The sequence below is a fragment of the Streptomyces sp. NPDC001401 genome, from assembly GCF_042895385.1.
Lineage (GTDB): Bacteria > Actinomycetota > Actinomycetes > Streptomycetales > Streptomycetaceae > Streptomyces.
Genome location: NZ_JBIAWI010000029.1, coordinates 1 through 91,574, shown reverse-complemented (window position 1 = coordinate 91,574; position 91,574 = coordinate 1). Strand labels below are relative to the sequence as shown.

Below are 91,574 nucleotides of genomic sequence, written 5' to 3'. Positions count from 1 at the left end.
GATCCAGGGCCGCGACTGACGTTTCCCCACGACCAGACCAACGAGCGGACAAGCCAACAGTCACATGATCAACCGCTTCTGTTAGGACCTCTAAGAGGACGCCGTCGCCGCGCCCGGCTGGACGGGGCCGGCGATGTGGCTGCACGCCGATCTGCATCCGGCCAACGTCCTCACCGCGGACGGCACCTTCTGCGGCGTGATCGACTTCGGCGACCTCTGCGCGGGCGACCCGGCCTGCGACCTCGCCGCCGCGTGGATACTGCTGCCGGACGGCGCCGCCGACCGCTTCTATGACGCCTATCAGCCAAGCCCGGACGCAGCGACCCGGCGCCGCGCCCGCGGCTGGGCGGTACTGAAAGCCCTCGCCTGCATCCTCATCGGAGAGGCCGGCGTCCACGGCCGCCCGGGCGGCAAGCCCACCTGGGGCCCACCCGGCCACGCCACACTGCGGCGCCTCATCGCAACAGCCAGCCCCTGATCACGCCCCCCCTCCGGCAGCCAAACACCTACACCTGCACGGCATGCGGAATGGTGAGCCGACGGGACAAGGACTCCGTACGCGTGATGCTCGTCCGGTGCACGGTCAGCGAGCAGGCTGATGACCGAGGTGGTGTATGCGTGAGCGCTGCCCACCGAGGCACCGAAGCCGACGGCGATCTGGGCGAGCGTGTCGTGAGCCACTCGACCAGCGCGTGGGGCAGGTCGAGTGCGGCAGAGTACGCAGAACCGGTCACTCGGCCCGTCGCCCGGACGCGAACTCCCGCAGCTTGTCGACGGAAGCGTTGAACCTGTCGCGGTCGCCCACGGTCGGCCCGGACGACGTGTACTGCCACATCGTGTACGTCGACCAGCCTGCCGGCAGTTCCCCCGCCGACGAGGCGTACCGGGCCACCCACAGAGGGTTGGTGGAGCCGAAGCCCTTGTAGCCACCGGTGCAGCTGGTCCACCAGTTCGTGGCCGTGTAGATCACGGCGTCGCGACCGGTGCGGGATTTGTAGCGGTGCAGGAAGTCGCGGATCCAGGCGACCATGCCGCTCTTGGACTTGCCGTAGCAGGCGTCACCGTAGGGGTTCCACTCAATGTCGAGGGCGCCGGGCAGCGTCCGGCCGTCGCCGGACCAGCGTCCGCCGTGGTCGATGAAGTAGTCGGCCTGTGCGGCGCCGCCGCTGGAATCCGGCGCGGCGAAGTGGTACGCCCCGCGGACCATGCCGACGCCATAGGCGCCGTCGTACTGCTCGGCGAAGTAGGGGTTCTGATAGGACGTCCCCTCCGTGGCCTTCGTGTAGGCCCAGCGGGTGCCGCTGCTCCACAGGGTGGACCAGGCGACGCTGCCCTGGTAGCTGGCGACGTCGACGCCCTCGGTCTGGCCGGCCTCCATGGGCGGGGACACGGCGTCGGTCGGCGCGTCGATTCCGTCGTGGGCTTCGACGCCGATGCCCATGTAGGCGCGGCCGCGCTCGGGTTCAGGTTCGGCCGCCGAGTGCGCGGGCGGCATTGCGGACAGGGCAAGGACGAGGCCGGCCAGGGCCGCACCGAGACGCAGGCGCGAGCGGCCGTGCTGAGGAGGTTTGGAGCTTGGCACGCAATCCATCTGACCCCCGGGCGGGCGGCACCGCACGTCATGTACCGCCCAATGAACCATCCCCGGCGTCGGAGTACTCCAATGGGCGTGTGGGGCGGGCTTGCTTCAGCCGGTCCTTCGCGCCCTCGCGGAGCCGAGTGTGCGTGAGCCGGTGGTGTGCCGGCGGCCCGTGTACTGACCGGGCCCCGCGTGGCCGCGCTTGCGGCGATATCGTCGCTGTCGTTTCCAGCTGTTCGTGCACTGACCGCATGCCCGCGCAGGAGGAGGTACTGGTCGGTGATGCCGACGACGAGGACGCGTCCTGCAGGGCTGTTCGTCGGCTTGTGCACGCTGGACGTCATCCAGCTCGTGGACCACGCGCCGGCTTCCAACGAGAAACTTACGGCTCGTGAGCAGGTCGTCGCGGCAGGCGGTCCGGCGGCGAACGCGGCCGCGGCCTTCAGCCACCTGGGTGGCACGGCCGGGCTGCTCACCGCGATCGGCTCCCATCCCCTGGGGCTTGGGGTCACAGCGGACCTCGACCGCCTGGGCGTGGCCGTGTCGGACCTGGCAGCGGACTCGGCCGAGCCACCGGCCGTGTCTTCCATTCTGGTGACCGCGTCCAGCGGGGAACGCGCCGTCGCCTCGACCAATGCGACGGGCCGCCGGCTCGCCCCGTGCGACGATCTTGACGCGTTGGTGGCCGCGTGCGACATCGCAGAGTTCGACGGCCATCACATGGAACTGGCCGTGGCCGCTGCCCGGCTCGCGCATGGCGTCGGCCGTCCGACCGTCCTCGACGGGGGCAGCTGGAAGGACGGCACGCAGAACCTGTTGCCCTTCATCGACGTGGCCGTCTGCTCGGCCGACTTCCGCCCGCCCGGCGCGAGCACGCCGACGGACACGTTGCAGTTCCTGCGGGAGCACGGGGTCGTCTGGTCGGCGGTCAGCCGGGGAGGGCTGCCCATCGTGTGGGCCGGCCCCGACGGCGGTGGCACGGTGGACGTGCCCACGGTCAGGGTGGCGGACACGCTGGGGGCGGGTGATGTTCTGCACGGGGCCCTTGCCCATCACCTCGCGGTTCAGGGCCTGGCGGGTCCGGGCCACCTGACGTCGGAGGGCTTCGTGCAGGCCCTGCGCGGTGCGGCCGGGGTGGCCTCGCGGGCGTGTGCGTCGTTCGGCACCCGGGCCTGGATGCAAGGAGGGTGAGGCCGCACCGGACGTGGGTGCACCCTACTCGACTTGTGGTTGATATTTCAAACGAGGATCCCGCGCAAGGGCGCCCGACAACACTCTGGTGCAGCTCATCCATCGCATGGATGTGCCGGATACGGGATTCGGATCGCGCCAAGCATGGCGGCCAGGGTCCGGACGGCCCATAGTCGTCCCTACCCGCACGCCGCTGTCCGGAGCAGCCGCCGTCGTGCGGCCGTCCCCTGCATGCCGTGCGTCGATGGCGTCGCTGACAGGCATGCCCGCTTCCGTACACCGTCCCTGGAGTCGCCATGCCCGGTTCCGTCCCGTCGCCGTCTCCCACCGCGGTCGACGACGCCGCTTCGTCGCCCGTAGCCGTCTCGGGTCCGGCTCATCTGCTGCGTGTGACCGTGCTGATGGCGGGCAGTTGTCTGCCGATCCTGGGGGCGGTGCTCATCGCCCCGGTGCTGCCGAAGATGCAGGACCACTTCGGATCCGTCCCGGGTGCCAAGGCGCTGGTGCCGCTCGCGCTGACCGTTCCGGCGCTGGCGCTGGCACTGTTGGCCCCGTTCGCCGGCGTGATCGTGGACCGGCTCGGCCGCAAGCGTCTGCTGATCGTGGCGACCCTGCTGTACGCCCTGTTCGGCACCGCCCCGCTCTGGCTGGACTCGCTCGGCGCCATCATCGCCAGCCGCGCCCTGGTGGGTGTCACCGAGGCCGCGATCATGACGTGCTGCACCACGCTGATCGGTGACTACTACTCAGGCCGGCAGCGGGTGAAGTACCTCGCCCTGCAGACCATGTGTGCCTCCGCGTCGGCCACCGTCTTCTTCGTGCTCGGCGGCGCCGCCGGATCGGCGGGCTGGCGCGTGCCCTTCTGGGTGTACGCCGTGAGTCTGGCGCTCGCCCCGCTGATGGTGACCGCCCTGCCCAACCCGGCTGCACGCCCGGCCGCCGTCGAGGCACCGGCCCAGGTGGAGACCCGACGGCCCTTCCCCTGGCGGCAGTTGGGGGGCATCTGCGGCCTGACCTTCTTCGGCGCGATGGTCTTCTACACCGTCCCGGTGGAGATGTCGTACCTGCTCGACGACCTCGGAGTGGAGAACTCCGGTGTGATCGGTCTGGCCACGGCGATCGCCAGTGCCGCCACCGTGGGCGGAGCGGTCACCTTCGCCCGTCTCAAGCGCTCCCCGGATCCGATGCTGCCGGCCGTTCTCGCCGTCTGTGCCGTCGGCTTCGGGGTGATGTTCCTCGCGGGCAACGCGCCGCTGCTGGTCGCCGGAGCGCTGATCAACTGTGTGGGCACGGGCATGCTGCTGCCCGCCCTGCTCACCAGCGCCATGTCCCGGCTGGCCTTCGAGGACCGCGGCCGCGGCACGGGGCTGTGGACGGCGTCCTTCTTCGGTGGCGAGTTCGTCTGCCCGCTGGTGCTGCTCGCCGGAGAGTCGGCGGTGGGCAGCCTCGCCGGCGCCGTGGGCGTACTGGGGCTGACCGCCGCCCTCGTCGCAGCGGGACTGCTGGCGGCCCGCCGCCGCGCGACCACCGTCGACTCCCGGCCACTGCCGGAGCAACTGGCCTGAGCACGGGCACGCCGAGAACCACGGGCGCGTCGCTCAGCGGCCGACGCCGGGCCGGAACACAGCCGCCCCGGCGCCCGCGGGCCGGCAGCCCACCGCCGTCGGCCCTCGGCCATGGCCCGAACGACCGGCCTGATCCCGCACACGCACACCCACCGTCACAGACACGTCATCCGCCGGCCGGCGCCGAGCCGGGTCACGGCCGGCCCGGCGTCGGCCCGGCGCCCTGTACGCCGGGAACGGCCCTCGCGTGGGCGTTGTCCGTCAGTGTCGCGCCGACCTCCGCGGCCTTCTGCCGGAGCCAGATGTGGGCCGCGTCCTGGGCGTGCACCGGGTGCCACCACATCGCCTCCTGCACGGGTACGGCCTCGAAGGGGCACGGCAGGACGCGTACCGCGGCGGAGCGGACCGCTCTGCGGGCCAGGCGCTCCTGGATCATCGCGACCCGGCTGGTGCCCTCGACCATGTGGGGCAGCAGCTGGAAGGTCTGCACGGACACCTCCACCCGGGGGCTGATGCCGATCATGCTGAGCTGGCGGGCGGCCGGGGCGTCGTAGGGGCGCTGGTAGACCGCCCAGGGCAGCTGCGAGAGCTGGTCGAGGGAGAGTTCGTCGCCGACCTCCTGGTTGTCGTCGGCGACCATGCACAGCCAGCGGTCCCGGTGGACGTCGACGAAGGGGAAGCCGTCGATGATGCCGTGCGGCAGCAACAGGCCGTCGACGGTGCTCAGCACCGTGGCGGTGTTCTCCACCACCGCGGGCGTCGAATGCTGGAAGGTGAGCCGGATGCCCGGCGCCTCCTGGTGCAGTGCGCGGGCCAGCGCGGAGCCGAACACCGCCGCGCCGTAGTCGGAGCAGAGCAGCGTGAACTCGCGTGTCTCGGCTGCCGGGTCGAAGTCCGCCTGGCTGGCGAAGACCCGCTCCAGCAGATCGCACGCGGTCGCGCTGCGGTCCCGCAGCGCCACCCCGAGCGGCGTCAGTTCGTAGTTGTTGCCTGTGCGGGCGAGCAATTCGTCGTCGAAATGGCGGCGCAGCCGGGACAGCGCCGCGCTCATCGCGGGCTGGCTCAGCCCGACGCGCTCGCCGGCCCGGGTCACGTTGCGCTCCTCCAGCAGCGCGCGCAGGGCTACAACCAGGTTGAGGTCGAGTCGGGACAGGTTCACCGGGCACCACCTATGCACCACAGGGCCATCCACGCCATGGATCCAGTACATCCACAGGATTGATTTCCGTGATTGGCCGATCGGGGCCAGAGTAGACCGCATCCCAGCAGGAGGACATCTCATGGCAACACTCGCGCAACCTGCCGGCCCGTTCGCGCTCGGCACGTTCTCGCTTCCGGACTCAGAGCCGTTCCCCGGTCTCCTGGCGAAGGGCCGGGTCCTTGACCTGACCGGAGCCCTGGCCTGGGCGCCGTCCGAGGTGCGCGCCGTGGTGGAGCGGTGGGAGGAAGCCCTCCCCGTGCTGCACGTCCTGGCGGACGAGGAAGCCCTCGACTGGCAGCCCCTGGAGGGCCTGCGGGTGCACGCCCCGCTGGAGCCCCGCCAGATCTTCCAGTCCGGCGCCAACTACCGCCAGCACGTGATCGACCTGGAGGTCGCCCACCGCTCCCCCGACGACCCGCGCACGGTCGAGGAGGCACGTGCGGAGATCGCCGCGGTCATGGACCGCCGGGCCGCCGAGGATCTGCCTTACGTGTTCATCGGCCTGCCCAGCACGGTCGCGGGACCGTACGACGACGTCGTACTGCCCGCATGGGCGCAGCAGCCGGACTGGGAGCTGGAGTTGGCGGCCGTCATCGCCAAGCCGGCCCACCGGGTGTCCGTCGAGGAGGCCCTGCAGTACGTCGCCGGGTACACGATCGCCAACGATCTCACCGACCGGGCCACCGTCTTCCGCAGGGACATGAAGGCCATCGGCACCGACTGGCTGCGCTGCAAGAACGCACCGGGCTTCACGCCGCTCGGCCCGTGGCTGGTACCGGCCGAGTCGATCGCCGACCCGGGAGATCTACGGGTCACGCTCAAGCTCAACGGCGAGACCATGCAGGACGAGTCCACCAAGGACATGCTGTTCGGGGTCGCGCGCCTGGTGTCGTACATCTCCCAGACCGCTCAACTCCTGCCGGGTGACCTGGTGTTGACCGGCAGCCCGGCCGGAAACGGCATCCACTGGGGACGGTTGCTGCGCGACGGCGACGTGATGGAGGGGTCCATCACCGGTCTGGGTGTGCAGCGCACCCGATGCATCGGGGAAGCGCTGTGAACCGCCGCGACCCCGAGGGCGCGATCGCCGAGGCCGCCAAGGCGTACTCCAACTGGGGGCGTTGGGGCGAGGATGACGTGCTCGGCACGCTGAACTTCCTCGACGAGGCCAAGCGCCGTGAGGGCGCCGCCCTGGTGCGGCGGGGTGTGAGTTTCTCGCTGTCGCAGCGGTTCGACATGAACGGCCCGCAGAAGGGCTGGCGTCGGCGGACCAACCCCGTGCACACCATGCTCGACACCGGGACCGACGCGGCCCTGGGCAACCAGGGCTTCCCGCATGGCATCGGCGGCGCCGACGACGTGATCGCCATGCCGTTGCAGTGCTCCACCCAGTGGGACGGCCTCGGCCACATCTTCGACCACGGTTTCGCCTGGAACGGGCGGCGCGCCGACAAGGTCGTCACCTCCGACGGCGACCTCGTCACCGGCATCGAGCACATGGCGCCGTACGTCGCCGGACGCGGCGTGCTCCTGGACGTGGGCCAAGTGGTCGGCGTGGACGGCGAGTTGCCCGACGGGTTCGCGATCACCGAGGCACATCTGACCGCGGCCGCCGAGGCGCACGGCGTGAGCGTCGGGCGCGGCGACATCGTCCTCGTACGGACCGGGCACCTCGCCCGCGCCCGGCGCGACGGCTGGGGCGACTACGCGGGCGGGCCCGCGCCGGGCCTGTCGTTCACCACCGCGGGCTGGCTGCACGGCACCGAGATCGCCGCGATCGCCACCGACACCTGGGGGTTCGAGGTACGGCCCAACGAGTTCGAGAACGCCTTCCAGCCGCTGCACCAGGTCGTCATCCCCAACGTAGGACTGCTGATCGGCGAGATGTGGGACCTCGACGCGCTCGCCGCGGACTGCGCCGGCGACGGCGTGTACGAGTTCTGGCTCACCGCCGCGCCGCTGCCCATCACCGGCGCCGTCGGCTCACCGGTGAACCCCATCGCCGTCAAGTAGCCCCCCCCCAAGCGCTCCGCAGGGGTACGGACCTGCATCGCTGTGCGGCTGAGCCGCATCCCCCGCCGCCCGAAGCCGTGCGGCCCGACCGGGAGGTATCCCCTACATGTCCGAACCCCATTCCCGTTCTGTCCTCGTCGTCGGCGGGGGCGCCTCCGGCAACTCCGTTGTGATCCTGCTGCGCCGCGCGGGCATCACGGTGGACCTGATCGAGGCCAGCCCCGACTGGCACTCCTCCACCGGCTCCGGCATCACCCTCCAGGGCAACGCCCTCAGGGTGCTGCGCGAGCTGGGCGTGTGGGAGCAGGTGAGCGCCTCCGGGTTCGCCTTCGGCTCGGTGGGGGTGACCGCCCCCGACGGCACCGTGCTGTTCGTCGCCGAGGACATCCAGACGGGCGGACCGGACCTGCCCGCCACTGTCGGCATGCAGCGCCCCCGGCTCCAGCAGATCCTGTCCGACGCGGTCCGCGCGTCCGGCGCCACCGTGCGCCTGGGCGTCACCGCCGAGTCCCTGGAGCAGGACGCCGACGGTGTCTCGGTGCGCTTCAGCGACGGGACCGACGGCCGTTACGACCTGGTCGTCGCCGCCGACGGCCTCAACTCTGCCACCCGCGCCGCGATCGGCATCACCGACAAGCCCGCACCGACCGGCATGGCCATCTGGCGCATCGCCGCCCCGCGCCCCGAGGGCCTGGAGCGCACCAACCTCGCCTACGGCGGCCCGGCCTACATCGCCGGATACTGCCCCACCAGCGACCACACCATCTACGCCTACGTGGTCGAGGGGTGCCGCAACCGTGCGTCGATCCCGCCGCAGTCGTACGCCGACGAGATGCGCGAGCTGGCACAGGGCTACGGCGGCTTCTGGCCCGAGATCGTGAAGCACATCGACGATCCGGCGAAGGTCAACTACACGTGGTTCGACCGCCACTTGGTGGAGGGCCCCTGGCACCGTGGCCGGGTCGTCCTGGTCGGGGACGCCGCCCACTGCTGCCCGCCCACCCTGGCGCAGGGCGCGGCGATGTCCCTCGAGGACGCCTCCGTCCTCTGCGAGCTGCTGGCCACCCGTGACGACTGGGACGACCAGCTCTTCACCGACTACCGGGACCGGCGGCTGCCCCGGGTGCGCATGGTCGTCGACGCCTCCGTGCAGCTCGGCCAGTGGACGCTCGACGGGGTGCGCGACGCGGACGTACCCGGGCTGATGGGCCGCACCATGAACGCACTGAAGGACCTCCCATGACCAATCCGACCGACCGCCTGCCGATACCGACGATCGACGTCCACGCGCACCTCCTGCTGCCGGAGATCGAGGAGGCCGTCGCCGGCCGGGCGGGCCTCGCCGCGGCCCGTGGGCTCGATGCCCGCCGCAACGGCCCAGAAGCCCTGACCGTGAACGGTCCCATGGTCGGCGCACGCGTTCCGAAGCTGACGGACGCCGCGGTGCGTCTGGCGGCCATGGACGCGCAGGGCGTGGACATCCAGCTGGTCAGCCCGTCGCCGTCGCACTACCACTACTGGGCGCAGCCCCAACTGGCCGAGCACATCTGCCGGTTGGCCAACGAGGGCACCGCCGCCCACTGTGCGAAGGCCCCGGACCGGCTGTTGGGCCTGGGCCTGGTGCCGCTCCAGCACCCCGACCTCGCGGTGGCCCTGCTCGACCATGCGCTGGAGCAGGGGCTGAGGGGCGTGGAGATCTCCTCGCACGCTCCCGGTCCGGGCGGGACCCGAGAGGTGGAACTCTCCGACCCGCGGCTGGCCGCCTTCTGGGCGCGGGCGGAGGAGACCGGCGCCCTGGTCTTCCTGCACCCGTTCGGCTGCACACTCGACGAGCGCCTGGACCAGTGGTACCTGTCCAACACGGTCGGGCAGCCGACGGAGAACGCGGTCGCGCTGTCCCATCTCATTTTCTCCGGCGTCCTGGACCGCCACCCGGGACTGAAGCTGATCGCGGCCCACGGCGGCGGCTATCTGCCCACCCACATCGGCCGCTCCGACCACGCCTGGCGGGTCCGCCCGGACGCCCAGGGCTGCGCACAGTTGCCGAGCAGCTATCTCAAGCAGCTCTACTTCGACTCCCTCGTCCACGACCCCCACGTACTGCGGGAGTTGCTGCGCGTCGCGGGCCCGGACCGGGTCCTGCTCGGCTCCGACTTCCCCTTCGACATGGGCACCGACGACCCGCTGGGTGCGCTGCGCGCGGCGGACCTGGCCGACCACGACTTCCACACCGTGCGGGGCGGCAACGCCGCCGACCTGCTGAACCTCGCCTGAGGAGGAACCCCCCATGGGCAACCGCCTGCTCACCCACCTGCGGCACGTCGACCTCGCCGTGCCCGACTACGACAAGCAGCTCGACTTCTACTCCGGAGTATGGGGTCTGACCAAGGTCGCCGAGGACTCCGGCATCTCCTTCCTGGCCGCCGAGGGCAGCCCCGAGCAGTATGTGATCCGCCTGCGCAAGGCCGACGAGAAGCGCCTCGACCTCGTGTCCTACGGTGCCGCGAGCGCGGCCGACGTGGACGCGCTCGCCGATCAACTCCTGGCCGACGGCGTGCAGTTGATCTCGCAGCCGGGCAAGGTGGACACCCCCGGCGGCGGTTACGGCTTCCGCTTCTTCGACGTCGACGGCCGCACCATCGAGGTCTCCGCCGACGTCCAGGTACGGCAGCACCGCAGGATCGAGGAGAAGGAGTCCATCCCGGTCAAGCTGTCGCACGTCGTCCTCAACTCCCCCGATCTGAACCGCACTCGGGAGTGGTACGAGCGCCACCTGGGCTTCCGCCACTCCGACACGCTCAGCTCGCCGCACATGGGCGAGGTCATGCACTTCATGCGGATCTCCAACCAGCACCACTCGATGGCCATCGCGCAGGGCCCGCACACCGCCCTGCACCATGTCTCCTTCGAGATGCGCGGCCTGGACGAGTACATGCGCGGCTCCGGGCGGGTGATGCGGGCCGGGATCCGCAAGATCTGGGGCCCCGGCCGCCACATGGCGGGCGACAACACCTTCACCTACTTCCTCGACCCGCACGGCAACACCGTCGAGTACACGACGGAGCTGGAGGTCCTGGACGAGGACACCTGGCACCCGCACGTCTACGACTTCTCCCAGCCCGAGGTCACCGACCAGTGGGGCACCGCGAACCCCATGAACGAACTGGTCGCCAAGGAGTCCTTCAACGACGTGGACCGCGGCGTCTTCGTCGCCCCGCCGGTCTGACCGGCACCCCCCGGTCACCGGGGGCGCGGCAGCCCTGTCATGCCCTGACTCCCCGCCGCGCCCCCGGTCCCGCTCCGCCCGCCCTCCCGCCGACAGGACCCTTCCATGCGTTTCGCCACCTACGAGTACCGCAACCGACGCCAAGTGGCCGTCGTCGAAGAGGACGGCACGCTCCACCCCCTGCCCGGCGTCGCCTCACTCACCGGGCTGCTCGCCGAGGGCGGCGGTCTGCCCGAACTGCTCGACGCGGGCTCCGCGATGACCGACGTGCCGGCCGGCCCCCATGTCTCGGACGTACGACTGCTGGCGCCGCTCCAGCCGCCCACCGTGCGGGACTTCGTCACCTTCGAGGAGCACGTCGAGGGCGTACGGCGGTCGGTGGACGGGAGCGCGGGCGTGCCCGAGCAGTGGTACGCGGCCCCCACGTTCTACTTCACCAACCCGTACGCGGTGTACGGCCCGGGCGACGACATCCCCGTGCCGCCGGGTTCGAGCATGCTGGACTTCGAGCTCGAGGTGGCCGCCGTGATCGGCAAGGAGGGCCGCGACCTCACGCCCGAGCAGGCGCGTGAGCACATCGTCGGCTACACCGTTCTCAACGACTGGTCCGCCCGCGACCTCCAGTCCGCCGAGATGCGGGTGGGGCTCGGCCCGTGCAAGGGCAAGGACACCGCCACCACCCTGGGTCCTTACCTGGTCACCGCCGACGAGTTGGACGAGTACCGCGACGAGGACGGATTCCTGCGGCTCGCTCTCACCGCCGCGGTGAACGGCGAGGTGGTCGGCAAGGATCTGCTGTCCAACATGAGCTGGACGTTCGAGGAGATGGTCGCCTACGCCTCGCGAGGGACCTGGGTGCGCCCCGGCGACGTCTTCGGCTCGGGCACCTGCGGCAACGGCGGCTGCCTCGCCGAGCTGTGGGGCGTGCGAGGCAGGCAGGACCCGCCGCCGCTGAAGCCCGGCGACACGGTCACGCTCACCGTCGAGGGCATCGGCAGTGTCTCCAACACCGTGGTGAGCGGCTCCGATCCGCTGCCGGTCCCGGTCGGCCGGCGCCGCTCGCGGGAGCGGCCGTGAGCGGCCTGCGTCCGAAGCGGCTGCTCGGCAAGGTCGTCGTGGTGACGGGGGCGGCCGGCGGACAGGGGGCCGCGGAGGCCGAGGCGCTCACCCGCGAAGGCGCCCACGTGATCCCCGCCGATGTGACGGAGGGGCCCGGCTGCCGCCGTCTCGACGTCACCAGCGAGCGGGACTGGGCCGAACTCGCCACCGAACTGCGGGAGTCGTACGGGCAGGTGCACGGCCTGGTCAACAACGCAGGCGTCACCTGGCGCGCCCGCATCGACGACGTACGCCCCGAGGACATGGCCCGCGTCCACGCCGTGAACGTCACCGGGCCGCTGCTGGGCATCCAGCACCTGGTGCCGCTGATGCGCGCGGGGGCGTCGATCGTGAACGTCGGTTCGTCGGCGGCGCTGACCGCCCACTACCCGGTCGCGTACACGGCCAGCAAGTGGTCCCTGCGCGGCCTGTCGAAGACCGCCGCCATGGAACTGGGGCCCCGCGGCATCCGCGTGAACACCGTCCACCCCGGCTTCATCGAGACGGACATGACCGCCTCCGCCGCGCCGGCCTTCCGGGAGGCGAACCTCCGCCTGACCCCGCTCGGCCGCACCGGCACGGTGGACGACATCACTCCGCTGGTCACCTTCCTCCTCTCCGACGACTCCGCCTTCATCACCGGCGCGGAGATCCCGGTGGACGGCGGCCTCACCTCCCACGGCGGCGCGATGCCGATCTCGGATGCCCTGCGCCGCGACGCCTGAAGCAGCAACAGCCCTGCGTCCGTCGCACCATCACCGATCTCGGCGAACTCGACATCGCGCCGGGGCCTGGTTTGGCGGAATGCGCGTCGTTACGCGTGTCCAGGAGGGCAGGGACCGTGCGTCCCTGCCCTCCGACGTTTCCCGGCCCGTTCCTACGACAGGGGCATGACCTTGCGGTACGTGAACACCGCGGCCGCCGCGACCACGACATGCATCAGGAGCAGCGCCCCGACGCCGGTCGCACCGCCGGCACCGAAGAGCAGGAAGTCGGGAACGAAGGACACCGCGACAAGGGTGGGCACCAGCCACCGCACGAGCGCCTCGGGATCCTTCGACACCTTGCGCACAATGGCCCAGCCGACGGCACCGGCCACCACGCCGATCGCCGTCAGGAATATGTACGAGGACGCCTTCAGCGGCTTGAAGTCGTCGGGCGCGCCCGCGGCCAGGGCGAGGAGAGCGAGCACCGCGTCCGCCGCGGAGGCCACCACGATCGCGGCGAGCACACCTCCCGCGACAACGAGCGGACCACGACGGACGGCGACTGCGTCGGAGGCAACAGACATGGCAACTCCAGGGAGGCAACTGCGGAGAGAGCTCCGCATATGTGTTTGAAGACTCAAACTCAAGTCTGGCCGAAGTTGCTTTAGGTTTCAAGCGTGGTCTCATGGTGCTGCGCAGGCAGCTCAGCCAGCGGGCTCTTGATCGGCCTGGCGCCATGCGGCGGCCCGTTCCTGCGCCACGTCGCGCAGGAGGCCGAGGAACACCTCCACCAGCGGTGTCAGCGTGGTGTCGGTCTGGGTGAGTGCGTGGAGCCGGCGGTGCAGGCGCGGTCGTACGAGCTCCCGGTGAGTGGTTCCCGGGACATGGGTGAGCGCCAGACGCGAGACCAGCGCCACGCCGCTGCCCGCCCCGACCAGCGCCTGGGCGACGTCGAAGGACTCCGTCTCGAAGCGCACTTTGGGGGTGAACCCCGCTTCCTTCGCAGCCCGGTCGAACTGTTCCCGGGCGGCATGGCCGGCGACGATCGTCACCCACGCCTCATTGCGCAGCTGCTCCAGACGAAGCGGGGCGGCGGGCGACGGTCCGGTGGCCAGCGGATGATCCGCGGGAAGGACCAGGACCAGCGGATCCCGCAGCAGAGAATGCGCGGCGACCTGCGGCGGAAACACGAATGAGTCGCTCCACGAGGCGACGACCGCCAGGTCGAGCCGGCTTGTTCCGATCGCCTCCGGCCCTTGCCCGGACACGAGGTCCACGACCGAGACGTCGGCGTCCGGATGGCGGTGGCGCAGTGCGACGAGCGCCGGCGGCACCAGGTGCAGGGCGGCCGCCTGGAACGCGCCGACGCGCAGCCGCAGCGACAGGTGACCCAGCAGTGCGGCCATGTCCGCCGCGGCCTTCTCCGTGGTCTCGTCGATGATCCGGCCGTGGACCGCGAGCATGGCGCCCGCCTCGGTGAGCCTCGCGCCACGCGGTCCACGGACGACGAGGGGCACCTGCCACTGGCGTTCCGCTCTGGCGACCTGCTGCGTCACCGCGGCGGGAGTGAGCCGGAGCGCCTCCGCCGCCGCGGTCAGCGAACCGAACTCCTCGATCAACGCGAGAAGCCGCAGCTGTCCGGGATCCACGAGCATGAAATCAGGTTAACGCTGTACCTATGGATCTTCACTTCACTTAAAACCGAGCGGCCGACAGTCTGAGTGATGAACCGACCGATGCCCACCCGCACCCCGGAAGGCCGTTGCCGTGCCCACCCATCTCACCGCGTTCCTGATCACCACGTGGCTGTTGGCCATGCTGCCCGGAGCCGGTCAGGCTCTCATGATCCGTCAGGTGCTGACGGGCGGTCTGCGCGCGGCGCGGGGCACGATCGCGGGCAATGCGAGCGGGTTGTTGGTCTGGTCCGTGGCTGCTGCGGCCGGCCTGTCGGCCGTGCTGCTGGCCAGTCCTCATGCTTACGCCGCCGTGCGCATCGTGGGCGGAGTCGTCCTGGTGGTCCTCGGTGTGAGCACGTTGCGCACCGCCCGCTCGGCTCGTGCCGCAGCCAGCGAGCCCTCGGCCGCCGAGCCCACGGGCCGCACCGGCTTCTGGGGCGGCTACCTCACGGGGCTCGGAACGTGTCTCGGCAATCCCAAGGCGGGCGTGTTCGCCGTGTCGGTCCTGCCGCAGTTCGTCACCACGTCCGGCCCCGTCTTCCTGTCGAGCATCGCCCTCGGCGTGGTCTGGGCCCTGGTGAACGCCTGCTGGTATCTGTTGTTCACCTGGTTCGTGAACCGCGGCCGCGCGCTGGTCTCCAGGCCGGACGTGCAGCGGAGGCTGGGCATGGTCACGGGGGTCGTACTGCTCCTGCTCGGTGTGGCGGTCGCGGCGGGCGCCTGACCGGGGAGCACCGCCCCAGGCCGTGCCAGGTCGTCACCCTCGGCGCCCCCATCGCCCTGACCGCCGTGCAGTCCCTCTCGGACGCCGGCTCCAAGGCCAAGGTCGCCACCTTCGACCTCAACAAGGACCTCGTCGCCGCCATCCAGCAGGGCACCATCGAGTTCGCCGTCGACCAGCAGCCCTACCTCCAGGGCTACCTCGCCGTCGACTCCCTGTGGCTGTACAAGACCAACGGCAACTTCAGCGGCGGCTCCACCGCCCCCGTCCTCACCGGCCCCGCCTTCATCACCAAGGACAACGTCGACGCCGTCGCCAAGTTCGCAGCCAAGGGCACACGGTAACGGCCCGCTCCACCGCGCCCGGATCCGCATCACGTGCTCGCCCCGGAACGTACGTCCGCCTCTCTCAGGCCGACGGTTCCGGGGCCGGCCCGCTGGTGCCCCGGACCACCAGCTTGGGGTCCAGGACCGCCTCCCGCGGTTCCAGCTCCGGCTTCTCCAGCCGCTCCACGGCGAACCGCACGGCGTGCTCCGCCATGAGCCGCGCGTCCTGGCGCACAGTGGTCAATCCGATCGGCATCAGATGGGAAAGATGGCTGTCGTCGTATCCGACGACGGACACGTCGCGCGGAACTTCGAGGCCGGCCCGGGTCAGGGCCATCAACAGGCCCCACGCACAACGGTCGTTGCCCGCGAGGACGGCCGTCGGCAGGAGCAGACCCTGGTCGCGCTCCGCCACGAGCAGGCGTCCGGTCTCGATCCCGGACTGCTCGGTGTGCTCACCGGGAATCACCCGCACTTCCGCCTCCAGCCCGTGGCGGCGCATCGCAGCCCGGTAGGCTCGCCGACGGTCGGCCGACCCGGGGCCGCGGCCGCCGTCGATGTGCACGATCCGGCGGTGGCCCAGTTCGACGAGGTGGTCCATCGCCTGCCGTACGCCCTTGCCCTCGGCGCTGTGCACGAAGTCCACGCGGGCGCGCGGCACCCTGCGGCTCACCGAGACGGTGACCGCACGCTGCCCGAGCTCGTCGAGGTAGGCGGGCTCCGCGTCGGGGCCGAGCAGGATCAGCGCCTCGCAGCGGTGGCCGAGCAGGGCCTCGACGGCCTTGGCCTCGCTGCGCGCCTCGGCGGACGCGGAGAGCAGCACGTCGTAGCCGAGCCGTTCCGCCTCCGGGTAGATCCCTTCGATGAGGTCCGTGTGGAAGGTCTGGTGCACGGTGAACATCACACCGATCGTGCGGCTGCGCCCGCGCGCCAGCAGTCGGGCCGCACTGTCGGGGCGGTAGCCGATCTCGTCCGCGACCCGCAGCACCCGCCGCCGGGTCTCCTCGCTGGCCCCCGGCTGGTTGCGGAACACGATCGAGACGAGCGCCCGGGAGACGCCCGCCTTCTCGGCGACGTCCGCCATCGTGGGCCGCTGCTTGCCCGATGTATCCACGTGTGAACCCACCCTCCGACAGCGCCCACCTTAACGGGCGGTCGAGAAATCTCCCGGCAACAAGCTATTGACATGACATTTGGACACGGGTCATCGTACTCGGACTAGAGCGCGCTAGTAGAGCGCGCCAGGAAAGTCTTCTGCGACAGCTACCCCGGAGTCTCCGGAGCGAAGGGAAACCAGCGTTATGCCGTTCGAAGTGCTGACCATCGGCCGGGTGGGAGTGGATGTGTATCCGCTCCAGACGGGGGTGGGGCTGGCGGAGGTCACGTCGTTCGGCAAGTACCTGGGCGGCAGCCCGACGAATGTGGCGGTGGCGGCCGCCCGCTACGGCCGGTCGTCGGCTGTGATCACCAAGACGGGCCGGGATCCGTTCGGGGACTTCGTGCGCACCGCGCTGGCGGGTTACGGCGTGGATGCCCGGTTCGTGGGTACGTCGGAGATCGCGCCGACGCCGGTGACGTTCTGCGAGATCCTCCCGCCGGACGACTTCCCGCTGTACTTCTACCGCCTTCCCAAGGCCCCCGACCTGGACATCCGGCCGGAGGAACTGGAGCTGGGCGCGGTGCGGGACGCGGCGATCTTCTGGTTCACGGGCACCGGGCTGAGCGAGGAGCCGAGCCGGTCGGCCACGCTGGCGGCGCTGGAGCACCGGGCCCGGGCGGGCATCACGGTGTTCGACCTGGACTGGCGGCCGATGTTCTGGGCGAACCCGGACGAGGCGCGTACGCAATACGCCGAGGCACTGCGGCACACTACGGTCGCGGTCGGCAACCTCGACGAGTGCGAGGTGGCCACCGGTGAGCGCGAGCCGTACGCCGCCGCGAAGGCGCTGCTGGCGGCCGGGGTGGAGCTGGCCGTGGTCAAGCAGGGCCCCAAGGGTGTGCTGGCGATGGACCGGGACGGGTCGGTGGCCGAGATCCCGCCGGTTCCGGTGGACGTGGTCAACGGGCTCGGCGCCGGGGACGCGTTCGGCGGGGCGCTGTGCCATGGGCTGCTGTCCGGCTGGGACACCCGCCGCACGGTCACCTTCGCCAACGCCGCCGGGGCGATCGTCGCGGGCCGGCTGTCCTGCTCCGACGCCATGCCCACCGAGGCCGAGGTGACCGCGGAACTCCAGGCCGCCAACTCCGACGACTCCCAGCGAGAGGTGTGACGACGTGCTGTCCGACAACGTGAGCCGGATCGTGGCCGCCCGGGTGGGCGACCCCGGCGCCATCGCGGCCGCCGCCGCCCGCCGAATCAAGGCCACCTCGCTGCTCGGCGAGCACGGCAAAGCGATGATCATCGCCGCGGACCACCCGGCGCGCGGAGCCAACGGCGTGGGCGGCGACCCCAACGCCATGGCCGACCGTTCCGAGTTGCTCGACCGCCTGTGCATCGCCCTGGAGCGTCCCGGTGTGACCGGTGTACTGGGGACCGCCGACATCCTGGAGGACCTGCTGCTGCTCGGTGTCCTGGACGGCAAGTCCGTCTTCGGCTCCATGAACCGCGGCGGCCTCGCCGGGTCGTCGTTCGAGATCGACGACCGGTTCACCGGCTACGACGCCGCAACCATCGCCGCGATGGGCTTCGACGGCGGCAAGACCCTGACCCGCATCGCCCTGCACGACCCGGCGACGCCCTCTGTTCTGGTCGACACCGCACAGGCCGTCAACGAGCTCAACGACCGCCACCTGATCGCGATGATCGAACCGTTTCTCTCGGTGTGGGAGAACGGGAAGATCCGCAACGACCTGTCCACGGACGCCGTCATCAAGTCGGTCACCATCGCGTCGGGGCTGGGCCGCCGCACCGCCTACACCTGGCTGAAGCTGCCCGTGGTCGAGGACATGGAGCGGGTCCTGGCCTCCTCGACGCTGCCCGCCCTCCTGCTCGGTGGCGAGGTCAAGGATGCCGACGCGGCCTTCGCCTCCTGGGGCAAGGCACTGAAGCAGCCCACCGCGCAGGGCCTGGTCGTGGGCCGCTCCCTGCTCTACCCCGCAGGCGGTGACGTCGCCGGCGCCGTCGACAAGGCGGTGAGCCTGCTGTGACCTCCGCGAACAAGTACCACCTCCCCAAGGGCAGTTCGGCCGACGGCCCGTACGACCTTCTGGTCACGCCCGAGTCGGCGGGCTGGGGATACTCCGGCCTCAGGATCCTGGCCCTGAAGCCGGGCGAGGCACACGCCCTGTCCACCGGAGATTCCGAGTTCCTGGTCCTGCCCCTGACCGGCGGCTGCACCGTCGCCGTCGACGGACAGACCTTCCAACTCGACGGCCGCGCAGGGGTGTTCACCTCGGTCACCGACTTCGCGTACCTCCCCCGCGAGTCGGCGGCCGTGATCAGCAGTGCGTCCGGCGGGAGGTACGCGCTGCCCTCCGCCCGTACCGAGCGGAACGGCTTCCCCGCTCGGTACGGGCGCAAGGAGAACGTGCCCGTCGAGTTGCGGGGCGCGGGAGCCTGCTCGCGGCAGGTCAACAACTACTGCCTGCCCGGCACGTTCGACGCAGATCAGCTGCTGGTGTGCGAGGTGCTGACACCCGGCGGCAACTGGTCGTCGTACCCGCCGCACAAGCACGACGAGGCCCGCTCGGGGATCGAATCCGCACTCGAGGAAATCTACTACTTCGAGGTCGCGGGCGAGGACGGCTTCGGTTACCAGCGGGTCTACGGCACTCCCGAGCGGCCCATCGACGTACTCGCCGAGATCCGCACCGGCGACACCGTGCTGATCCCGCACGGCTGGCACGGGCCCTCCATCGCCGCCCCCGGCTACGACCTCTACTACCTCAACGTCATGGCCGGCCCCGGACAGGACCGCGCCTGGCTGATCTGCGACGACCCGGCACACGGGTGGGTGCGTACGACGTGGGACTCCCAGGAGACGGACCCGCGCCTCCCCTTCGGTGCCAAGGAGAACGACCGATGACCGAGACCACCGTCCGCCTCACCACCGCTCAGGCCCTGGTGCGTTTCCTGGCCAGCCAGTACAGCGAGCGCGACGGCCAGGAGCAGCGCCTCATCCCCGGCGTGTGGGGCATCTTCGGGCACGGCAACGTGGCCGGCATCGGCCAAGCGCTGTTGCAGGCGGCTGTGACGCAAGAGGCCGATCTCCCGTACTACTTGGCCCGCAACGAGCAGGGCATGGTCCACGCGTCCGTGGCGTACGCGAAGATGCGCGACCGGCTGGCCGCCTTCGCCTGCACCGCGTCGACCGGGCCGGGCTCCACCAACATGATCACGGGTGCGGCGCTCGCGACCACCAACCGGCTGCCGGTGCTGCTGCTGCCCTCCGACATGTTCGCCACCCGCGCCGCGGATCCAGTGCTGCAGCAGCTGGAGGACACCCGAGGCGGCGACGTCACCGTCAACGACGCCTTCCGCGCCGTCTCCAAGTACTTCGACCGCATCCAGCGGCCCGAGCAGCTCATCCCCGCCGCGCTGGCGGCGATGCGGGTGCTCACCGACCCGGTCGAGACCGGCGCGGTGACGTTGGCGCTGCCGCAGGACGTACAGGCCGAGGCCTACGACTGGCCCGTCTCCTTCTTCCGCCGCCGGGTCTGGCACATCGGCCGCCCGGTGCCCGAACCGGCCGCCGTCCAGCGGGCCGCCCGCCTGCTGCGCAACGCCAAGAAGCCGCTGATCGTGGCCGGCGGCGGTGCCGTCTACTCCGGGGCGGAGACTGCGCTCCGCGCGTTCGCCGAGGCGACCGGCATCCCGGTCGCCGACACCCACGCCGGCAAGGGCGCCGTTCCCTGGGACCACCCCTACGCGGTGGGCGGCATCGGCTCGACCGGCTCGTATGCGGCGAATGAACTGGCCCGTGAGGCCGATGTCGTCCTGGGTATCGGCACCCGCTACTCCGACTTCACGACGGCCAGCCACACCGTCTTCGGCAACCCGGCCGTCACCTTCGTCAACCTCAACGTCGCCCGCCTCGACGCCGTCAAGCACTCCGCCGAACCCGTTGTCGCCGACGCCCGCCTCGGCACCCAAGCCCTCGCCGGAGCACTCGCCGACTGGGAGGTGGAGCAGGAATACCGGGACCGCACCCGTCAACTCATCACCCGCACAAGGGAGATCGAGGACCAGTGCTTCAACGTCGACCACGGCCCGCTGCCCGCCCAGACCGAGATCCTCGGCGCGCTCAACGACGTCCTCGACGACCGCGCGGTCGTCATCAACGCGGCCGGGTCCATGCCGGGCGACCTGCAGCAGCTGTGGCGGGCGAGGGATCCGAAGGCCTACCACGTCGAGTACGCCTACTCCTGCATGGGCTACGAGGTCGCCGCCGGCGTCGGCGCCAAGATGGCCGACCCCACCCGCGAGGTCGTCGTCCTGGTCGGCGACGGCTCCTACCTGATGATGGCCCAGGAAATCGTGACCATGGTCTCCGAGGGCCTCAAGGTCATCATCGTCCTGGTCCAAAACCACGGCTTCGCCTCCATCGGCGCCCTCTCCGAATCCCTCGGCAGCCAGCGCTTCGGCACCAAGTACCGCTACCGCAACGGCACTTCGGGCCAGCTGGACGGCGAGATCCTCCCGGTCGACCTCGCCGCCAACGCCTCCAGCCTGGGCGCCGACGTCCTGCACGCCACCTCCGTCGAGGCGTTCCGCAGCGCGATGGAGAAGGCCCAGGCCGCCACCCGCACCACGGTCGTGCACGTCGAGACCGACCTCTACGGCCCCAACCCACCCGGCCACGGCTGGTGGGACGTCCCCGTCAGCCAGACCTCCGCTCTCGAGTCCACTCGGGCCGCCTACGAGACCTACGCCGCGAACAAGCAGTCCCAGCGCCACTACCTGTAAGTCCCGTCCCCGCAAAGGAAAACCCTCATCGTGAACACCATTCCCCACTGGATCAGCGGCTCTCCGGTCGCCGGTACCGACACCGCTCCGGTGTTCAACCCGGCCACCGGCCAGGAGCAGGCTCGCGTCGTGCTCGGCGGTGCCGCCGACGTGGATGCGGCCGTCACCGCCGCCGCGAAGGCCTTCGAGACCTGGTCGGAGTCGTCGCTGACCCAGCGCACCCAGGTCATGTTCAACCTCCGCCAACTCCTGGTGGAGCACGAGGAAGAGCTCGGCCGGATCATCTCCGCCGAACACGGCAAGACCGTCGACGACGCCCGCGGCGAAATCACCCGCGGCCGCGAAGTCGTCGAATACGCCTGCGGCCTCGGCGACATCCTCAAGGGCTCCTTCTCCGACCAGGTCTCCCGCGGCGTGGACGTGCACAACTTCCGCCAGCCCCTCGGCGTCGTCGCCGGCATCACCCCCTTCAACTTCCCGGCGATGGTGCCTCTGTGGATGCACCCCATCGCCATCGCCACCGGCAACACCTTCATCCTCAAGCCGTCCGAACGCGACCCCTCCGCCGCCAACTTCATCGCCGACCTCTACCAGCAGGCCGGCCTGCCGGACGGCGTATTCAACGTCGTGCACGGCGGCAAGGACGCGGTCGACGCGATCCTCACCCACCCCGGCATCCAGGCCGTCTCCTTCGTGGGATCGACTCCGATCGCCAAGTACGTGCACGAGCAGGCCACTTCGCACGGCAAGCGGGTCCAGGCCCTGGGCGGCGCCAAGAACCACGCCGTCGTCCTGCCCGACGCCGACCTCGAATTCGCCGCCAACCACATCACCGCCGGCGCCTACGGCTCCGCCGGTGAGCGCTGCATGGCCGTATCGGTGGCGGTCGCGGTCGGCGACGCCGCCGACGCCCTCGTCGAGGTGCTGGAGCGCAAGGCCCACGAGGTCAAGGTCGGCCCCGGCGACCAGCCCGGCACCGAAATGGGCCCCCTGGTCACCAAGGCCGCCCAGGAACGCGTCGAAAACGCCGTCGGCACAGCGGCCGCGCAGGGCGCCACCGTCGTCGTCGACGGCCGCGGCCTGAAAATCGACGGCCACGAGGAGGGCTTCTTCACCGGCCCGTCCCTCCTGGACCACGTCACCACGGAAATGGCTGCCTACAAGGAGGAGCTGTTCGGCCCGGTCCTGGCCATCGTCCGCGCCGACTCCCTGGACCAGGCCATCGACCTCATCAACGCCAACCCCTACGGCAACGGCACCGCCCTGTTCACCGCCTCCGGTGAAGCCGCCCGCCGCTTCCAGCGGCGCATCAAGGTCGGCATGATCGGCATCAACGTGCCGGTGCCCGTGCCGATGTCGTACTACTCCTTCGGCGGCTGGAAGGACTCCCTCATCGGCGACAACCCCATCCACGGCCCCGAAGGCATCCGCTTCTACACCCGCCCCAAGGTCGTCACCACCCGCTGGCCCCAGCCCACCCAGCAGATCAACGCCGGCTTCAACTTCCCCACCTCCAGCTGAGATCTCCGGTTCCCACTCCCTTTCTCCCTTTAGGAGACACCATGGCAACGGCGCCATCCCCCCTCCGCACCGTCGCAGGCAACCTCTGCCTGGGCTCCGCTCCCGACTCCTGGGGCATCTGGTTCCCCGAGGACGAGCACCAGGTGTCGTACACCCGCTTCCTGGACGAGCTGGCCGAAGCCGGCTACCAGTGGCTGGAGTTGGGCCCGTACGGCTACCTGCCCACCGATCCGCAGCGCCTGAAGGACGAGCTCGACGCCCGCGGCCTGCAGGTCTCCGGCGGCACCGCCTTCGGCGCGCTGCACCGCCCCGAGGCCTGGGACGACATGCTCGCCCATACCCGTCAGGTCGCCACCCTCACAGCTGCCGCCGACGCCCACCACCTCGTCTTCATCCCGCCCATGTACCGGGACGAGAAGACCGGCGCGTTCACCGAGTCCCCCGAGCTCACTGCCGAGCAGTGGGCCGGCTTCGGCCGCAACGCGGACCGGCTCGGCAAGCTGCTGCTCGACGAGTACGACGTGCGCCTCGTCATCCATCCGCACGCCGACAGCCACATCCAGACCCAGCCGGAGATCGAGCGGCTGCTGAACGAGTCCGACTCCCGGTACACCAACCTGTGCCTGGACACCGGGCATGTGGCCTACGGCGGCGGCGACAACCTCGACCTCATCCGTCGCTTCGGCGAGCGCGTCGGCTACGTCCACATCAAGCAGATGGACCCCGCCATACTCGCCCAGGTCGCCGCCGAGGACCTGTCCTTCGGTGAGGCGGTGAAGCGTGGGGTGTGCGTCTCCCCGCCGGCGGGGGTGCCCAACCCGGCCGACGTGGTGGGTGAACTCGCCAAGCTGGACGCCGAGTTGTTCGTGATCGTCGAGCAGGACCTGTACCCGTGCGCGCCCGAGGTTCCGCTGCCCATCGCGGTGAGCACGCGTGAGCATCTGGCCGGATGCGGTCTGTCCGGTACCCGGCGCCCGAACATCGACGACTAGGAGGCGGCCATGGACGTCAGGGACGACGCGACTCAGGCCTCCGCCCGGCCGGCGACCCTCACGGACACCCCGTCAGGGGCGGTCTCGCGGCGGCTGCGGCTCATCACCATCATCGCCACCTTCGGCGGGCTGCTCTTCGGCTACGACACAGGTGTCATCAACGGCGCGCTGCCGTACATGAGCGACGACCTCGGCCTCACCGCGGTCACCGAGGGCATGGTCACCAGTTCGCTGTTGCTCGGTGCCGCGCTCGGCGCGGTGGCCGGCGGGCGGCTCTCGGACGCGCGCGGCAGGCGCCGTACGATCCTCACGCTCGCCGTGCTGTTCTTCGTGGGCGCGCTGGGTGCCACCCTTGCCCCCACCACGGCGGTCATGATCGTGGCGCGCTTCGTGCTGGGCCTGGCGGTCGGCGGCGCGTCGGTGACGGTGCCGGTGTACCTCGCGGAGATCTCGCCGGCCGAGCGGCGTGGTGCGCTGGTCACCCGTAACGAGCTGATGATCGTCAGCGGGCAGCTGCTCGCCTTCACCTCCAACGCGATCATCGCCAACGTGGGCGGCGAGTCCGGGGGCATCTGGCGCTGGATGCTGGTCATCGCGACCATTCCGGCCGTGGTGCTCTGGTTCGGCATGCTGGTGATGCCGGAGAGCCCGCGCTGGCTGGCCTCCAAGACCCGCTTCAACGAGGCTCTGGAGGTCCTCAAGCAGGTGCGGTCCGAGCAGCGTGCCCAGGCCGAACTCGCCGAGGTCTCCGCGCTCGCCGTGAAGGAGGAAGCGGAGAAGCTGGGCGGCTGGCAGGACATGCGGGCCACGCCGTGGGTGCGCAAGCTGATGTTCGTGGGCTTCGGCATCGCGATCGTGCAGCAGATCACCGGCGTGAACACGATCATGTACTACGGCACGCAGATCCTCACCGATGCCGGTTTCGCCGCCGACAGCGCACTGACGGCGAACATCGCCAACGGTGTGATCTCGGTGCTTGCCACCTTCGTCGGGATCTGGCTGCTGAGCCGGGTCAACCGCCGTCCGATGCTGATGACCGGTCAGATCGGCACGACGGCCGCGCTGTTGCTGATCGGTGTCTTCTCCCTGGTACTGCCCTCGGGCGACGGCCGGGCGTTCGCGGTGCTCGCCATGACCGTCACCTTCCTCGCCTTCCAGCAGGGGGCGATCTCGCCGGTGACCTGGCTGATGCTGTCGGAGATCTTCCCGATGCGGATGCGCGGCTTCGGGATGGGCGTCGCGGCCGTAGTGCTGTGGCTGACCAACTTCGTGATCGGTCTGGTCTTCCCGTCCCTGGTGTCGGCGATCGGGATCTCCAACACCTTCTTCCTGTTCGTGGTGGCAGGGATCTTCTCCTTCATCTTCGTGAAGCTCTACGTCCCCGAGACCAAGGGCCGCACCCTCGAGACGCTCGAAGCCGAACTCCGGGCGCGCTTCTCCTGAAAATCCCTCCGTCCCCGGGCCGACGGCTGCCCGGGGACCGCAGAAAGGACCACCTCCCATGACTGTGCGCGTAGGCGTCATCGGCGCCGGCTGGATCGGCAAGGAGCACATCCGGCGCCTCACTCACACCGTCACCGGCGCCCGGGTCACCGCGGTCACCGACATCGACGCCGCCCGTGCCGCCCAGGCGGCGGAGCCGGTCGGTGCCCGGGTGCTGCCCGACGGTGCGGCCGTGGTCGCGGCGGACGACGTGGACGCCGTCCTCGTGACGTCCTGGGGCCCGACCCACGCCGAGCACGTGCTGAACGCGATCGCCGCCGGAAAGCCGGTGTTCTGCGAGAAGCCCCTGGCGACCACCGCCGAGGACTGCCTGAAGATCGTCGAGGCGGAGACGGCCCACGGCCGCCGCCTGGTGCAGGTCGGCTTCATGCGCCGCTACGACCTCGGCTACCGGCAGATGAAGCAGGTCATCGACGCCGGCCGGATCGGTGAGCCGCTGATCGTGCACTGCGCCCACCGCAACCCCACCGTCCCGGAGTCCTACACCTCCGGCATGGCCGCCCTGGACACGGCGGTGCACGAGGTGGACGTGCTGCGCTGGCTGCTCGACGACGAGATCGTCTCCACCCAGGTGATCACTCCGCGTGCCACGAGCAAGCGGTTCGAGCATCTCAGGGACCCGCAGATCATGCTGTTCGAGACCGCCAAGGGTGTCCGTATCGATCTCGAGGTCTTCGTCAACTGCCAGTACGGCTACGACATCCAGTGCGAGGCGGTGGGCGAGGAGGGTCTCGTACGGCTGCCCGACCCCGCCGCGGTCGGCGTACGCACGGCCGGACAGCACAGCACGGAGGTGCTGACGGACTGGGTGGGGCGCTTCGCGGAGGCCTTCGACACCGAGTTCCGCGAGTGGATCGCCCATCTCGCCGCCGGCAATGAGCCCACCGGCCCCTCGGCCTGGGACGGCTACGCCGCGACCGTCATCACCAGCGCGACCGTCGAGGCCCTGGAGTCGGGCCGTGTGGTCGCCACTGACCTCAAGCCCCGCCCTGTCTTCTACGGAGGTGCCGCGTGAAGATCGCCCTCGACCCGTACATGTTCCGTGCGCTGTCGATCGACGACATGGTGCGTACGGTCGCCGAACTCGGCTACGAGTACATCGAGTTGTCGCCGCGTGACGACTTCATGCCGTTCTTCCTGCACCCGCGCGCGGACGACGAGCGCATCGCAGAGCTGAAGAACTCCCTGCGCACGCACGGCGTGCAGCTCTCCTCCGTGCTGCCGCTGTACAAGTGGTCGTCGCCGGAGGAGACCGAGCGGCAGGCCGCGGTCCGCTACTGGAAGCGGATGATCGAGATAACGGCCGACCTGGAATGTCCGCTGATGAACTCGGAGTTCAACGGGCGCCCCGAGCGCGCCGCGGAGAGCGAGGCCGCCTTCTGGCGCTCGCTGGAGGAGTTGCTGCCGCTGTTCGAGCGGGAGGGCATCGCCCTGAATCTGGAGGCCCACCCGGACGACTTCTGCGAGGAGAACACCCCGGCGGTCGACCTCGTCCGCGCGATCAACAAGCCTTGGGTGAACTACCTCTACTGCGCACCGCACTCCTTCCACCTCTCTGGCACCGACCCGACGGCGGACATCGCGGCGATGATGCGCTACGCCGGGGACAAGCTGCAGCACGTGCACATCGCGGACTCCTTCAACCACAAGGGGTCCAGCGGTCTGCGCTACATCCTCAACCCGCCCGGCACCGCGGCCCGGATCCACCAGCATCTCGACATCGGCCAGGGTGAGGTCGACTGGGACGCGTTCTTCGGCACGCTGCGCGAACTGAACTTCGACGGCGTCGCCACGGCATGCGTCTTCGCCTGGGAGGAACGCGCCAAGGACTCCTCGGCCTTCATGCTCGACCGCATCACCAAGGAACTCATCGCGTGACCCGCTGCCCCACCTGGCGGGCCTGACCCGCGCCACGGGGTTCGGGGGCCGGGCGTTCTCCGGCACCGGCCAGCCAAGTGCCGGCCGGAGGACGCCCGGCCTCGCGGCCTTCTCCCCGGGTTGCCTGACCCGGCCCGCTCTCCCTCGGCCGAAGGGCTGACCGTTCGCCGGGATACGGCCCTTCCCCCCGTCCCATCACCGGCCATTGGGCCGAAGCCCCCGCTCCCCTCCCTCCGCGATGGTTGATCTGTCCCAGTCGACCAGCGAGGAGCGCCCCCCTCTCATGCGCCACAACCAACGAATCGCCATCGCCGCCGGTGTCGGGCTCGCCGCCACGCTCGCCGTGCCCGTCGGCTCCGCCCATGCGATCAGCGGCGGCCAGGCCGCATCCCCCGCGCCCTGGGCCGTGCAGGTCTACAACAACGGGCGTTTCGCCTGTACGGGCACGATGCTCACCAACCGTTGGGTGCTCACCGCCTATCACTGCTACGACGACGAGCCGGGGAGGATGTCGGTCCGGGTGGGTTCCGTCCGGATCGGGCACGGCAGCAAGGCCGACGTGACGAAGATCCGGCACATGGAGACGGACGGCGTCGACGACGTGGCGCTGTTCCGGCTGGCCAAGCCGGTCAAGGCGCCGCACATCAGGCTCGCGGACCTCGACCCGCGCAAGGGTGCCGTCGTGAACATCTACGGCTACGGCTCGTTCGGCAAGCACCCGAAGAACCTGCGGAAGGCCACCGTCCGCGTGACCGGCGTCAAGCACGACGACATCATCGGCCGGGCCATCTGGACCAAGAAGCTCAGCGGTGACACCGAGCCGGGCGACTCCGGCGGTCCCGCCTTCTACAAGGGCAAGCAGGTCGGCGTGCTGTTCGGGCCGAACGAGTACAGCAGTGTCGCCTCGCACCGTGCCTGGATCAAGAAGGTCACCGGGGTCTGAGCCCCTGCGACTGCGGCTTCCGATCGGGCTCCGGTCCCGGCTTCACCGTCGTACGCCACAGGTCCTGAGCCTGGGCCGCCACCCCGGGTGCGGCGAGCAGCAACGGCTCGTCGTACGCCGGGAGTCGGGGCATCGCCACCGCTCCCGCCTCCGTGGCGATGAGCAGCGCGGGCAGGCCGTCCACCGGGTGGAACTCGCCGATCGCCGCCGCGGCGGCCCGGCCCGCGGCGACCTGGACCAGGGAGAGGGCCGTCGAGCCCATCACCCGTACCGTGCAATGGCGGTCCGCCAGCTTTGCCAGCAGGGCGTCCATGCCGGGCCAGTGGGCGTGCGCCGCCCATTCCGTCATGAACACGTGGCCCGTGAGTGTCCGGTGGCCCGCGGCCCGGATCGGAGTCCCGTTGAGGTGCGCTCCCCCGCCCAGGGCCGCGGTGAACACCTCGCCCCGCCACGGGTCGGCCACGACTCCCAGCAGGGGGCTGCCGTCCGGCGCCGCCAGGCCCAGCGAGAAGGAGCACCAGCCGAGCCCATGGGCGTAGTTGGTGGTGCCGTCGACGGGGTCGATCACCCAGTGCGGCGCACCCGGCGTCCCCTCCTGCGTGCCGTACTCCTCACCGTGGATCCCCCAGTCGGGGAACTCCCGCCGCAGCACGGCCCGTACGTGTGTCTCGACCTTCTCGTCGGTGTCCGTGACGATGTCCGCGGGACTCGCCTTCTCCCGGACCGGGCCGGTGGGGCCGGCGCCAGTGCCGCTTGTGCCGCGGATCGTCTCGCACGCCCACCCGGCCAGTTCCACGGCCACCTGCAGAGCACGCTCGAGCTCATGCTCGGTCACAACTCGCCCTCCCGATCACGTCGTCGCAGATACCTGGGGCGGGGTCAGGCGTCCTCGACCGTGGCGGTTACGGGTGTGCCGGTCTCGACGGTGCGGCTGACCGTGCAGAGCCGGTCGTGGGAGGTTTTGACCGCCCGGGGGAGAATTGCCCGGGCCCGGTCCGCGCCCTCGCCGTCCGGGAAGGTGACGGAGAAGGTGACCTCGAGGTCGGTCATCCGGTTGCCGAGTTCGTCACTGATCTTGTTGCCGGTCACCGCGACGGAGAACCTGGTCGGCTCCGCGTGGCGGCTGGTGGCGATGTCGACGTCGATCGCCGTGCAGCCTCCGAGGGCGGCGAGCAGCAACTCGACCGGGGTGAATTCGGCCTCCCCGTGGGGTTCGGAACCGGTCCCGAAGCTGATCGTGCCGCCGCGTGCGTTCGTCGCGACGAAGTGTCCGGTGCTGGTTCGCTCGACATTGACGGAGCGCAGGGAGTCTTCGGTCATGGCGACGACACTAAGCGCTGTGCGGGTTGTGCGCCGATGTGCCGTGGATCGTCTGCGGTCCATCATGATCTGCAGGGCGGCCGGGAAGAGGGAGCTGTCCTTCTTCCCGACCGCCCTGTGGGTGGTGGCAGCCGTGCCGCCGATGGTCAGACGCAGAGGAGGACGATCAGGCCGTTGCACTCGTTGTCGCCATCGTCATGACCACCACCACGGCCACGGTGACCTCTTTCGTCACCGTGGCCCTGTGCCGAGATCCGCTCGGCAGCGGTCGTCTTTGCGGTGAGCTGCGCGGCGGGCGTCGCGGCAGCGGCGGAAGCGGCGGTCATCGCCCCGGCCGCGCAGGCGATGCCCAGCACGGCACTCACCGCGAATATTCGCGGAAGGCGGAAAGCGATCTTGTTGGCGCGGCCGGGGCGAGCGGGGTTGGTCCCCTGTGTTGTGTTCATGCAGCCACCTTGCACACCCCTGCGGCCAATTTCGCTCCGAGCGCGGCCGATTGGGTGAGCCACGCGGAATCGGGCCGTTCGCAGTTCCCGCTTCGCTTCCCGAGACCTCCTCCGGAAGGGCCAACTCGCCGTCTGCAGGCCCGATTTGCGTGCCCCGCTCAGGCGGCCGGCATGTCCAGGGGCCGCAGCTCGTCCGCGTACGAGACGGAGATGCGGCGCATCAGGCCGTCCGCGGAGATGTCGTACTGGCCCAGGCGCCACAGCGGCGGAGAGTAGGCGTGGATCGAGACGGCGTCGTCGGTGGCGCCGGTGAGCCGGTGGATGTGCTCGGGGCCGAAGCAGAACGATGTGCCGGCGTCGACGGTGACGCGCAGATGGCTGCCGCCGATGCGCGGGGTGGACTCGTCGAGTGCGCCCTGTACGACGCTGACGGCGCCGGCGGAGAGGTCGTGGTCGTGCCAGCCGGTGTCGTTCTGCCGGGTCCAGCACAGCAGCCAGACGTCGACGTATGCGTCGCGGTACAGGGATGCGTAGTGCCGCTCGTGGTCGGAAAAGGCCACGTGTGCGCGCCAGAGGTCCGGGCGGGCGGCGAGGTCCGTCACGAGTGCCTGGAGTTCGCGCTTGTCGAGGGTCCGCTCGGGCAGGGACTCGTACGTCATGGGTGGCTCCTTTCGGGGCTGCGTGGGGCACGGGGCACGGTGGTTCAGGTGCGGCCGTGCAGCAGGCGGGCGGGGTTGGCGGTGCGCAGGGCGTGGACGGCGGCGTCCGCGCCGAGGTCGGGGACGACGGGCGGTGCGTAGGGGCGGTCGCTGCCGCTGACGATCACGTCGATGCCGACGGCACGGACGAGTGCGTCGACGGCCCGGGTGCCGTAGGACGAGGTCTCGTAGAACACGTCGAAGTCGATCTCGCCGCGTCCGCCGCCTCGCGCGGCGAGCCGTTCGCCGTGCAGGGGCGCGAGGCCCGCGAGGGCCGCGAAGCAGACGCGCAGGGCCGGGTGGCGGGCGCGGCCGAAGGCGCGGAAGGCGAACCACGAGGCGTGCATCTGCTGCACGTACGGGACCAGGGCCGGCCACCACGGCGGGGTGCCGTGGGCGGGTGGGGCCGCGCCGGGATGGACGAAGAGGGGCTTGTCGTGGCGGGTGAGGACGTCGAGGAGGGGTGCGCAGTGCGCCCAGCCCGCCGCGTCGAGGAGGGCGGTTGCGGGGAGTTGGAGGCCGACGCAGCCGCGGCGCAGTTCGCGTTCCACCTCCTCGGGGTCCGGTGCCGACAGGCACGGGGAGGCCCAGACGGCGAAGGGGGCCGGTAGGGCGAGGGCACCGTCGTGGAACGCGGTCAGCAGGGGGGCGGCCTCGGCGGGCGGCAGGTGCTCGATACCGAGGGGGCTGGAGAGGGACACCAGGGCCAGGTCGAGGCCGTCGGTGGCGGCGAGGCGGGTGCGGGCCGCGATGTCGTGGTCGGCCGGGTCGACTGCGTAGGGCGGTTCGCCGGTCAGGTGCAGGGTCCAGCCGCTCAGGTACGGGGGTGTCGTGCGGGAGCGCAGCAGCTCGATGAGGGCGGGCGGCCAGATGTGTTGGTGGACGTCGGTGGGCACGCGGCGATCCTCGCTGAGGAGTGTGCTGTCACGCATTGTTAAGCGTTTCACTGATACGGTTAACTTAACCGCTTAACAAGGGGATGTGTCAACGGTGTCCGGACTGTGGACGGGGCGGTGCGACCACAACGCGGACGCGCCCCGGTAGGCTTCCGGCATGGCCAGGCCCAACAAGCGCACCACCCTCCGGGAGGTGGCCGAGGCCACGGGCCTCTCCACCGCAGCCGTCTCCTATGCCCTGCGCGGCAAACACGTCTCCAAGGAGACCGAGGAACGGGTGCGCAAGGCCGCGGCCGAGCTGGGCTACGAGGCCGATCCCATCGCCCGCGCCCTGGCCAGCGGCCGCACCAGCATGGTCGGCGTCCTCGCGGGCGACCTGCAGGACCTGTGGCAGCAGCAGCTGATGGCGGCCATCGGCCGGGAACTGCTGGCCGGCGACCGCTACGCCCTGATCCTGGACGCGGGCGGCGACCCCGACCGCGAGCTTGTTCTCGCCAAGCAGCTGCGCGATCAGCGGGTCGACGCGCTGCTGGTGTCGCCCGTGGACCCGTCCGCGAAGGGCTGGGCCGCGATCGCGGACGCGCTGCCGGTGGTGGCCGTCGGCGACTCCCTGAGCCGGGCCCGCACCGCCGGCCAGGTCATCTTCGACAACCGGGCCGGCATCGACGCCGTACTGGAGTATCTGCACGGGCTCGGCCACCGCCGGGTGACCGTCCTGACCCCGACCCGGCCGAGCACACCGGACCGGCCGGCCGACGTGTACGTGGGCGAGGCGGCCGACCGGCTCGGGCTGCGGGCCGAACTGGTGCCCTGTCCGCAGGAGTTGGGCGAGGCGACGGCGGTGGCGCGCCGGGTGCTGCAGGGTGCGCACTCGCCGACGGCCGTGTTCTGCTTCTCGGACTCGCTGGCGTACGGGGTGTATGCGGCCGCGGCGGAGGACTCCCTGGAAGTGGGCCGGGACGTCTCCGTGGTCGGCTTCGACGACCATCCGGTGTCGCGGGTGCTCACGCCGCCGCTGACCACGGTGGACTGGGGGCTGAGCGAGATCGCGGCCGAGGCGGCCCGGCTGACGGTTGCGGCGATCGAGGGGAAGCGGGTGCGGAAGAAGCGGGTGCTGTGTGCGCCGCGGATGCGGGAGCGCGGGTCGACCGTGCGGGCATGAACTCCGGATGAACCGAAGATAGACTCACGCGGCATGACCGCCTCACACCCGTATCTGCGCTACGTCGCGATCGGCGACAGTCTGACGGAGGGCATCGGGGATCCGGGTCCGGCGGGCGGGCACCGCGGCTGGGCCGACCGGTTCGCCGAGGTCCTCGCGCAGGCGCAACCGGGTCTCACCTACGCCAACCTCGCCATCCGCGGAAAGACCAGCACACAGATCAGGGCCGATCAGCTCGGCCCCGCTCTCGCACTGGAGCCGGACCTGGTGACAGTGACGGCGGGCATGAACGATGTCGTACGGCCGCGTTATGACCCCGAGGCGGTTGCCGCGAACATCGAGGAGACGTTCGCCCGGCTGACCGCGTCGGGCGCGCGCGTCGCCACCATGACCTTCCCGGACCTGGGCAAGGTGTCACCGGTCGCGCGCCGGGTACGGCCCCGCATCGTCGACCTCAACGCGCGTCTGCGGGTCCTCGCGGCACGGCACGGGGTTGCCGTCCTGGACGTCTTCCCGCATCCGTTCACGGCCGACCCGCGGCTGTGGAGCGACGACCGCCTGCACGCGAGTCCGATCGGGCACGCCCGGATCGCCGCCGGCATGGCCCACACGCTGGGACTGCCGGGCCACGACGACTGGGCCGAGCCCCTGCCTCCGCTGTCCCCGGTGCCGGTGCTGCGGGCCGTGGGGGCCGATGTGCGCTGGGCCGTGGACCACGTCGGGCCCTGGCTGTGGCGACGGCTGCGCGGCCATGTGCCGGGAGACGGATTCACGGCGAAGAGACCCGAGCCGAGCCCGGTGACACCGCAGCAGGTGGCCTGAACCGCCCTTGCACCGCCGGGCGTTCGGACGGACAGATGTGCGTACCGGGGCCCGCGACGCCCAGCTGGTCCGCCGGACTGGCCCTAGCGGCGTCCGACGTGGCGGGAGCGTGCGGCCAGGACCGCCACGTCGTCCTCGGTGTGCCCCGCGGCCAGGTGGGCGAGGACGGTGTCCAGGACGCCTTCGACACCGGCCGCGGGCACGAAGCGGATCCGGGCGAGCCGGTCGAGGGACACGTCGATGTCCTCGCCGCGGCGCTCGACGAGTCCGTCGGTGAACATCAGCAGGGTCTGCGCCTCGTCCAGGTCGTACGTGACGGCCTCGTAGCCGCCGAGTCCGGTGCCCAGGGGCGGCCCGACCGGCACCGGCAGCGACGACGTCTCGCCCTGGCCGCTGATCACCACGGGCGGCAGATGACCGGCGCCGGCCAGCGTCATCTGACCGCGGACGGGGTCGACCCTGGCGATCAGGCAGGTGGCCGGCCTTCGGCCCGGTTCGCGCGCGGCGAGGTCGTCGAGCCGGCGCAGGATGCGGTGCGGCGGCAGGTCGGCGGCGGCGAGGGAGCGCAGGTCGGAGCGGTAGGCGGTCATGTCAACGGCGGCCTCCACGCCGTGTCCCATGACGTCACCGACGACGAGCAGGGTGCGTCCGAAGTGCAGCCGGACGGTTTCGCACCAGTCGCCGCCGACGAGGGCGCGCTTGCCCGCGGGCAGGTAGCGGGTGGCCACGTCGAGGTTGGGGTGCGGCCGTCCGGGCTCGGCGCGCAGGGCGCGCTGCAGGTCCGAGGCGGTCCGGCTCACCATGACGTACTCCCGGGCGTGCCGTATGTGCGAGGCGGCGCGTTCCGCCAGGAGACCGAAGACTTCCGCGTCGGTGTGTGCGAAGGGGCTGCCCTCGCGGGCGCAGACGAGGATGCCGTAGCGGTGTTCGCCGGTGGCCAGGGGCACGCAGAGCGCAGGCCGCACCCGGCCGACCTCAGGGTAGGCGATGCGCTGTTCGCCCCAGCCGTCGCCCGGGGGGAACGCCGAGTCACGGGCCACGGCCGTGGCCCACTGGACATCGGGCAGGGTGTTCGCGTCCCCGGCGATCGCCTCATAGCCCGAGACGGTCGCTCTGTCGACCCGCACGACCGCCGCCGTACAGCCGAACCGTCCGGCGACGGCCCGGGTCAGCTCCGCACAGGTGGTTCTCTCGTCGAGGGTCGTGCCGATTCCGGCCAGCACCGTCCGCAGCTCCCCCACCGCGAACGACTCGTCGTCCACCGGGCCGGACGAGTCCGCGCGCCGGGTCGCGTCCTCCGCTGCGTGACCGCGGAGCGAGCGGATCAGCCGCGCGACACCGAACACCCTCAAATCGTGTCAAATCCTGGTACGACCTGCACCGTGCGCCGGGCGGCTCCGGACGGTCACCACAGGCTCCGGCGGGACACCACGACAGGGCCGGCGTCCGCCCGTTCGGTCTCGGGCGGACGCCCTTGCGGGCTGCTGTGGCCGCTCTACGCGGCCAAGGCCCTCACGAACGCCTCGGCCAGTTCGGCGGGGCGGGTGAAGCACCCCTCGTGGCTGCCCGGCGCCTCTATGACCAGCGGGTTCTTCAGGCGCTGGGGGAAGCGGCCGGCCCATGCCCATTCGCCGGGAAGGGAGAGGTCCTCGGTGGAGAGGATGTAGGCGGTGGGGAGGTCGAGTGCGGTGAATGCCGTCGTGTCCGGCTTCTCGGTGAAGGTGCCCAGGGGTTGCGGCACGAGCAGGGAGTGCACCATCCGCTGGGTCTCCTCGCCGGCGTCCTGCATGAACGCCTGCTGCCAGACCTCCAGGGGCAGCGTGACCGTGTCGTTGCCGGAGGCGGCCGCCAGGGCGTGGAACATCTCGCCGTAGTGCGGCGGGCACGCGTCGATCAGCGACTCGCCGTCCTGCGGCACGAACGCGCTCCAGAAGACCAGCCGCCGTATACGGGCGGCGAGCCTGGGTGCGGCGCCGGTCAGGACGTATCCGCCCCAGCTGTGACCGACCAGGGTGATGTCGTTCAGCCCGGCCCGTTCGACGTACTCCACGAGGCTGTTCACACAGTCGGTCAGGGTCACGCCGCGCGGGTCGTCGTCGGCGCCCAGCCCCGCCAGGGTCGGGGTGTGCACCTGGTGCCCGGCCGCCCTCAGTTCGTTCGCGACGGGGCGCCAGGCCCAGCCGCCGTGCCAGGCGCCGGTCACCAGGACGAAGGTCTCGCTCATGTCGATCTCCTTTGATCGCGTCACAACCACCGTGGAATCACGGGGAGTTCACCTGTGACATGAAGTTCTTCGCTGCCGTCCCGGCCGGTGAGCCAGGCGGCGAGGGCGTACGGCGGTCCCGAGAGCGTGACGCCGCAGGACGGGGTGCCGAGCGCGACGGTCCCGAAGCCGTCGGCGGTGAGTTCGGCGCCCACTCCTGCACCGACGCGGGCCGACATCCAGCTCGCCACGTCCTGCACGAGGGCCCAGGCGAAGTCGGGCGGGAGCGCCTCCATGCCGATTCCCACGTCGAGGTCGACGAGGTGGATCCAGACCTCGCGGGCCCGAAGCCAGGGCACCTGCGACGCCGGGATCTCGCGGCCCTGGCCGCTGACGACGACGGCCGACCACGCGTCGTCGGACAGCGCCTCGGCGGCCTTGCGGAAGCGCGCCGCGGACTCCCGTACGTCCGCGCGCTGTTCGGCCATCGCCCGACCGGCACCGGCCTCGATGTCGGCGCCGCGCTGCTCGGGCGAGGCGTACATCGGCGTGCGGACTCCGGTGCGGGCCCAGGTCAGCAGGTTGACCAGGGCGTCGGCGTTGCGGGCGAGATGGGTGAGGAGATGGCCGCGGGTCCAGCCGGGGAGCGAGGACGGTTCGGCGACCGCGGCCAACGGCAGTGCTTCGACCGCCTGTTCAAGTCGCCGCTGCCCCTCCCCGACCCATTCGAGGACCCTCACGGCGTGTCCTCGACGACGGTGTTCACGCACTCCCCGACGCCCTCTATGACGGTCTGCACGACCTGGCCGGGCTTCAGGAACACCTTCGGATCACGGGCCGCGCCGACCCCGCCGGGCGTGCCGGTGAGGACGAGGTCGCCCGGCTCCAGCGTCGTGAACGTGCTCAGGTACGCGGCGATGTCGCCCGGCGTGAAGAGCAGGTCGGAGGTCCGCGAGCGCTGCATGACCTCGCCGTCCACCTCGCAGCGGATCTCCAGGTCGGCCGCGTCGTCGATCTCGTCCCCGGTCACCAGCCAGGGCCCGGCCGGGGTGCTGGCCTCCCAGGCCTTGCCCTGAAGCCACTGCGGGGTGCGCCACTGCCAGTCCCGCATGGAGATGTCGTTGACGACGGTGTAGCCGGCGATCGCGGCCGCCGCCTCCTCCTTGGTGGCCCGGCGGCGCAGTCGCGTGCCGACGACGAAGCCGAGTTCGGCCTCCCAGTCCAGCTGCTCCGTCTCGCCCGGGCGGACGATGTCGTCGCGGGCACCGAGCAGGACGTTGGCGAACTTGCCGAAGAGGGCGGGGTACGACGGCATCTCCCGGCCCATCTCGGCGATGTGGGTGCGGTAGTTGTGACCCACGCAGAAGATCTTGGCGGGGGTGGTGACGACCGGGGCGAGGTCGAGGGCGGCCACGTCGTGCGCCGGACCGTCGGCGGCGGCAGCGGCCGTTCGCCAGTCGGGGCGGCGCAGCAGGGCGGCGACGTCGGGAGCACCGGTCTCCACGGCCTGCTCGCCGTCGAGGCGGACGGCCGCCGTGCCCTGGGCGGTGCGGATGGTGGCGAGCTTCATGCGGGGGTGCTCCCGGTGGTTTCGGTGCGGTGGAGGTTCAGCGCCTCGTAGAGCGGCGCGTCGTTGAAGGTGAACAGGTCGAGCCGGGTGTCGGCGGCGATGGTCAGTGCGCACCAGGAGGGGACGGCGATCAGGTCGCCCTCGGACACCTCGGTCACCTGGCCGTCGAGGGTGACGGTGCCGCTGCCGCGGAAGACCTGCCAGACGGAGGAGCCGACCGTGCGGCGGGGCGCGGTGGCCGTGGCGGGGCGCAGGCGGTGCATCTCGGTGCGCAGGCTGGCGAGGGCGTCGCGGCCGGTCGCGGGGTTGGCGAAGCGGATGCCGGCGTGGCCGGGCTCGATGACACCCGGGTGGCCCTCGTCCTCCAGCTCCAGCTGGGCGGTGAGCGCGTCGTCGGTGGCGGCCCAACGGTAGGCCATGAGTGGGGAGTTGGGGGTGGACGGGGCCGCGATGGGGCGCAGTCCCGGGTGGCCCCACAGCCGTTCGTTGCGCGACCGGGAGGGCGTGGACCGGTCCGAGACCCCGTCCTCGCCGAACTCGAAGAACCCGGCGTCGAGGCGGTGCACGAGCGGGATGTCGAGGCCGTCCAGCCAGACCATCGGGGCGTCGCCGACGTGATGGTGGCCGTGCCAGTGCATGGACGGGGTGAGCAGCAGGTCGCCGGGCCGCATCTCGACGGCGTCGCCGTTGACGACCGTCCACACGCCCTCGCCCTCCAGGATGAACCGGAACGCGCCCTGCGAGTGACGGTGCGCGGGGGCGACCTCGCGCGGTCCGAGGTACTGGATCGCCGCCCACAGATTGGGAGTTGCGTACGGCCGTCCGGGCAGGCCCGGGTTGGCGAGCGCGATCGCGCGCCGTTCGCCGCCGCGTCCGACCGGCACCAGGTCGCCGGCCCGGCGGGCGAGCGGCAGCAGGGTGTCCCACTGCCAGACGTGCGGGACGGCCTCGGGCTGCGGGGTGAGCGGCATCAGGTTGCCGATCTCGGTCCACAGCGGGATGAGCCCGCCGGCCGCGAACCCGTCGTAGAGCCCCCGCAGTTCGGGGTCGGTCTCGTCCGGGGCTATGACCGGCACGGTGGTTTCACTGGTCATGAGGGGTTCCTTCGGCGTCCAGGCGGCGCGCGATGTCGGCGCGCAGAGCCTTCTTGTCGATCTTTCCGACCTTGGTGGCGATGAGCTCGGGGACGGTGACCAGCCGGTCCGGGAACTTGAAGCCCGCGACTCCCGCGCGTTCCATGACGCGGTGGACGTCGTCGAGGGTCACCGTGTGCCCCGCCTCCTCCACGACGTAGAGGCAGACCCGCTCGCCGAGTTGAGCGTCCGGCATCGCCACCGCCGCGGCGCGGGCCACACCGGGGGTCTGGTAGGCGAAGTTCTCGATCTCCTCCGCGGAGATGTTCTCCCCGCCCCGGATGATCATGTCCTTGTCGCGCCCCTCGACCACGAGGTTGCCGTCGGGCAGCAGCCGCACGATGTCGCCGGTGCGGTACCAGCCGTCGGCGGTGAAGGCGCGGGCGTTCTGCTCCGGGGCGCGGTAGTAGCCGCGCGGGGTGTACGGGCCGCGGGTGAGCAGCACGCCCGGGGTTCCCTCGGGGACGGGGTTGCCGAGTTCGTCGACGACGAGGAGTTCGTCGTCCTCGCACATGGGGCGCCCTTGCGTCGTGCAGATGATGTCTTCCGGGTCGTCCAGGCGGGTGTAGTTGAGCAGGCCTTCGGCCATGCCGAACACCTGCTGCAGGGTGCAGCCGAGTTCGGGGCGGATACGGCGGGCGACGTGGTCGGCGAGCCGGGAGCCGCCGACCTGCAGGACCCGCAGGGAGCTCAGGTCGCTGCCGGGGTGTTCCTGATGGTGGTCCAGCCAGCGCTGGGCAATGGCCGGGACCAGCGCGGTCGCGGTGACACGCTCGCGCTCTACGAGCGGGAACGCCTTCTGCGGATTGGGCGAGCCGAGGACCACGCGGCCGCCGTTCAGCAGCGTGCCGAGCAGGCCTGGGCAGGCGAGGGGGAAGTTGTGGCCCAGCGGGAGGGCGGCGAAGTAGACGGTGTCGGGGCCGAATGCGCAAACCTCCGCGCTGCGTCGGGCGTTGTAGACGTAGTCGTCGTGCGTCCGGGCGATGAGCTTGGGCAGCCCGGTGGTGCCGCCGGAGAGCAGGAACACCGCGATCGAGCGGCTGTCGGGCCGGTGGGCGTCCACGGCGGCCCGGTCCCCGGCCGTGGCTGGTGCGGCGCACAGCTCCCGCAGATCCACGGCGTCGTCGCCGACCTTGTCGCCGAGGACGAGGACGTGCCGGAGCGTCGGCGAGTCGGCGGCGAGCTCGAACGCCATCGCCTGATGGTCGTGGCCCTTGAGGAGGTCGGGGACGGCGACGGCGACCGCCTCGCTGTGCTCGACCAGGTGGCCGACCTCGTGTCTGCGGTGGCCGGGCAGCGCCATCACCGGGATGACCCCGAGGCGCAGACAGGCGTAGGTGAGGATCACGAACTCGGCGGTGTTGGGGAGTTGCACCACGAGCCGGTCGTCCGGGCGGAGCCCGAGCGCGGCCAGCCGCAGTGCCACGGCGTCCGCCCGCTCGGCGAGTTGACGGTACGTCAGCCGCCGGTCGCCGTCGACGAGTGCGACGGAGTCGGGAGTGGCGTCGGCGACGGCGTGCAGCCGGTCGCCGATCGCGTGGCCCTCCCAGTAGCCCTTGTCGGCGTAGCGCCGGGCGTACTCCTCGGGCCAGGGCACAGCACCTTTGCTGCTCGGCCTGGGCATGGTCGTTCTCCTTAGCGGTCCTGTGCGGGTGGAATGGTGGGGACGATCACGGCGTCCAGGGCGATCAGTCCGTCGGCGGTGAGACGCAGCGGGTTGATCTCGATCTCGGCGGTGCCGGGGCTCGCGGCGAGGGCGGCGGCCGCTGCGGACACGACCCGCCCGAACTCGGCGCGGTCGAGCTGCGGCCCGCCGCGCCAGCCGTCGAGCAGGGCGCGGGCGGCCAGGTCGTCGGGCATGGAGGCGGCCTCGGCTGCGGAGAGCGGGGCGAGCCGGATCGCCACGTCGGCGAGTGCCTCGGCGGCCGTGCCGCCCAGCCCGGCGAGGACGACCGGCCCGAACACGGGGTCGCGGCGCACGCCGAGCACGAGGTCGACGCCGGGCGGGGCCATGGCCTCGACCAGGTAGCGGCGGTCGGCTCCGATGGCGTCCAGCGCCGCGTCGAGCTCTTCATGGGTGCGTACGCCCAGATGCACTCCGCCGATCTCCGTCTTGTGCAGGATCGCGGCGTCGAGCACCTTGACGGCGACGGGCCCGCCGAGCAGGTGCAGGGCGTAGTGGGCCTCGGCGCGGCTGCCGCAGGCGACGCGTTCGGGGGCGCGGATGCCCAGTTCCGCGAGGTACGTCTTGGCGGCGTCCTCGTCCAGCGGCCCGGACGGCACGGAGACGGCCGACTCCTGCGCGGCCTCGTCGGCGGGCACGGCCCGCTGCCGGGCATGTGTCACCAGGGCTCGTACGGCGTTTGCGGCGGATGCCGGGCCGGTCAGCGCCGGGATCCCGGCCTTGTGCAGCCGGGCCCGCTGTTCGGCGACGTCCTCGGGCAGGCCGCCGACGATCACCACGGCCGGGGAGTCCGCACCGAGACCGGCATCCTGCACGGCCGAGGCCAGGTCGACGCTGTCCGGCTCGGTGAGGGCGTAGACGGCCAGCAGGTCCACCTGCGGATCCATGGCCGTGGCGACGAGGACACGGGCGAAGGTCTCGGCGGGCCGGCCGGTGTCGACTGGGTTGCGCTGGTAGGTGAGCGGGGGCAGCAGTTCGCGCAGGGTGGTTTGGGTGGTCGCGGCCAGCTCCGGCATCCGGATGCCGTCCGCGCCCGCACGGTCGGCGATCAGCAGCCCGGGTCCGGCCTGGGCGGTCACGAGGCCGAGTCCCGGGTCCGGCTGGGGACGCAGCTGGATGCGGGAGAGCGCGGTGAGCGCGTCCACCATCTCCCGTTCGTCGTCCACGACCACGGCCCCGGCCTGCCGCAGTGCGGCCCGCGTCGTGCGCCAGGAGGTGGCCAGCGCTCCGGTGTGCGACCGGGCGAAGTCCCCGACGTCCGTGCGACCGACGACCAGGGCCACGACCGGCTTGACGGCGGAGACCAGCCGTACGGCCTCCACCAGCCGCGGCCCGTCCGGAACCGTCTCCAGATGCAGTGCCACGGCCGTCGTACGAGCGTCGCCCGCGAGGTGCTCCAGGACGTCCGCGGCGGTGATGTCGAGGCCCGCCCCGAGGCCGACGCCGAGGCTGATCCCGTTGCCGGCGGCGATCAGGTCGAACGCAAGGGCGTGGTTGACGCCGCCGCTGGCCGCGACCACCGCGATGTCCCCGGCCGGAAGCTGCCCGGCCGCGGGCACGAAGCTGGCCGTCAGGCCCAGGTGAGGGGCAAAGAAACCGGAGGTGTTCGGTCCCAGCAGCCGCACCCCGGTCTCCCGGGCGACGCGGCCCAGTGCCTCCGCGTGCGCCTCGCCCTCCTCACCGGCCTCGCCGAAGCCGCCGGCGCAGACCAGCGCGGCTCGGCAGTCGGCGGCGGCCGCTTCCGCCAGCGCGTCCGCGCAGCCGGCCGCGGGCACGCACAGGACGGCCAGGTCGAGCCGTCCGTCGGTCTGTGCGGCGGCATCGGCGACGGAGGCGTGCACGCCCTCGCCGGGCTCCGGACGCCGGGCGTTGACCAGGGCACGGGCGCCAGGGAAGGAGGCCAGCGAGCGGGCCATGGCGGCGCCCAGCTTTCCGCTCTGCCGCGAGGCGCCGATCACCACCACGCCCTCGGGGGCGAACAGCGGGGTCAGGTTCGTGCTCATGCCTGCTCCCGCCCCACCAGGTCGGCGCGGCCGGACAGCAGCAGCGTCTCGGCCCGGTCGTCGTCCATCCCGTCCTCCACGATCAGCGCGGGCACGCCGTGCACCAGCCGAGCCCGTTCGGCGAGCAGGGACCGGGTGAGCGGGGTTCCGCCCTGTACGGCGACCAGTTCCGAGGGTGTGTCACCAACCAGGGTGTCGGCCAACTTGTCGTAGATCTGCGGCAGTTGAGCCTCGCTGTCGGGTGCGGTGAGCCACAGGCTCGACTCGGTGCGCAGTGCCGCGAGGTCGGATCCGGTCAGGCGTCGACCGGTGAACTCCCGCTCCCCCAGCCGCAGCGGCGTGTCCAGGGGCGTGTGGCCGTCGTGTGCGGCCCGCCAGTCACGTACGACCTGGTCGACGAAGCCGGGATCGCGGCGCGCGATGCGTTCCTTGCCGATGCTGCGGGAGATGAAGTGGAAGGCGAACTGTGTCGGTTCGAACGCGTCGTGGTAGCGGCCGAAGTGCTCCCACCAGGACAGGCTCGGCCGGGCGGAGTTCTGGATCTTCTCCACCGCCGGGCGCCGGGCCGCCTCGTACGCCTCCAGGGCGCCCGTCAGGTCGTCGCGGTGGGCGAGGAGGCTGTCGGCGAGGGCGATGGAGTCCTCCATGGCCATCTTGGTGCCGGAGCCGACGGAGAAGTGCGCGGTGTGTGCGGCGTCGCCGAGCAGGACGATGTTGCCGCTGTGCCAGCGGCGGGTGCGCCGGGTGCGGAAGTTGCCCCAGCGGGAGTTGTTGACCAGCAGTTCGCGGCCGTCGATCTGTTCGGCGAAGAGCTTCTCCAGATACGCCTTGCTCTTCTCGTCGCTCGGGCCTGGCGGCTGCGCGGTGTCGAACTCGTCGAGGCCCGCCCTGCGCCAGGACGCCTCGTCGGTCTCGACGATGAAGGTGCTGACGCCGTCGCTGATCGGGTAGCCGTGGACGGCGAAGGTGCCGTGCGGGCCGTGCTCGTGCACGAAGGTCAGGCCGTCGAAGAGGTAGTCCGTGCCGAACCAGATGAACTTCGCGGTCGCGACCTCCACCTCCGGCACGAGCACGTCGGCGAGCCGGTCGCGGAACCGGGAGTTCGCCCCGTCGGCGGCCACGATCAGGTCGTAGCCGGTTAGTTCCGCCGGATCCGCGGGGACCTCGTGGCTGAAGCGGAGCTCGACCCCGAGCTCCTCGGCCCGCCGGTGGAGCAGCTGGAGCAGGGTCTGGCGGGTGATGGCCGCCATGCCGTTGCCGCCGCAGCGGATCCGCTGCCCCTTCAGCCGTACCTCGATGTCGTCCCAGTGCCGGCCGTACTCGGCGAGAGCCGTGCGCAGAACGGGGTCCGCCGCGTGGATCGCGGCCAGCGTCGCGTCCGAGAACACCACGCCGAAGCCGAAGGTGTCCTCCGCCCGGTTGCGCTCGAAGACCGTCACCTCGACCGACGGATCGGCCTGCTTGATCAGCGCAGCGAAGAACAGCCCGCCGGGGCCGCCTCCCACACAAGCGATCCGAGAAACCATGGCTCCTGCCTCCACGTCGAGTACAGGCCCAGACTCAGGCCCGAAAGCATCCTGTGTCAATGGATACACGGGCGTCAATAATTTGTTGCGCTTTCTCGTCGCCATCTGCTCCCTAGAATCTCTGCACCTCAGGGGTTTACTCGGCCTGATCGGTCATCCTCGCGACGGCCGTCCGTGTGACATAGTCGGTTCCGTGAAGCCTCGATCGATCGTCTTCGACCTGTTCGGCGACTACATCCGCTACCGCGGTGGCGCCGCCCGGCTGCGCACCCTCAGCACACTGATGGGCTGCTTCGGTGTCGGGGAGAGCACGGTGCGGGTGGTTCTGGCGCGCCTGCGCAAGGAGGGCTGGTTCGACGTCCGGCGCGCGGGCCGGGAGACGCTCTACGCCCTCAACAAGCGCAGCCTCCAGCTCCTCGACGAGGGCCGCTCACGGATCTTCGACCGGGCGCCGTCCGACTGGGACCGGCACTGGTACATGGTGATCTACTCGGTCCCCGAGTCCGAGCGGGCCGTACGCGACCACATCCGCAAGGAGCTGGCCTGGCTGGGCTTCGGCCCGCTGGCGCCGTCCACCTACGTCTCCCCGCACGACCGGCTGCAGCAGGTCCGGGAGAGGTTCGCGGACGAGCCGGCCGTCCGTCTGGACACGCTGCGCTGCCAGTCCGGCGGGCTGCCCGTCGACCGTGAGATGGCGGCGCGCAGCTGGGACCTCGCCGCGCTCAACGAGGACTACCGGGAGCTGCTGCGGACGTATCGCGTCCGGATGCCGTCCTACCGGGCCGGCGCGCTGAGCCCCGAGGAGGCGCTGGTGGAGCGCATGCGGCTGACGTACGACTACCGCCAGTTCCCCTTCCGCGATCCGGATCTGCCGACCGAACTGCTCCCGGCGGGCTGGGTGGGTCACGAGGCGCACGAGATGTTCCTGGAGGCCCACGAGATCCTCGGCCCGTCGGCCGAGGGCTACTACGACGAGGTGGCCGGCCCGCGTCCCGTCGCATAGAGGGCAGGCGCCACTTCCGCAAGCCCCTAGGCCAGGTGCCCCAGCTCGTGCGAGGCCGCGGCCACCGTGCTGTGGAGTTCGCGGGTCACCTCGGCCAGGTGGTCCGGCGTGCCGAGGCTCTCGGGCAGGACGACGGAGACGGCGAGCGGCAGCGGGTCGTTCGCCGCGAATACGGGTGCGGCGACGGAGATGATGCCCGGGATGACGCCGCTGTGCGTCACGGCATGCCCCTCCTTGCGGACCTGGGTGCGGGTGGCCGCCAGGCGCTCGCTCGTCCAGTCGCTCTCCTTGCCGCGCAGCTCTCCGCCCAGCACCTCGCCGGTGAGGCTCTCGGGCAGGTGGGCGAGGAAGACCTGGCCGACCGATGAGGTGAGCAGCGGAAGCGTGGCTCCGACGCGCACGGTCAGGGGCAGCGGGCGGGTGCCGTACGCCCAGCTCACCACGATCGGGCCGCGGTCGCCCCACACCGCGAGGTTCACGGAATGGCCCGTGCGGTCGCGCAGCTGCATCGCGTGGCCGCTCGCCACCGCCACCTCGTTGGTGCGGCGCAGCGCCTCGGCGCCCAGGCGACGCATCGCGGCCCCGAAGTCGTAGAGCCCGGACGCGGGATCCTGCGAGGTCAGTCCGATGCGGCCGAGGCTGACGAGGTAGCGGTGGACCTTGCTGGGCTGCATGCCGCTGGCCTGGGCGATCGCCGACAGACTCAGCGCTCCGCCGCCGCTCTCCAGCGCCAGCAGGACCCGCATCGCGGTCTCGACGGACTGGATGCCCTGACGCTCCCCGTTCTCCCTGGGGTCGGTCGTGGTCACAGCGCAGCCCTCTCCCTGCAGGTGGATGAACGCGTTCAGCCTATCGGCGCGGCGCGTGCGGCCTGCGTTCGCCAAACAGATCTTGTATTCACTATTGCAGAACGCATTACGTTCTGGTGAACTGCGAGAGCGGTGGCGGTCACCTCCCCCCAGGCGGCCCGCCGCAACCGGCGGCCCTTTCGCAGCCGCCCGAGCCGCTCGTCCTTCGGCGCACACACCCGCGCATCGCATCCGCCCCGGCCACTCACGCCGAGCCGGGCGCCGCCGTACCCCGCCTGCGTGCAAGACCTCGGCAGCACAACGAGGTCGGCGTACCAGATCACCCGAGGAGAACTCCGCAATGAAGCTGATCGGCCTCGAAGAACACTTCGTGACCCCCGACCTGGTGGGCCATGGCGCGTCGACCGCGTCCATCGCCCAGCCCCGGGCGTGGGCCGAGGCCTCCCGACGGCTCCTCGACCTCACCGAGGAGCGCCTCGACGACATGGACGCCGCCGGCCTGGACATGCAGGTCCTCTCGCTCAACTCCCCCGGTATCCAGGCGGAGAAGGACCCGGCGGCCGCCGCATACCAGGCGGCGACGGTCAACGACTTCCTCGCCGGCGTCATCGCCGAGCACCCCGACCGCTTCTCCGGCTTCGGCGCCCTGCCCCTGCAGGACCCGAAGGCCGCGGCCGACGAACTGGAACGGGCGGTGACCGAACTCGGCCTGCGCGGCGCCCTCGTCAACGCCCACACGCACGGCAGGTACCTGGACGACCCCGCCCTGCGCGTCGTCTGGGAGCGTGCCGCACACCTCGACGTACCGCTCTATCTGCACCCGGCCAACGGTGTCGACACCGCGCATGTGCTGTCCGGGCACCCCGAGCTCGTCGGACCGATGTGGAGCTGGGGCATCGACACCGCCACCCATGTCCTGCGCCTGATCTTCGGCGGCGTCTTCGACGACTTCCCGAACGCCAAGCTGCTGCTCGGCCACATGGGAGAGGGCCTGCCCTTCGTGATGTGGCGCATGGACTCGCGCTGGGACTTCCACGCACACCACGGCATCGAGCTCGAGCGCGGGCGCCCCTCGGAGTACATCCGGCACAACCTCTACATCACCACCAGCGGCGTCTGCTCCCCCGCCCCGCTGCTCACGGCCCTGCTCTCGATGGGCGCCGACCACATCCTCTTCGGCACCGACTACCCCTTCGAGGACATCGAGACGGCCACGAAATTCCTGCGCACCGCCCCGATCAGCGACGCCGACCGGCTCAAGATCGGCCACCAGAACGCCGAGAAGCTGCTCGGTCTCGCCACCGCGCCCGCGTACGCGGGCGTCTGAGCGGAAGGGAACGCACGTGTACGACGTCGCCGTCATCGGGTACGGGCCCGTGGGCATGGTCACCGCGGCGCTGCTCGGGCAGGCAGGCCATGACGTGGTCGTGCTGGAGCGCTACCCCACCCTCTACAACCTTCCGCGCGCCGCGATCTTCGACGACGAGACGATGCGGACCTTCGACCGCATCGGCATCTCCCGGCAGCTGCTGCCCACGGTGCACGTCCAGCGCACCTACGAGTGGCGCAACGGCGCGGGCGAACTCCTCATCGAGCACGACTTCGCCGCCGTCGGCGGCCAGGGGTGGGCCGAGTGGTACATGATGTACCAGCCCTACCTGGAGGACGCCCTCGACGGAGTGGTCCGCGGTCTCGGCAACGTCGAGATCCGCATGGACTCCCGGGTCACCGGACTCGAGAACACGCATCACGGCGTGGACATCCGGGTCGAGGGGGACGACTCGGTCGTCTCGGCCCGGTACGTCGTGGCCTGCGACGGCGGCAACAGCTTCACCCGCACCTGGCTCGGCATCGGGCAGGAGGACTACGGCTTCTCCGAGCCGTGGATGGTCTGCGACTTCCACCTGACCGGTACCGCGGACATTCCCAAGGCCCGACAGGTGTGCGACCCGAAGCAGCCGGTGTCGATCATCTCGTTGGGGCCCCGGCACCACCGGTTCAGTTTCATGCTCGACTCGGCGGAGTCCTTCCCCCTCGAGCGGGAGCCCGACCGGGTGTGGGCACGGGTCGCCGCCCATGTCGACCGCGATCAGGCCGAGTTGATCCGCGTCGCCACCTACACGTTCCGCTCGCTCGTCGCGGACCGCTGGCGCAGCGACCGGGTCCTGCTCGCCGGGGACGCGGCCCACCAGATGCCGCCGTTCCTCGGGCAGGGCATGTGCTCGGGCATCCGCGACGCGCAGAACCTCGCCTTCAAGCTCGACGCCGTGCTGCTCGGCGCCGACGACGCGCTCCTCGACACGTACCAGAGCGAACGCGAGCCGCATGTGCGAGCCATCATCGCCAAGGGCATCGAACTCGGGCGCGTGCAGACGCTGCGCGACCCGGTGGCCGCCGCCGAGCGCGACGCCCGCCTGATCGCCCAGCGCGAGGCGGACGGACGCCCGGAGAAGATGCGCTTCCCGGGCCTCGGCCCTGGACTGCGCGACGAGTCCCCGCAGGCGGGGCATCTGATGCCGCAGGGCCGGGTGGAGTCGCACGGCACCGAGGGACTCTTCGACGAAGTTCTCGGCCGCGGTTTCGTCCTCCTCGTCGACGCCCGTGCCGGCGCCTCGCTCGACGCCTCGGCCACGGAGTTCGCCGCCGGGCTCGGCGTCGCCGTCCACCACCTCACCGACCGCCGCCTCACCACGGCGGGAATCACCGACGTCGGCGGCGTCTACGGACGCTGGTTCGACGAGACCGGCTGCGCAGCCGTGCTGTGGCGGCCCGACTTCTACATCCTCGGCACCACGGGCTCCATATCGGACGTCCCGTCACTTCTCACCACACTTGCCACGGCAGTCGAGCCGGTACAGGCTCCTGCCACCGTCGGAGAAGGGATCCGGCCATGACCGCACCCACCGCCATACGCCCGAACGCCGTCCGCAGAGTGCCCGCGAGCACGTTCATGCTGCTCGCCGCCTGGGTCGTCGCGTCCCTCGAGGGCTACGACCTCGCCGTGTACGGCGTCTCCGTCCCCGCCGTCCTGGGCGACCCCTCCCTCGGCATCGACAAGGCCGAGGCCGGCACCATCGGCTCGCTCGTCGGCATCGGGATGCTGATCGGCGCGGCCCTCGCCGGAGCCCTCGTACACCGCACCGGCCCGCGTCGGCTCCTGCTCGCCGGCACCGCCGTGTTCTCGGTCGGCATGGCGGTCTGCGCGGCCGCGAGCGGCGTCCCGTCCTTCGGCGCCGGACGCCTTGTCGTCGGCCTGGGCCTGGGTGTCGTCCTTCCGACGATCAACGCTTTCGTCGCCGACCTCAGCCGGCCGAGCCGACGCAGCCGCAATGTCGCCCTGATCATGAGCGGCTACGCGGCCGGCGCCCTGCTCTCCCCGCTGCTCGGCACCGCCCTGCTGCCCGACGTCTCGTACCGCTGGCTGTACGTGATCGGTGTACTGCCCGTGTTCCTGGCCGTACCGCTCGTGCTGCGGCTCCCTGAGAGCCCCTTCCACCTCAGCCGTTCGGGCCGGGCGGCCGAGGCGAGGGCCATCGAGGAGCAGCTCGGCCTCGCCCCGTCGGACGCCACGCCGGCATCGGACCCGGGCCGTCTGCTCGGCCTCGGCTCGCTGCTGACCGGCGGCCTCGCCGTCTCGACCGTCCTCTTCTGGGCCATGTCCTTCTGCGGACTGCTGCTCGTCTTCGGCATCAGCACCTGGCTGCCCAGCATCATGCAGGCCGCCGGCTTCTCCCTCGGGTCGGCGCTGCTGCAGACGGCGGCCATGTGGCTGGGGGTCGGCGCCGGTGCCATCGTCGGCGGACGTGTCGCGGACGCGCTCGGCGCCAAGCGCGTCGTGGTCGTCGCGTTCCTCGTCGGCACCCTGAGCCTGCTCGCGATGAGCACCCGCCCGCCGACGCCCGTGATGTTCGTGCTCATGTTCATCAGCGGATTCGGGTTCATCGGTTCGCAGATCCTCGGCAACGCGTTCATCGTGACCAGGTATCCGGACGCCGTGCGCGGCAACGGACTCGCCTGGGCGCTGTCGATCGGCCGCTTCGGCGCGATCGTCGGCCCGTCCCTGGGTGCGTTCGTCCTCAGCTCGGGCGCCGGCATCGAGTGGGCGTTCTACGCCTTCGCCGTCCCCGCCCTGGCCGGGGCGGTCGCGGCGGGCGCCGTACCGCGCCCCCGGGCGGTGACGGCGTGATCGCAGCGGACTTCGCGTCGCCGGTCGTCCACGAGTCCTGGGGCCAGCGCGTCGTCTTCGGCTCGGGCACCGCACGGCAGGACGTGGCGGACGCGGTCGCGGGGCTCGGCGCCGGCCGCGTCCTGGTGATCGCGGCCGACCGGGAGCGGGCGCTGGCCGAGGACATCTGCACGGACGTGCCCGTCGTGGCGTACTTCGGCGGTGTCCGGCCGCATGTGCCGGCCGACGCGGCACGGGCCGTGCGGGCCGCGGCCCGCGAGCACACGGCCGACCTGCTGCTGAGCGTCGGCGGAGGGTCGACGACGGGGACCGCCAAGGCGGCGGCGCTCACCACCGGGCTGCCGATCCTCGCCGTCCCCACGACATACGCAGGCTCCGAGGCGACGCCCGTCTGGGGCCTGACCGAGGACGGCCACAAGCGCACCGGCGTCGACCCGAAGGTGCTCCCCCGGGTCGTCGTGTACGACGCCACGCTGATGCTGTCGCTGCCGGTCCGCCTGTCGGTGACGTCGGGGCTCAACGCCCTCGCCCACTGCGTCGACGCGTGGTGGGCGCCCCGGCGCAATCCCATCAGCTCCGCGCTGGCCGTCGAGGGCGCCCGCTCGCTGGCCACCTCGCTGCCGCGCATCGTCGCGGACGGCCAGGACGTCGCCGCCCGCCGCGACATGCTCTTCGGCACCTACCTCGGGGCGGTCGCCTTCGCCGGGGCCGGCTCCGGGCTGCACCACAAGGTGTGCCATGTCCTCGGCGGAGCGTACGACCTCGAACACGCCGCCCTGCACTCGGTGGTGCTGCCGCACGTGGTCGGCCTCAACCTGCCCGCGGCGCCCGAGGCGGCACGCCATCTCGCAGCGGCACTCGACGTACGGACCGATCCCTTCGGCGCGTTGCTCACCCTGTACGCAAGCCTCGAACCCCCGGGTTCGCTGGCCGAGTTGGGACTCGCCGAGGAGGAACTCGACCGGGCTGCGGGCCTGGTCATGGCCGCCCAGGTTTCGGACTCCAACCCGCGCCAGGTGACCCGCGGCGAGATGCGCGAGCTCCTGGGGCGCGCATGCCGCGGGGACACCCCGGTACCGGTTCCCCTCACCGCCCTCCGCACGGAAGAGCACTCCGATGCCTGAACAGGAGCTGACCGACAAGGTCGTCGCAAGCTTCGACACCGCGAAGGACGAAAGGTTCCGCGAACTCATGCAGGCTCTCGTACGGCACGCCCACGCATTCGTCCGCGAGACCGGGCTCACCGACGAGGAGTGGGGCGCGGCGATCGAGTTCCTGACCGCGGCAGGTCACATCACGACGGACACGCGCCAGGAGTTCGTCCTCCTCTCGGATGTTCTCGGCATCTCCATGCTCACCGTCGCGGTGAACGAACCGGGCCTCGGCGAGTCGACGCAGTCCACGGTCCTCGGCCCCTTCTTCGTCCAGGACTCGCCCCGGATCGAACTCGGCGGGGACATCGCAGGCGGCGCGACCGGAGAGCCGTCGTGGGTCACCGGACGGGTCACGGACACCCACGGCAACCCGGTCGCGGGTGCTCGTGTCGAAGTCTGGGAGGCCGACGACGACGGGATGTACGACGTCCAGTACGACGACGGCGCCCTCGCCGGCCGCGCGCACCTGTTCACCGATGGCGAGGGCGGCTGCCGGTTCTGGGGGCTCACGCCCACGCCGTACCCGATCCCCGACGACGGCCCCGTCGGGCGGCTCCTGCACCACGCCGGCCGCTCCCCGATGCGGGCACCGCACCTTCACTTCAAGGTGACGGCGCCCGGCTTCCGCCCGCTCGTCACGCACATCTTCGTCGCGGGCGACCCCTGGCTGGACAGCGATTCGGTGTTCGGCGTGAAGGAGTCCCTCATCCGCCCCTTCGACCGTCACCGGGCAGGAACGCCGACGCCGGACGGCCGCCCGCTGGAAGGCCCGTGGACCTCGACGACATTCGACATCGTCCTCGGGAAGGAGTAGGACCTGGCGGCCCAGCGGTGAACGCCTGTGGGAAGTTGCCGAGTTGTTCGCCGGTGGGGCCGATCTCCTCGGCGAAGAGTCCGGCGTGATTGGCGTACGTGAGCATCTTGTCGAAGGCGCAGCGGCCCAGGTCGACGCGCCCGGCGCGAGCCAACGCGTCCACGTACAGGAAGCTGCAGAGGGAGCAGGTGGACGAGGCTGTCGGAGCCAGCTCCGCATCCATTGCGTGGGCGAGCTCGTCGGTGCCCCCGTTCAGTCGCCGCCCGGTGCCCGGTCCTCCCGGGCGCAGCAAGCCTCTCCCGTCGTGGAAGCCGAGGCGGTCTCCAGCCGGCAGAAGCAGGACGCCTCGATCGGTACGTCCGCCGTCGCCGTCGCGATCTTCAGCTGCTGGGCCACGATCTGCGCCTCGCCATGCCTGCCTAGCCGCACGAGGCACTCGTGGAAGCCGTGCAGGGCCCAGACGTTGGCGGGGTGCTGCTGCGCGCGCGGCAGGGTGCCGTCGAGGCCCAGGTCGGCGCGGTAGACGGCCTCGGCCTGCGCGACCAGGCCCTGTTCGAGCAGGAGTGCTCCGTAGGCGTGCCGGGTGGGCTGCATCCAGCCCCACGGCTCGTCGTACGGAAGGCCGTCGTCCAGCTCGATCGACCGGCGCAGTGCCGCGAACGCGGCGTCGTGGTTCCCCTTGCGGTAGTCCAGCTCTCCGTCCAGCATCGCCGCAGCGATCGCCAGGATGTCCGCGCAGGTGTTGTTGAACAGCATGCGGGTCTCCGGGACCCGGGCGACCGCCTCGTGGAAGAGTCGGCGCTCGGCCTCGGCCTCGTCGATCCGGCCCGTGGCGGAGAACGCGACACCGCGCGCGTAGTGCAGCATCGCCGTGCTCACGCAGTACAGCTGCGCGTCGGCGGGCAACGGAAGGGCGAGGATGTCGTCCCAGCGGCCGAAGCGGATGAGCACGTGCACCCGCATCGCGAGGAAGCCCTCCAGCCAGTCCGCCATGGGCGGGCTCTGCACCCGCAACAGCTCCTCGGGCACGGCCGCCTCGAGCCGGTGCACCGTGTCGATCGCGTCCCGGAAGCGGCCGAGGAACATCGCGCCGTAGATCTTGAAGTGGAGGTTGTGGCACCGGTACAGGGTGTAGAAGTTCATCGCCCCGGCCCTGGCGTGGAACTTCTCGTCGGCTTCGATCGCGGTGGTGTTGTCGGAGACGACACGGCGGTAGTCGCCGCAGAGCACTTCCAGATGTGACGGCATGTGCTGCAGATGTCCGGCGTCCGGCATCAGACCGCGCAGCCGGTCACCGGCCGGCAGGGCGACCTCGGGAGTCGGGGACATCTCCATCAGGTGGATGTACATGTGCAGCAGGCCCGGGTGGAGCCTGCCCGCCTCCGTGGCAAGGGCCTGCTCGAGCACCGTCCTGGCCTCGTTCGTGCGCGAGCCCGGAGCCGGTTTGCCGGTGCGGATGTCCCACAGCTGCCAGGGAGTGAGGTTCATCAGGGCGTCGGCGTACAGGGTGGCCACGTCGAGGTCGTCGGGGGCCAGCCGGTGGACGGCCCGCATGCTGTCGGCGAAGGCGGTGTTCCACACGGAGCACTCCTCGACGGCGGCGGCCCGCTCCTGCGGATAGCGGGCACGCAGGGCGTCGACGAGCGCCTGCTCGACCGGTGTGGAACCGGCCGCCTTGGCGTGCGCGCGCTCCACCGCGGCGTGGGTGCGCTCCACGGTCCGGGCCAGATCCTGTTCGTCGAAGAACTCCCAGGGCTTGTTGTAGTTGGGGCCGAGCGCATAGGCCACACCCCAGTCGGCCATGGCGCAGTCGGGATCCGCCGCGGCGGCGGCCTCGAAACAGCGCACAGCCTCTTCGTGGTTGAAGGCGAAGGTCCAGTTCAGTCCACGGTCGAACCACACCTGCGCCTCGGAGGACGAAGTCGTCACGCGCCGCCCGTGGCTGCCGAGGTCGTAGTAGTTCACCACTCACGAATTACCGCACACCGGCCATATCACACAAGTCCCACCCTGCATCTGACAGGTACAAGGCAAAGGAATTGCATGGTCTAGACCAAAAAGCCGTCTGGTCTAGTCCAAAGCATGGACGCGGTCACGGTCCAGCAGGAAGCTGGGGCACTCCCCCACCCCCATCGGAGGCACACCGTGAGACGTCTTCGTGCATGTCTGGGCGCAGCCGCCGCCGTCGGACTCACCGCCGCAGGAACCACAGCCCTGGTCGCGGGCAACGCCTCGGGCGCGACCGCCGCGCTCAGCAACCGCTGGTACGCGGCGGCCCCCTATCTGATGCCCCTCGACAACGACCCGCCGGACCCGGGCGCCATCATGGACGCCACCGGCCTCAAGGCCTTCCAGCTCGCCTTCGTCCTCGCCCCCAACGGCGGTGGCTGCTCCCCCACTTGGGGCGGCACCGCCCCCGTCTCCTCGGACACCGCCGTCCAGTCCCTCATCAACACGATCCGCGGCAAGGGCGGCGACGTGTCCGTATCCATCGGCGGGTACGGCGGCACGAAGCTCGGTCAGGTGTGCTCGGACGCGGCGGCGACGGCGGCCGCGTACCAGCAGGTCATCACCAAGTACGGCCTCCACGCGATCGACTTCGACCTGGAGGAGCCGGAGTACGAGAACACCGCGGCGATCAAGAACGAGATCGGCGCCGCGAAGATCCTGCAGCAGAACAACCCCGGCCTGTACGTCTCCGTCACCACGGCCGGTACGGCCGACGGCACCGGCTGGTTCGGCAAGCAGATGCTGCTGGAGGCGAAGTCGCAGGGCTTCACCCCCAACAACTTCTCCATCATGCCCTTCGACGGCGGCTTCAACGGCGCGGCTTCGCAGACGAGCGCGCTCACCAACTTCAACTCCATCCTCCAGTCGACGTTCGGCTGGGACCAGGCGACGGCCTACGCGCACGAGGGCTTCTCCGGGATGAACGGGCGCAGCGACACCGGCGAGATGTTCACCCAGGCCGACTTCCAGACCGTGCTGGACTACGCCACCAGCCACAACATGGACCGCTTCACGTTCTGGTCCCTCAACCGCGACCGCCAGTGCACCCCGCCCGACAACGGCGGCCGTACGTCCGGCACTTGCTCCAGCGTGGCGCAGAACTCCTGGGACTTCGCGAAGTACTCGGTGAAGTTCGCGGGCGCCACTCCGCCGTCGTCGACTCCCACCCCCACCCCGACGCCCACGCCGACACCGACCGCCTGCAAGACCGCCTGGAGTTCGAGCGCCGTCTACACCGCCGGTGACGAGGTCTCGTACAACAAGCACAACTGGAAGGCCAAGTGGTGGACCCAGAACGAGACGCCGGCCGCCTCCGACTGGGGTCCCTGGCAGGACGAGGGGGTCTGCTGACTCCGGCTCGTCCCTGCCGAGAGCGCGTGTGGCCGGATCCCTTCCCTCGGTCGGCCCGGCCTCCGCGCACTGGGTATCCCTGCGCATAGGTCGAAGCGGACTGCGTTGGGGGGCCGGCACTGTGACGCGCCGATGGTGGACTTCGAGCCCCTTTCCGTCACGACGATCACAGCGATGGCACACCGTGGCGTCCCTGCATGCCCAGGGACGCCACGGCCCCCGTTTTCGCGACGTATGGCCGGCGCTCGCCGGAGTGGTTGCAACGGCGTGCGCGATGGTCGCCGTACTGGCCGTGGGGTATCGCACACTCGGGGTCGGCGCTCCCCTCGGGGGAGTTGCTCTTCTTGTCCTCCTCGTCGCGCTCGGAGTCAGGAACCGACGCCCGGCCGCACGCCGCCGTCTCGGCTACTACAGCCCCGGCGAACTGCTCGAACTCGACACACAGGGACTAGCGTTGGCTGTCGCCCGGATGCTGCGCCGGGACGGGTGGCGGGTGCGGTTGCTGCCTGCACCGGACCGGCCGCGTCTGTGCGCCCGGGACGACAGCGGCCGTCAGCTCGACGTGGCCTTCCGGCCGGTCGCCGAGCCGCTGCCCGACGAGGACTTGCCGCATCCGCACCACAGGGGCACCGAGCCACATCTTCAACTGGTCGTCCACCGCGGCACTTTCGGAGACCGCGACATCCGTTGGGCACGGCGCCAGGGCAGGACCTGCCTGCTCGACGGCTCCTCGCTCAGCCGATGGGGACAGGGCACTCGCCTGAACGAGCTGCTCACCCACGGGTGGTGACGGCGCCTGCGTCCGCCGACCCTCTTGACCGAATGGATCAGACCTTAAGGTTCACGCGGCACAGGCACAGGCTCCGCCGTCCGGGCACCGACCGGGTTGACGGTCCCGAACGACGTCTTGGCGGCCCGCTGCTCCACGAGCGACACATCCGTCAGCAGATCCGTGGTAGTTGCTCCCCGATCGGCAGATCCACCACCCGCGTTCCCCCCAGTCCGGTGCGGGCCACGACCATGCCCGGATGTGCCTCGACGGCCTCACCGATGATCACGGAGTCCGCGCCCAGAGGATGGGCCCGCATCGCCTCCAGGACGGCGTCGGCGTGCTCGCGCGGGACGAAGGCCACCAGCTTGCCCTCGTTGGCGATGTACATGGGGTCCAGTCCGAGAATAGCGCAGGCGTTGGCCACGGCCGGCGGGACCGGGACGTCGCGTTCCCGGATGACCACCCCGGTCCCGGAGGCCTCCGCGATCTCGTTGAGCGAGGCCGCCAGTCCGCCCCTGGTGGGATCGCGCAGGACGTGCAGATCCGGAGTGACGGAGAGCATGACGTCGACCAGCCCGCCGAGCGCCGCGCAGTCGCTCTTGATCTCCACTCCGAATTCCAGGCCCTCGCGCACGCTCATGATCGCCACGCCGTGGACACCGATGGCGCCGCTGACGATCACGACGTCGCCGGGGACGACCCGCTGGGGACGCAGATCGACCCCGGCCGGGACGAGACCGATACCCGCCGTGTTGATGAAGATCCCGTCGCCGTGGCCCGCCTCCACCACCTTGGTGTCGCCGGTGGCCACCTCCACACAGGCGGTGCGCGCGGCCGCGCCCAGCGCCTCGGACACGCGCGTGACCACGTCGAGCTCGACGCCCTCCTCCAGGATGAATCCACAGGAGAGGTAGGCGGCGCGGGCGCCACTCATGGCGAGGTCGTTGACCGTCCCGTTGACCGCGAGATCGCCGATGCTCCCCCCGGGGAAGAACAGCGGCCGCACCACGTAGGAGTCGGTGGAGAACGCCAGCCGGGCACCGCCGAGGGAGACGACGGCGGCATCTCCCAGCTGGGCGAGGACCTCGCCGCCGAAGGCGGGGGCGAAGATCTGCTGGACCAGTTCGGCGGAGAGGGCTCCGCCGCCGCCATGGCCCATGACGACGCGGGGCCGGTCGCGCACCGGCGCCGGGCACGTCCACCCTTCGATGTCGAGGGCCGGGGCGGGAAGGTCGGTGGTGTCAGACAACGGGGCTCGCCTCCCGGTCCGTGGTGGTGGGCACGTCCAGACGCCGGTAGAGGTAGTACGCCGCGCAGGCGCCCTCGCTGGAGACCATCGTGGCTCCCAGGGGGGTGCGAGGGGTGCACAGAGTGCCGAAGGCCTCGCACTCGTGCGGCTTGAGCAGCCCCTGCAGGACCTCTCCGCTGCGGCACTCGGCCGGTTCCTGCGTGCGGATGCCCTCGACGGAGAAGCGGTGCTCGGCGTCGTAGGCGCGGTACCTCGGCGCCAGCCGCCAACCGCTCTGCGGGATCACCCCGATGCCGCGCCAGGCACGGTCGGTGACCTCGAAGACGTCCTCCAGCATGGCCCGGGCGGCCGGGTTGCCTTCCGGGCGTACGGCACGGGCGTAGGCGTTGTCGACGGTGTGCTCACCGCGTTCGAGCTGACGGACGGTACGGCGCACGCCTTCGAGGATGTCCAGGGGCTCGAAGCCCGTCACGACGATCGGCACCCGGAAGCGCTCCGCCAGTTCCGGGTACTCCCCCATGCCCATCACGCTGCAGACATGGCCGGCCGCGAGGAAGCCCTGCACACGGCAGCTCGGCGACGACATGATCGCCTCGATGGCGGGCGGTACGCGGACATGGGACACCAGCATGCTGAAGTTCGGGATGCCCAGCTTCCGGGCCTGATGGACCGTCATGGCGTTGGGGGGTGCCGTCGTCTCGAAGCCGATGCCGAAGAACACCACCTCGCGGTCCGGGTTCTGCTGTGCGATCCGCAGCGCGTCGAGGGGCGAGTAGACGACACGCACGTCACCGCCTTCCCCGCGGACCTGGAACAGGTCCCGTCCGGTGCCCGGCACGCGCAGCATGTCGCCGAAGGAGCAGAAGATCACCTCCGGTCGGGAGGCGATCTCCAGTGCCTTGTCGATGACCTCCAGCGGGGTCACGCACACCGGACAGCCCGGCCCGTGGATCAACTCGAGCTTGTCCGGAAGGAGTTGGTCGATGCCATGGCGAATGATGCTGTGCGTCTGGCCGCCGCACACCTCCATCAGGGCCCACGGCCTGGTCACAGTGGCGTGGATGTCGTCGAGGAGCCGGCGGGCCAGCTCCGGGTCCTGGAACTCGTCGATGTACTTCACTACTTGCGCACCTCTTCCATCGGGTCGACGCCCGCCTCCGTCGCCGCCATCTCCCAGGCGTCGCCGAACTCCTCCTGCAGCATGCCGAGTTCGGCGAAGAGTTCGAGCGTCTGCCGCGCCGACTCCTCGTCCAGTCGTTGCAGGGCGAACCCGACGTGGACGATGGCGTACTCGCCGACCCGGAGGTCGGGCAGGTACTCCAGGCACACCTCCTTGACCACGCCGCCGAAGTCGACGGTGGCCATCCGGGTGCCGTCCCTTTCCTCGATGTCCAGCACTCTGCCGGGTACCGCCAGGCACATGAGCCTCTCCTCGCTGTGGGTCGCGCGTTCGCTCAGTCGGTGGGAGTGGGAGTGGCGCGGGCGGCCACCATCAGCTGGCCCAGCGCCAGGCCGCCGTCGCCGGGCGGCACCAGGTGGTGCCGCAGGACCGTGAAGCCGTCCTCGCGCAGGGTGGCGGCACAGGCCGAGGAGAGCAGCGTGTTGGCGAACACGCCCCCCGTCAGGGCGACCGTGTCCAGCCCGTGCCGCTCTCGCGCCCGCACGCAGATCCGGTGCACCAGGCCGGTCACGCTCCGGTGGAAGCGAGCCGCGATGAGGGCCGGCTCGACGCCCGCGTGCAGGTCGGCGACGATCGCCGCGAGTACGGGTGCCGGATCGGCCCGTACGGCGCCGTCCCGGTTCTCCTCCGAGGCGTGCAGGGCGAAGGCGTACGCGGTGGTGTCGGCGGCGGGTGCGCGCAGCGCCGCGCCCTCCAGCTCGACGGCGGCCTGTGCCTCGTATCCGGCGCGGTGGCACACCCCGGCGAGCGAGGACACGGCGTCGAAGAGCCGGCCCATGCTGGACGTGGGGACACAGTTCAGGCCACGCTCCAACTGCCGTTCCAGGAGGCGGAGTTCATCGGGCGGGCAGGCGGCCGTACAGGCGAGGTCGTCGGACCAGTCGATCCCGGCCGCCCTCAGATGGGCCAGCGCCATGCGGTACGGCCGGCGCACCGCGGCGTCACCACCGGGCAGTGGAACATACGCGAGATGTCCGAACCGGGTGAAGCGGTCGTAGTCCGCGAGCAGGAACTCCCCGCCCCACACGGCACCGTCGTCGCCGTGGCCCGTGCCGTCGAAGGCGACGCCGATCACCGGCCGGGTGCCGTCCAGCCCGTTCTCGGCCATGGCGGCGGCGACGTGCGCGTGATGGTGCTGGACGCGCACGACGGGCCGGTGCGCCGCGTTCCGGTCGGCCCATGCGGCGGAGCGGTAGCCGGGATGCCGGTCGGAGACCAGGGTCTCGGGCCGCACCCCCGTGATGGACTCCAGCTGGGTCGCCGCGCGCTCGAAGACCCGCTGTGTGCCGATGTCGTCCATGTCGCCGATGTGCGCCGACAGCCAGGCTCGGCGGCCCGCCCCCAGGCAGAAGGCGTTCTTCAGGTCTCCGCCCACCGCGAGAGCCGGCCGCACGGGCAACGGGAGGGAGACCGGCAACGGGGCGTAGCCACGTGAGCGGCGGATCACCAGCGGCTCCCCGTCGCAGACACGGACCACGGAGTCGTCGCACGGGACGTGGATCGGCCGGTCGTGGGTGAGCCAGGCGTCGGCCAGGTGCGCGAGCCGCGCCAATGCCTCGGTGTCGTCGGTGACGATCGGCTCACCGGACACGTTGCCGCTGGTCATGACGAGCAGCCGGGGGCCGTCCGGGTCACCGGGCAGGCCGAGCAGCAGATGGTGTACCGGCGTGTACGGCAGCATCACGCCGAGGTCGGGGCTGCCGGGCGCGACCGCCTCGGCGGGCCGCGGGTCTCCGGCGGCGTACGAGGGGTGCGGATGCCGCCTCATCAGGACGACCGGCCTGACCCGGCCTTCGAGCAGGCTCCGCTCCGCGGGGCTCAGCCGGACGAGGTGCCGGACGTCGTCGGCGGTCCTGGCCATGACGGCGAACGGCTTGTCCCCGCGCGCCTTCCGGCGGCGCAGGAGGGCGACCGCCGCCTGGTCCGTGGCATCGCAGGCCAGGTGGTAGCCGCCCAGGCCCTTCACGGCGAGGATAGCGCCCCGCGCCAGGAGGGCGCGGGCCTCGGTGACCGGGTCCGCCCCGCCGACATCGTCGAGTCCCGATTCCTGGGCTACGACCAGCCGCAGCCGTGGCCCGCAGGCGGGGCAGGCGACGGGCTGCGCGTGAAAGCGGCGGTCGGCCGGATCCGCGTACTCCCGGGCGCAGTCGGGGCACATCGGGAAGCCGGCCATCGTGGTGTGGGCCCGGTCGTACGGCACACCGGTGACGATCGTGAACCGCGGGCCGCAGTGGGTGCAGTTGACGAACGGGTGGCGGTGGCGCCGGTCCGCCGGGTCGGCCAGTTCGGCGAGGCAGTCGGCGCAGGTGGCCGTGTCCGGGGAGACAAGAGTGCGGGCCGGTCCACCGGTGCGGGAGGTGAGGATGGTGAACGCGCTGCCGCCCGCGGGCGGCATGTCCCGGTGGTGGACGGAGTCCACGCGGGCGAGCGGGGGCGCCTGGGCGGCGATTCGGTCGCAGAACCGGGCCACGGCCGAGGCGCTGCCCTCGACCTCGACGACAACGCCCTCCGGGGTGTTGGTGACGTGTCCCACCAGGGCGAGTTCGGTGGCGAGGCCGTAGAGGTAGGGCCGGAAGCCCACGCCCTGCACCACTCCCCGCACGGTGACCCGGCGGCGCCGCACAGTGTCCTCGGCGACGGCGGCCGTCACCCGCGGGCCGCTCACGAGTGGCTGTGGGCCATCGTGCCGGTGGCCTCCGTGTGCGCATGGGTGTGGCCGTAGTGGTGCGGCTGCCGGGCCATGACCGGCGCGTGGACGGGTGCGCCGTCCGCGGCGGCCAGCGCCCGGTCCAGCAGCGCGCCGACGCCCTGCCCCCGGCGTGCCGAGGTCAGCATCACCTCGACCCCGGGGTTGACCTGCTCCACGTTCGCGCGGAACGCCGCCTCGTCGAACTCGACGGCCTCTGCGATGTCGGTCTTGGTGACCACCACAAGGTGGGCGAGGCCGAAGGCCGTGGGGTACTTGAGGGGCTTGTCCTCGCCCTCCGTCACCGAGGCGAGCGTGACTCTCAGCGTCTCCCCCAGGTCGTAGGAGGCCGGGCAGACCAGGTTGCCGACGTTCTCCACGAACAGCAGCCGGGTGTCGTCGGGCAGCCATCCGTCCAGGTGCCCGGCGAGCATGCCCGCTTCCAGATGGCACAGTCCGTCGGTGAGTACCTGCTTGACAGGCACGCCCGAACGCGCCAGCCGGGCCGCGTCGTTCTCGGTGGCCAGATCGGCGCTCAGCGCCGCGACGGGAACGGCCCGCTCCCGTGCCCGCAGCAGTTCGCGCTCCAGCAGCGCGGTCTTGCCGCTGCCCGGACTGGACAGCAGGTTGACGACCGCGGTGCCTCGAGCCGCGAGGTGCGCCCGCAGTTCGTGGGCGCACGCCTCGTTCTTCGCGAGTACGGCCTGCCGCAGGTCGACGACACGGCACATGGTTCAGCGCTCCTCGGAGATCGGTTCGCGGGTGGGCGCGTGCGTGGGGCCGCCGTCCTCCCAGTGCACGTCGAGGATCTGCAGTTCCCGGCCCGTGAGCAGGTCGGTGTGCGTGCCGCCGCACGCGGGGCAGGTCAGCCGGGGCGGCATGCCGACGGCCCATTCGTGGGCGCAGGGCGTGCAGCGGGCCCGTCCCGGGACCGCTTCGGTGACGAGTTCGGCGCCTTCCAGCACGGTTCCGGCGCAGGCCAGTTCGAAGCAGAAGGCGAGCGAATCGGGCACGACGCCGGCCAGTTCGCCCACCTGGAGCCGTACCGATCGCACCGCCGTGACGTCTTTGGCCCGGGTAGCGGCTTCTGTCACCTGGTCGACGACGGCCAGCGCGACGGACATCTCGTGCATGGCTCTCCGTCCTTCCACAGCCTGCCTCCGCCGGGCCTCATTAGAGGCGGGCGCGCCCTGGTCGCACGGCCCGGCACGCCGTCACCGGCCTCGGAGGTACGCCGTTCGACGCAACCGCACGGCACACCCGGGTGGCGCCCACGGTTCACATCCGCCGGATGCGCAGGTAGCGCCGGAGGTCGGGAAGCAACTCGGCGACGACGGCGACCAGGGCGGCGAGGGCCGCTCCGCCGATGACGATCTTCTTCATCCCGTCTCTCCTCATGTCGAGATCCCACCGGCCGCGGCCCGCGGCGCGGACTCTCCCGGCTCGCCGTTGTGCAGCAGTTCTTCGATCAGCCGGACGGCCTCCGGCACGGCGTCGGACACCGGCGCGCTGAGGCCGATGCCCTCGTCCAGCCCGGCCGGTTCGCATCCCACGACCAGGACGCGGCGTGGTGGCTCTGCTCCGGTCCCGGCGCAGAGGGTGCCCAGGAGCGCCAGGACGGCGTCGGGGGTCATCCGATGGCCGTCCAGCGCGGGGGCGCCGGACGCGGGGCTCCCGCCGCCGACGTCGTGTTCGATCACGTACAGCGTGCCGGGGGCTTGGCCGCGTGCCGTGGCGTCCACGAGGACGAGGGTGTCGTAGCCGTCCAGCAGCTGGTAGGCGAGGTGTACTCCGCGCACGCCGATGTCCACGACTTCGACGTGCGCGGGCAGTTCGCGCTCGGCGAGCCGGTGTGCAGTCTCCACCCCGAAGCCGTCGTCTCCGAGGAAGACGTTGCCGATGCCCGCCACGAGAGTCCTCGGACCTGCCAGTGGGGGAAGGTTCATGCGTCGTCCTCCAGCGGTGTGACCTCGTCGGGCTGGAAGTACAGGAACCGTCCCTGCTCGCGGCGGATGTCGACGCCTGGGTCGCCCTCCACCGTGACCGCCAGGTGCACCCCGCCGTCGACGTCGTGCAGCACCGCCTCGACCTTCGCGGTGCGGCCCTGCAGGAAGATGTCCTGAGCGTCAGTGCGCCGCAGGCCCGGGTGCAGCTCGACGCGGCTGCCCTTGCCCACCGACCGGCCGTCCACGACCACCCGGTCCTGCGCCGGGTCGAAGCCTGCGTCGCTCGCGGGGTCCCACCAGGGGGTGTCCGGCCGCTGCACCCCGTACTCGTCGGGGAAGCCGCCGTCCGATGCGGTGGGGCCCGGGCCGGTCACCTCACGCAGGCTCCGCACCGCCCCGTGCAGACGCTCCAGGACCTCGGGCGGCATCGAGTCCGCCAGCTCGATCACGGCGGCCGCCCGCTCGTCGGTGCCCCGGGCCTCGCGTTTCTCCTCGTCGGTGAGGGCTGCCGTGCGCAGCGCGAGGATCTCGTCGATCTCGGTGGCGTCGTAGAGCGCGCCGGGGCTCTCCGGCGCGATGGCGGGATGGTCCTGCAGGATGATCGGCGAGGACAGCACGAGGTCGGCGCGGCCGGGTTCGCCGGCGAGTACGGGCCAGGTGTGCAGGTTGCGGCAGGCGGCGACCCCGCTCTTCGCCCACTCGGGGGGATCGGTCATCGACAGGAACGATCCGGCGCTGAGGGCCATGAGCATGTGGGTGGCCACCAGGGAGCGCGGCAGCGCCGCGTCCCGGTCCGCGCCACGGCCCTCGGGGGGTGTCCAGTCGCTGGTGTTCTCGACGACGGCGGTCAGCCGCAACACCCGGTAGAGACCGTCGAGTTCGCGGGCGGACAGGCGGACCGTCCCGCTGATCTCCTCGCACCGCCGCACCAGTCGGCCGACGGTTCGGCCGGCCGCGTCCAGGACCGGTGCGGTGTCCTCGCGGGCGGGCAGTCGGAAGGGATGTGTGACGCCGTCGCCGAGAAGCTCGTCCACCGGCACGACGATCTCGACGCGCTCCTCGCTTCCCTCGTCCCAGGGCACCAACACCCGGTCGTCGAGGCGGAGTTCGGGCACCGTGTCGTAGCCGCCGTCCGGCCGGGCCCGCTGCACCCTGCGCCGTCGGGCGTGCAGGAAGCGCACCTCGACCGAGAGGGTCGCGCCCCCCTTCGGTTCCATCAGGCATTCGGTGTGCTGGAAGTCGTGCTCCTCGCACTCGGCGCCCCAGCCGGGCGGCACGAGCACGCCGAACTGCCAGCGCAGCCGGTTCTTGGCCGCCGAGGCGCGGTACGGGTAGAGCACATAGCCCTCGAAGAGGACGGCGTCGGCCACCTGACGGGCGAGGGCGAAGCGCTCCTCGGTCTCGGGGGCAAACGCGGTCACGGTCACGGATCGGTCCTTCCGGTGGTGGCGGTGAGGGCGCGCAGCGGGTCGTGCGCGGGCGGGTCGGCACCGTCCATGTCCAGCAGCGCCTGGACGGTCGCCTCCCAGGAGGGCAGCGCGTGCCGGGAGCGGTAGGCGAGGAGGTCGTCCATGGTGTCGCGGGGCAGCCGGATCCAGCCGCAGCCGGGGAAGTGCTGCTCGACCATCTCCCGCCAGACGGTGACCGGCATCCGGAAGGCCGCCTCGCGGTCCCACGGGACGGGCTCGACCTGGAAGCCGCGGTCTCCGGTGAACGCCGTACCGGAGAAGAGCATCAGCAGGGGGACCTCGCCGTCGGCGAGGGCTTCGAGGTAGCGGGTCGCGGCGATGTCCATGTCGTATGTGCAGGGCACGGCGAGATCGGCCTCGGTCGCTCCGACGAAGCCGGGGACCATCAGCGAGACCTGGGCGAACTGCACCGGCTGCAGGGTGCTGCCCCAGCGCGAGCGCTCACCGAAGAGGTCCGCGAGGCCGTCGGCCTCGGCGGCTGCGTAACTGCGGCGGGCGGGTTCGATGCGGATCTGGCAGCGCAGCGCGAGGGCGTGCACGGGGGTGTGACCGGAGGCGGTGACACGCAGCCGGAAGACGAGGGTCGGTCCGGCGGCGTACCGGTCGGCTCGCACGCCGGTGCAGGCGAAGGAGAACTCGGTCACGGGCGCACCGCCTCGTCCACGGGCCGGGCGCGTCGCGAGACGTCCGCGAAGAAGGCGTCCAGCGCCGCGCGGGCCTCGGCTCCGCCGTCGAAGCCCTGCCACAACAGGCGCATTCGGCCGACGAGTTCGTAGCAGATGTCGATCGGTACGAGGTGGCACTCGCAGCCGCCGTCGGTGCGGCGCAGCAGCAGCGCCTCCACATCGGCTTCGAGCAGTCCGGCAAGGCGGCTGCCACCGAGGACGTCCGTCCACGTGGCCGGTTCGAGTTCACTCTCGGTGGCTCCGGCCGGGCTCGGGTAGAGGGCGACCAGCCGGTCGAGCGCCGCGTTGCGGAAGAGAAAGGCGACGCCGACCGGGATCTGCAACGCCTCCCACACGCTCTCGTCGAGGCGGTGTCCGGGGTCGGTGAGATAGCGGGCCGGCACCGTGCGGAAGCGGCCCGCGGCGGCGCCCGGCTGCTCCATCAGCAGCGCGCAGGGGGCGCAGGCGCAGACGAGGGCGCGCTTCTCGGTGTCGACGAGATGACGGTGGCCCGTCTCCACCGTCACGGCGCACAGCTCGCACCGTTCGGGCTGCGGAGGCTTCTCGGTGAGGAACCTCCGCAGGCCGGGCGTGCGCGTCGCCGAGGACGCCGTCATCGGGCCCCCGTCGGTGCCGTGCCGATCTGGAGGAGCGTGGGCCCCGCGGGTGCGGCCTGTACGTCGACCGCCCTGACCTCCGGTGCGAAGCAGGCGAGCGCTGCCTCCGCGGCCTCCCGGGCACCCGTGCCTGAGCCGCAACCGCACCCGCCGGCCTCCCGGGCCCGCAGGGTCAGGGTGCCGCTCTCCTCGTCGAAGCCCACGACGTCCAGGGTGTGTTCCCGGACACCGTCGAGGGCGCGGGCAATGCGGGCGTCGCGGTCCTCGGGGTGCAGGTCGTGCAGGACGAGCAGGCTCGCGACCAGGTCGTCGCCCAGCAGGCGTGCCGCCGCTTCGCCGGGCGCGCCGGACAGCAGGTGGAGGATGCGGGCGAGGCCGGCACCGTAGAACTCCATGAGGGAGCGGACGAGTTCCTCTGCCGCGGCGGCGGCCGTGTCGCCACTCGCGGCCAGCCTGTCGAGGACTTCCTCGACACGGCGCCCGGTCTGCTCCGCCGAGATGGCCGCGCTCATCCGCCCAGTCCGCTCAGGCCGGTGGGCACGTGCATCGACTTCACCGTCTTGCCGCCGCCGACGTACATGTGCACGCCGCAGGGCAGACAGGGGTCGAAGCTGCGGACGGCGCGCATGATGTCGATGCCCTTGAAGTTCTCCGGGGGGTTCTCCTCGAAGATGGGCGTGTTCTGCACGGCGTCCTCGTAGGGGCCTGGCGTGCCGTAGGTGTCCCGGACGCTGGCGTTCCAGGGGGTCGGCGGGTACGGGTGGTAGTTGGCGATCTTGCCGTCGCGGATCACCATGTGGTGGGAGAGGACACCGCGGACCGCCTCGGTGAAGCCGACGCCGATGCTCTCGTCCGGAACCTCGAACTTCTCCCAGGTCTGGGTGCGTCCGGCGCGGACCTCCTCCAGGCCCTTCTCCGCGAAGTGCAGAGCGACGGCGGCGGAGTACGCCTGGAAGTAGGTGCGGGCGCGGTTGCGCTCCAGCGCGTTGGACCACTTCGGGATCTTCCACTCGAAGGTGGTCTCCGGCTTGGTCATGGTGCGCGGCAGGTTGATGACCACGCTCTGGCCGGTGGCCTTGACGTACCCGATGTCGACGAGACCGGACAGGGCGGTCGACCACAGGCGGGCGATGGGACCGCCGCCGGTGTCCAGGGCGAGGTGGTCCTTGCCGTCGAACCAGCGCGGGGACATGACCCAGCTGTACTTGTCGTCGAAGTTCCGCTTCTGCGGGGTGGGGATGGTGTGCTGGTTCCACGGGTGGCGCGCGTCCACCGGATTGCCGAGCGGATCGTGGGTGACGAACTGCTCCTGGCCCTGCCAGTCCTCGTAGTAGGAGCTGCCCAGCAGGATGCGGATGCCGAGGTTGATCTCGGTGAGGTCGTTGGTGACGAGCTTGCCGTCGACGATGACACCGGGCGTGACGAACATGCGCCGGCCCCAGTCGGTCATGTTGGCGTAGGTGAAGTCGCAGTACTCGGGGTCGTTGAGCGCGCCCCAGCAGCCGAGCAGGACACGCCGGCGGCCTACTTCCTCGTACCCGGGCAGCGCCTCGTAGAAGAAGTCGAACAGGTCGTCGTGGAGGGGCACGACGCGCTTCATGAACTCCACGTAGCGCATCAGGCGGCTGAGGTAGTCCGTGAAGAGCTGCACGGAGGCGATGGTTCCGACGCCGCCCGGGTAGAGCGTGGAGGGGTGCACATGGCGGCCCTCCATCAGGCAGAACATCTCGCGCGTGTAGCGGCTGACCTGGAGGGCCTCGCGGTAGAACTCGCCCTCCAGGGGGTTGAGCGAGCGCATGATGTCGGCGATCGTGCGGTAGCCGTGCTCCGCGGCGTGCGGGGCCTCGGTGCGCTCGGCGAGTTCGAGGACGCCGGGGTTGGTCTCCTTGACCATCTTCTCGCAGTAGTCGACCCCGACCAGGTTCTCCTGGAAGATGTTGTGGTCGAACATGTACTCGGCGGACTCGCCGAGGTTGATGATCCACTCGCCGAGGTGCGGGGGCTTCACGCCGTACGCCATGTTCTGCGTGTACACCGAGCAGGTGGCGTGGTTGTCCCCGCAGATGCCGCAGATGCGGCTGGTGATGAAGTGGGCGTCGCGGGGGTCCTTGCCGCGCATGAAGACGCTGTAGCCACGGAAGACCGACGAGGTGCTGTAGCACTCCGCGACCCGCTTCTGCTTGAAGTCGATCTTCGTGTGGATGCCCAGGCTGCCCACGATCCGGGTGATCGGGTCCCAGGCCATCTCCACCAGGCCGCTGCCGTCGCCGGCCGCCTTCGTCTTCGGTGCCATCTGTGTGTCGTGCCCTTCGTTGCGCGGTCGGATCATGTGGGGGGAATGCGCGAAGCGGGGGTGCGGACTACCTGCGGCGGATGCTCACCACGGGGGTCGGTATCCGGTGGTGATCTTTTCTCCGGTACGGCGCCACTTGGGCTCCTTGTCCACCGTCCTGGCCGTGATGTCCCTCAGCCTGCGGACCACCGCGCCGTAGACGGTGCTGCCCGTGCTGGACACCTTGGCGCCGGGGGGTTCGTCCATGAACGGCATGAACTTGTCGGGGAACCCGGGCATGGTGCAGGCGATGCAGATGCCGCCGACGTTGGGGCAGCCGCCGATCCCGTTCATCCAGCCGCGCTTGGGCACGTTGCACTTGACGACCGGGCCCCAGCATCCGAGCTTGACCAGGCACTTCGGCGAGTCGTACGACAGGGCGAACTCGCCCTGCTCGTAGTAGCCCGCGCGGTCGCATCCCTCGTGCACGGTGGCGCCGAACAGCCAGGTCGGGCGCAGCTTGTCGTCCAGCGGGATCATCGGGGCCGCGCCGGTCGCCTGGTAGAGCAGATAGGTGAGCGTCTCGGAGAAGTTGTCGGGCTGGATCGGACAGCCGGGGACGCACACGATGGGGATGCCCGCGTGCGACTTCCAGTCCCAGCCGAGATAGTCCGGTACGCCCATCGCGCCGGTCGGGTTGCCCGCCATGGCGTGGATGCCGCCGTAGGTGGCGCAGGTGCCGATGGCGACGACCGCCAGCGCCTTCGGGGCGAGCCGGTCGATCCACTCGCTGGTGGTGATCGGCTGGCCGGTCTCCGGGTTGTCGCCGAAGCCGCACCAGTAGCCCTCGGGCTTGATCGCCTCGTTGGGGACGGAACCCTCGACGACCAGGACGAACGGGTCGATCTCGCCCCGCTCCCCCTTGAAGAACCACTCGATGAACGTGTCCGCGCCGCCGACCGGACCGCACTCGAAGTCGATCAGCGGCCAGTGGACGGCGATCTTCGGAAGACCCGGCAGCGCACCGAGCACGATCTCCTCGATGCTGGGCTGCATGGCCGCCGTCAACGCGACCGAGTCACCGTCGCAGCTCAGGCCCGCGTTGATCCAGAGAATGTGGATCGTGGGTGTCTCGTCGGCGGGCGCGCCGCCTGCGTCCGCAGTGCCGACTGTGCCCGGTGTCGCCTCAGTCATGGGACCGCCTCCCGGGGAGGTAAGGGATGAAAGCCTGCATTTCGGCCTCAGCCTTCTTCGTATCAGCCGTTCGGCCGTGGCGAGATGCCATCGGGGACCGTTCCGGTGACGTCGGCGGCAGAGGGGATCGGACGGGTTTGCGCAACCGCGGGCGGACCGAGGTGCGGCGGGGTGCACACCGGCCGCTGCTTGTGGACGAAGGAACGACGAAGCGCGTGGTACGGGGCGTCCGAGTCGTCGAAGGTCCGGCGCATCCGGGCCAGCTCCTGCTCACGGAAGCCGGCCAGCGGGGTCACGCTCTCCAGCCGGTCCAGCTCCGTCTTCTTCGCGGTGATCCGTGACGCCGTCGCCGGCAGTGACGCCAGGCGCGCTGCCAGGCCGCCGACCTCCCCTGCGAACTCGTCGGGCCCGCAGTCGACCACCCGGTCGACGAGCCCGAGGCGCAGTGCGCCTGCCGAACTCACCGGCAGAGCCCCGCACATGAGGCGTTCCGCTGTCGCGGGACCCACCCTGCGGGGCAGGGTGTACGTCCAGTACTCGGAGCCGTACAGGCCCATCAGGCGGTAGTGAGGGTTCAGCACGGCGCCCGAGCGGCACCACACCTCGTCGGCCGCCAGGGCGAGCATCACCCCGCCCGCCGCGGCGTTGCCCGCAACCGCCGCGACCACCAGCCTGTCCGTCGTCGTCAGGACCGCCTCGACCAGGTCGTCGATGGCGTTGATGTTCGCCCAGGACTCGGCGGCGGGGTCGTCCGCGGCCTCGATGACGTTGAGGTGGATCCCGTTGGAGAAGAAGTCCCGTTCGCCGCCCAGCACCAGCACGGACGTGGGCCGCGCGCACGCTTCCCGGTAGGCGTCCAGCAGACGTCGGCACTGCTCCGTGCTCATGGCGCCGCCGGGGAAGGAGAACGAGAGGAAACCCACGTTCCCGTCCTCCCGGTAGCGGATGTCCGTCCAAATGCGGTGCCGCACCTCGGGCAGCAGGGGCAGGGCATGCTCGGGCAGGGGCGGCAGCAGGTCGCCCAGTGCCCGCACGGCAGGCAGTTTGTACGTGGGCGGCTGCCCGGGCACGCGCCGGGGCCGCAGCTCGGGAATCCACACGGCGCCGTCCTGGGTGGCCCGGCAGACCGCCCCGGCCCTGGTGGCCAGCAGCTCGCCCGGGCGGCCGCGCAACACGCTCTCGGGATGACCGCCGTGCAGGTACCACTCACGGCCGAGCAGCACGTCCAGCACACCGGGTTGCGAGTCCGCCGCCCTCAGCTTGCGCAGGACATCCTGCGTGGAGTCCTCGGCCCAGTCGATTCGCCGGACGCTCTGGTCGAGGTAGGGGCGGGAGCGCAGGCGGGCGTCGGCCCTGCGTGCCGCGTCCTGCTTGCGTGGTACGTGGGTTCCCTCGGCGAAGCGCTCCACCGCGAGCATGACAGCCTCGAGCGCGGCGTCGGCGATCTCGCCCCGGTACAGCTCGCTCTTGGGAACCGGAGGGACCCGGCAGGGCACGCAGGCCCACACGTCACCGGCGTCCATCTCCCCGTCGGCCTGCAGGACGGTGACACCCCACTGGTCGACGCCCTCGTGAATCGCCCAGTCCAGCGAGGACGGTCCGCGGTCGCCCATGGGTCCCGGATGGACGACCAGGCAAGCGTGCGCTGTCCATACCTCCTCGGGAATCGCCGTCTTCAGCATCGGCGCCACGATGAGCTGCGGTGCATGCCGCCGCACGGTTTCGGGCAACGGGCTGTCGGGCAGGGCGAGTTCCACCGCCACGGTGTGGCCACGGTCGCGCAGCTCGGCGTGGACACGCTGGGTGAGGCTGTTGAACGCACTGGCTAGGAGCAGGATGTGCACAGCTGCCTCCGGAGCGGGCGAACGGCAGGCAGGGATGGCCGCCGAACGCGATCCTCGGGCAAGGTGGCCTGCCGTCCCCGACGACAGGCGGTGAGATCATCCGAACGCGGGCGCCGATCCGCCGTCCGGCCTCACCGGCCATGGCCGGCGGCGGCACCGACGGCCCGGCTCACCGAGTCGGCCGCGGTAAATGATCACATTCGCCGCAGGCCGCCGGTAATGCGCTCCCACCGGGAGCGGGTGGCACCGAAGTGGGTCTCGTGTGCCCAGATGTGGGTGCACGACCGGCACTGCAGGTGGAGCAGGCTGCCGACGTGGGAAAGCAGGTAGCGCCAGTGCTCGGAACAGGTGCGCCCCTGCTCGCAGGTGGCGCACCCGCGACGGTCGTCGCAGTTCGGGCAGGCCACCCAGGCGCGACGCCCGATGTCGGCCTGCGGGTCAAGCGGCAGCATGGCCGTTTCCTCTCCGCGGAAGCACACCCGCCGAGACCAGCTCGTCGTACACGCGCTGTTGCTCCGCGCTGAGGCCGGAATACAGCAGCTCATACGCCGCTTCCTCGCCGTGCAGCGCGGCGACGGGGTCCCAGTCGGGGCCGAGAGCGTCCAGGACATGAGCGCGCCGGAGCAGTTCGTGGGAGCTGAGGTCGACGGCCAGCTCGACCAACGGGTGCGTGTCCGGCCTGCCCGCTGCAGCGGGTTCGTCCGGTTCGCCAGGAAGGGCTCGGCCATGGGGGGACATGCGACCGAACGTAGGTAAGCGTCCCGCACCCCGGCAAGAGCAGGTGGGAGAAGTCACAGCAGCCGACCTCGACAACCCCTTCCATGAGTCTCCGCGGTCCGAGGATCAGGATCCGGACCATTCACGGGCCAGCCGCCCCTTCGAAAGAGCTCCAGGCATCACGATGTCGACATCACAGAGAGACGGGAGCCGACCCCCATGCCTCACACGACCGCCTTCGCCAGGAACCAGTGGTACAGCTAGTACTCCAGTACGGTTTCGTGATTTACCCAGCAGATTCGTCGGCGACCCGTCGTCGGTAGTGGCTGCGTCGGGCTGTTGCCTGGTGGTGTCTGCGCCAGGTGGACCAATGCAGCAGCCTGGCCGCTGTCATGGCTGGTGCGTGGAAGACGGCGGCCAGGAGGTAACGGAACTCCGGGACAGTCAGCGTGATCGGATCGCTGCTGCGGGCGGGCAAACGGGTTTCGGCGGGCCGCCGTGATGCCGCGTCGGCGGCGATGGCGGTGAGGAAGGCAAGGGCGAGCATGGCGAGCGTGACGTGCCGGTGCCAGGAGGTCCAGTGTCGGACTTGGTAGTGATCGAGGCCGACTTGGCCCTTGGCAGCTTGGAGGCATTCCTCCACGCTCCAGCGGATGCCGGCGACGCGGACCAGTGCGGACAGGGGCACTTCGGTGGGTGACCAGCACAGGTAGAAGGCGAGTTCGCCGGTGGACCGGTTGCGGCGGATGAGCAGGTGCCGGTGACTGCCGGTGCCGACGTGGACCCAGGCCCAGTCGTAAAAACGCGGCCCCTTCGCGCCGTTGCCGGCGCTGAAAGCCGCCGCGCACAGTGCATTCGCTTCATTCGTGGGGTCGCCGAGACGTTGAAAAAGGGAGGCGGCCTCCTCGGCTGTTGCACACGCCTCTGCGTAGTTCTCGAGCTCCTGATGGTCCAGGGAAAGGTTGTTCAGCACCGCGGCCTGTTCGCGCAGATCCCCTACGGCTCGCTGGATGGCGAGAGCCTCTTGGTGGATTAGCAACGCCTCTGCAGGTTTCCCGGAGTCGTGCAGGGCAGGGCCCTTCCCATTGAGTGCCTTACCCCGTTCGTTGTGATCGTCGAGTGAAGCAAAAAGTGCGAGGGCCCGCTCGTAGGCGGCGAGAGCTTCGGCGTAGCGTGAGGCACCGTTCAGTGCGATGCCGAGGTTGTTCCATGCGCCTGCCTCTGCGGCGATTGCTCCTGCCTGGTGGGCGATGGCGCAGGCGGTCGTTGTGACGGCGATCAGGTCGTCGAAGTACCCACACCAGACGAGGTAGTCGTAGAGGACCACCGGAAGCTTGATGGCGATGTCTTGCTGCGCGACCTCGGCGGCCGCCCTTCCGGGACTTCGCCAGAACCGGGGCGTACCGCCGCACCCAGGTGCGATCCCCCCAAGACGCTAAGCCCGTCTCGCTCCATTCTGCTCCCGGGCGGCGTCGAACAGGGAGGTCAGAGTGGGACTTCCCGCGAGGCTGCCCAGCAGGGCGTGAAGCGCGTCTCGTTCCGTGGCACCCAGGTCTGCGAGGACTTCACCGTCGAGATCGACGAGTGTGCGGTTGAGGTCGGCAAGAACCTTGCGGCCATCGGCGGTGATGTCCACGGCGTAGCGGCGACGATCCTGTGGATCTCGCGTCCGCTCGGCGTATCCGGTGCGCTCCAGATCGTCGAGAGTCGTCACCATCGTCGCCGGGTCGATACGCAGGAATGAACCAAGTGCCAGTTGCGGCATGGCGCCGTTGTCCGCAAGAGCTTGCAAGACGCTGTAGTGCCGCACTCGCAGACCGGTCCCGCCGATACCGTCCTCAGCGATCCTGAACGCCACCTGCCCGAGCTTGACCAGCAGGCAGATGGTGTGCTCGGCCACTGTCCCTGGTACCAGCGGAGCCTCGGACATCGTTTATCCCGCCCATGGTTAGTCATACGTATGGCCCTGTCCATCGTACGAGAAAGCCCGAGGCGGCGGGACCGCTGCAGGCCGACGGGATGCCCCACTGTCCGTCGGCTTACTGCACCGGCGCGTCCTGGGCGATCAGCCGACGATGGCCCGACCGAAGATCTGCCGAGCTATGACCCACTTCTGGATCTCATTGGTCCCCTCGTAGATCTCACCGATTTTGCTGTCCCGGTAGATCGCCTCGACAGGGCCGGGGCTGCCGTCGGCACCCAGTTCGCGCGCGAAGCCGAGGCCTCCGAAGGCTTGGACGGCGTCGCGTGCCATGTCCACGGACAGCTTGGTGGCGTAGTACTTCGCCATCGCGGCCTCGGGCTCCGGGGACGAGTCACCGGCGTCCAGACGCAGAGCGGCCTTGGTACAGAGGGTGCGGGCGTTCTCGATCTCGGTGGCCCGTTCGGCGAGCAGGAACTGCCAGTGCTGGTTGGCGGCCACCGGCTTGCCGAAGGCGTGTCGCGTCGACAGGTGGGCCACGGTGTGATCGAAGGCGGCCTGCGCCATGCCGACCCCGGCAGCCGCGATGCCGATCCGGCCATAGGTCAGAGTCGACAGCGCATGACGCAGTCCGTGCCCTTCGGCGCCACCGAGGAGGTCGTCGTCGGAAAGCTGCACTCCCGTGAATCGGATGTCCGCGGTGAGCTGACCGCGGTTTCCCATCTTGCGGTCGGGAAGGCCGACTTCCACGCCCGGAAGTGCTGTGTCGACGATGAACATGCTCAGCCGCCTGCCGGTGCGGGCGAGAACCACCACGAACCCTGCGACGGGCGAGTTGGAGATCCACCGTTTGTGGCCGTTCAGCACCCAGCCGGCCTCGGTGCGTATCGCCTCGGTCTGTACCGCTTGCGGAGACAGGTCGCTGGAGGCATCCGGCTCAGTGGTGGCGAAGGCACCGACCACTGAGCCTTCCGCGACCTTTCGCAGCCACCGCTGCTGCTGCTCCTCAGTGCCCTGCCGCAGGGCGTTGCCCGCCAGGATGCAGTGCACATCGAAGACGGCCGCGACGCTGCTCGAGTAGTAGGCCAGTTCCTCGACGGCCGCGGCAGTGGCGGTCGCCGGGTGGGTCAGGCCATCGCCGCCGACCTCGCCGGGGAAGGGGATTCGGAAGACCCCCGCCGACGCAAGCCCTTCAAAAACATCCCGGGGGAAGCCGTCCGTGCGCTCGTCGCCACCGGCGATCGCCACGGCGTGCGGAGCCACTTCGCGTTCTGCGATCCGGCGCACGGCAGCGCGAACGGACTGTGTCTCTTTGGGGGCCAGGAGCTCGTGGTAGAGCCGGTCGATCTGGCGCGTGGGAGTCGAAGTCATACGTGGAAGATATCATTAGCATCGCGTATCATTAGTCTGGCAATCTATTTTGGAGGTTCAGCCATGACTCAGACGCTGGCCGGCAAGACCGTCCTGATGTCGGGAGGCAGCCGCGGCATCGGACTCGCCATCGCCCTGCGCGCGGCCCGCGACGGTGCGAACGTGGTGATGCTCGCCAAGACCGCCGTGCCGCATCCAAAGCTCGAAGGCACGGTCCACACCGCCGTCGACGAGGTTGAGCGCGCGGGCGGCAAGGGGCTGGCCGTAGTCGGCGACGTCCGCGAAGAGGACGATGTGCGCACCGCCGTCAACGCGGCGGTCAGCGCCTTCGGCGGCATCGACATCGTGGTCAACAACGCCAGCGCGATCGACCTGTCGTCGTCGGAGCAGCTGGAGATGAAGCGGTACGACCTGATGCAGGACATCAACACGCGTGGCACGTTCCTACTGAGCAAGGCAGCGATCCCACATCTGCGCGAGGCGAGCAACCCGCACATCCTCACGCTTTCCCCGCCGCTGAACCTCGCGCCGCACTGGGTGGGGAGGCATCTCGGTTACACGCTGTCGAAGTACGGCATGAGCCTGTGCACCATCGGGCTCGCCGAGGAGCTCGCCGCCGACGGCATCGCCGCCAACTCGCTATGGCCGCGGACCCTGATCAACACAGCCGCCGTGCGCAATGTGGTCGGCGGCGCCGGACAAGCCCGCAGTCCGCGGATCATGGCTGACGCCGCGTACGCCATCGTCACGCGTGACGCGCGGAAGTGCACCGCCAACCTGTTCATCGACGACGAGGTCCTCTCGGACGAGGGCGTCACCGACCTGTCCGGCTACAGCCCTGCCGGCTTTGAGGGTGATCTCGCGCTCGACATATTCGTCGATCCGGCCTGATCCCGCACCGCTCAGCACATGAACGCGAGGGGCGTTCTAAAGGACCTGGTCGGCGAGCTTCGAGCCGAAGGCGACGCGGGACAGTTGCAACGACCCCGCCATCATCGCGAAGAGTCCGGGGGCCTTGCCGCGTGCGGGCTTGGGACCCTCGGGCGCCGGATGGCCAGCGATCTCGTCCACGATGACCCCCGCGCCGTCGCTGCCGACCCCGTTGCCCGCGCCCGGGCGGCGGCCGACTCCTGGAGCAGGGCGACGGAAGCACATCCGACGCCGCGCTGGTCCCGGCGCCACGAGGCCATCACCGGGGCGGCGCTGGTGAGCAAGGGCACCTTCTATCACCACTTCCCGGACAAGAAGGCGATGTTCGCCGAGCTGTACACGGAGCTCATTCAGCAGGTCGGGGCTCTGGGAGACGCGACGTCCGAGGCGGTCCGGGCGACGCCGGACGAGCCTGCCATGACCGCGGTGGCCAACCTCACGCACGCCTTCCTGCGGCGGACCATCGACGACCCCCTGCACCGTGAGCTGATGGCCCAGGCACCCGCGGTCCTGGGCGAGCAGTACCGGCACATCAACGAAACCGTCGCCCAACCGCCGATCGAACGGCTCCTGACCGTTTTGGCCGAACGCGGCGACCTGCAACCGGATGTGCCCGTCGCCACCGTCGCCCGGCTGCTCTTGGCAGGCCTGTGCGAGGGCAACCAGATCATCGCCGCCGCGGCGGATCGGGAAGATGCCCTGGCCAGGACGTTCCGCGCGATCACCCTGCTGATGTCGGGCCTGGCCGCCGACGACATCAGCGCCCGCGGCTGACCTGACCGGGACCCCGTCGACGGCGCCGACGCTGAGCGGCCCTCGTTGGCCGGCATGACCCGTCGCTACCGTGCCGCCTCGTCCTCGATGTCGCGGACCAGGTCGATGGCCCGGCCCAAGGTCGCGAGTCGGGCGGCGAGGGTCTCGCCGGCGGGATAGAAGCGAACGGTGTCGACACCGGTGTCGCGCCACACGCGCAGCCGCTCGCGCACCATGTCCTCGGTTCCGATCAGCGTGGTCGCCAGCACCATCTCGTCGGTGACCAGGCCGGCCGCGCCGTCCCGGTCCCCCGCCTGCCAAAGTGTCCGGACCTCGGCCGCCACCTCGGCCCAACCCTGGCGGCTGTAGGCGTTGTTGTAGAAGTTCGTGGTCGCCGAGCCCATGCCGCCGAGGCTGAAGGCAAGCTCCTTCTTGCGCCCGGCGACCATTGCGCACAGCGCGTCCTCGTCTTCGGCGAAGGCGACCTCGGCGCCCTGGCAGATGTCCAGGTCCGAGCGGCTGCGACCAGCGGCAGCCAGGCCCTGGTCCAGGTGGTCGAAGTACGCCTCCTTGGCGCCCTCGGGTACGAAACTGGTGCCCAGCCAGCCGTCCGCGATCTCACCGGTCAGGTGCAGCATCTTCGGGGAGAGGGTCGCCAGGTAGACCGGGATGTCGTACTCGGCGCGCATCGACAGCCGCATGGGCTTGGCTTCCCCGCCCGGCAGGGGGATCTGGAACTCCCGCCCGGAGTAGGCGACTTTCTCCCCCGACGCGGCCCGCCGCACGATCTCGACGGTCTCTCGCATCCGTGACAGCGGACGGTCGAAGGGCACTCCGTGCAGTCCTTCGATCACCTGCGGCCCGGAGGGTCCCAGTCCGAGAAGGAAGCGCCCGTCGGAAATCCGGGACAGCGTGATCGCGGCGCGGGCGATGGCCATCGGCGTGCGGGTGCCGAGCTGAATGATTCCCGATCCGAGCAGCATGCGCTCGGTCCTCGCGGCGAGGTAGCCCAGCGGCGAGGGCGCCTCAGAGCCCCACGCCTCCGCCACCCAGCAGATGTCCAGACCGAGCTTCTCCGCCTCGGTGACGTAGTCGACGATCTCCCGCCAATCGGCGCCGGAGGCTTCGATCGTGGTAGAGGTACGCATCAGAGAGTCGCCTCGCCAGAGGCCCCGGCGCCCTCAGCCAGCTTCTTGATCCCCTCGACAGTGGCGATCATGTTGGCCTCGAACTCCCGCATGCGCACGAAGACGATCTTCTGCTCCTTCTCCGGCATGCGGTCGATGGCGAAGGAGAGACCCGAGCGAGCGGGCCCCATCTGCATCCATTCCCGCAGCAGAGTGCCGCCGTCCTGCGGCTCCAACGAGAACCGCCAGATCGCTGTCGGGTTCGACGGGTCCTCCACCGCCCAAGCGAGCCTCCTCGACGGCTCACACTCGACGATGTGGGACGTGGTGGCCCACTCCCCCAAGGACTCATGACTGCTCCGGCCGATGAATCGGGCCCCCAGGGCAGGGCCGCCTCCACCATCCAGCCACTCGACCGATTGCAGCTCGGGACTCAGGCGCGGCATCAGCTCAATGTCGGACACCAGCGTCCACACCTCCGCCGGTGGGGCGGCGATCCAGGTGTGAACCTCAACCGTCGGCTTGTCCGCATAGCGCGCCCCCGTCCACTCCATGATCCCGCAGCCTCCCGCCAATGACACCCACGTGAGCTTGTGACCTGTAAAGTTGCGTAGATAGACTTACCTGTCAAGGGTGAGTGCCGATCTGCGGAACCACTGAGTCAGCCCGCGAAACGCTCCTTCACATCCGGCCGCTCGGCCAGGTGCGGCGGATAGCCAGGGCCCATCCGAGTGCGGGTGTTGTCTGCGGTCATCGGCTCACCACAGGCGGCGCACACCACCTCGGCATGGGTGTCCTCCCCGCACACCTCGTGATGCATGGCGACCGGCGGGCCCGCTTCACCAGCCAGCCAACGGTCCCCCCAGCGATTCATCACCAGCAGCACGCCGTAGAAGTCGCGCCCCTTCTCGGTGAGCACGTAGTCGTAGCGAACCGGCTCCGCCTGGTACGGCCGCTTCTCCAGCAGCCCCTCCTCCACCAGCCGGCGCAGCCGGTCCGTGAGCGTGTTGCGTGCGATCCCCAGCGACTCCTGGAACGCGTCGAATCGCCGGATCCCGTAGAACGCCTCGCGCAGCACCAAGGGCGTCCACCAGTCCCCGAGCAGGTCCATGGTCCGCGCGATCGAGCAGGGCCACTGAGCAAAGGATGTCCGCCTCATGACAGCCAGCATAGGTTCGTCCAGTCATGAGACCCAGCAGGTACAGCGAGTACGGAACCTGCGCGCGATGCCTTGTGTTCCGTAAATAACGAAGTTATGTTGCCGCCATGAAACGTGACTTGCTGGGCAGAAAGCTGGTTGTCACCGGAGCGGCACGCGGGATCGGCGAGAAGGTGGCCCGCCTGGCCGCCGCCCGAGGGGCTCGTGTGGCCCTGCTCGGCCTGGAGTCCGATCGGCTGCGCGCCCTCGCCGATGATCTGGGCCCCGCCGCCTCATGGTGTGAGGCCGATGTGCGTGACGGTGCCGCCCTCCGGTCAGCGATCGATGGGGCCGCGGAGGTCATGGGCGGCGTCGACCTCGTCGTCGCCAATGCCGGCGTCGTGGCGTACGGAACGGTTCGGCAGACAGATGAGGCGTCGTTCGAGCGGGTCCTGGACGTCAATTTGAACGGGGTGTTCCGCACCCTCAAGTACGCGACGCCCCATCTGGAGCGCAGCCGGGGCCATGTACTGGTCGTGGCGTCCGCGCTCTCCTTCATGCCGCTGGCCGCGATGGCCTCGTACGGCGCGAGCAAGGCCGCGGCCGAGTTGCTCGCCCTGACCTACCGCCAGGAGGTGGCACACCTCGGGGTCACGGTCGGCCTCGTGCACCCCTCCTGGATCGACACGGACCTCGTCCGGGGGGCCGAGGCAGACCTCCCCTCGTTCCAGGGGCTGCGCCGACGGCTGCCCTATCCGGGCAATGTCACCACCAGCGCCGACCGGGCTGCCGCTGCGATCGTCGACGGGCTCGTGCGCCGACGCAGCCGCGTGTACGTGCCGCGCGCGGTCGCCGTGGCCAACTGGGCCAAGGGGGCACTGAACTCGCCGCTGACCTGGCCCTGGGCTCGGCGTTTCGCGGCCCGCGCGGTTCCGTCCCTGGAACGGGAGGTCGAGGCATTGGGGAGGCATGACCAACTCACGCCGGGTACCAACAGCCCCATCGTGGAGACCAGGTCGCCCTAGCGTGGAGCGCAAGGGGCGGCACCCGGCCGCCCCCCCTCCTCACAGGCCTTGGACGATGGAGTCGTACAAGCGCGCGCCGGCCTCGTGCGAGGCCTCGGCACGTTCACGCCTGTCACCCAGGCCGACAGAGAAGTTCACACCCATCGGCAGAAGCACCTGCATCACCGCGTCGTCGAACTCGACGAAGTGCTCGGCCAGTTCAAGGGTGATGTAGCCGTGTACAAAGCTCCACAACTGAGCGGCTATGACCTCGGGTCGCTGCTGCCGGCCCCTGCCGGAGCGCACGAGCCGTTCGCACGCCGCGGCGACATGGGCGTGGGCTTCTCGAAATGCCGGTGAGCGCCCACTCAGGCGAAGGTCCGCGTCCGACAGCGGCCGGTATGTCGCGCGAGTGGACAGGCCGAACATCAGGTCGTAGAGGTGAGGGTTCTCGTGGGCCATTCGACGACACATCAAGGCCATGGCGAAGAGTTCCGCGATCGGATCCTCAGTCACCGGCACCTGGGCAAAAGCTCTACCGAGTTCCTTGAACCCATGGTCGGCAACGGCGCTCATCAGCTCAGGGATCCCGCCGAAGTGGCTGTAGACCACCATGGTCGACAGTCCGCTCGCGGAAGCCACCGTGCGCGCCTTGATGGCCGACGGCCCCTGCTCGGCCAGCAGACCGATGGCCGCCTGGACAAGTCGCTCCTGCGCGTCTTCGACCCTCGCCCGCCCTGCCATGTCTCGCCTGCCTCCACCGTTGACACATTCAAAATAACTTGGTTATCTAACTCTTCACGGCAATGTTACACATTGTGGGCGACATGTCGTCACGGACACGGCGTACATCTCTGGACCCGTCGTCACGCGCTGCCCAGTCTCATGCCGCCTGCGCGGACACCCCCCCGGGGCGAACACGACCCCATCACTGCCACACGCGGCCGTAACTGTCCCCACGCACTTTCCCACCCCTCCATGAACTCAGCACGGGAGCAGACTTCATGCCGTACAAAGACAAGGGCCATCTCAAGATCGAGGACCGGGGAGCCGTCCTGGTCGTCCATGTCGACGGTGGCCCGCACCAGGAGTTCGGCCTCGACATCTCCACCCAGCTGGACAAACTGGTGGACCGGGCCGACCGCGATCCGAACATTCGTGCCGTCGTCTTCACCGGGGCGCATCCCGAACGGTTCGTCAGCCATGCCGCGGTCCGATGGCTTCAAGAAGAGGGCGCAGCCAGCCCTACCGTCGGCCGCCGTGGAGCCGCCGCCGTCGTGCGCCTGGCAAAGCACGTGGACCGATCTCGTCTCCTGGGCACCTTGATGCGCAAGACTCCGATGCGAGGTGCCCTCCAACTGGAGCGCCTGCACACGACGTTCCTCCGGATGAACCGCAGCGGTGTCCTCTTCGTCGCTGCCCTCAACGGTTCGGCTCTCGGCCTCGGCGCGGAGTTCGCCTGGGCATGCGATCTGCGGGTCATGGCTGACGGAGACTTCTTCATCGGCCAGCCAGAAGTCCTCCTCGGCATCATTCCCGGCGGAGGCGGCACCCAGCGGTTGACTCGCCTGATCGGTACCCACCGGTCCTTGGCAGCGATCCTCGAAGGCAAGCCCTTCACACCTGCGGAGGCTCTCGCCAATGGAGCGGTCGACCAGGTCGTTCCGCAGGACAAGGTGGTCACACAGGCGAAAGAACTCGCGGAACGCCTCGGCAAGCGATCAAAGGGATCGGTCGCGGCTGCCAAGAGGTCGGTGTACTTCGGTGGCTCCATGTCACTGGAGGACGGTCTGCACGTCGAACGCGCCGAGTTCTTCACCAGGGTGATGTCGCAGGAAGGTCAGGAATTGATGCTCGGCTACCTGAATGCGACAGACGTGACCGGCGAACTCCCGCTCTACAGGCCTCACACCTACACGCAGGCACTCGCCTCGGGCAGCGTGCCCGGGCGCCGCTCGACGAATGAACGGTGACTCGACATGACAGCACCACAGCCCTTCATCCGGCACAACGTCACCTTCCCCTCCGGCGACGCTACCTGCGCCGGCTGGCTCTACCTGCCCACAGGTGTCACCTCCCCGCCCGTCGTCGTTCTCGGACACGGCCTGGGCGCCACCCGCGAGATGCGCCTCGACGCCTTCGCCGAGCGTTTCGCACAGGCCGGCATCGCCTCCCTTGCCTTCACGTACCGACACTTCGGGGACAGCGGCGGCCACCCTCGCCAGCTCCTGTCGATCAAGCGCCAGCTGGCCGACTGGGACTCCGCCCTCGCCTACGTCAAGACACGCCATGATGTCGACCGCGCACGCGTCGCCGTGTGGGGCAGCTCCTTCGGCGGCGGCCACGCCATCACGGTGGCCTCTCGACATCCGGAACTACGCGCGGCCGTGGCCCAGTGCCCGTTCACCGACGGTCTCGCCTCCGCGCTCGCGCTCGGCCCGGTCGCCTCGCTCAGAATGACCCCCGTACTTGCCCGGGATCTGACAGCCAGAGTGCGTGGCAAGGCACCCGCGATGGTTCCCATCGCCGCCGCCCCTGGCTCCCCGGCCCTCATGAACGCTCCGGACGCCCTCCCCGGATACCAGGCACTGCAGCCTGCCGGGACAACGTTCCGCAACGAAGTGGCGGCACGGGTCATTCCGACCATCGCCGGTTACCGGCCCGGGCGTGCGGCAAGGAAGGTCGCCATGCCCATCCTCTTCTGCGTCAGCAACACCGATTCGGTCACGCCTCCCGCCCAGACCCTCCGGTACGCCCGGACCGCGCCCCAAGGAGAGATCAAGAGATACAACGCCGGTCACTTCGACTTCTATACCGGCGAGACGTTCGAGGCGCTGGTCCGCGACCAGATCGAGTTCCTCTCCCGCCAGTTGGACCCGGCACCCGCCGTGTCGACGACTTGACCGGATCGCATCACACCGAGACAGGTACGTTCGCCATGAAATTCGCTTCTCTGCCCGACCGCCGAGCCGAGCTCGACCCCCAGGGGGCCGCGGTATCGGACGGGCGGCAGTCCCTCACCAACGCCCAACTGCTGAGCGGCGTCCTCCGGACGGCGCGCCAGCTCCACGACCTCGGAATCGGTCCCGGTGACGTCGTCGCCCTCAAGCTGACGAACCGCGCCGAGTTCGTCCTTCTGCTGTTCGCCGCCTGGCGGCTCGGCGCCACCATCACGCCGGTCAACCCGAGCATGACCGATGTCGAAGTGGTCCGGCAGCTCAAGGACTCCGATGCGCGCCTGCTCGTGGTCGAGGACGGTTCGCAAACCACGGCAGGCCTCGCCACACTCACCGTCGGTGAACTGCGCGAACATCAGGCGCCGGAGTGGGATCAGGCACCGCGTCTGGACTCGTCCGCGCTGGCTCTCCTCATCTACACCAGCGGCACGACCGGGGTACCCAAGGGCGTGATGCTCGACCACGCCAACATCGACGCCATGGCGGAGATGGGACGCCAGGCTCTCGAGCTGGGGCCGAGCGACCGCTGCCTGCTGATCCTGCCGCTCTTCCACGTGAACGGCATCGTGGTCAGCATCCTGACGCCGCTTCTTGCCGGCGCCAGTGTCGTCATCGCGGGCCGCCGATTCGACCCCCATCACTTCTTCGACCTCGTCGAACAGGAGCGCCCCACCTTCTTCAGTGCCGTCCCGACGATCTACAGCATGCTCGCGGCACTCCCTGACGACGTTCGGCCCGACACATCGTCGGTGAGGTTCGCGGTCTGCGGCGCCGCACCTGCCTCCGCCGAGTTGCTGACCCGGTTCGAGGCCCGGTACGGGTTTCCCCTCGTCGAGGGGTACGGGCTCTCCGAAGGAACCTGCGGCTCCACCATCAACCCCGTCGCGGGACCCCGTCGCGCAGGAACCGTGGGGCTTCCCTTCCCCGGCCAGGAGATCCGGATCCTCGACGCCGACGGTACCGAGGCGGCGCCGGGCACGGACGGCGAGGTCGTCCTGAGGGGCCCCAACATCATGCGCGGCTATCTCGGCCGTCCGGACGACACGGCCCGGGTCGTCGTCGACGGCTGGTTGCACACGGGCGACGTGGGCCACCTCGACGCCGAGGGCTATCTGACACTGGTCGGACGCTCGAAAGACATGATCATCCGTGGTGGGGAGAACATCTACCCCAAGGAGATCGAGGACGTGCTCGCGAGCGACCCGTCGGTCCTCGAGGCCGCAGTGATCGGCGTACCCGACGAGAAGTGGGGCGAGGTGGTGGTCGCCTACGTTCAGCCCCGGCCTGGTTCGACCATCGACCCCGCGGCGCTCAAAGTGCTTTGCGCGCGCAGCCTGACCGGCTTCAAGCGCCCGGCCTCATACGTCGTGGTGGAAGCCATCCCGAAGAACGCGGTCGGCAAGATCGACAAAGGCTCCTTGCGGGCAGGCCACACCGCCGTCCTTGCAGGGTCCTGATCAGCACAGTTGGGGTTATGGGCCGCACCAGCTAGCGGCCCATAACCCCAACTGAAGGCGCCCCCAGCTGTGTGCGATCGCGCGGGCCTTGTCGGGGTCGCACACTCACCGAGGATCTCTCCTGCAGTGGATCTTCTGGCTGAACGTCCCGCTCGGTCTGGCGCCGATTCCGCTGGCCCTTCTGCGGCTGGGCGAGAACCACGACCCGAACCCGAGCCTCGACCTTGCCGGCACGACCATGGTCAGCGGCGGCCTGATCGGCATCGTCTACGCCCTGGTGCGCGGCAACGCCGACGGCTGGACCAGCACGCCGGTGCTGGGCGGCTTCTTCGTGGGTACGGCTCTGCTCTGGGTCGGAGCCGGTGCCGTCGCCCTGGCAGCGGCTGTGGCGTTGTTCATGCCCCGGCAGCGCAAGCCCGGCCGCCGGCCTCGCTGCGGGGAGTGCTCCGGCCGGCGCCGCGGTAGCGGCCTGAAGCCCGGACTGAGGGGCGCCCAGCCGGTTACGGCGAGGCCGCCCCACAGCTGTCAGGCCCTGCCCTCCAGGCACGTTCCTCGGGTCGGCGCACCATGGCCGAAGCCCCCTCGGACAGGGCGCCCCTGGGGTCGGCGCTCGAGCAGCTGAGGGGGCACCGCTTCCGTCACCGTGGGGCTCGCCGACTCGTCCTGCCGGCCAGGAAAGGCCGCAGATGCGCCAGCAGTGCCTCCGGTTGCTCCTCCGGGATGAAGTGGCCGCACTCCGCGATCTCGGCACCGGTGACGTCGTCCGCGTAGTCACGCCAGATCTCCAGTGTCGGCAGGCGGGCAGGCAGCCCCGCGGAACCCCACAGCGCCAGCAGCGGCGTGGTGAGGCGACGGCCTTCGGCGGCGTCCATGTCGTCGAGCGCGGTGTCCTCCTCCATGGCGCGATAGTCGTCGAGGCTGGCGCGCAGGGCGCCCGGGCGGGAGAACGCGCGGACGTAGCCGTCGACCGCGTCGGCGGTGAGTCCGTGTCGGTTGTAGCTCCACCGCTCGAAGAAGTACTCGAGATACCCGCGGATGTCGGGTCCCACGAGGCGCTCGGGGAGATCGGGCTGCATGTGGAACAGCCAGTGCCAGTACCCGGAGGCGAGCGAGGCGTCCAGGCGGCGGAACATCTCGCGGGTGGGAACGATGTCGAGCACGGCCAGCCGCTCGACCTGCTCCGGGCGGTCCAGCGCCCAGCGGTGCCCCACGCGGGCGCCCCGGTCGTGGCCCACGACCATGGCCCGCTCGAAGCCGAGCGCCTCGACGAGGCCTGCCATGTCGGCGGCCATGCGCCGCTTGTCGTAACCGGTGGTGGGCTTGTCGCTCAGGCCGTATCCGCGCAGGTCCGGCGCCACAACGGTGTGGTCGGCGGCGAGATCCGCCAATACCGGCCGCCAGCAGTCGGAGGTCTGCGGCCAGCCGTGGAGCAGGACGAGCAGAGGTCCGGACCCGGCTCGGACGTAGTGCAGGCGGACCCCGTCCACCTGCGTCACTCCGGTCGTCGCTGTCAGCTGTCCCATGGATCTGCTGCCTTCCTGACACGAGCTAACCGTCTTAGACGGTTAAGCTAGCGGGCAGAATGGAGACGTGGCAACGGACGACATGTGGATCTGGGACGGCGGACGGGTCTGCCTGGACTTCGCCAACACCCTCCGAAACCGGTGGAGAACCACTCCGGAGGAGACACTCGGGGGACCGGACGACCTGATGGGCTGGCTCCGGGAGGCCCTCCTGCTCGCGCCGGAAACCGCCGATCCCGCCACGGCAGCCGTGCTCAGGTCCGCCCGACGACTGCGCGAGAGCATCGACCGGACCGTACTGGCGGTCGCCGACGGCCGACTGCCCACATCGGGCGACGTGACGCTGCTCAACCGATCCGCCGCGGCGGCCCCCAGACCCGCCCTGCAACTCGTCATCACCCACGACCGCCTGGAGCCCGCCGGCACCACGACCCTCGCCACCGACCCCGCACTCGCGCTGGCGCTCATCGCCCAGGACGCCGTCGACCTGCTTGTTTCCGCCGAGATCCGGCACGTCCGTGTCTGTGGAGCGGACCGCTGCGCACTACGCTTCCTGGACCGCTCTCCGGCACGCAACCGCCGCTGGTGTTCCATGTCCCGCTGCGGAAACCGCACCAAGGTCCGCCTCCATCAGGCGCGTACACGACAGAGCGGCCGGATGACGGAAAGCTGACGGGGAGTCCTCAGCTCACTCGGACGACCTCATACGAAAGGCTGGGCCGGGGACGCTCTCGATGTCCTGCGTCTGCACCGGGTGGCCTCGTTCGCAGCCGATCCGGACGTCGACGCGCCCGCCGCACTCGCGGTGTCGTGCCAGTACCGCCGGCCCCTCCGGGTCGGCTCGGTAGCGGTCACCCCACTGCAGCAGCCCCATCACGGCGGGCACCAGATCCATGCCCTTCGGGGTGATCACATACTTCGGCCGGCTCCGCGAACCGGGCTCCTTGTACGTCTCGGTCGCCAGGATCCCTTCCTCCACCAGCATCCGAAGCCGCGTCGCCAGGAGGTTACGAGGACAGCCCAGGACGCGTTCGAAGTCCCCGAACCGGGACGAGCCGTACCACACCTCACGCAGGATCAGGATCGTCCACTTCTCGCCCACGATCTCAAGGGTTCGCGCGATCGAGCAGTTGGACGTGTCCCGGTCGAGCAGGGGGTCCATGCCGGTGTCTTCAAGGACTTCGGTCCATGCATCCATGGGAGCGATTCTAACCGAGTTTAAGTTTACATTCAGATACTCAGCTAGCGGCCCCCGGCAAGGCGACCCTCACCTTTCGCATCGCCTGACGGCATGACATTACGTAAGTCGGACCATGGACCAGGCCCGGTTCCAAGGCATCGGTCCGACATAGCCCACATGGCGACGAGAGGAAGACTGTGGCGCGCTACCGGGATTCATTCGCAGTGCATCGGGCTTCAGCCCGATGGTGAAGCGAATCTGATGGTTGCGACGCGGAGCGTCGCGGAGTCCTGTCCGGCGGAGCCGGGTGATGCCAGACGCTGTTGAGGGAGTTGACCAGCTTGGTGACGGCGACCTGGGCGGGAAGTTCACCTAACTCGGGCACGAAGACCAAGTGGACAGGCTTCACAAAGGACAGTGCCGACGATTTCTGATGTTCTGCATCTCACCCATCACGCAAATATGTAGCGTGGTCGCCATGCAGCTTCGGTACGGCTTCCGCCTGTACCCGGACACCGCCCAGCGCACCGCTCTGGCCAGGGCGTTCGGGTGCGCCCGCGTGGTGTTCAACGACGCGCTGCGCACCCGGGAGGACGCCCGCGCGGCCGGGTTGGCCTTCCCCACCGCCGGGCGCCTGTCAAAGCAGCTGATCACCCAGGCGAAGCAAACTGCCGAGCGGTGCTGGCTGGGCGAGGTCTCCTCCGTCGTGCTCCAGCAGTCCCTGCGCGATGCCGAGACCGCGTATAGGAACTTCTTCGCCTCCCTCAGGGGCGAGCGCAGGGGGCCGAAGTTGAGTGCGCCCCGTTTCAAGTCCCGCAAGGACATTCGCCAGTCGATCCGCTTCACCGCCAATGCCCGCTGGTCCATCACCGACTCCGGGAAGCTGAACCTTCCCAAAATCGGCGCGGTGAAGGTGAAATGGTCCCGCTCCCTGCCCGCACAGCCCTCCTCGGTCACCGTCATCAAGGACGCGGCCGGACGGTACTGCGCCTCCTTCGTCATCGACACCGACCCCCGTGCTGACGCCGCCCGGATGCCCGACACCGACCAGACGGTCGGCATGACCTGGGCCTGACGCACTTCGCCGTCCTCTCCGACGGGACGAAGATCGACAGCCCCCGGTTTCTGCGCCGCGCGGAGAAGAAACTGAAAAAGGCCCAGCGGGAGCTGTCCCGAAAACAGAAGGGATCCAGAAACCGGGAAGAGGCCCGCCTGAAGGTCGCCCGCGCCCACGTGAAGGTGGCCGACGCCCGACGCGAATTCCACCACCAGCTCTCCACGAAGCTGATCCGCGACAACCAAGCGATCGGCGTGGAGGACCTGGCGGTCAAAGGGCTGGCGCGCACCAGGCTGGCCAGGAGTGTCCACGACGCCGGATGGTCGGCGTTCGTCCACATGCTGGAGTACAAGGCCGCCCGGTACGGCCGGACTCTGGTCAAGGTCGGCAGGTTCGAGCCGACCAGTCAGGTCTGCTCGCAGTGCGGGGTCAAGGACGGGCCCAAGCCCCTGCACATCAGGAAGTGGACCTGTGCCGCCTGTAGAGCGGTCCACGATCGGGACCACAATGCCGCGAGGAATGTGAAAACGGCCGCCGGACTGGCGGTGTCAGCCTGTGGAGCGCAGGTAAGACCAGGACCCGTCCTGGCACAGCGCAGCGAAGCAGGAAGCCACGGATTCTCCCCCGAACCCTGTGCCGCGTAGCGGAACAGCAACGACGGAAGAGAAGGCCAGAATCCTCGGGCTTCAGCCCGAGGAGCAAGTCAACCCAAGGAGCACAAGCACGTGACACGGCAACGGATCACCGAGAAGGCCGGCCGCCGATTCAAGCAGGACGGGACAGACGGCTCGGCATCGCGATCCTGACGGCGGCGCCGGACTCACCGACGGCGCGCTCTACGCCCACATCGCCTCGACTTCCGCCTCTTTGCCAGGCAGCGGCGGGACATCCCGGCCTCGGCGGCGACGTGCGCGATCGCACGCCCGGCGTCCACACGTTCGCATGATCGGCGACACCCTTGCGGTGTCAGCGGGGAATGGGGACGCCCCGCCACATCGCCGCTCTGGTCCCAGATGTGAGCACTCACCCGTTTCGCCATGTGCCAGGACACGGACAATGCCTCCGTGTCCAGGGCGCGCGACGTCAAGGTTCATCGTGATCATTCCCAGGCGGGAGCCGATCGATCCACGCGACGATAGGGGCCCGTGGCTGTCAGCCGGTCATCCGATTGAACTTGCGCACCTGCTTGTCGAAGGTCCGGGCGGGGAGGATGCGACGCAGCACCTTGAGGCGTGGGGCTCGTGAGCCGGCGGGATAGCTCAGTTTCGGGTTTCGGTCGGTCGCCGCCGCGACGACCACCTTGGCGATGACGGCGGGATCGTCGCCGTTCCTCAGCCCCTCCTCAATCACCTCGTCGTAGATGGCCCGTTGGTGGGCGTATACCGGCACAGGGGTGTCGGCCTCCACCGAGTTCGTGTCGAACGAGGTGTTGAGGGGGCCGGGTTGGACGCGCAGAACCCGAACGCCGTGCTCGCGGATCTCGTGGTCCAGGGACTCGGTGTAGCCCTCGACCGCATGCTTGGTCGCGATGTAGACGGACATGAAGGGGTTGCCGACGAACCCGCCCAAGGAGGAGATGTTGATGACGCGCCCGTGACCCTGGCCGCGCATGTGCGGCAGGACGGCCCTGGTCATGCGCATGAGGCCGAAGACATTCACATCGAACACGCGCTGCGCCTGGGCGACAGAGATTTCCTCGGCGGCGCCGTTGATGCCGAGCCCGGCGTTGTTGACCAGGACATCGATCCGCCCGAACCGGTCGATCACCTCTTGGACGACGCTGCTCACCGAGTCGTCGCTGGTCACGTCGAGGGCGAGGAACGTCACACCCTCGCCAGGCGTGCTGTCCGGCGCCTTCCGGCTCGTCCCGACCACGTCGAACCCCGCCTGGGCGAGTGCGCGTGCTGTTGCCCTGCCGAGACCCGAGGACGCGCCCGTCACGAGTGCCACCGGCCGATTTGCTGTCATAGCTGCCTCCCGAAGTCTTTACATTACGGTCGCACTATCAAGGGCCTCGCTCGGGAAAGCCCTGAGCGCGATCCCCGACATCCCCGCGCCTGTTTCAAGCTGCAGCCTGCACCTCGACTGCTCGAGACGAGCTGGGCTTCTTCACCCAAACCACGACCGCCCGGCGACACTGCGGCCGGCCCTCCCGCCCCTTGCGAAAGGGTGAAACAGACATCAACCCACGTAACCCGCTCAGGACTGCAACTGGGCGAAGAGCGTCGCCAGGTCGATGAGGCCCCAGTGCTCGGCGAGCTTCCCGTCAACCACCTTGAACATGCGGAGCTCCAGCACCTTGATCGATCGGCCGGTGGCGGGAGTGCCGTTGAAGGACCCGGTGTTCGTGCCGGTGAGGATGAAGCTGATCGCGAACCAATCGTCCTCGGCGACGACACGGACCGGCGTGGCGGCGAAGTCGGGGACCGCGTCGAGGAACGACGCCAGCACCGCGCGGGTCTCCTCGACGCCGGTGGTGGTTCCGTCGGCGGCATGGGAGCGGAAGTCCGGCGCGTACAGGTCGAACAGGGCGTCGAGGTCACGCAGGTTGACGCGCCTGACGTACTCATCCGCAAGCCGGTGCAAGTCGGCGGTGGAGGTCTGGGTTTTGACGTTCGAGGAAGACATGTGCTTCTCCCATACAGATGGAGCGGAGCGGCTCCGCCCCGATGACGGACCGTGAATTAATGGGCTCACGTGTGCATACCGGCTAGCCGGGACCCGGTAGCGCCGGGGTTTGTCAGGCGGTGTGGACCGGGTTCGTCACTCGGAGAGGGTGGGGTAGTCGGTGTAGCCGGCCTTGTCACCGCCGTAGAAGGTGGCGGGGTCCGGGGTGTTCAGCGGCGCGCCGGTGCGTACGCGCTCGACCAGGTCGGGGTTGGCGAGCGCCATGGTGCCGACGGTGACGACGTCGGCGACACCGTCTTCGACGTCTTTGGCGCGGGTGTCGATGTCGGTGCCGGCCCGGTTGAGGACCAGGGTGGTCGGCCACAGCTTGCGGAGGGTGTGCAGGAGTTCGTCGTCGCCGCCGTGGTTTCCGATGTGGAGGTAGGCGAGGTCGAGCGGGGCGAGGGCGCGCACGAGTGCCGGGTACAGCTCGTGGGTGTCGCTCTCGGCGATGTCGTTGAACGGGTTGCCGGGAGAGATCCGGAGGCCGGTGCGACCGGCGCCGATCTCGTCGGCCACGGCGGTGGCCACCTCGACGGCGAAGCGGATGCGGTTCTCGACGGAACCGCCGTAGCGATCGGTGCGCTGGTTCGTGTTGGTGGCGAAGAACTGGTGCAGGAGGTAGCCGTTGGCTCCGTGGATCTCGACGCCGTCGGCGCCGGCCGCGATGGCGGCTGCGGCGGCGCGCCTGAAGTCCTCGACCGTGGCTGCGACTTCCTCGGTGGACAGTTCGCGCGGTACGGGCATCTCCTGGAGCCCGGACGCGGTGAACACGAGGCCGTCCGGCTTGATGGCGGAGGGAGCGACCGGCTGCCGGTGGTGGGGGGTGTTGTCCGGGTGGGAGATACGCCCGACGTGCATCAGCTGGATGACGATGCGTCCGCCGGCGTTGTGCACGGCGTCGGTGACCTTGCGCCAGCCGGCGATGTGTTCATCGGTGTAGATGCCCGGGGTCACCGGGTAGCCCTGGCCGTCGGCGGAGGGCTGGGTGCCCTCGGTGATGATGAGCGCGTGCGAGGCGCGCTGGGCGTAGTACTCGGCGTT

87 protein-coding genes and 6 pseudogenes are annotated in these 91,574 nt (G+C 70.2%); 42 read left to right on the top strand and 51 right to left on the bottom strand.

Annotated elements, in window-relative coordinates; translation table 11 throughout:
* Nucleotides 1-94: 94 nt before the first annotated feature.
* A pseudogene (locus ACFY10_RS51650) lies at nt 95-478 on the top strand (phosphotransferase); the annotation flags it as partial.
* 252 nt (nt 479-730) lie between these two features.
* Here ACFY10_RS51650 and ACFY10_RS51645 read toward each other — a convergent pair.
* A complete protein-coding gene (locus tag ACFY10_RS51645) occupies nt 731-1,591 on the bottom strand; it encodes a lysozyme (RefSeq protein WP_390672379.1) in 861 nt (286 codons plus the stop codon).
* A 270-nt stretch (nt 1,592-1,861) separates the two neighbouring features.
* On the opposite strand from ACFY10_RS51645, the gene ACFY10_RS51640 reads away from it, so the two are divergent.
* Both ACFY10_RS51640 and ACFY10_RS51635 read left to right on the top strand, forming a co-directional pair.
* Nucleotides 1,862-2,770, top strand: coding sequence for a PfkB family carbohydrate kinase (locus tag ACFY10_RS51640; RefSeq protein WP_390672378.1), 909 nt, complete (start codon nt 1,862-1,864; stop codon nt 2,768-2,770).
* 296 nt (nt 2,771-3,066) lie between these two features.
* A complete protein-coding gene (locus tag ACFY10_RS51635) occupies nt 3,067-4,335 on the top strand; it encodes an MFS transporter (RefSeq protein ID WP_390672377.1) in 1,269 nt (422 codons plus the stop codon).
* 193 nt (nt 4,336-4,528) lie between these two features.
* Here the strand turns inward: ACFY10_RS51635 and ACFY10_RS51630 are convergent, their stop codons facing one another.
* Nucleotides 4,529-5,494, bottom strand: a complete 966-nt coding sequence (locus tag ACFY10_RS51630) for a LysR family transcriptional regulator (protein ID WP_390672376.1) — start codon at nt 5,492-5,494, stop codon at nt 4,529-4,531.
* 121 nt (nt 5,495-5,615) lie between these two features.
* Between ACFY10_RS51630 and ACFY10_RS51625 the strand changes: the two genes are divergently transcribed.
* The 7 genes from ACFY10_RS51625 (at nt 5,616) to ACFY10_RS51595 (ending at nt 12,598) form a co-directional block, all read left to right on the top strand.
* Nucleotides 5,616-6,596 (top strand): fumarylacetoacetate hydrolase family protein, encoded by a 981-nt coding sequence (locus tag ACFY10_RS51625; RefSeq protein ID WP_390672375.1) that lies wholly within the window; start codon nt 5,616-5,618, stop codon nt 6,594-6,596.
* Nucleotides 6,575-7,549, top strand: coding sequence for a cyclase family protein (locus ACFY10_RS51620; RefSeq protein ID WP_390672374.1), 975 nt, complete (start codon nt 6,575-6,577; stop codon nt 7,547-7,549). Before ACFY10_RS51625 ends, ACFY10_RS51620 begins: the two co-directional genes overlap by 22 nt.
* A gap of 106 nt (nt 7,550-7,655) precedes the next feature.
* Nucleotides 7,656-8,792, top strand: coding sequence for an FAD-dependent oxidoreductase (locus ACFY10_RS51615; RefSeq protein ID WP_390672373.1), 1,137 nt, complete (start codon nt 7,656-7,658; stop codon nt 8,790-8,792).
* The gene (locus ACFY10_RS51610) at nt 8,789-9,823 is read left to right on the top strand and encodes an amidohydrolase family protein (protein ID WP_390672372.1); all 1,035 of its coding nucleotides are present in this window, start codon (nt 8,789-8,791) and stop codon (nt 9,821-9,823) included. The genes ACFY10_RS51615 and ACFY10_RS51610 overlap by 4 nt, the downstream gene beginning before the upstream one ends.
* Nucleotides 9,824-9,836: 13 nt before the next feature.
* Nucleotides 9,837-10,775, top strand: coding sequence for a VOC family protein (locus ACFY10_RS51605; RefSeq protein WP_390672371.1), 939 nt, complete (start codon nt 9,837-9,839; stop codon nt 10,773-10,775).
* 105 nt (nt 10,776-10,880) lie between these two features.
* The gene (locus ACFY10_RS51600; RefSeq protein WP_390672370.1) at nt 10,881-11,852 is read left to right on the top strand and encodes a fumarylacetoacetate hydrolase family protein; all 972 of its coding nucleotides are present in this window, start codon (nt 10,881-10,883) and stop codon (nt 11,850-11,852) included.
* Nucleotides 11,849-12,598 (top strand): SDR family NAD(P)-dependent oxidoreductase, encoded by a 750-nt coding sequence (locus ACFY10_RS51595; RefSeq protein WP_390672369.1) that lies wholly within the window; start codon nt 11,849-11,851, stop codon nt 12,596-12,598. Before ACFY10_RS51600 ends, ACFY10_RS51595 begins: the two co-directional genes overlap by 4 nt.
* Nucleotides 12,599-12,750: 152 nt before the next feature.
* On the opposite strand, the gene ACFY10_RS51590 is transcribed toward ACFY10_RS51595, so the two are convergent.
* Entirely contained in the window at nt 12,751-13,164 is a 414-nt protein-coding gene (locus tag ACFY10_RS51590; protein WP_390672368.1) for a DUF6069 family protein, read from the bottom strand.
* Nucleotides 13,165-13,284: 120 nt separating this feature from the next.
* Nucleotides 13,285-14,235, bottom strand: a complete 951-nt coding sequence (locus ACFY10_RS51585) for a LysR family transcriptional regulator (protein ID WP_390672367.1) — start codon at nt 14,233-14,235, stop codon at nt 13,285-13,287.
* A gap of 112 nt (nt 14,236-14,347) precedes the next feature.
* Between ACFY10_RS51585 and ACFY10_RS51580 the strand changes: the two genes are divergently transcribed.
* A complete protein-coding gene (locus ACFY10_RS51580; protein ID WP_390672366.1) occupies nt 14,348-14,980 on the top strand; it encodes a LysE family translocator in 633 nt (210 codons plus the stop codon).
* 26 nt (nt 14,981-15,006) lie between these two features.
* Nucleotides 15,007-15,321 (top strand): annotated as a pseudogene (locus tag ACFY10_RS51575) (substrate-binding domain-containing protein); the annotation flags it as partial.
* A 64-nt stretch (nt 15,322-15,385) separates the two neighbouring features.
* Here ACFY10_RS51575 and ACFY10_RS51570 read toward each other — a convergent pair.
* On the bottom strand, nt 15,386-16,387 hold the full coding sequence (locus ACFY10_RS51570; RefSeq protein WP_390672380.1) for a LacI family DNA-binding transcriptional regulator: 1,002 nt from the start codon (nt 16,385-16,387) through the stop codon (nt 15,386-15,388).
* 217 nt (nt 16,388-16,604) lie between these two features.
* Here ACFY10_RS51570 and iolC point away from each other — a divergent pair, with 217 nt between their 5' ends.
* The 10 genes from iolC (at nt 16,605) to ACFY10_RS51520 (ending at nt 28,045) form a co-directional block, all read left to right on the top strand.
* Nucleotides 16,605-17,573, top strand: coding sequence for a 5-dehydro-2-deoxygluconokinase (gene iolC / locus ACFY10_RS51565; protein ID WP_390672365.1), 969 nt, complete (start codon nt 16,605-16,607; stop codon nt 17,571-17,573).
* Between the two features lie 4 nt (nt 17,574-17,577).
* Nucleotides 17,578-18,450, top strand: a complete 873-nt coding sequence (locus ACFY10_RS51560; RefSeq protein WP_390672364.1) for an aldolase — start codon at nt 17,578-17,580, stop codon at nt 18,448-18,450.
* On the top strand, nt 18,447-19,328 hold the full coding sequence (gene iolB, locus ACFY10_RS51555) for a 5-deoxy-glucuronate isomerase (RefSeq protein WP_390672363.1): 882 nt from the start codon (nt 18,447-18,449) through the stop codon (nt 19,326-19,328). Before ACFY10_RS51560 ends, iolB begins: the two co-directional genes overlap by 4 nt.
* Nucleotides 19,325-21,208: a 3D-(3,5/4)-trihydroxycyclohexane-1,2-dione acylhydrolase (decyclizing) gene (iolD, locus tag ACFY10_RS51550; protein WP_390672362.1), complete on the top strand. Its 1,884-nt coding sequence runs from the start codon at nt 19,325-19,327 to the stop codon at nt 21,206-21,208. The genes iolB and iolD overlap by 4 nt, the downstream gene beginning before the upstream one ends.
* Nucleotides 21,209-21,238: 30 nt before the next feature.
* A complete protein-coding gene (locus ACFY10_RS51545) occupies nt 21,239-22,729 on the top strand; it encodes a CoA-acylating methylmalonate-semialdehyde dehydrogenase (protein ID WP_390672361.1) in 1,491 nt (496 codons plus the stop codon).
* Nucleotides 22,730-22,770: 41 nt separating this feature from the next.
* On the top strand, nt 22,771-23,721 hold the full coding sequence (locus ACFY10_RS51540) for a TIM barrel protein (protein ID WP_390672360.1): 951 nt from the start codon (nt 22,771-22,773) through the stop codon (nt 23,719-23,721).
* A 9-nt stretch (nt 23,722-23,730) separates the two neighbouring features.
* Nucleotides 23,731-25,164, top strand: a complete 1,434-nt coding sequence (locus ACFY10_RS51535; protein WP_390672359.1) for a sugar porter family MFS transporter — start codon at nt 23,731-23,733, stop codon at nt 25,162-25,164.
* Nucleotides 25,165-25,222: 58 nt separating this feature from the next.
* Nucleotides 25,223-26,239 carry a Gfo/Idh/MocA family oxidoreductase gene (locus ACFY10_RS51530; RefSeq protein WP_390672358.1) on the top strand — a complete coding sequence of 339 codons (1,017 nt, stop codon included), beginning with the start codon at nt 25,223-25,225 and terminating at the stop codon, nt 26,237-26,239.
* Nucleotides 26,236-27,102 carry a sugar phosphate isomerase/epimerase family protein gene (locus ACFY10_RS51525; RefSeq protein WP_390672357.1) on the top strand — a complete coding sequence of 289 codons (867 nt, stop codon included), beginning with the start codon at nt 26,236-26,238 and terminating at the stop codon, nt 27,100-27,102. Before ACFY10_RS51530 ends, ACFY10_RS51525 begins: the two co-directional genes overlap by 4 nt.
* 283 nt (nt 27,103-27,385) lie before the next feature.
* On the top strand, nt 27,386-28,045 hold the full coding sequence (locus tag ACFY10_RS51520; protein WP_390672356.1) for a S1 family peptidase: 660 nt from the start codon (nt 27,386-27,388) through the stop codon (nt 28,043-28,045).
* Here the strand turns inward: ACFY10_RS51520 and ACFY10_RS51515 are convergent.
* From ACFY10_RS51515 to ACFY10_RS51495, 5 genes are all read right to left on the bottom strand, one after another.
* A complete protein-coding gene (locus tag ACFY10_RS51515) occupies nt 28,032-28,880 on the bottom strand; it encodes an inositol monophosphatase family protein (protein WP_390672355.1) in 849 nt (282 codons plus the stop codon). The genes ACFY10_RS51520 and ACFY10_RS51515 overlap by 14 nt on opposite strands.
* A gap of 44 nt (nt 28,881-28,924) precedes the next feature.
* Complete coding sequence (locus ACFY10_RS51510; RefSeq protein WP_390672354.1) at nt 28,925-29,365, bottom strand: OsmC family protein; 441 nt, start codon at nt 29,363-29,365, stop codon at nt 28,925-28,927.
* A gap of 146 nt (nt 29,366-29,511) precedes the next feature.
* Nucleotides 29,512-29,811: a hypothetical protein gene (locus ACFY10_RS51505; RefSeq protein ID WP_390672353.1), complete on the bottom strand. Its 300-nt coding sequence runs from the start codon at nt 29,809-29,811 to the stop codon at nt 29,512-29,514.
* Between the two features lie 158 nt (nt 29,812-29,969).
* Nucleotides 29,970-30,470 carry a cysteine dioxygenase gene (locus ACFY10_RS51500; protein ID WP_390672352.1) on the bottom strand — a complete coding sequence of 167 codons (501 nt, stop codon included), beginning with the start codon at nt 30,468-30,470 and terminating at the stop codon, nt 29,970-29,972.
* Between the two features lie 44 nt (nt 30,471-30,514).
* A complete protein-coding gene (locus ACFY10_RS51495) occupies nt 30,515-31,405 on the bottom strand; it encodes an amidohydrolase family protein (RefSeq protein WP_390672351.1) in 891 nt (296 codons plus the stop codon).
* A 157-nt stretch (nt 31,406-31,562) separates the two neighbouring features.
* On the opposite strand from ACFY10_RS51495, the gene ACFY10_RS51490 reads away from it, so the two are divergent.
* Together ACFY10_RS51490 and ACFY10_RS51485 are read left to right on the top strand one after the other, a co-directional pair.
* Complete coding sequence (locus tag ACFY10_RS51490; protein ID WP_390672350.1) at nt 31,563-32,567, top strand: LacI family DNA-binding transcriptional regulator; 1,005 nt, start codon at nt 31,563-31,565, stop codon at nt 32,565-32,567.
* 33 nt (nt 32,568-32,600) lie between these two features.
* Complete coding sequence (locus ACFY10_RS51485) at nt 32,601-33,389, top strand: SGNH/GDSL hydrolase family protein (protein ID WP_390672349.1); 789 nt, start codon at nt 32,601-32,603, stop codon at nt 33,387-33,389.
* A gap of 83 nt (nt 33,390-33,472) precedes the next feature.
* On the opposite strand, the gene ACFY10_RS51480 is transcribed toward ACFY10_RS51485, so the two are convergent.
* From ACFY10_RS51480 to ACFY10_RS51445, 8 genes are all read right to left on the bottom strand, one after another.
* The gene (locus ACFY10_RS51480; protein ID WP_390672348.1) at nt 33,473-34,735 is read right to left on the bottom strand and encodes a PP2C family protein-serine/threonine phosphatase; all 1,263 of its coding nucleotides are present in this window, start codon (nt 34,733-34,735) and stop codon (nt 33,473-33,475) included.
* Between the two features lie 149 nt (nt 34,736-34,884).
* Nucleotides 34,885-35,613: an alpha/beta fold hydrolase gene (locus ACFY10_RS51475; protein WP_390672347.1), complete on the bottom strand. Its 729-nt coding sequence runs from the start codon at nt 35,611-35,613 to the stop codon at nt 34,885-34,887.
* A 20-nt stretch (nt 35,614-35,633) separates the two neighbouring features.
* On the bottom strand, nt 35,634-36,332 hold the full coding sequence (locus tag ACFY10_RS51470) for a maleylpyruvate isomerase family mycothiol-dependent enzyme (RefSeq protein ID WP_390672346.1): 699 nt from the start codon (nt 36,330-36,332) through the stop codon (nt 35,634-35,636).
* Entirely contained in the window at nt 36,329-37,162 is an 834-nt protein-coding gene (locus ACFY10_RS51465; RefSeq protein ID WP_390672345.1) for a fumarylacetoacetate hydrolase family protein, read from the bottom strand. The genes ACFY10_RS51470 and ACFY10_RS51465 overlap by 4 nt, the downstream gene beginning before the upstream one ends.
* The gene (locus ACFY10_RS51460; RefSeq protein ID WP_390672344.1) at nt 37,159-38,256 is read right to left on the bottom strand and encodes a cupin domain-containing protein; all 1,098 of its coding nucleotides are present in this window, start codon (nt 38,254-38,256) and stop codon (nt 37,159-37,161) included. The genes ACFY10_RS51465 and ACFY10_RS51460 overlap by 4 nt, the downstream gene beginning before the upstream one ends.
* Entirely contained in the window at nt 38,246-39,919 is a 1,674-nt protein-coding gene (locus tag ACFY10_RS51455) for a (2,3-dihydroxybenzoyl)adenylate synthase (protein ID WP_390672343.1), read from the bottom strand. Before ACFY10_RS51455 ends, ACFY10_RS51460 begins: the two co-directional genes overlap by 11 nt.
* An 11-nt stretch (nt 39,920-39,930) precedes the next feature.
* Entirely contained in the window at nt 39,931-41,982 is a 2,052-nt protein-coding gene (locus ACFY10_RS51450; RefSeq protein WP_390672342.1) for an acetate--CoA ligase family protein, read from the bottom strand.
* Nucleotides 41,979-43,508 (bottom strand): FAD-dependent monooxygenase, encoded by a 1,530-nt coding sequence (locus ACFY10_RS51445; RefSeq protein ID WP_390672341.1) that lies wholly within the window; start codon nt 43,506-43,508, stop codon nt 41,979-41,981. Before ACFY10_RS51445 ends, ACFY10_RS51450 begins: the two co-directional genes overlap by 4 nt.
* 193 nt (nt 43,509-43,701) lie before the next feature.
* On the opposite strand from ACFY10_RS51445, the gene ACFY10_RS51440 reads away from it, so the two are divergent.
* Nucleotides 43,702-44,511, top strand: a complete 810-nt coding sequence (locus ACFY10_RS51440; protein WP_390672340.1) for a PaaX family transcriptional regulator C-terminal domain-containing protein — start codon at nt 43,702-43,704, stop codon at nt 44,509-44,511.
* A 26-nt stretch (nt 44,512-44,537) separates the two neighbouring features.
* Here ACFY10_RS51440 and ACFY10_RS51435 read toward each other — a convergent pair whose 3' ends face one another.
* Complete coding sequence (locus ACFY10_RS51435; RefSeq protein WP_390672339.1) at nt 44,538-45,320, bottom strand: IclR family transcriptional regulator; 783 nt, start codon at nt 45,318-45,320, stop codon at nt 44,538-44,540.
* Nucleotides 45,321-45,660: 340 nt separating this feature from the next.
* Here ACFY10_RS51435 and ACFY10_RS51430 point away from each other — a divergent pair, with 340 nt between their 5' ends.
* From ACFY10_RS51430 to ACFY10_RS51410, 5 genes are read left to right on the top strand one after another with little or no spacing between them, the layout of a single operon-like run.
* Complete coding sequence (locus ACFY10_RS51430) at nt 45,661-46,647, top strand: amidohydrolase family protein (protein WP_390672338.1); 987 nt, start codon at nt 45,661-45,663, stop codon at nt 46,645-46,647.
* A 16-nt stretch (nt 46,648-46,663) separates the two neighbouring features.
* The gene (locus tag ACFY10_RS51425; RefSeq protein ID WP_390672337.1) at nt 46,664-48,214 is read left to right on the top strand and encodes a bifunctional 3-(3-hydroxy-phenyl)propionate/3-hydroxycinnamic acid hydroxylase; all 1,551 of its coding nucleotides are present in this window, start codon (nt 46,664-46,666) and stop codon (nt 48,212-48,214) included.
* A complete protein-coding gene (locus tag ACFY10_RS51420) occupies nt 48,211-49,506 on the top strand; it encodes an MFS transporter (RefSeq protein ID WP_390672336.1) in 1,296 nt (431 codons plus the stop codon). The genes ACFY10_RS51425 and ACFY10_RS51420 overlap by 4 nt, the downstream gene beginning before the upstream one ends.
* On the top strand, nt 49,503-50,630 hold the full coding sequence (locus ACFY10_RS51415) for a maleylacetate reductase (protein ID WP_390672335.1): 1,128 nt from the start codon (nt 49,503-49,505) through the stop codon (nt 50,628-50,630). The genes ACFY10_RS51420 and ACFY10_RS51415 overlap by 4 nt, the downstream gene beginning before the upstream one ends.
* Nucleotides 50,623-51,474 carry a dioxygenase gene (locus ACFY10_RS51410; RefSeq protein WP_390672334.1) on the top strand — a complete coding sequence of 284 codons (852 nt, stop codon included), beginning with the start codon at nt 50,623-50,625 and terminating at the stop codon, nt 51,472-51,474. Before ACFY10_RS51415 ends, ACFY10_RS51410 begins: the two co-directional genes overlap by 8 nt.
* On the opposite strand, the pseudogene ACFY10_RS51405 reads toward ACFY10_RS51410, so the two are convergent.
* A pseudogene (locus ACFY10_RS51405) lies at nt 51,365-51,664 on the bottom strand (hypothetical protein); the annotation flags it as partial. The gene ACFY10_RS51410 and the pseudogene ACFY10_RS51405 overlap by 110 nt on opposite strands.
* Nucleotides 51,665-51,726: 62 nt before the next feature.
* A complete protein-coding gene (locus ACFY10_RS51400; RefSeq protein WP_390672333.1) occupies nt 51,727-53,439 on the bottom strand; it encodes a hypothetical protein in 1,713 nt (570 codons plus the stop codon).
* Between the two features lie 180 nt (nt 53,440-53,619).
* Here ACFY10_RS51400 and ACFY10_RS51395 point away from each other — a divergent pair, with 180 nt between their 5' ends.
* Nucleotides 53,620-54,834, top strand: coding sequence for a carbohydrate-binding protein (locus tag ACFY10_RS51395; RefSeq protein ID WP_390672332.1), 1,215 nt, complete (start codon nt 53,620-53,622; stop codon nt 54,832-54,834).
* 253 nt (nt 54,835-55,087) lie between these two features.
* The gene (locus ACFY10_RS51390; RefSeq protein ID WP_390672331.1) at nt 55,088-55,624 is read left to right on the top strand and encodes a hypothetical protein; all 537 of its coding nucleotides are present in this window, start codon (nt 55,088-55,090) and stop codon (nt 55,622-55,624) included.
* 151 nt (nt 55,625-55,775) lie between these two features.
* Here the strand turns inward: ACFY10_RS51390 and hypE are convergent, their stop codons facing one another.
* The 20 genes from hypE to ACFY10_RS51290 all read right to left on the bottom strand — a co-directional run bounded on the left by hypE (nt 55,776) and on the right by ACFY10_RS51290 (nt 74,737).
* Nucleotides 55,776-56,855, bottom strand: a complete 1,080-nt coding sequence (hypE, locus tag ACFY10_RS51385; protein ID WP_390672330.1) for a hydrogenase expression/formation protein HypE — start codon at nt 56,853-56,855, stop codon at nt 55,776-55,778.
* A complete protein-coding gene (gene hypD / locus ACFY10_RS51380; protein ID WP_390672329.1) occupies nt 56,848-57,975 on the bottom strand; it encodes a hydrogenase formation protein HypD in 1,128 nt (375 codons plus the stop codon). The genes hypE and hypD overlap by 8 nt, the downstream gene beginning before the upstream one ends.
* Complete coding sequence (locus ACFY10_RS51375; protein ID WP_390672328.1) at nt 57,975-58,277, bottom strand: HypC/HybG/HupF family hydrogenase formation chaperone; 303 nt, start codon at nt 58,275-58,277, stop codon at nt 57,975-57,977. The genes hypD and ACFY10_RS51375 overlap by 1 nt, the downstream gene beginning before the upstream one ends.
* Nucleotides 58,278-58,309: 32 nt before the next feature.
* On the bottom strand, nt 58,310-60,700 hold the full coding sequence (gene hypF, locus ACFY10_RS51370) for a carbamoyltransferase HypF (RefSeq protein ID WP_390672327.1): 2,391 nt from the start codon (nt 60,698-60,700) through the stop codon (nt 58,310-58,312).
* Nucleotides 60,697-61,452, bottom strand: coding sequence for a hydrogenase nickel incorporation protein HypB (gene hypB, locus ACFY10_RS51365; RefSeq protein WP_390672326.1), 756 nt, complete (start codon nt 61,450-61,452; stop codon nt 60,697-60,699). The genes hypF and hypB overlap by 4 nt, the downstream gene beginning before the upstream one ends.
* A 3-nt stretch (nt 61,453-61,455) precedes the next feature.
* A complete protein-coding gene (hypA, locus tag ACFY10_RS51360) occupies nt 61,456-61,854 on the bottom strand; it encodes a hydrogenase maturation nickel metallochaperone HypA (RefSeq protein ID WP_390672325.1) in 399 nt (132 codons plus the stop codon).
* Between the two features lie 145 nt (nt 61,855-61,999).
* Nucleotides 62,000-62,104: a DUF6893 family small protein gene (locus tag ACFY10_RS51355; protein WP_390672324.1), complete on the bottom strand. Its 105-nt coding sequence runs from the start codon at nt 62,102-62,104 to the stop codon at nt 62,000-62,002.
* 11 nt (nt 62,105-62,115) lie between these two features.
* Nucleotides 62,116-62,667: a hydrogenase maturation protease gene (locus tag ACFY10_RS51350; protein ID WP_390672323.1), complete on the bottom strand. Its 552-nt coding sequence runs from the start codon at nt 62,665-62,667 to the stop codon at nt 62,116-62,118.
* Nucleotides 62,664-64,094 carry a hypothetical protein gene (locus ACFY10_RS51345; RefSeq protein WP_390672322.1) on the bottom strand — a complete coding sequence of 477 codons (1,431 nt, stop codon included), beginning with the start codon at nt 64,092-64,094 and terminating at the stop codon, nt 62,664-62,666. Before ACFY10_RS51345 ends, ACFY10_RS51350 begins: the two co-directional genes overlap by 4 nt.
* A complete protein-coding gene (locus ACFY10_RS51340; protein ID WP_390672321.1) occupies nt 64,091-64,780 on the bottom strand; it encodes a DUF6084 family protein in 690 nt (229 codons plus the stop codon). Before ACFY10_RS51340 ends, ACFY10_RS51345 begins: the two co-directional genes overlap by 4 nt.
* Nucleotides 64,777-65,418: a DUF5947 family protein gene (locus tag ACFY10_RS51335; RefSeq protein WP_390672320.1), complete on the bottom strand. Its 642-nt coding sequence runs from the start codon at nt 65,416-65,418 to the stop codon at nt 64,777-64,779. The genes ACFY10_RS51340 and ACFY10_RS51335 overlap by 4 nt, the downstream gene beginning before the upstream one ends.
* Entirely contained in the window at nt 65,415-65,930 is a 516-nt protein-coding gene (locus ACFY10_RS51330) for a hypothetical protein (RefSeq protein WP_390672319.1), read from the bottom strand. The genes ACFY10_RS51335 and ACFY10_RS51330 overlap by 4 nt, the downstream gene beginning before the upstream one ends.
* The gene (locus tag ACFY10_RS51325) at nt 65,927-67,711 is read right to left on the bottom strand and encodes a nickel-dependent hydrogenase large subunit (RefSeq protein ID WP_390672318.1); all 1,785 of its coding nucleotides are present in this window, start codon (nt 67,709-67,711) and stop codon (nt 65,927-65,929) included. The genes ACFY10_RS51330 and ACFY10_RS51325 overlap by 4 nt, the downstream gene beginning before the upstream one ends.
* An 84-nt stretch (nt 67,712-67,795) precedes the next feature.
* Complete coding sequence (locus tag ACFY10_RS51320; protein WP_390672317.1) at nt 67,796-68,884, bottom strand: hydrogenase expression protein HypE; 1,089 nt, start codon at nt 68,882-68,884, stop codon at nt 67,796-67,798.
* A gap of 62 nt (nt 68,885-68,946) precedes the next feature.
* Nucleotides 68,947-70,728, bottom strand: a complete 1,782-nt coding sequence (locus tag ACFY10_RS51315; protein WP_390672316.1) for an enoyl-CoA hydratase-related protein — start codon at nt 70,726-70,728, stop codon at nt 68,947-68,949.
* Nucleotides 70,729-70,922: 194 nt separating this feature from the next.
* The gene (locus ACFY10_RS51310; RefSeq protein ID WP_390672315.1) at nt 70,923-71,180 is read right to left on the bottom strand and encodes a hypothetical protein; all 258 of its coding nucleotides are present in this window, start codon (nt 71,178-71,180) and stop codon (nt 70,923-70,925) included.
* Entirely contained in the window at nt 71,167-71,466 is a 300-nt protein-coding gene (locus tag ACFY10_RS51305; protein WP_390672314.1) for a DUF6400 family protein, read from the bottom strand. Before ACFY10_RS51305 ends, ACFY10_RS51310 begins: the two co-directional genes overlap by 14 nt.
* A 265-nt stretch (nt 71,467-71,731) precedes the next feature.
* Nucleotides 71,732-72,772 (bottom strand): tetratricopeptide repeat protein, encoded by a 1,041-nt coding sequence (locus ACFY10_RS51300; protein WP_390672313.1) that lies wholly within the window; start codon nt 72,770-72,772, stop codon nt 71,732-71,734.
* Nucleotides 72,773-72,880: 108 nt separating this feature from the next.
* The gene (locus ACFY10_RS51295) at nt 72,881-73,345 is read right to left on the bottom strand and encodes a MarR family winged helix-turn-helix transcriptional regulator (protein ID WP_390672312.1); all 465 of its coding nucleotides are present in this window, start codon (nt 73,343-73,345) and stop codon (nt 72,881-72,883) included.
* Nucleotides 73,346-73,510: 165 nt separating this feature from the next.
* Complete coding sequence (locus ACFY10_RS51290) at nt 73,511-74,737, bottom strand: acyl-CoA dehydrogenase family protein (protein WP_390672311.1); 1,227 nt, start codon at nt 74,735-74,737, stop codon at nt 73,511-73,513.
* A 63-nt stretch (nt 74,738-74,800) separates the two neighbouring features.
* Between ACFY10_RS51290 and ACFY10_RS51285 the strand changes: the two genes are divergently transcribed.
* Complete coding sequence (locus tag ACFY10_RS51285; RefSeq protein WP_390672310.1) at nt 74,801-75,628, top strand: SDR family oxidoreductase; 828 nt, start codon at nt 74,801-74,803, stop codon at nt 75,626-75,628.
* Between the two features lie 36 nt (nt 75,629-75,664).
* Here the strand turns inward: ACFY10_RS51285 and ACFY10_RS51280 are convergent, their stop codons facing one another.
* Nucleotides 75,665-75,808 carry a hypothetical protein gene (locus ACFY10_RS51280; RefSeq protein WP_390672309.1) on the bottom strand — a complete coding sequence of 48 codons (144 nt, stop codon included), beginning with the start codon at nt 75,806-75,808 and terminating at the stop codon, nt 75,665-75,667.
* On the opposite strand from ACFY10_RS51280, the gene ACFY10_RS51275 reads away from it, so the two are divergent.
* Entirely contained in the window at nt 75,788-76,441 is a 654-nt protein-coding gene (locus ACFY10_RS51275) for a TetR/AcrR family transcriptional regulator (protein WP_390672308.1), read from the top strand. The genes ACFY10_RS51280 and ACFY10_RS51275 overlap by 21 nt on opposite strands.
* Nucleotides 76,442-76,506: 65 nt before the next feature.
* Here the strand turns inward: ACFY10_RS51275 and ACFY10_RS51270 are convergent, their stop codons facing one another.
* The 3 genes from ACFY10_RS51270 to ACFY10_RS51260 all read right to left on the bottom strand — a co-directional run bounded on the left by ACFY10_RS51270 (nt 76,507) and on the right by ACFY10_RS51260 (nt 78,706).
* Complete coding sequence (locus tag ACFY10_RS51270; RefSeq protein ID WP_390672307.1) at nt 76,507-77,568, bottom strand: LLM class flavin-dependent oxidoreductase; 1,062 nt, start codon at nt 77,566-77,568, stop codon at nt 76,507-76,509.
* Nucleotides 77,568-78,101 carry an SRPBCC family protein gene (locus ACFY10_RS51265; protein WP_390672306.1) on the bottom strand — a complete coding sequence of 178 codons (534 nt, stop codon included), beginning with the start codon at nt 78,099-78,101 and terminating at the stop codon, nt 77,568-77,570. The genes ACFY10_RS51270 and ACFY10_RS51265 overlap by 1 nt, the downstream gene beginning before the upstream one ends.
* Before the next feature lie 107 nt (nt 78,102-78,208).
* The gene (locus ACFY10_RS51260; RefSeq protein WP_164321558.1) at nt 78,209-78,706 is read right to left on the bottom strand and encodes a helix-turn-helix domain-containing protein; all 498 of its coding nucleotides are present in this window, start codon (nt 78,704-78,706) and stop codon (nt 78,209-78,211) included.
* Between the two features lie 107 nt (nt 78,707-78,813).
* On the opposite strand from ACFY10_RS51260, the gene ACFY10_RS51255 reads away from it, so the two are divergent.
* Nucleotides 78,814-79,710 carry a short-chain dehydrogenase/reductase gene (locus ACFY10_RS51255; RefSeq protein ID WP_390672305.1) on the top strand — a complete coding sequence of 299 codons (897 nt, stop codon included), beginning with the start codon at nt 78,814-78,816 and terminating at the stop codon, nt 79,708-79,710.
* Nucleotides 79,711-79,749: 39 nt separating this feature from the next.
* On the opposite strand, the gene ACFY10_RS51250 is transcribed toward ACFY10_RS51255, so the two are convergent.
* Nucleotides 79,750-80,433: a TetR/AcrR family transcriptional regulator gene (locus ACFY10_RS51250; protein ID WP_390672304.1), complete on the bottom strand. Its 684-nt coding sequence runs from the start codon at nt 80,431-80,433 to the stop codon at nt 79,750-79,752.
* 260 nt (nt 80,434-80,693) lie between these two features.
* On the opposite strand from ACFY10_RS51250, the gene ACFY10_RS51245 reads away from it, so the two are divergent.
* From ACFY10_RS51245 to ACFY10_RS51230, 4 genes and pseudogenes are all read left to right on the top strand, one after another.
* Nucleotides 80,694-81,662: an enoyl-CoA hydratase/isomerase family protein gene (locus ACFY10_RS51245; RefSeq protein WP_390672303.1), complete on the top strand. Its 969-nt coding sequence runs from the start codon at nt 80,694-80,696 to the stop codon at nt 81,660-81,662.
* A 6-nt stretch (nt 81,663-81,668) separates the two neighbouring features.
* The gene (locus tag ACFY10_RS51240) at nt 81,669-82,592 is read left to right on the top strand and encodes an alpha/beta hydrolase (RefSeq protein WP_390672302.1); all 924 of its coding nucleotides are present in this window, start codon (nt 81,669-81,671) and stop codon (nt 82,590-82,592) included.
* Nucleotides 82,593-82,627: 35 nt separating this feature from the next.
* On the top strand, nt 82,628-84,103 hold the full coding sequence (locus tag ACFY10_RS51235; protein ID WP_390672301.1) for a class I adenylate-forming enzyme family protein: 1,476 nt from the start codon (nt 82,628-82,630) through the stop codon (nt 84,101-84,103).
* Between the two features lie 83 nt (nt 84,104-84,186).
* Nucleotides 84,187-84,452, top strand: a pseudogene (locus ACFY10_RS51230) (MFS transporter); the annotation flags it as partial.
* A gap of 289 nt (nt 84,453-84,741) precedes the next feature.
* On the opposite strand, the gene ACFY10_RS51225 reads toward ACFY10_RS51230, so the two are convergent.
* The gene (locus ACFY10_RS51225; protein WP_390672300.1) at nt 84,742-85,626 is read right to left on the bottom strand and encodes an alpha/beta fold hydrolase; all 885 of its coding nucleotides are present in this window, start codon (nt 85,624-85,626) and stop codon (nt 84,742-84,744) included.
* 67 nt (nt 85,627-85,693) lie between these two features.
* On the opposite strand from ACFY10_RS51225, the gene ACFY10_RS51220 reads away from it, so the two are divergent.
* The gene (locus ACFY10_RS51220) at nt 85,694-86,299 is read left to right on the top strand and encodes a CGNR zinc finger domain-containing protein (RefSeq protein WP_390672299.1); all 606 of its coding nucleotides are present in this window, start codon (nt 85,694-85,696) and stop codon (nt 86,297-86,299) included.
* A gap of 15 nt (nt 86,300-86,314) precedes the next feature.
* Here ACFY10_RS51220 and ACFY10_RS51215 read toward each other — a convergent pair whose 3' ends face one another.
* The gene (locus ACFY10_RS51215; protein ID WP_390672298.1) at nt 86,315-86,824 is read right to left on the bottom strand and encodes a winged helix-turn-helix transcriptional regulator; all 510 of its coding nucleotides are present in this window, start codon (nt 86,822-86,824) and stop codon (nt 86,315-86,317) included.
* A 460-nt stretch (nt 86,825-87,284) separates the two neighbouring features.
* On the opposite strand from ACFY10_RS51215, the pseudogene ACFY10_RS51210 reads away from it, so the two are divergent.
* Nucleotides 87,285-88,507: pseudogene (locus tag ACFY10_RS51210) on the top strand (RNA-guided endonuclease InsQ/TnpB family protein).
* Between the two features lie 81 nt (nt 88,508-88,588).
* Nucleotides 88,589-88,718: pseudogene (locus tag ACFY10_RS51205) on the top strand (TetR/AcrR family transcriptional regulator); the annotation flags it as partial.
* A gap of 297 nt (nt 88,719-89,015) precedes the next feature.
* Here ACFY10_RS51205 and ACFY10_RS51200 read toward each other — a convergent pair.
* The 3 genes from ACFY10_RS51200 to ACFY10_RS51190 form a co-directional block, all read right to left on the bottom strand.
* A complete protein-coding gene (locus tag ACFY10_RS51200) occupies nt 89,016-89,831 on the bottom strand; it encodes an oxidoreductase (protein ID WP_390672297.1) in 816 nt (271 codons plus the stop codon).
* 231 nt (nt 89,832-90,062) lie between these two features.
* Nucleotides 90,063-90,491: an ester cyclase gene (locus ACFY10_RS51195; protein WP_388841046.1), complete on the bottom strand. Its 429-nt coding sequence runs from the start codon at nt 90,489-90,491 to the stop codon at nt 90,063-90,065.
* Nucleotides 90,492-90,626: 135 nt separating this feature from the next.
* On the bottom strand, nt 90,627-91,574 hold a 948-nt coding region (locus tag ACFY10_RS51190), incomplete at its 5' end, for an alkene reductase (RefSeq protein ID WP_390672296.1).

Coding starts and splice junctions, on each gene's coding strand:
- ACFY10_RS51225 (WP_390672300.1), bottom strand. CDS start 85,626: ATGGGACAGCTGACAGCGACGACCGGAGTGACGCAGGTGGACGGGGTC.
- ACFY10_RS51350 (WP_390672323.1), bottom strand. CDS start 62,667: ATGAACCTTCCCCCACTGGCAGGTCCGAGGACTCTCGTGGCGGGCATC.
- ACFY10_RS51270 (WP_390672307.1), bottom strand. CDS start 77,568: ATGCGTACCTCTACCACGATCGAAGCCTCCGGCGCCGATTGGCGGGAG.
- ACFY10_RS51600 (WP_390672370.1), top strand. CDS start 10,881: ATGCGTTTCGCCACCTACGAGTACCGCAACCGACGCCAAGTGGCCGTC.
- ACFY10_RS51450 (WP_390672342.1), bottom strand. CDS start 41,982: ATGAGCACGAACCTGACCCCGCTGTTCGCCCCCGAGGGCGTGGTGGTG.
- ACFY10_RS51200 (WP_390672297.1), bottom strand. CDS start 89,831: ATGACAGCAAATCGGCCGGTGGCACTCGTGACGGGCGCGTCCTCGGGT.
- iolD (WP_390672362.1), top strand. CDS start 19,325: ATGACCGAGACCACCGTCCGCCTCACCACCGCTCAGGCCCTGGTGCGT.
- ACFY10_RS51305 (WP_390672314.1), bottom strand. CDS start 71,466: ATGTCCCCCCATGGCCGAGCCCTTCCTGGCGAACCGGACGAACCCGCT.
- ACFY10_RS51490 (WP_390672350.1), top strand. CDS start 31,563: ATGGCCAGGCCCAACAAGCGCACCACCCTCCGGGAGGTGGCCGAGGCC.
- ACFY10_RS51570 (WP_390672380.1), bottom strand. CDS start 16,387: ATGGCGGACGTCGCCGAGAAGGCGGGCGTCTCCCGGGCGCTCGTCTCG.
- ACFY10_RS51240 (WP_390672302.1), top strand. CDS start 81,669: ATGACAGCACCACAGCCCTTCATCCGGCACAACGTCACCTTCCCCTCC.
- ACFY10_RS51640 (WP_390672378.1), top strand. CDS start 1,862: ATGCCGACGACGAGGACGCGTCCTGCAGGGCTGTTCGTCGGCTTGTGC.
- ACFY10_RS51195 (WP_388841046.1), bottom strand. CDS start 90,491: ATGTCTTCCTCGAACGTCAAAACCCAGACCTCCACCGCCGACTTGCAC.
- ACFY10_RS51445 (WP_390672341.1), bottom strand. CDS start 43,508: ATGGTTTCTCGGATCGCTTGTGTGGGAGGCGGCCCCGGCGGGCTGTTC.
- ACFY10_RS51505 (WP_390672353.1), bottom strand. CDS start 29,811: ATGAACACAACACAGGGGACCAACCCCGCTCGCCCCGGCCGCGCCAAC.
- ACFY10_RS51325 (WP_390672318.1), bottom strand. CDS start 67,711: ATGGCACCGAAGACGAAGGCGGCCGGCGACGGCAGCGGCCTGGTGGAG.
- ACFY10_RS51610 (WP_390672372.1), top strand. CDS start 8,789: ATGACCAATCCGACCGACCGCCTGCCGATACCGACGATCGACGTCCAC.
- ACFY10_RS51235 (WP_390672301.1), top strand. CDS start 82,628: ATGAAATTCGCTTCTCTGCCCGACCGCCGAGCCGAGCTCGACCCCCAG.
- ACFY10_RS51290 (WP_390672311.1), bottom strand. CDS start 74,737: ATGACTTCGACTCCCACGCGCCAGATCGACCGGCTCTACCACGAGCTC.
- ACFY10_RS51475 (WP_390672347.1), bottom strand. CDS start 35,613: ATGAGCGAGACCTTCGTCCTGGTGACCGGCGCCTGGCACGGCGGCTGG.
- ACFY10_RS51605 (WP_390672371.1), top strand. CDS start 9,837: ATGGGCAACCGCCTGCTCACCCACCTGCGGCACGTCGACCTCGCCGTG.
- ACFY10_RS51355 (WP_390672324.1), bottom strand. CDS start 62,104: ATGAAGAAGATCGTCATCGGCGGAGCGGCCCTCGCCGCCCTGGTCGCC.
- ACFY10_RS51455 (WP_390672343.1), bottom strand. CDS start 39,919: ATGCCCAGGCCGAGCAGCAAAGGTGCTGTGCCCTGGCCCGAGGAGTAC.
- ACFY10_RS51420 (WP_390672336.1), top strand. CDS start 48,211: ATGACCGCACCCACCGCCATACGCCCGAACGCCGTCCGCAGAGTGCCC.
- ACFY10_RS51530 (WP_390672358.1), top strand. CDS start 25,223: ATGACTGTGCGCGTAGGCGTCATCGGCGCCGGCTGGATCGGCAAGGAG.
- ACFY10_RS51485 (WP_390672349.1), top strand. CDS start 32,601: ATGACCGCCTCACACCCGTATCTGCGCTACGTCGCGATCGGCGACAGT.
- ACFY10_RS51320 (WP_390672317.1), bottom strand. CDS start 68,884: ATGACTGAGGCGACACCGGGCACAGTCGGCACTGCGGACGCAGGCGGC.
- iolC (WP_390672365.1), top strand. CDS start 16,605: ATGCCGTTCGAAGTGCTGACCATCGGCCGGGTGGGAGTGGATGTGTAT.
- ACFY10_RS51615 (WP_390672373.1), top strand. CDS start 7,656: ATGTCCGAACCCCATTCCCGTTCTGTCCTCGTCGTCGGCGGGGGCGCC.
- ACFY10_RS51585 (WP_390672367.1), bottom strand. CDS start 14,235: ATGCTCGTGGATCCCGGACAGCTGCGGCTTCTCGCGTTGATCGAGGAG.
- ACFY10_RS51540 (WP_390672360.1), top strand. CDS start 22,771: ATGGCAACGGCGCCATCCCCCCTCCGCACCGTCGCAGGCAACCTCTGC.
- ACFY10_RS51310 (WP_390672315.1), bottom strand. CDS start 71,180: ATGCTGCCGCTTGACCCGCAGGCCGACATCGGGCGTCGCGCCTGGGTG.
- ACFY10_RS51635 (WP_390672377.1), top strand. CDS start 3,067: ATGCCCGGTTCCGTCCCGTCGCCGTCTCCCACCGCGGTCGACGACGCC.
- ACFY10_RS51620 (WP_390672374.1), top strand. CDS start 6,575: ATGCATCGGGGAAGCGCTGTGAACCGCCGCGACCCCGAGGGCGCGATC.
- ACFY10_RS51535 (WP_390672359.1), top strand. CDS start 23,731: ATGGACGTCAGGGACGACGCGACTCAGGCCTCCGCCCGGCCGGCGACC.
- ACFY10_RS51465 (WP_390672345.1), bottom strand. CDS start 37,162: ATGAAGCTCGCCACCATCCGCACCGCCCAGGGCACGGCGGCCGTCCGC.
- ACFY10_RS51590 (WP_390672368.1), bottom strand. CDS start 13,164: ATGTCTGTTGCCTCCGACGCAGTCGCCGTCCGTCGTGGTCCGCTCGTT.
- ACFY10_RS51275 (WP_390672308.1), top strand. CDS start 75,788: ATGGCCAGCGATCTCGTCCACGATGACCCCCGCGCCGTCGCTGCCGAC.
- ACFY10_RS51285 (WP_390672310.1), top strand. CDS start 74,801: ATGACTCAGACGCTGGCCGGCAAGACCGTCCTGATGTCGGGAGGCAGC.
- ACFY10_RS51260 (WP_164321558.1), bottom strand. CDS start 78,706: ATGAGGCGGACATCCTTTGCTCAGTGGCCCTGCTCGATCGCGCGGACC.
- ACFY10_RS51245 (WP_390672303.1), top strand. CDS start 80,694: ATGCCGTACAAAGACAAGGGCCATCTCAAGATCGAGGACCGGGGAGCC.
- hypA (WP_390672325.1), bottom strand. CDS start 61,854: ATGCACGAGATGTCCGTCGCGCTGGCCGTCGTCGACCAGGTGACAGAA.
- ACFY10_RS51510 (WP_390672354.1), bottom strand. CDS start 29,365: ATGACCGAAGACTCCCTGCGCTCCGTCAATGTCGAGCGAACCAGCACC.
- ACFY10_RS51330 (WP_390672319.1), bottom strand. CDS start 65,930: ATGAGCGCGGCCATCTCGGCGGAGCAGACCGGGCGCCGTGTCGAGGAA.
- ACFY10_RS51645 (WP_390672379.1), bottom strand. CDS start 1,591: ATGGATTGCGTGCCAAGCTCCAAACCTCCTCAGCACGGCCGCTCGCGC.
- ACFY10_RS51265 (WP_390672306.1), bottom strand. CDS start 78,101: ATGGAGTGGACGGGGGCGCGCTATGCGGACAAGCCGACGGTTGAGGTT.
- ACFY10_RS51460 (WP_390672344.1), bottom strand. CDS start 38,256: ATGACCAGTGAAACCACCGTGCCGGTCATAGCCCCGGACGAGACCGAC.
- ACFY10_RS51215 (WP_390672298.1), bottom strand. CDS start 86,824: ATGGATGCATGGACCGAAGTCCTTGAAGACACCGGCATGGACCCCCTG.
- ACFY10_RS51250 (WP_390672304.1), bottom strand. CDS start 80,433: ATGGCAGGGCGGGCGAGGGTCGAAGACGCGCAGGAGCGACTTGTCCAG.
- ACFY10_RS51500 (WP_390672352.1), bottom strand. CDS start 30,470: ATGACGTACGAGTCCCTGCCCGAGCGGACCCTCGACAAGCGCGAACTC.
- ACFY10_RS51410 (WP_390672334.1), top strand. CDS start 50,623: ATGCCTGAACAGGAGCTGACCGACAAGGTCGTCGCAAGCTTCGACACC.
- hypB (WP_390672326.1), bottom strand. CDS start 61,452: ATGTGCCGTGTCGTCGACCTGCGGCAGGCCGTACTCGCGAAGAACGAG.
- ACFY10_RS51375 (WP_390672328.1), bottom strand. CDS start 58,277: ATGTGCCTGGCGGTACCCGGCAGAGTGCTGGACATCGAGGAAAGGGAC.
- ACFY10_RS51625 (WP_390672375.1), top strand. CDS start 5,616: ATGGCAACACTCGCGCAACCTGCCGGCCCGTTCGCGCTCGGCACGTTC.
- ACFY10_RS51335 (WP_390672320.1), bottom strand. CDS start 65,418: ATGACGGCGTCCTCGGCGACGCGCACGCCCGGCCTGCGGAGGTTCCTC.
- ACFY10_RS51430 (WP_390672338.1), top strand. CDS start 45,661: ATGAAGCTGATCGGCCTCGAAGAACACTTCGTGACCCCCGACCTGGTG.
- ACFY10_RS51255 (WP_390672305.1), top strand. CDS start 78,814: ATGAAACGTGACTTGCTGGGCAGAAAGCTGGTTGTCACCGGAGCGGCA.
- ACFY10_RS51520 (WP_390672356.1), top strand. CDS start 27,386: ATGCGCCACAACCAACGAATCGCCATCGCCGCCGGTGTCGGGCTCGCC.